The sequence below is a fragment of the Achromobacter sp. UMC71 genome (assembly GCF_014170305.1).
Taxonomy (GTDB): Bacteria; Pseudomonadota; Gammaproteobacteria; order Burkholderiales; family Burkholderiaceae_B; genus Achromobacter.
This window is the reverse complement of record NZ_LZZT01000015.1, coordinates 114294-229636: the sequence shown is the minus strand read 5'-3', so window position 1 is coordinate 229636 and position 115343 is coordinate 114294. Positions and strand designations below refer to the sequence as shown.

Annotated in this window: 101 protein-coding genes, 1 tRNA gene and 2 pseudogenes (1 of these 104 only partly in view); 82 read left to right on the top strand and 22 right to left on the bottom strand. The window is 65.8% G+C overall.

Annotation, left to right across the window (positions count from 1 at the left end; translation table 11 throughout):
• The 5 genes from A9974_RS07320 to A9974_RS07300 all read right to left on the bottom strand — a co-directional run.
• A protein-coding gene (locus A9974_RS07320; RefSeq protein ID WP_255468064.1) for a DHA2 family efflux MFS transporter permease subunit crosses the window boundary here: on the bottom strand, positions 1-482 show its start. Its footprint begins 1138 nt before the window's first position; only the first 482 of its 1620 coding nucleotides appear in the window; the start codon lies at positions 480-482; the stop codon falls past the left edge of the window.
• A gap of 12 nt (positions 483-494) precedes the next feature.
• Positions 495-1754: an efflux RND transporter periplasmic adaptor subunit gene (locus tag A9974_RS07315; RefSeq protein WP_183003454.1), complete on the bottom strand. Its 1260-nt coding sequence runs from the start codon at positions 1752-1754 to the stop codon at positions 495-497.
• A gap of 20 nt (positions 1755-1774) precedes the next feature.
• The gene (locus tag A9974_RS07310) at positions 1775-3202 is read right to left on the bottom strand and encodes an efflux transporter outer membrane subunit (RefSeq protein ID WP_183003453.1); all 1428 of its coding nucleotides are present in this window, start codon (positions 3200-3202) and stop codon (positions 1775-1777) included.
• A 107-nt stretch (positions 3203-3309) separates the two neighbouring features.
• The gene (locus A9974_RS07305; protein WP_183003452.1) at positions 3310-3816 is read right to left on the bottom strand and encodes a MarR family winged helix-turn-helix transcriptional regulator; all 507 of its coding nucleotides are present in this window, start codon (positions 3814-3816) and stop codon (positions 3310-3312) included.
• A gap of 40 nt (positions 3817-3856) precedes the next feature.
• Positions 3857-4750, bottom strand: coding sequence for a DMT family transporter (locus tag A9974_RS07300; protein WP_183003451.1), 894 nt, complete (start codon positions 4748-4750; stop codon positions 3857-3859).
• Positions 4751-4835: 85 nt separating this feature from the next.
• Between A9974_RS07300 and A9974_RS07295 the strand changes: the two genes are divergently transcribed.
• The 10 genes from A9974_RS07295 to A9974_RS07250 all read left to right on the top strand — a co-directional run bounded on the left by A9974_RS07295 (position 4836) and on the right by A9974_RS07250 (position 14203).
• On the top strand, positions 4836-5816 hold the full coding sequence (locus tag A9974_RS07295; RefSeq protein WP_183003450.1) for a DMT family transporter: 981 nt from the start codon (positions 4836-4838) through the stop codon (positions 5814-5816).
• A 50-nt stretch (positions 5817-5866) separates the two neighbouring features.
• The gene (locus A9974_RS07290) at positions 5867-6856 is read left to right on the top strand and encodes a quinone oxidoreductase (RefSeq protein WP_183003449.1); all 990 of its coding nucleotides are present in this window, start codon (positions 5867-5869) and stop codon (positions 6854-6856) included.
• A gap of 156 nt (positions 6857-7012) precedes the next feature.
• Positions 7013-8521 carry a phenylacetaldehyde dehydrogenase StyD gene (gene styD, locus A9974_RS07285; RefSeq protein ID WP_183003448.1) on the top strand — a complete coding sequence of 503 codons (1509 nt, stop codon included), beginning with the start codon at positions 7013-7015 and terminating at the stop codon, positions 8519-8521.
• A gap of 69 nt (positions 8522-8590) precedes the next feature.
• A complete protein-coding gene (locus A9974_RS07280; protein ID WP_183003447.1) occupies positions 8591-9472 on the top strand; it encodes a transporter in 882 nt (293 codons plus the stop codon).
• Positions 9473-9632: 160 nt separating this feature from the next.
• A complete protein-coding gene (locus A9974_RS07275) occupies positions 9633-10766 on the top strand; it encodes an amine dehydrogenase large subunit (protein ID WP_370539589.1) in 1134 nt (377 codons plus the stop codon).
• Positions 10763-11320, top strand: a complete 558-nt coding sequence (locus A9974_RS07270) for a MauE/DoxX family redox-associated membrane protein (protein WP_183003446.1) — start codon at positions 10763-10765, stop codon at positions 11318-11320. The genes A9974_RS07275 and A9974_RS07270 overlap by 4 nt, the downstream gene beginning before the upstream one ends.
• Before the next feature lie 17 nt (positions 11321-11337).
• On the top strand, positions 11338-12051 hold the full coding sequence (mauD, locus tag A9974_RS07265) for a methylamine dehydrogenase accessory protein MauD (RefSeq protein WP_183003445.1): 714 nt from the start codon (positions 11338-11340) through the stop codon (positions 12049-12051).
• Positions 12035-12550, top strand: coding sequence for a methylamine dehydrogenase light chain (locus A9974_RS07260; protein ID WP_183003444.1), 516 nt, complete (start codon positions 12035-12037; stop codon positions 12548-12550). The genes mauD and A9974_RS07260 overlap by 17 nt, the downstream gene beginning before the upstream one ends.
• Positions 12547-13131 carry a cytochrome c gene (locus A9974_RS07255; RefSeq protein WP_370539588.1) on the top strand — a complete coding sequence of 195 codons (585 nt, stop codon included), beginning with the start codon at positions 12547-12549 and terminating at the stop codon, positions 13129-13131. Before A9974_RS07260 ends, A9974_RS07255 begins: the two co-directional genes overlap by 4 nt.
• Positions 13132-13231: 100 nt before the next feature.
• Positions 13232-14203 carry a helix-turn-helix domain-containing protein gene (locus tag A9974_RS07250; RefSeq protein WP_183003443.1) on the top strand — a complete coding sequence of 324 codons (972 nt, stop codon included), beginning with the start codon at positions 13232-13234 and terminating at the stop codon, positions 14201-14203.
• A 79-nt stretch (positions 14204-14282) separates the two neighbouring features.
• Here A9974_RS07250 and A9974_RS07245 read toward each other — a convergent pair whose 3' ends face one another.
• Together A9974_RS07245 and glnE are read right to left on the bottom strand one after the other, a co-directional pair.
• Positions 14283-14957, bottom strand: a complete 675-nt coding sequence (locus A9974_RS07245) for an epoxyqueuosine reductase QueH (RefSeq protein WP_175192661.1) — start codon at positions 14955-14957, stop codon at positions 14283-14285.
• A gap of 103 nt (positions 14958-15060) precedes the next feature.
• Positions 15061-17835: a bifunctional [glutamate--ammonia ligase]-adenylyl-L-tyrosine phosphorylase/[glutamate--ammonia-ligase] adenylyltransferase gene (gene glnE / locus A9974_RS07240; RefSeq protein ID WP_183003442.1), complete on the bottom strand. Its 2775-nt coding sequence runs from the start codon at positions 17833-17835 to the stop codon at positions 15061-15063.
• A gap of 147 nt (positions 17836-17982) precedes the next feature.
• On the opposite strand from glnE, the gene A9974_RS07235 reads away from it, so the two are divergent.
• Together A9974_RS07235 and A9974_RS07230 are read left to right on the top strand one after the other, a co-directional pair.
• Entirely contained in the window at positions 17983-21558 is a 3576-nt protein-coding gene (locus A9974_RS07235; RefSeq protein WP_370539587.1) for a YhdP family protein, read from the top strand.
• Entirely contained in the window at positions 21555-21866 is a 312-nt protein-coding gene (locus A9974_RS07230) for a hypothetical protein (RefSeq protein ID WP_183003441.1), read from the top strand. The genes A9974_RS07235 and A9974_RS07230 overlap by 4 nt, the downstream gene beginning before the upstream one ends.
• A 117-nt stretch (positions 21867-21983) precedes the next feature.
• Here the strand turns inward: A9974_RS07230 and rho are convergent, their stop codons facing one another.
• Positions 21984-23243: a transcription termination factor Rho gene (gene rho / locus A9974_RS07225; protein ID WP_006218533.1), complete on the bottom strand. Its 1260-nt coding sequence runs from the start codon at positions 23241-23243 to the stop codon at positions 21984-21986.
• Positions 23244-23360: 117 nt separating this feature from the next.
• Positions 23361-23687, bottom strand: coding sequence for a thioredoxin TrxA (gene trxA / locus A9974_RS07220; protein ID WP_025135179.1), 327 nt, complete (start codon positions 23685-23687; stop codon positions 23361-23363).
• A gap of 327 nt (positions 23688-24014) precedes the next feature.
• Here trxA and parE point away from each other — a divergent pair, with 327 nt between their 5' ends.
• The 5 genes from parE to A9974_RS07195 all read left to right on the top strand — a co-directional run bounded on the left by parE (position 24015) and on the right by A9974_RS07195 (position 31002).
• The gene (gene parE, locus A9974_RS07215; protein WP_183003440.1) at positions 24015-25976 is read left to right on the top strand and encodes a DNA topoisomerase IV subunit B; all 1962 of its coding nucleotides are present in this window, start codon (positions 24015-24017) and stop codon (positions 25974-25976) included.
• On the top strand, positions 25976-26581 hold the full coding sequence (locus A9974_RS07210; RefSeq protein WP_183003439.1) for a YcxB family protein: 606 nt from the start codon (positions 25976-25978) through the stop codon (positions 26579-26581). Before parE ends, A9974_RS07210 begins: the two co-directional genes overlap by 1 nt.
• A gap of 35 nt (positions 26582-26616) precedes the next feature.
• Positions 26617-28938 carry a DNA topoisomerase IV subunit A gene (gene parC, locus A9974_RS07205; protein WP_183003438.1) on the top strand — a complete coding sequence of 774 codons (2322 nt, stop codon included), beginning with the start codon at positions 26617-26619 and terminating at the stop codon, positions 28936-28938.
• A gap of 145 nt (positions 28939-29083) precedes the next feature.
• Positions 29084-29716: a TetR/AcrR family transcriptional regulator gene (locus tag A9974_RS07200; protein WP_183003437.1), complete on the top strand. Its 633-nt coding sequence runs from the start codon at positions 29084-29086 to the stop codon at positions 29714-29716.
• Positions 29713-31002: a DUF418 domain-containing protein gene (locus A9974_RS07195; RefSeq protein WP_183003436.1), complete on the top strand. Its 1290-nt coding sequence runs from the start codon at positions 29713-29715 to the stop codon at positions 31000-31002. The genes A9974_RS07200 and A9974_RS07195 overlap by 4 nt, the downstream gene beginning before the upstream one ends.
• Positions 31003-31087: 85 nt before the next feature.
• Here A9974_RS07195 and A9974_RS07190 read toward each other — a convergent pair whose 3' ends face one another.
• Positions 31088-32428: an aspartate aminotransferase family protein gene (locus A9974_RS07190; protein ID WP_183003435.1), complete on the bottom strand. Its 1341-nt coding sequence runs from the start codon at positions 32426-32428 to the stop codon at positions 31088-31090.
• A 107-nt stretch (positions 32429-32535) separates the two neighbouring features.
• The gene (locus A9974_RS07185) at positions 32536-33492 is read right to left on the bottom strand and encodes a MurR/RpiR family transcriptional regulator (RefSeq protein WP_370539586.1); all 957 of its coding nucleotides are present in this window, start codon (positions 33490-33492) and stop codon (positions 32536-32538) included.
• A 253-nt stretch (positions 33493-33745) separates the two neighbouring features.
• Here A9974_RS07185 and A9974_RS07180 point away from each other — a divergent pair, with 253 nt between their 5' ends.
• The 20 genes from A9974_RS07180 (at position 33746) to A9974_RS07085 (ending at position 55462) form a co-directional block, all read left to right on the top strand.
• Positions 33746-34294, top strand: coding sequence for a MarR family winged helix-turn-helix transcriptional regulator (locus A9974_RS07180; protein ID WP_183003434.1), 549 nt, complete (start codon positions 33746-33748; stop codon positions 34292-34294).
• Positions 34291-34851 (top strand): diaminobutyrate acetyltransferase, encoded by a 561-nt coding sequence (gene ectA / locus A9974_RS07175; protein WP_183003433.1) that lies wholly within the window; start codon positions 34291-34293, stop codon positions 34849-34851. The genes A9974_RS07180 and ectA overlap by 4 nt, the downstream gene beginning before the upstream one ends.
• A 124-nt stretch (positions 34852-34975) precedes the next feature.
• Positions 34976-36283 (top strand): diaminobutyrate--2-oxoglutarate transaminase, encoded by a 1308-nt coding sequence (ectB, locus tag A9974_RS07170; RefSeq protein WP_183003432.1) that lies wholly within the window; start codon positions 34976-34978, stop codon positions 36281-36283.
• Entirely contained in the window at positions 36280-36684 is a 405-nt protein-coding gene (locus A9974_RS07165) for an ectoine synthase (RefSeq protein ID WP_183003431.1), read from the top strand. The genes ectB and A9974_RS07165 overlap by 4 nt, the downstream gene beginning before the upstream one ends.
• Before the next feature lie 15 nt (positions 36685-36699).
• On the top strand, positions 36700-37623 hold the full coding sequence (gene thpD, locus A9974_RS07160) for an ectoine hydroxylase (protein ID WP_183003430.1): 924 nt from the start codon (positions 36700-36702) through the stop codon (positions 37621-37623).
• 169 nt (positions 37624-37792) lie between these two features.
• Positions 37793-38665, top strand: coding sequence for an MOSC domain-containing protein (locus tag A9974_RS07155; protein WP_183003429.1), 873 nt, complete (start codon positions 37793-37795; stop codon positions 38663-38665).
• 296 nt (positions 38666-38961) lie between these two features.
• On the top strand, positions 38962-39330 hold the full coding sequence (gene panD, locus A9974_RS07150; protein WP_183003428.1) for an aspartate 1-decarboxylase: 369 nt from the start codon (positions 38962-38964) through the stop codon (positions 39328-39330).
• A 55-nt stretch (positions 39331-39385) separates the two neighbouring features.
• Entirely contained in the window at positions 39386-40432 is a 1047-nt protein-coding gene (locus A9974_RS07145; protein WP_183003427.1) for a CDP-6-deoxy-delta-3,4-glucoseen reductase, read from the top strand.
• Between the two features lie 206 nt (positions 40433-40638).
• Entirely contained in the window at positions 40639-41895 is a 1257-nt protein-coding gene (locus A9974_RS07140; protein ID WP_183003426.1) for a D-amino acid dehydrogenase, read from the top strand.
• Between the two features lie 4 nt (positions 41896-41899).
• The gene (locus tag A9974_RS07135; protein WP_183003425.1) at positions 41900-43240 is read left to right on the top strand and encodes an extracellular solute-binding protein; all 1341 of its coding nucleotides are present in this window, start codon (positions 41900-41902) and stop codon (positions 43238-43240) included.
• A gap of 463 nt (positions 43241-43703) precedes the next feature.
• Positions 43704-44519, top strand: coding sequence for a TcpQ domain-containing protein (locus A9974_RS07130; protein ID WP_183003424.1), 816 nt, complete (start codon positions 43704-43706; stop codon positions 44517-44519).
• Complete coding sequence (locus A9974_RS07125; RefSeq protein WP_183003423.1) at positions 44516-46105, top strand: hypothetical protein; 1590 nt, start codon at positions 44516-44518, stop codon at positions 46103-46105. The genes A9974_RS07130 and A9974_RS07125 overlap by 4 nt, the downstream gene beginning before the upstream one ends.
• A gap of 25 nt (positions 46106-46130) precedes the next feature.
• Positions 46131-47450, top strand: a complete 1320-nt coding sequence (locus A9974_RS07120) for a type 4b pilus protein PilO2 (protein ID WP_183003422.1) — start codon at positions 46131-46133, stop codon at positions 47448-47450.
• The gene (locus A9974_RS07115; RefSeq protein ID WP_183003421.1) at positions 47437-47928 is read left to right on the top strand and encodes a hypothetical protein; all 492 of its coding nucleotides are present in this window, start codon (positions 47437-47439) and stop codon (positions 47926-47928) included. Before A9974_RS07120 ends, A9974_RS07115 begins: the two co-directional genes overlap by 14 nt.
• The gene (locus A9974_RS07110) at positions 47925-49649 is read left to right on the top strand and encodes an ATPase, T2SS/T4P/T4SS family (RefSeq protein ID WP_183003420.1); all 1725 of its coding nucleotides are present in this window, start codon (positions 47925-47927) and stop codon (positions 49647-49649) included. The genes A9974_RS07115 and A9974_RS07110 overlap by 4 nt, the downstream gene beginning before the upstream one ends.
• A complete protein-coding gene (locus tag A9974_RS07105; RefSeq protein WP_183003419.1) occupies positions 49642-50778 on the top strand; it encodes a general secretion pathway protein in 1137 nt (378 codons plus the stop codon). The genes A9974_RS07110 and A9974_RS07105 overlap by 8 nt, the downstream gene beginning before the upstream one ends.
• A gap of 60 nt (positions 50779-50838) precedes the next feature.
• The gene (locus A9974_RS07100) at positions 50839-51444 is read left to right on the top strand and encodes a type 4 pilus major pilin (protein ID WP_183003418.1); all 606 of its coding nucleotides are present in this window, start codon (positions 50839-50841) and stop codon (positions 51442-51444) included.
• The gene (locus A9974_RS07095; RefSeq protein ID WP_183003417.1) at positions 51441-52502 is read left to right on the top strand and encodes a prepilin-type N-terminal cleavage/methylation domain-containing protein; all 1062 of its coding nucleotides are present in this window, start codon (positions 51441-51443) and stop codon (positions 52500-52502) included. Before A9974_RS07100 ends, A9974_RS07095 begins: the two co-directional genes overlap by 4 nt.
• Before the next feature lie 79 nt (positions 52503-52581).
• Positions 52582-55206 (top strand): alanine--tRNA ligase, encoded by a 2625-nt coding sequence (gene alaS, locus A9974_RS07090; RefSeq protein ID WP_183003416.1) that lies wholly within the window; start codon positions 52582-52584, stop codon positions 55204-55206.
• Positions 55193-55462, top strand: coding sequence for a sulfurtransferase TusA family protein (locus tag A9974_RS07085; RefSeq protein WP_183003415.1), 270 nt, complete (start codon positions 55193-55195; stop codon positions 55460-55462). Before alaS ends, A9974_RS07085 begins: the two co-directional genes overlap by 14 nt.
• A 71-nt stretch (positions 55463-55533) precedes the next feature.
• On the opposite strand, the gene A9974_RS07080 is transcribed toward A9974_RS07085, so the two are convergent.
• Positions 55534-56115: a hypothetical protein gene (locus A9974_RS07080; RefSeq protein ID WP_183003414.1), complete on the bottom strand. Its 582-nt coding sequence runs from the start codon at positions 56113-56115 to the stop codon at positions 55534-55536.
• 277 nt (positions 56116-56392) lie between these two features.
• On the opposite strand from A9974_RS07080, the gene rpsP reads away from it, so the two are divergent.
• The 8 genes from rpsP (at position 56393) to A9974_RS07040 (ending at position 62693) form a co-directional block, all read left to right on the top strand.
• Positions 56393-56653, top strand: a complete 261-nt coding sequence (gene rpsP, locus A9974_RS07075) for a 30S ribosomal protein S16 (protein WP_183003413.1) — start codon at positions 56393-56395, stop codon at positions 56651-56653.
• Positions 56654-56719: 66 nt separating this feature from the next.
• Positions 56720-57337: a ribosome maturation factor RimM gene (gene rimM / locus A9974_RS07070; RefSeq protein ID WP_183003412.1), complete on the top strand. Its 618-nt coding sequence runs from the start codon at positions 56720-56722 to the stop codon at positions 57335-57337.
• The gene (gene trmD, locus A9974_RS07065; RefSeq protein ID WP_183003411.1) at positions 57337-58152 is read left to right on the top strand and encodes a tRNA (guanosine(37)-N1)-methyltransferase TrmD; all 816 of its coding nucleotides are present in this window, start codon (positions 57337-57339) and stop codon (positions 58150-58152) included. Before rimM ends, trmD begins: the two co-directional genes overlap by 1 nt.
• A 220-nt stretch (positions 58153-58372) precedes the next feature.
• Positions 58373-59047: a helix-turn-helix domain-containing protein gene (locus A9974_RS07060; protein WP_183003410.1), complete on the top strand. Its 675-nt coding sequence runs from the start codon at positions 58373-58375 to the stop codon at positions 59045-59047.
• A gap of 90 nt (positions 59048-59137) precedes the next feature.
• A complete protein-coding gene (locus tag A9974_RS07055) occupies positions 59138-59890 on the top strand; it encodes an ABC transporter substrate-binding protein (RefSeq protein WP_183003409.1) in 753 nt (250 codons plus the stop codon).
• Between the two features lie 122 nt (positions 59891-60012).
• Positions 60013-60666 (top strand): amino acid ABC transporter permease, encoded by a 654-nt coding sequence (locus A9974_RS07050; RefSeq protein ID WP_183003408.1) that lies wholly within the window; start codon positions 60013-60015, stop codon positions 60664-60666.
• Complete coding sequence (locus A9974_RS07045; RefSeq protein ID WP_183003407.1) at positions 60663-61394, top strand: amino acid ABC transporter ATP-binding protein; 732 nt, start codon at positions 60663-60665, stop codon at positions 61392-61394. Before A9974_RS07050 ends, A9974_RS07045 begins: the two co-directional genes overlap by 4 nt.
• 9 nt (positions 61395-61403) lie before the next feature.
• Positions 61404-62693: an FAD-binding oxidoreductase gene (locus A9974_RS07040; RefSeq protein ID WP_183003406.1), complete on the top strand. Its 1290-nt coding sequence runs from the start codon at positions 61404-61406 to the stop codon at positions 62691-62693.
• 98 nt (positions 62694-62791) lie between these two features.
• Here A9974_RS07040 and A9974_RS07035 read toward each other — a convergent pair whose 3' ends face one another.
• The gene (locus A9974_RS07035) at positions 62792-65686 is read right to left on the bottom strand and encodes a valine--tRNA ligase (protein ID WP_183003405.1); all 2895 of its coding nucleotides are present in this window, start codon (positions 65684-65686) and stop codon (positions 62792-62794) included.
• 403 nt (positions 65687-66089) lie between these two features.
• Here A9974_RS07035 and ndk point away from each other — a divergent pair, with 403 nt between their 5' ends.
• The 20 genes and pseudogenes from ndk (at position 66090) to A9974_RS06935 (ending at position 87995) form a co-directional block, all read left to right on the top strand.
• Positions 66090-66515, top strand: a complete 426-nt coding sequence (ndk, locus tag A9974_RS07030) for a nucleoside-diphosphate kinase (RefSeq protein WP_006393972.1) — start codon at positions 66090-66092, stop codon at positions 66513-66515.
• A 41-nt stretch (positions 66516-66556) separates the two neighbouring features.
• Entirely contained in the window at positions 66557-67711 is a 1155-nt protein-coding gene (gene rlmN, locus A9974_RS07025; protein WP_183003404.1) for a 23S rRNA (adenine(2503)-C(2))-methyltransferase RlmN, read from the top strand.
• Complete coding sequence (locus A9974_RS07020; RefSeq protein WP_183003403.1) at positions 67708-68211, top strand: helix-turn-helix transcriptional regulator; 504 nt, start codon at positions 67708-67710, stop codon at positions 68209-68211. Before rlmN ends, A9974_RS07020 begins: the two co-directional genes overlap by 4 nt.
• Before the next feature lie 15 nt (positions 68212-68226).
• The gene (gene ispG, locus A9974_RS07015) at positions 68227-69513 is read left to right on the top strand and encodes a flavodoxin-dependent (E)-4-hydroxy-3-methylbut-2-enyl-diphosphate synthase (RefSeq protein ID WP_183003402.1); all 1287 of its coding nucleotides are present in this window, start codon (positions 68227-68229) and stop codon (positions 69511-69513) included.
• A 54-nt stretch (positions 69514-69567) separates the two neighbouring features.
• Positions 69568-70854, top strand: a complete 1287-nt coding sequence (gene hisS, locus A9974_RS07010; protein ID WP_183003401.1) for a histidine--tRNA ligase — start codon at positions 69568-69570, stop codon at positions 70852-70854.
• 2 nt (positions 70855-70856) lie between these two features.
• Positions 70857-71495: a tetratricopeptide repeat protein gene (locus tag A9974_RS07005; protein ID WP_183003400.1), complete on the top strand. Its 639-nt coding sequence runs from the start codon at positions 70857-70859 to the stop codon at positions 71493-71495.
• Positions 71496-71500: 5 nt separating this feature from the next.
• Complete coding sequence (gene bamB, locus A9974_RS07000; protein ID WP_183003399.1) at positions 71501-72658, top strand: outer membrane protein assembly factor BamB; 1158 nt, start codon at positions 71501-71503, stop codon at positions 72656-72658.
• Positions 72659-72683: 25 nt separating this feature from the next.
• Positions 72684-74033, top strand: coding sequence for a ribosome biogenesis GTPase Der (der, locus tag A9974_RS06995; RefSeq protein WP_183003398.1), 1350 nt, complete (start codon positions 72684-72686; stop codon positions 74031-74033).
• A gap of 3 nt (positions 74034-74036) precedes the next feature.
• The gene (gene hisC / locus A9974_RS06990) at positions 74037-75104 is read left to right on the top strand and encodes a histidinol-phosphate transaminase (RefSeq protein ID WP_183003397.1); all 1068 of its coding nucleotides are present in this window, start codon (positions 74037-74039) and stop codon (positions 75102-75104) included.
• A gap of 160 nt (positions 75105-75264) precedes the next feature.
• A complete protein-coding gene (hfq, locus tag A9974_RS06985) occupies positions 75265-75501 on the top strand; it encodes an RNA chaperone Hfq (protein WP_006218585.1) in 237 nt (78 codons plus the stop codon).
• A gap of 81 nt (positions 75502-75582) precedes the next feature.
• Positions 75583-76692: pseudogene (gene hflX / locus A9974_RS06980) on the top strand (GTPase HflX); the annotation flags it as partial.
• A complete protein-coding gene (gene hflK, locus A9974_RS06975) occupies positions 76658-77962 on the top strand; it encodes an FtsH protease activity modulator HflK (protein ID WP_183003395.1) in 1305 nt (434 codons plus the stop codon). The pseudogene hflX and the gene hflK, both read left to right, overlap by 35 nt.
• A gap of 18 nt (positions 77963-77980) precedes the next feature.
• Positions 77981-78886, top strand: coding sequence for a protease modulator HflC (hflC, locus tag A9974_RS06970; protein WP_025135226.1), 906 nt, complete (start codon positions 77981-77983; stop codon positions 78884-78886).
• A gap of 241 nt (positions 78887-79127) precedes the next feature.
• On the top strand, positions 79128-80285 hold the full coding sequence (locus A9974_RS06965; protein WP_183003394.1) for an ATP phosphoribosyltransferase regulatory subunit: 1158 nt from the start codon (positions 79128-79130) through the stop codon (positions 80283-80285).
• A 76-nt stretch (positions 80286-80361) separates the two neighbouring features.
• The gene (locus A9974_RS06960; protein ID WP_029953375.1) at positions 80362-81657 is read left to right on the top strand and encodes an adenylosuccinate synthase; all 1296 of its coding nucleotides are present in this window, start codon (positions 80362-80364) and stop codon (positions 81655-81657) included.
• Positions 81658-81740: 83 nt separating this feature from the next.
• Positions 81741-82283, top strand: a complete 543-nt coding sequence (locus A9974_RS06955) for a phosphoribosyltransferase (protein WP_025135229.1) — start codon at positions 81741-81743, stop codon at positions 82281-82283.
• A 300-nt stretch (positions 82284-82583) separates the two neighbouring features.
• Positions 82584-82796, top strand: a complete 213-nt coding sequence (gene rpsU, locus A9974_RS06950) for a 30S ribosomal protein S21 (RefSeq protein WP_006218592.1) — start codon at positions 82584-82586, stop codon at positions 82794-82796.
• A 19-nt stretch (positions 82797-82815) separates the two neighbouring features.
• Positions 82816-84858 carry a DNA primase gene (gene dnaG, locus A9974_RS06945; protein WP_183003393.1) on the top strand — a complete coding sequence of 681 codons (2043 nt, stop codon included), beginning with the start codon at positions 82816-82818 and terminating at the stop codon, positions 84856-84858.
• Between the two features lie 777 nt (positions 84859-85635).
• Entirely contained in the window at positions 85636-87909 is a 2274-nt protein-coding gene (rpoD, locus tag A9974_RS06940; RefSeq protein ID WP_183003392.1) for an RNA polymerase sigma factor RpoD, read from the top strand.
• A gap of 7 nt (positions 87910-87916) precedes the next feature.
• Positions 87917-87995: transfer RNA gene (locus A9974_RS06935), tRNA-Ile, on the top strand.
• Between the two features lie 128 nt (positions 87996-88123).
• On the opposite strand, the gene A9974_RS06930 is transcribed toward A9974_RS06935, so the two are convergent.
• Entirely contained in the window at positions 88124-88540 is a 417-nt protein-coding gene (locus tag A9974_RS06930) for a GNAT family N-acetyltransferase (protein WP_183003391.1), read from the bottom strand.
• A gap of 192 nt (positions 88541-88732) precedes the next feature.
• On the opposite strand from A9974_RS06930, the gene A9974_RS06925 reads away from it, so the two are divergent.
• Both A9974_RS06925 and A9974_RS06920 read left to right on the top strand, forming a co-directional pair.
• Positions 88733-89023 (top strand): hypothetical protein, encoded by a 291-nt coding sequence (locus A9974_RS06925; RefSeq protein ID WP_183003390.1) that lies wholly within the window; start codon positions 88733-88735, stop codon positions 89021-89023.
• Between the two features lie 431 nt (positions 89024-89454).
• Positions 89455-90597 carry a glycosyltransferase family 4 protein gene (locus A9974_RS06920; RefSeq protein ID WP_183003389.1) on the top strand — a complete coding sequence of 381 codons (1143 nt, stop codon included), beginning with the start codon at positions 89455-89457 and terminating at the stop codon, positions 90595-90597.
• A gap of 87 nt (positions 90598-90684) precedes the next feature.
• On the opposite strand, the gene A9974_RS06915 is transcribed toward A9974_RS06920, so the two are convergent.
• A complete protein-coding gene (locus tag A9974_RS06915; RefSeq protein ID WP_183003388.1) occupies positions 90685-91605 on the bottom strand; it encodes a glycosyltransferase family 9 protein in 921 nt (306 codons plus the stop codon).
• A gap of 121 nt (positions 91606-91726) precedes the next feature.
• Here A9974_RS06915 and mdtD point away from each other — a divergent pair, with 121 nt between their 5' ends.
• Positions 91727-93121, top strand: coding sequence for a multidrug transporter subunit MdtD (gene mdtD, locus A9974_RS06910; protein ID WP_183003387.1), 1395 nt, complete (start codon positions 91727-91729; stop codon positions 93119-93121).
• Between the two features lie 32 nt (positions 93122-93153).
• On the opposite strand, the gene A9974_RS06905 is transcribed toward mdtD, so the two are convergent.
• Complete coding sequence (locus A9974_RS06905; protein ID WP_183003386.1) at positions 93154-94341, bottom strand: acyltransferase; 1188 nt, start codon at positions 94339-94341, stop codon at positions 93154-93156.
• A gap of 439 nt (positions 94342-94780) precedes the next feature.
• Between A9974_RS06905 and A9974_RS06900 the strand changes: the two genes are divergently transcribed.
• The 10 genes and pseudogenes from A9974_RS06900 to A9974_RS29640 all read left to right on the top strand — a co-directional run.
• Positions 94781-95047, top strand: coding sequence for a hypothetical protein (locus tag A9974_RS06900; RefSeq protein ID WP_370539584.1), 267 nt, complete (start codon positions 94781-94783; stop codon positions 95045-95047).
• Positions 95044-96474 carry a hypothetical protein gene (locus A9974_RS06895; RefSeq protein WP_370539583.1) on the top strand — a complete coding sequence of 477 codons (1431 nt, stop codon included), beginning with the start codon at positions 95044-95046 and terminating at the stop codon, positions 96472-96474. Before A9974_RS06900 ends, A9974_RS06895 begins: the two co-directional genes overlap by 4 nt.
• The gene (locus A9974_RS06890) at positions 96471-97082 is read left to right on the top strand and encodes a TadE family protein (RefSeq protein WP_183003385.1); all 612 of its coding nucleotides are present in this window, start codon (positions 96471-96473) and stop codon (positions 97080-97082) included. The genes A9974_RS06895 and A9974_RS06890 overlap by 4 nt, the downstream gene beginning before the upstream one ends.
• A gap of 164 nt (positions 97083-97246) precedes the next feature.
• Positions 97247-97828, top strand: coding sequence for a hypothetical protein (locus A9974_RS06885; protein WP_255468062.1), 582 nt, complete (start codon positions 97247-97249; stop codon positions 97826-97828).
• Entirely contained in the window at positions 97825-98661 is an 837-nt protein-coding gene (cpaB, locus tag A9974_RS06880; protein WP_255468061.1) for a Flp pilus assembly protein CpaB, read from the top strand. Before A9974_RS06885 ends, cpaB begins: the two co-directional genes overlap by 4 nt.
• A complete protein-coding gene (locus A9974_RS06875) occupies positions 98658-100019 on the top strand; it encodes a type II and III secretion system protein family protein (RefSeq protein ID WP_183003384.1) in 1362 nt (453 codons plus the stop codon). The genes cpaB and A9974_RS06875 overlap by 4 nt, the downstream gene beginning before the upstream one ends.
• 4 nt (positions 100020-100023) lie before the next feature.
• Positions 100024-101700 carry an ATPase, T2SS/T4P/T4SS family gene (locus A9974_RS06870; RefSeq protein ID WP_183003383.1) on the top strand — a complete coding sequence of 559 codons (1677 nt, stop codon included), beginning with the start codon at positions 100024-100026 and terminating at the stop codon, positions 101698-101700.
• Positions 101697-102542: a type II secretion system F family protein gene (locus tag A9974_RS06865; RefSeq protein WP_183003382.1), complete on the top strand. Its 846-nt coding sequence runs from the start codon at positions 101697-101699 to the stop codon at positions 102540-102542. Before A9974_RS06870 ends, A9974_RS06865 begins: the two co-directional genes overlap by 4 nt.
• Positions 102543-102556: 14 nt before the next feature.
• On the top strand, positions 102557-103429 hold the full coding sequence (locus A9974_RS06860) for a type II secretion system F family protein (RefSeq protein ID WP_183003381.1): 873 nt from the start codon (positions 102557-102559) through the stop codon (positions 103427-103429).
• A pseudogene (locus tag A9974_RS29640) lies at positions 103426-103659 on the top strand (hypothetical protein); the annotation flags it as partial. The gene A9974_RS06860 and the pseudogene A9974_RS29640, both read left to right, overlap by 4 nt.
• 6 nt (positions 103660-103665) lie before the next feature.
• Here A9974_RS29640 and A9974_RS29420 read toward each other — a convergent pair.
• Both A9974_RS29420 and A9974_RS06850 read right to left on the bottom strand, forming a co-directional pair.
• Positions 103666-104469: a BPSS1780 family membrane protein gene (locus tag A9974_RS29420; protein WP_233175723.1), complete on the bottom strand. Its 804-nt coding sequence runs from the start codon at positions 104467-104469 to the stop codon at positions 103666-103668.
• A 64-nt stretch (positions 104470-104533) separates the two neighbouring features.
• Positions 104534-105502 carry a homoserine kinase gene (locus tag A9974_RS06850; RefSeq protein ID WP_183003379.1) on the bottom strand — a complete coding sequence of 323 codons (969 nt, stop codon included), beginning with the start codon at positions 105500-105502 and terminating at the stop codon, positions 104534-104536.
• Positions 105503-105675: 173 nt separating this feature from the next.
• Between A9974_RS06850 and dusA the strand changes: the two genes are divergently transcribed.
• The gene (gene dusA / locus A9974_RS06845) at positions 105676-106692 is read left to right on the top strand and encodes a tRNA dihydrouridine(20/20a) synthase DusA (RefSeq protein ID WP_183003378.1); all 1017 of its coding nucleotides are present in this window, start codon (positions 105676-105678) and stop codon (positions 106690-106692) included.
• 50 nt (positions 106693-106742) lie between these two features.
• Here the strand turns inward: dusA and A9974_RS06840 are convergent, their stop codons facing one another.
• Both A9974_RS06840 and A9974_RS06835 read right to left on the bottom strand, forming a co-directional pair.
• The gene (locus A9974_RS06840) at positions 106743-107201 is read right to left on the bottom strand and encodes a CBS domain-containing protein (RefSeq protein WP_183003377.1); all 459 of its coding nucleotides are present in this window, start codon (positions 107199-107201) and stop codon (positions 106743-106745) included.
• Between the two features lie 38 nt (positions 107202-107239).
• A complete protein-coding gene (locus A9974_RS06835) occupies positions 107240-108553 on the bottom strand; it encodes a YihY family inner membrane protein (protein WP_183003376.1) in 1314 nt (437 codons plus the stop codon).
• Positions 108554-108570: 17 nt separating this feature from the next.
• Here A9974_RS06835 and A9974_RS06830 point away from each other — a divergent pair, with 17 nt between their 5' ends.
• The 3 genes from A9974_RS06830 (at position 108571) to A9974_RS06820 (ending at position 111360) form a co-directional block, all read left to right on the top strand.
• A complete protein-coding gene (locus tag A9974_RS06830) occupies positions 108571-108942 on the top strand; it encodes a DUF2069 domain-containing protein (protein WP_183003375.1) in 372 nt (123 codons plus the stop codon).
• The gene (locus A9974_RS06825; RefSeq protein ID WP_183003374.1) at positions 108939-110426 is read left to right on the top strand and encodes a YdiU family protein; all 1488 of its coding nucleotides are present in this window, start codon (positions 108939-108941) and stop codon (positions 110424-110426) included. The genes A9974_RS06830 and A9974_RS06825 overlap by 4 nt, the downstream gene beginning before the upstream one ends.
• Positions 110427-110640: 214 nt before the next feature.
• The gene (locus tag A9974_RS06820; RefSeq protein ID WP_183003373.1) at positions 110641-111360 is read left to right on the top strand and encodes a response regulator transcription factor; all 720 of its coding nucleotides are present in this window, start codon (positions 110641-110643) and stop codon (positions 111358-111360) included.
• On the opposite strand, the gene A9974_RS06815 is transcribed toward A9974_RS06820, so the two are convergent.
• A complete protein-coding gene (locus A9974_RS06815) occupies positions 111342-112766 on the bottom strand; it encodes a sensor histidine kinase KdpD (protein WP_255468059.1) in 1425 nt (474 codons plus the stop codon). The genes A9974_RS06820 and A9974_RS06815 overlap by 19 nt on opposite strands.
• Positions 112767-112885: 119 nt before the next feature.
• Positions 112886-114859, bottom strand: a complete 1974-nt coding sequence (locus tag A9974_RS06810; RefSeq protein ID WP_183003372.1) for an EAL domain-containing protein — start codon at positions 114857-114859, stop codon at positions 112886-112888.
• Between the last annotated feature and the right edge of the window lie 484 nt (positions 114860-115343).

The window sequence follows — 115343 nt, the reverse complement described above, 5'->3', positions numbered from 1 at the left end:
GCCAACGCCATGCCCGCCTTGGACTTCGGGAAGCTGGCCAGCATCAGGGTCTGCGACAGCGGGATCATGGGGCCGGCCACCGCGCCTTGCAGCACGCGGAAGGCGATCAGGGCCTCGAGCGACGGCGAAAAGCCGCACAGCCAGGAGGCCACCACGAACAGCAGCGTGGAAATCAGGAACAGCCGCACCTGGCCGAAGCGCTGCGTCAGCCAACCGGTCAGCGGCACGGTGATGGCGTTGGCGACGGCGAACGAGGTGATGACCCAGGTGCCCTGGCTGGAGCTGACGCCCAGGTCGCCGGAAATCGTGGGAATGGAGACGTTCGCGATCGACGTGTCCAGCACGTTCATGAACACCGCCGTGGACAGCGCGATCGACCCGATGATGCGGGTCGCGCCTTCCAGCGGCGGGTAGGTGCCGGGAGGTAGAACGGTGGGCTCGGCGGGGGCGCCGCCGGCCGCGGGCTGCGCGGTGGTGCTCATGGGAGCGCTTCCTTACTTGGCGCTGCGCGCCAAGCCGTCTTTTGCCGCGGGCGTTGCAGCCGCCTGCGGGGTGAATTCATCGGACGCGAGGTTGGCCTGGATGATCTTGTTGATCATGGCGTCGACCTCGTCGTGGGCGGGTTCGAACGCGCGCGTCGACCATGCCGGTTCCTTGCGGGCGGCGGCCGTCAGCGGTTCGCCTTCCTGCTTGCCCACGTCGACCTCGACGTCCATCGACAGGCCGACGCGCAGCGGATGGGTCTTCAGGTCTTCTGGGTTGAGCGCGATGCGCACCGGCACACGCTGCACGACCTTGATCCAGTTGCCAGTGGCGTTCTGGGCCGGCAGCAGGGCAAAAGCGCTGCCCGTACCTGCATCCAGGCCGGCGACGGTGCCGTGATAGGTGATCGAGCCGCCATACAGGTCGGCGACCATCTTGACCGGCTGGCCGATGCGCATCTTGCGCAACTGGCCTTCCTTGAAGTTGGCTTCGACCCAGACCTGGTCCAGCGGCACGACGGTCATGAGCGCGGCGCCCGGGGCCACGCGTTGGCCCACTTGCACGCTGCGGCGCGCGATGACGCCGCCCACCGGGGCCGGCAGCACCGTGCGCGACTGCGCCAGCCACGCGTTGCGCAGGCCGGCGACGGCCTGGCGGACATCGGGGTGGTCGGCAACCGTGGTGCCTTGCGTCAGGGCCTGGTTGGTGGCCAGCTTGGCGCGCGAGGCGGCCAGCGCGGCGCGGGCTTGCGCCAGGCCGGATTGCGCCGTCTTGAGGGCGGCTTCGGCGTGCAGGATTTCTTCGCCGCTGACGCCGCCGGACTTGGCCAGTTGCTGGCGCCGGCTGACGTCGCTTTGCGCGCGGGTCAGTTCGGCTTGCGCGCGCTGGATGTCGGCGTTGCGCAGGTCGACGTCGGCCGCCAGCGCATCGTTCTGCACGTAGTAGGTACGGACCTGGCGCACCATCTGCGCCAGCTTGGCCTGGGCTTGCTGCAGGGCGACTTCGGTGTCGGCCGGGTCCAGGCGCACGAGCGGCTGGCCGGCGGCGACGGTTTCCGTGTCGTCGGCTTCGATGGCGATGACCGTGCCGGGCACTTGGGGCGTGATCTGCACCAGGTTGCCGTGCACATAGGCGTCGTCGGTGCTTTCGAAGTGGGCGCCGAACAGGGCCCACCAGATGCCGTAGGCGATCGCGATAAGGATGAAGACCCCGGTCGCGGTCAGCAGCAGGCGTTTGCGGGCGGGGTTGGGAGCGGGAGTGGCTGCGTTCATGACGTCTGAATCCGGAGCGTTCAATGAGTGGAGTTCGTGGCGGGCGCGGGCTGGGAGGCGGGCGCGGGTGCGTAGCCGCCGCCCAGCGCGTTGGCCAGGTTGGCATCGAGCTGGTAGGCGCGGATGCGCAGGTCGGTTTCCAGGCGGGCTTGCGTCAGCACGCCGGTTTGCGCGACCAGCACGGTCAGGTAGTTGCCCATGCCGGCCTTGTAGCGGTTGACCGCCAGTTCGTAGGCGGCTTCGATCGCTTCGCGTGCCTGGTGTTGCTGGGCCTTTTCCTGTTCCAGAAGGCGCAGGCCGTCGAGGGCGTCTGCGACCTGGTGGGCGGCGTCCAGCACGGTCTGGTTGTAGTCAGACACGGCCAGGTCCGCGTCGGCGCGGCGGCCGGCCAGGTTGGCGTTCAATTCGCCGCCGTGGAAGATGGGCAGCGTGATGGCCGGGCCGATACCGGCGGTGCGGCTGGCGCCGCCCAGCAGGTTGCCCGTGCCCAACGCCTGGAAGCCGACGAAGGCGGCCAGGTTGACGTTGGGGTAGAACTCGGCGCGGGCGCTGTCGATCTGATGGCGCGCGGCTTCGGCGCGCCAGCGGGCGGCGACGACGTCGGGGCGGTGGCCCAGCAGTTCCAGCGGCACGCTGGCGGGCACGCCGCCGGCGGGAGCCGTCAGCGACATGGCCACCAACGACTGGCCGCGCTGCGGGCCGGCGCCGACCAGCGCCGCCACCTGGTTGCGCAGCTGCGCCAGGGTGGTTTCGTTCTGGGTCAGCTCGACCTGGCCGGCGGCCAGCGACGATTCGGCCTGCTTGACCTCGACCTGGGTGTCCAGGCCGGCGGAGTAGCGGCCGCGGGTCAGCGACAGCACGTCCGCGCGCTGAGTCAGTACGCGCTTGATGACGTCGCGCTGGGCGAACGCATTCTGCAGATTCAGGTAGGCCCGCACGGTGGCGCTGGACAGCATGTTGCGCGCCGCCTGGGCGTCCGCCTCGGCGGCGGCCTGTTGCGAGACCGCGGCCTGCAGGCGCGAGCGGTTCTTGCCCCAGAAGTCCAGTTCATAACTGAAGTCCAGCGCCAGGCGGTTGTCGTTGACCACCGACCCACCCAGCGGGGGCGGATAGATGTAGTCGTTGGACAGGTGCTCGTGGGTCAGCGAGTAGTCCGCGTCCACGCGCGGCAGCAGCGGCGCGCGGGCGGTGCCGACGGCGGCGTTGGCCTTGGCCAGGCGAGCCTGGGCGGCGGTCATGGACGGGCTGTTGGCCAGCGCTTCGTCCATCAGCGCGTTGAGCTGGCTGTCGCCGTAGCGCTGCCACCACTGCGTTTCGGGCCAGGCGGTGGCCTGGGCGGTCAATCCCAGCTTGGCTTCGTCCAGGGCCGCGACGGGCGTGGGCCCGGGTTCCATCAGGGCGCAACCGCTCAGGGCAAGCACTAATGCGGTAGAAAGAAGGCGTTTCATCCTGACAATCTGCTGAAAGTAATTGATTAATCTGTATTTGCCTAGGCAAATATTATGTCAAATAAAGCCCCTGACGTCAGGGGCGGCAGGCGCTCGGCAGAGCGCCGTCAGCGCTCGGGCGCGGTGCCGGAAGCGGATCCGTTGGCGATCATGCGACGCAGGAAATGCATCAGCTGCGCGACTTCGTCGGTGGAGAAGCCGCGCAGGTGATGATTCAGCACACGGGCGATATTGGGCGGAATGTCGCGGGCCTTGGCCTCGCCCAGTTCGGTCAGTTCGAGCTTCACCACACGCCGGTCTTCCTGGCTGCGGGCCCGGCGCAGCAAGCCTTTGGCTTCCAGGCGGTCCAGCGCGCGCGTCATGGCGCCGGTGTCCATGCCGTTCATCCGGGCCAGCTCGGCGGGTGTGTCGGCCCGGCCCAGGTACAGCATCGCGATGGGGCGCCATTGCATGGCCGTCAGGTCCAACGGGGCCATTTCCTGATCCAGCATCCGGTTCAGGGAGTTAGAGACCAGCTTGATCAGGTAGCCGGCGTTATCCTCAGTCATGCAGCGGGTGTCGCCGCGGTAATGAATCGGATTTTCGGGGGAATCAGGGCGTGACGAGGCATTCATGCAGCGAATTTTACTGCCTAGTCAGTTATTGTCAAGGCCGCTATTTGGGGACGCCTTCGGGGGCGTTTTCAACCGCCGTGGCGGGGGCTTTGCGCAGCCCCGACCAGACGATGGCGGCCACGATCAGCGCGGCGCCGGCCATCATGCGCACCGTGGGTTGCTGGCTGAACAGCACCCAGGCGAAGGCGATGGCGTAGACAGGTTCGAGCGCGATGACCAGGCCGGCGCTGCGCGCGTTCAGGCGGGTCAGGCTGGAGACGAACAGGAAGTGCGACAGGCCGGTGCAGAACACGCCCAGCAGCAGCAGCCAGAACCAGTCCACGGCGGGCAGAGCGGGCAACTGGCCCACCGCGAACGGCAGCATGACCAGGGCCACGACCAGGTTTTGCCAGCAGGCGACCTGCATCGGGTCCATGCCGGAGGCCGAGCGCCGGTTGCTCAGGGCCAGCAGGGCGAAGGTCAGGCCGGACAGCAGGCCCCAGGCCAAGCCGATGGTGCCCTGGTCCGCCAGGTCGAAGGACGGTGTGACCAGCACCAGGCCGGCGGTGACCAGGCCCAGCAGCAGCCATTCGGCCAGCCGCACGCGTTCGCGGAAGATCAGGCCTTCGAACAGCGTGATGAAGGCCGGGAAGCTGGCGAAACCCAGGGTGGCGATGGCGATGCCGCCCACTTTCACCGAGATGAAGAAGGTCACCCAATGCGCCGCCAGCAAGGCGCCGGCCACCACCAGCACGAACAGCTGGGCCGGGGTCAGGGCGCCGAGCAGGGGGCGGCGGCGCATGCGGGCGAACAGGCCGAGCGAGATCACGGCGAAAACGGCGCGCCCCAGGGTGATCACCGCGGCACTGGCCTGGATCAGTTCGCCGAAAACGCCGGTCAGGCCGAACAGGATGGCGGCGATATGGATATAGGTCAGGGCGCGGTGTCGGGTCATTCGAGGCGGTAGGCGAAGGCGGATAGCGGCTAAAAAAGCGCGGCCGGGCGTGCAAATGGGCACGCACTGAATCTAAAATCATCGCATGAATCGCATTGCCAGGCTTTTGCCGGTCTCTCGTCCCTCCAGCCGCGCGGCCGGCTTTTTCATGGCCGCCCTGGGCGCCGTCCTGTTTTCGGGCAAGGCCATCGTCGTCAAGTTCACCTACCGCTACGGTATCGACGCGGTCACGCTCATCGCCTTTCGCATGCTGTTCGCCATGCCGTTTTTCGCGGCGGTGGCCTGGCATCAGTCGCGCCTGGCGGCCCGCGGCCAGATCGTGGTCATGACCTGGAAGGAACGCCTGCAGGTCTGCGTGCTGGGCCTGTTGGGGTATTACCTGTCCAGCTTCCTGGATTTCCTGGGGCTGCGCTACATCACCGCCAGCCTCGAGCGCCTGATCCTGTTCCTGTCGCCCTCGCTGGTCGTGCTGTTGTCCGCGTTCTGGTTCAAACGTCCCGTCGAGCGCCGGCAATGGCTGGCCATGGGGCTGTCCTACGCGGGCGTCGTGCTGGTTTTTGCCCATGACCTTACCTTCGGCGGATCTGCCGAGGTGTTGACAGGGTCTTTGTTCGTTTTCGGTTCGGCGCTCAGCTATTCTGTGTACCTGATCTGCTCCGGGGAGCTGATCAAGCGCGTCGGGCCTACCCGGCTGGTCGCCTACGCCATGCTCGTATCGTGCGTGGCCTGCATCGTGCAGTTCTTCGTGGTGCATCCCGCGTCGGTGCTGATCCAGCCGATGGGCGTTTACGGCTATTCGCTGATCCACGCCACCCTGAACACGGTCGTGCCCGTCTTCATGCTGATGTGGGCGGTGGCGCTGATCGGCGCCCCGACCGCGTCGCTGCTGGGCATGATCGGGCCGGTGTCGGTGCTGTTTCTGGCATCGTGGTTCCTGGACGAACCCATCACCGTGTGGCAGATGGGTGGCACCGCGCTGGTCTTGGCCGGCGTATTCGTATTGATGGGGGGCGGGGCCGCCAAGCCTCCGCCCGCCACGCCGGGCGGCTCGGCCCCCGCGCGTTGAAGTCTGGATTTCTCGGTTGATTCGCAACATTTCAATGAAAGGAGGCCAGCATGGCCAGCAATCTCGTCAAGGCAATCCGTATCGAGCAGCACGGCGGTCCCGAAGTCCTGAAACTGGTGGAAGTCGAAGTGCCGCCGCCCGCCGCCAATGAGGTCACCATCGACCAGCATGCCGCCGGGCTGAACTTCATCGATATCTATTTCCGCACGGGCTTGTACCCCCATCCGCTGCCGCATGGCCTGGGCTTCGAGGGCGCGGGCGTGGTCACCGCCGTGGGCGCTGACGTCAAGCACCTGAAAAAGGGCGATCGCGTGGCGTATGGCCAAAGCCCGCTGGGCGCCTACGCCAAGGCGCGCAACGTGCCTGCCAACCAGGTCGTGAAGGTGCCCAAGGGCATCGGCTTCGACGAAGCCGCCGCGCTGATGCTCAAGGGCCTGACCGTGCAGTACCTGTTTCGTCAGACCTACCGCCTGCAAGGCGGTGAAACCATTTTGTTCCATGCAGCCGCCGGCGGCGTGGGCCTGATCGCCTGCCAATGGGCGCGTGCCCTGGGCGTGAAGCTGATCGGCACGGTGTCCAGCCCCGAAAAGGCCGAACTGGCCCGCGCCAACGGCGCCTGGGAAACCATCGACTACTCGCGCGAAAACGTCGCCGAACGCGTGCTGGAACTGACCGGCGGCAAGAAGGTGCCGGTGGTATACGACGGCGTGGGCAAGGACACCTGGGAAACCTCGCTGGATTGCATCGAACCGCGCGGCCTGATGGTCAGCTTCGGCAATGCGTCCGGTCCGGTGTCGGGCGTCAACCTGGCTGTCCTGAACCAGAAGGGCAGCCTGTACGTCACGCGCCCGTCGCTGGGCGTGCACGTGAACACGCTGGAAAAGCTGCAGGCCGCGTCCGAGGAACTGTTCGACCTGGTCCTGAAAAAGAAGATCAAGGTCCGCATCGACCAGCGCTACAGCCTGGAGCGGGCCGGTGAGGCCCAGACCGCGCTGGCTTCCCGCAAGACCACCGGCGCCACGGTGCTGATGCTGGACTGATCCTTCGGCTTGCTGCCCGGTAACGGCGGAACGCGTAATCGCGTTCCGCTTTTTTTTGGGCGTGCGCACCGGGACAAAACCCCATGCACGGGGCGACAAGCCAGCGCTGCGGCCCGTTGCTATTCTGGTTTCAACCTATCCGTTGGAGCCTTTCGCATGCCGTCCGCCCGCCCCACCGCCAGTGCCAACGCGTCCGATCGCCCGGAATTGGCCGCCATCCGCGAATTCATGATCGTCGACGGCCAGCCGCTGCGCCAGGGGCAGGGCGAGCCCATCGCCGTGTTCAATCCGGCCACGGGCGAGGTCATTGCCCACCAGCTGGATGCCGGTCCGGCCCAGATCGATCTGGCCGTGCAGGCGGCGCGCCGGGCGTTCAGCGCTGGCCCGTGGCACGACATGCTGCCCGCCGGCCGCGAGCGCCTGCTGCTGAATCTGGCCGATCTGGTCGAGCGCCACGGCAATGAACTGGCCCGCCTGGAAACCTTGAACAACGGCAAGCTGCTGGGCGTGGCCCAGGGGCTGGAAGTTGGCGCCGGCGCCCAATGGCTGCGCTATATGGCGGGCTGGGCCACCAAGCTCACGGGCGATACGCTCGCCCTGTCCATTCCGTTCCCGCCGGGCGTCCAGTACAGCGCCTACACGCTGCCGCAGCCGGTCGGCGTGGTGGCTGCCATCATCCCCTGGAATTTTCCGCTGCTGATGGCCATCTGGAAAATCGCGCCCGCGCTGGCGGCGGGCTGTACCGTCGTGCTCAAGCCTGCCGAAGAAACCCCGCTGACCGCGCTGCGGCTGGCCGAACTCGTCCTCGAGGCCGGCTTTCCGCCGGGCGTGGTCAACGTCGTCACCGGCCGGGGCGAAACCGCCGGCGCGGCATTGGTGGCGCACCCTGGCGTCGACAAGATCGCCTTCACCGGCTCCACCGAAGTCGGCAAGCTCATCGGCCGGGCCGCCATGGACGACATGAAGCGCGTCTCGCTCGAACTGGGCGGCAAGTCGCCCGTCATCGTGCTGGACGATTGCGACCCCGATGTCGCCGTGCAGGGCGCCGCCGCCGCCATCTTCTTCAACCAGGGCCAGGTCTGCACCGCCGGTTCGCGCTTGTATGTGCAAAAGGGGCTCTACCCCAAGGTCGTGCAGGGCCTGGCCGATCTGGCCGCCGGCATGAAGCTGGGCTCGGGCTTTGACCCAGACACCCAGGTCGGCCCATTGGTGTCGGCGCGCCACCAGCAGCGCGTCCTGGACTACATCGGCATCGGCCGCGCGCAAGGCGGGCAGGTGCTGGCGGGCGGCACCGCGGGCGACGGCGGCGGTTACTTCGTGCGGCCCACGGTATTTGCCGATGTCGCGCCCGATGCCCGCATCGTTCGCGAGGAGATCTTCGGGCCAGTCGTCGTCGCGCAGCCGTTCGACACGCTGGACGACGCTGTGCGGTTGGCCAACGACAGCGCCTTCGGCCTGGGCGCCAGTCTCTGGAGCAACGACCTGTCCCGCGTGCAGCGCCTGATTCCACGCATCGACGCGGGCACGCTATGGATCAACACGCACAACATGCTGGATCCGAACATGCCGTTCGGCGGCTTCAAACAGTCGGGCATCGGTCGCGAACACGGCCGGGCCGTGCTGGACATGTATCTCGAGAAAAAGTCGGTGTGTATCGCTTACTAGACTGACGGCCGCGCGAAACGAGCCGGGAAATACCGGCGAACGCGCATCCGCAAAACCAAGGGGAAGGGCATGGCAGGCAAGGAAAAATGCCGGGGCCGGGCAGGCGCAGCGCTATTGCTGGCTTGCGCGGCCACGGCGCAGACGGCATGGGCAGGAGACCCCAGCGCGCGCGACTGGATTCCCGCGCCGGTGGGCACCAACATCATCGCCGGCTATCTGACTGGCCTGCGTTCATCGGGCCTGTATTCGGCCGGCAAGCGCGTGGACGGAGCCTCGGTGGACGTGGACGCGGTGATCTATCGCCAGATGCACTATCGCGATTTCTACGGCAAGACCGTCCAGCTGGAATTCATCGTGCCCATGTCGCGCACTACGATGGAATTGCCAGGCGCCTCGCGCGACCGCCAAACCGGCATTGGCGATGTCACCCTGGGTTCCGCCATCTGGCTCTACAACAATGAGCAGACCAAGACCTGGTTCGCCTGGGAACCCTTTGTGGTCGCGCCCGTGGGGCGTTACGACGGCAAGCGGCCGGACACCTCGCCGGGCAAGAACCGCTGGTCCACCATCCAGGACTTTTCTTTCGTCAAGGGAGTGGGCGAGTCCACCTACCTGGAAGCCATCGGCGAAGTCGAAATCTACGGCCGCAACACCGACTGGATGAGCCAGACCCTGAAAAAGGATCCGTCCTTCCGCTTTTTCGCGCTGGCCTCCACCAACCTCACGCCCGATACCTACACGGGCATACGGTACCGCTACGAAACGGGCGGCCGCGAGCGCGCCGGCGGTGAAACCGTTACCAGCCGCGCGCGCAACCACCAACTGGCGCTGGAGCTGACCCACCAGATCAACGACGCCAACCAGATCCAGATGCAGTACATCCACGACCTGAAGGTCGAAAACGGCCCCCGCATGCGGGGCGTGCAGATGCGCTACGTCTACGCCTTTTAGGAGCAACGGACATGACACCAGGAGACATCCAATGACTGCGCTTTGTGCTGACAGACGCGGCCCGCAGATTGATGCCGGGGCCTCATTCCCGGACGCAACCCACGCAGCGGCAAGAGCCGCGGGCCGGGCAGGCGCCCGCGCCGGAAAATGGGCCCTGTGCGTGGCCCTGGCTGCGGTGGCGGGCCTGGCCCGGGCCGACCTGCCCAACGAGGAGCTCAAGGGCGGCACGCGGTTGCCGCCGGCCACGCCGCATCGGCTGTACGTGATGGACGCCGTCTTCAACCACCTGGTCGACAGCCGCATCAATATCTACGACGGCGATTCGTTGAAGTTCCTGGGGCTGGTGCCCGCGTCGTTCAATGGCCACATGACGGTGTCGGCCGACGGCAAAGACATCTACATCATGACGACCTACTACGAGCGCCTGAATCGCGGCAAGCGAACCGACGTGGTCGAAGCCTGGGACGCCGAAACCTTGACGCCCAAGTACGAGGTGCCGATTCCCGAAAAGCGGGCGCAGGCGTTGAACTACCGCAACTACTTGCAGCAAAGCTCGGACGGCGGCCTGCTGTTCGTGCAGAACGCTACGCCGGCATCGTCGGTGACGGTCGTTGACCTGAAGACCCGCACCTTCGCCGACGAGGTGACCGCCTCGGCCGGCTGCTGGAGCATCATCGTGCCGCCGTCGCGGCCGCGCAGCTACGCCAGCATCTGTGGCGATGGCACGTTCGTCACGGTCGACCTGGACGCGGCCGGCAAGCCGTCGGGCCAGCAGCGCAGCAAGCCCATGTTCGATGTCGAAAAAGACCCGATCTTCACCCACACCGGCAACATCGGCGACATCTTCTATTTTGTGTCGTACGCCGGCAATGTCTACAGCGCCGATTTCAGCGGCAAGGAGGTCAGCTTCAGCGAATCTTGGCCGCTGCAGGACAAGTCTGGCAAGGACCGCGGCTGGCGGCCGGGCGGCTACAACCTGCTGGCGGTAAACCGCAATACCAAGCGCCTGTACGTGGGCATGCATCCGAACGGCGTCGAAGGTTCGCATAAGACACCCGCCGCCGAGATCTGGGTGTATGACCTGACCACGCACAAGCGGCTGGCGCGCGTACCCGGCAAGAATGCGCTGTCGATGTCGGTCTCGCAAGACGACAAGCCGCGCCTGTTCACGCTGGACGGCGGCAACGTCAACGTCTACGACGCCGCGCCCGCCGCGCCCGTGCTCAAGGGCACGATCCAGGGCGCGGGCGAAACCGCGCTGCAGGTCGAGCCGCAGCCCGGAGGCGCCCAATGACCGATCCCGTCTTGCTCTACGCCGCAAGCGCTGCGCTGGCGTGCGTGCTGTTGCTGGGGGCGCTGGAAAAGCTCAAGGACATGACGGGCTTTGCCGCCGCGGTCGCCGCCTACGAGATCCTGCCGGCCAGTCTGGGCGCGGGTTTTGCCTGGCTCTACGTGCTGGCCGAGGCGCTGGCCGGCGCGTTGCTGCTGGCGCCGGGTGGCCGGTCCGCCGGCGCGGTGCTGGCGCTGCTGGTGCTGGCGGTCGCCACGGCCGGCGTGGCGGTCAACCTGGCACGCGGCCGGCGCGATATCGACTGCGGTTGCGGCGGTCCCGCGTTCCGGGCCGCGGCGGCGCGCGGCGCCGGCCTGTCGTGGTGGATGGTGCCGCGCAATGCGCTGCTGGCGCTCTGGACGTTGCCCGTTCTTGCCGCCGCACAGGGCGCGTCGCGCGAGCTGCAATGGGCCGACGCTGCCTCGGTCTTCGGCCTGACGCTGAGCGCCGTGGCCCTGTACTTCACCGTCAATCACCTGCTGGCTTCTCACTTGAAGCTGCAGCACCTGCATAACTAGAACCAACGGAGCGACACATGGAAGCCTTGATCATTTCCAATTTCCTGCTGTGGGGCGTGGTGCTCTGCCTGATGCTGGTCATCCTGGCGCTGTCGCGCCAGATCGGCGTGCTGTACGAGCGCGTGGCGCCGATGGGCGCGCTGACCATGGACAAGGGGCCGGCGGTAGGCGAACCCGCGCCGCGTTTCGAGCTGTCCGACCTGCTGGGCCGCCGGCTGACCATCGGCGAGCGCGGCCAGCATAGCCAATTGCTGTTCTTCCTGTCGCCCACCTGCCCGGTGTGCAAGAAACTGCTACCCATCCTGAAGTCCGTGGCGGGCACGGAAAGCGCGTGGCTGCGCATCGTGCTGGCCAGCGACGGTGAAATGCCCGAGCACCTGGCGTTCTACCGGCAGGCGGGGCTGGAACGCTTCCCGTACCTGTTGTCGACCGAACTGGGCATGAAGTTCCAGATCAGCAAGCTGCCGTATGCCGTGCTGATCGACGAGTCCGGCGTGGTTCGCGCCAAGGGCCTGATCAATTCCCGCGAGCAGCTGGAGAGCCTGTTCACGGCCAAGGAACTGGGCGTGGCGTCGGTGCAGGAATTCCTGGCGGCGGGCGTTCCCGCGGCGGGCGCTCCCGCGGCAGGTCATCCCGCTGGTGTGCCTGTGGCAGGAACGCTCGCCACCGCCAGTTCGCTGGAAGAGATCCGCATTTCCCGCAAGGAGAATAGCAATGCTTTGGTTGGATAAGCTTGGAGAGCGCGCGACGCGCTCGATGGCGCATGCCACGTCGCGGCGCAGCGTTTTGAACCGGATCGGCCGTGTGATGGTGGGCGCCGCCTTCCTGATGCCGGTGCTGCCGGTGGCCCGGACGGCGTTTGCGGCGGGCAAGAAGCCGCAGACGGACGATACGGCCTGCGATTACTGGCGTTATTGCGCGGTGGACGGCTTTCTGTGCTCGTGCTGCGGGGGCAGCACGACGTCCTGCCCGCCGGGCACGTCGCCGTCAGCCGTGTCCTGGGTGGGCACTTGCCACAATCCGCTGGACGGCAAGGACTACCTCATCAGCTACAACGATTGCTGCGGCAAGACGGCCTGCGGCAAGTGCATGTGCGCGGCTGCCGAGCGCGAGCGTCCGGGCTACCAGATGTTCCTGCATAACGACGTGAACTGGTGCATGTCCAACGAGTCGTCCATCTTCCACTGCACCACCTCCGTGATCGTGGGATTGGCCAAGAAGAAGCCATGAGCGTCGGCACCGTGCCATCCCGCTGCCGGCGTTGGCGCGGCCGGGTCGCCGCGCTGGCCTTTGCCGCGGTGACCGGGGTGCAGGCCGCAGGAGAACCCGCTGCCAGGGCGCCCGCCGCGGGATCGCCCGCCGCGGGATCGCCCGCCGCGGAATTGCCCGCTGCCGTCGCGCCTGACAGGCTGCGACAGGCCGCACGCGCCGACTTTGTGCTGCAGTGTGCCGGCTGCCATCGGGTCGACGGCCGCGGCAGCACACCGCACGGCATTCCCGATTTCCGCAATTCGGTCGGGGCGTTCGTGCATCTGCCCGCGGGGCGCGAATATCTGGTTCGCGTGCCCGGGGCGGCCTATTCCCAGTTGAGCAACGCCGATCTGGCGGCGGTGCTCAATTGGTTGTTGCTGACGTTCAGCCCTGCGCAATTGCCCGCCGACTTCCGGCCCTATACCGAAGGCGAGGTGGCCGCCGCCAGGCCACGGCGCTATGACGACGTGGTGCCGGTGCGTCACGAATTGGCCCGGGAGCTGGCGAAGCTGGGGTTTACTTTGTCTGACTACTCCTACGGCAGCGCCCGCAAGCCCTGAAGCCGCGCGGCTTTTAGGGGTTGTCACGGATACTCCCGGTCAGGCGCTCGGTGATAGAAAGAAGGCAGCCATTTGTTCCATGCCGCGCGCCGGAGTTCCCATGTCCCATCGCCTCGTACGCAGCGCGCCCCAGCAGTTCCGGGATTGCGCCAGCTGGAAAGAAAATATCAGCAATACCTTTGTCCCGCTGGAGGTCTCCGCGGCCAATCCCGGGTCCTTTCGCAGCAGCGTGGCGGTCGATTCGCTAGGGTGGATGCAAATCTGTGAAATGCATACCGGGGCGCAGCGCGTGCGCCGCACCAAGCACCTGGCCGACCGCGCCGAGGTCTCCGGCTACAAGGTGACGCTGCAACTGGAAGGGCGCAGCGAAATCCGCCAGGCCGCGCGCACCGCGTTGCTGATGCCCGGTGAATGGGGCATCTACGATACGACGCGGCCATACGAGGTCGACGTCGACGACGATGCCCATTTCCTGGTGATGCAAGTGCCCGGCAAGCAATCCGACGCCTGGCAGCCTTTCATGCAGAATGCCGTGGCGCGCAGCTTCAGCGCTCGCCAGGGGTGCGGGCGCATGGCCATGGATTTGTTGCGGGTGGCGCTGAATGAACATGCGCATCTGTCGGACAGCGCCTCGTGGGACGCCGCCAATGCCGTCATGCAGATGATGGGGCTGGATATCAGCGAAAGGGCGGGCGGGCGCGCCGGGCAAGACCCGGCTGAAATGCGGCAGGCGCAATTGCGCCGGGTGCAGCAATACCTGATCGAGAACCTGCACGATCCGGACCTGTCTCCCGCCACCGCGGCTGTGGCCTTGCGCGTATCGCGGCGGTATCTGTACAACCTGTTTGCCCAGGCGGCCACCACGCCGGCCGATTTCATCCTGAGCGCGCGGCTCGAGCGTTGCCGCCACATGCTTGGCGACGCCGCGCAGACCGCCCGCCAGATTGGCGACATCGCGTTCCGGCATGGCTTTTCCGATGCGGCGCGCTTCAGCCATGCCTTTCGCAACCGCTACGGCGTGTCGCCTTCGGAATACCGGCGCAAGGGCAGCATGCCCGGCGAGTCCGCCTGATATGGCCCAAGAACCCAGGCCCGCCAAAGAAAAAGGAGCCTGCAGAAGGCTCCTTTTTCTTTGGCGGGCCGGATAGCCCTTAGAGGTTTTCCTCGTTGATCAGGTCTTCCTTGCCGTAGAACTTGACGCCGATGTGGATGCGTTCGCGGCCCTGGGCGCGGCGGTGCCGGTTGGTGTCGCGCAGCGAGTAGACGCAGCCGCAATATTCCTGCTGGTAGAAGTTCTCGCGCTTGCTGATTTCGATCATGCGCGACGACCCGCCGCCCTTGCGCCAGTTGTACGTCCAGTAGATCAGGTCGTCGTAGCGCGCGGCGGCGCGTTCGCCGCAGCCGTTGATCTGATTCATGTCTTTCCAGCGCGAGATGCCAAGCGAGCTGGTGATGGTGTCGAATCCGTGCTCGTGGGCGTACAGCGCCGTGCGCTCGAAACGCATGTCGAAGCAGGCCGTGCAGCGCTCGCCGCGCTCGGGGGCGTTTTCCATACCCTTGACGCGGTCGAACCAATTGTCCATGTCGTAGTCGGCGTCGATGAACTCGATGCCGTGCTGTTCGGCAAAGCGGATGTTCTCCTGCTTGCGGATCTCGTACTCTTTGACCGGATGGATGTTCGGGTTGTAGAAGTAGATCGCGTAGTCGATGCCCGACGCGGTCATGGCTTCCATGACTTCGCCGGAACAGGGGGCGCAGCACGAGTGCATCAGCACTTTGCTGCGGCCGGCGGGCAGGTCGAGTTTGGGGCGCACGAGTTCGGACATGTCTGGCAGGGCAAGTAAGGCGGAAAACTCCTTATTTTACGACGAGTTGCCGCGTTTGCACGGGGGGCGCCCCAGCGTGTCCGCCAGGGCGTCCCCGATTGCATCAACCGAACACCGCGCGCCAGAGTTCACGCACGGCGGCGCGCTCGGCTTGCAACTGGTCCGGAGCCACGCGGGCCTTTTCCACGCCCTGCATGCGCAATTGGTGCTGGATGCGGCGCAATACGCGATAGGCGTCGCCAGCGCGGGCCGCCAGGGCCGGGTCGATCAGGCCCGCTTCGCCTGCCAGGCGCAGCAGGGTGATGTTGCCCAGGTTGCGCACCAGCATGGGGTGGGTGCCGGCATGGCACAGCACCAGGTACTGGGTCACGAATTCCACGTCGACCATGCCGCCGCTGTCGTGCTTCAGGTCGAACCGGCCGCTGCTGTTCGGGTGGCCGGCGTTGATCTTTTCGCGCATCGCCAGCACTTCGCCGCGCAGCGCGGCCGCATCGCGCGGCATTACCAGGATGGCTTCGCGGATCTGCTCGAAACGCTGGCCGACCTCGACGTCGCCCGAGGCATAGCGGGCGCGGGTCAGGGCCTGGTGTTCCCAGGCCCAGGCGTGCTTCTGCTGGTATTGCTCGAAGGCTTCGACGGAAACCGCCAGCAGCCCCGCGTCGCCATCCGGACGCAAGCGCAGGTCGATCTCGTACAGGCGGCCGGACGAGGTCATGGTGGACAGCCAGGACGTCATACGCCGGCCCAGCTTGGCGTAGACCTCGGCGGCATCTTCGCGCGGGTCGTCGTAGAGGAACACCAGATCCAGGTCCGATGCATAACCCAGTTCCTTGCCGCCCAGTTTGCCGTAAGCGATCACGGCGAAGCGCGGCGCGGCGCCGGGGACTTTGTTGACCAGCGGCCAGGTGCGGCGGATGGTCTCGGTCAGCAGCAGGTCGGCCAGGGCCGACAACTGGTCCGCCAGTTTTTCGACGGTCAGCTCGCCTTCCAGATCCTGCGCCAGCAGTTGGAAGCTGGCCTGACGCTGCACGTCGCGCATCAGATTCATCTGGCGTTCGATGTCCGGATCGCCGTCGGGCAGGCGGCAGGCGTCCAGGTCGGCGCTTAGTTGCCGGGCGATCTGGGCGAAGTCCAGCGGTTCGAACAGGGTGCGCCAATCGATCAGGCTGTCCAGCAGCAAGGGGTGCTGCGTCAGGTACTGGGCCGCCCAGGGGCTGGCGGCCACCATGCGGGCCACCCGCGCCAGGGTGTCCGGGTACTCCGCCAGCAGCGCCAGATAGGCGCTGCGCTGGGCGATTTTCTCGATCAGGTCGAACAGGCGCACGGCGGCGTCCAGCGGCGCAGTCGTCTGGCGGGCGGCGCGCAACGCGGCGGGCAGCAGCACCTCCATGCGGCGCCGGCTGCTTTCCGGCAGGCTGCGGATGCGGTGGCTGCCGAGCAGCGTTTCGGTGCGGCGCAGCAGGTCCTGGGCTTCATCGCCGAAGGCCTGGCGGATCTGTTCGGCCAGCTCGCATTCGCTGTCGGCCTCGTCCGCGGCGGTGCCGCCGCTGGCATCGGCCGCGCTGGCGGCGTCGTCGGTATCCATGCCCACCATGCGGAAGACGTTGCGGAAGGTCTGCGAGACGAACTGGCGATGCGCTGCCAGCGTGCTTTCGAAGTCGTCCGCGCTCAGCCCCAGGGCGGCGGCCAGGCCGGCGCGCAACGCGGGGTCGCCAGGCAACAGGTGGGTCTGCTCGTCTTCGCGGTATTGCAAGGCGTGTTCGGTGCGGCGCAGGAAGCGGTAGGCGTCTTCCAGGCGGCGCGCGTCTTCCTCGGGCACCAGGCCGGCCACGCGCTCGGCGTGCAGGGCTTCGAGCAGGCCGCGCTTTTGCAGCGCCGGCATGCGGCCGCCGCGGATCAACTGGGCCAGCTGCACCACGAATTCGATTTCGCGGATGCCGCCATCGCCCAGCTTGATGTTGTTGGCGCTGTCGATACCGTTGCGGGCCATGGCGCGGCGCTGCCAGTCCTGGCGGATGCGCTCGCGCAGGGCGCGTAGCGCGGCCAGCGCGTCGAAGTCGAAGTATTTGCGGTACACGAAGGGCACGCGCAGGCTTTCCAGTTGGCGCGCTTGCGCCGCGCTGTCGCTGCCTTCGAACGCCTGGCCGGGCATCAGGCGCGCCTTGAGCCAAGCGTAGCGCTCCCATTCGCGGCCCTGGCCGATCAGGTAGTGTTCCAGCGCGTCCAGGCTCCAGGCCAGCGGGCCGGCATCGCCATCAGGACGCAGGCGCAGGTCGGTCCGGAACACCTGGCCGTTCGCGTCCACCTCGGACAGCACGGGCATCATGCGGCGGGTCAGGCGGCCGTAGAACTCGTGATGGCTGATGCGGCGGGGGCCGTCGGTGTCGCCTTCTTCGCCGTACAGCATGATCAGGTCGATGTCGGACGACACATTCAATTCGCAGCCGCCCAGCTTGCCCATGCCCACGATCAGCATTTCCTGGGGCTGGCCGGTCGCCGGATCCCGCGGCACGCCGTGCACGGCCGCCAGGTCGGCGGCCACGCTGCGGTAGGCCGATGCCACTGCCAGGTCGGCCAGCGTTGTCATGGCGCCGACCACTTCCTCGAGCGGGGCCAGCCCCGCCAGGTCGCGCACGATCAGGGTGCTGAACACCCGCTCGCGCAGCTTGCGCAGCACCTGGCGGCATTGGTCCACTGGCAGCACGTCCGGCGCCCCGGGGCCCGCCAGTTCGGCCTGCCACAGCGCCAGCCGCTTGGGCGTGACGGGCTCGTGCACGGCGTTTTCCAGCCAGGCGGCCAGATCCGGATGGGCATCCAGACGGCGGCGCAGATGGCCGGACCAGGCGAGGGCAGGGGCAAGCAGGGAGGGCGTGGACATGGCGATCGGGCGGGAGACGAAAGGGCGCGTTTCAGGTATAAGTGGGGACGATACCGCAAGACATATTCTCCTGCCCACCGATCCGTGTCTGTTTCAAAAAAAGTGCTCTGCTGCCTGTTCTGGGCGGCGCTGACTATATATAGCGTCGTGGCCGTCGGGCTCTTGGGCGTGCGCTATTGGGTCTTGCCGCGCGTGGACCAGTGGCGTCCCCAGATCGAAGCCTACGCCAGCCAGGCGTTGGGCGCGCGCGTCACGATCGGCGCCATCCGGGCGGACTGGCAGGGGCTCAATCCCAGCCTGGAGCTGTCCGCCGTTCAAGTCCACGACGGCGTGGCCGATCCGGTGCTGGCGCTGCCGTCGGTGTCGGCGGTGCTCGCCTGGCGCAGCATCCTGACCCTGTCGCCCACCTTGCTGCGGCTACGGGTGGAACAGCCCGAGCTGACCTTGCGCCGCGACGCGGACAACCACCTGTGGGTGGCCGGCCAAAGCATCGACCTGAACGCCAGCGATCACCGGTCGGACCTGGACCATCCCGCGCTGCGCTGGCTGCTGGCGCAACGAGAACTGCTGATCCGTGGCGCCAAGATCCGCTGGCAGGACGAAATGCGCCAGGCGCCCGACCTGGTGCTCAGCAATGTCGATTTCCTGGTCCGTAACGGCAGCTTGTCGCACCGCTTCGTGCTGCGGGCGGACGCCGACCCGGCGCTGGCCCGCAAGGTGGACCTGCGCGGCGAGTTCAACCGCAGCCTGTTCGCCGGCAGCGCGTCCAATCCGGCCAACTGGAGCGGCCAGCTGTACGCTGCCCTCGAAGATGCCGAACCGCAGGCCTGGGCGCCGTGGGCGCCGCCGCCTCCCGTTACGGGGCGCATCAGCGGCCGGGCCTGGCTGCAGCTGGATCACGGCAAGTTCACCACGCTGACGGCGGACGTGGCAGCGCGCGGCATCGGCTGGTCGGGCGCTGCCGACGGACCAGGGATGCGCAGCGGCTATGCCCAGGTCCGCCTGGAGGGCACGCCCGGCGATTTCATCCAGAGCGACAGCGTGCCGCTCGAACGCAGCGCGGGGGCGGCGAACCTGTCGGTGAAGGGACGCCTCGAACAACTGCGCGTAGCCTTGCCCGGCGTGTTCGAGCAACCTGAACTGGTGGCCGACGAATTGGCGCTGGACGCCCAGATCAAAGGGGCCGATGCGAGCAACTGGTTCGTTGACGTGAGCCAGCTGCGGATGACCAACGCCGACCTGGACGTTCGGCTGCAGGGCCAGTGGCGCAAAGAAGGCAAGACCGCGGCAGGCAGCGTCGATATGCGCGGCACCCTGGTGCGCGGCGCCATGAATGCGATCCACCGCTATTTGCCGCTCGAGGTCAACGCCGACGCGCGGGAATGGCTGGCCAGCGGCCTGCCCGCCGGCCAGATGGAATCGGCTGCGATCACGCTCAAGGGCGATCTGGACGATTTTCCTTTTGCGGCGCAGGGTTCGACGGGCGAATTCGTCATTGCCGGCGCCTACACCGGCGCCAAGGTCGATTACGCGCCGGCGCGCGCCAACCGCAAGGGCTGGCCGATGCTCGAAAACCTGTCTGGCAGCTTCCGGGTCGACAAGGTCAGCCTGGTGCTGGACAGCCCCGGGGGCGCCGTGGCCCATACCGGCGCGGGCCAGACGGTAACGCTGGGGGCGGTGACCGCCGCCATCCCCGACATGGAGCACCAGGCGGAATTGACCGTCAACGGCGACACCAGCGGTACCGTGCCCGCCTATCTGGCGCTGGCCGAAAACTCGCCGCTGGGCGGGTTGCTGGACGGTGCGCTGGACGAGGCCCGCGGCACCGGCAACTGGCGCATGCCGCTGAAGTTGAAGGTGCCGCTGATGAATACGGACGATACCCAGGTCGAAGGCAAGATCCAGTTCGCCGACAACACGTTCACCTTCATGCCGGAAATGCCGCTGCTCAGCCAGATGCACGGCGACCTGGATTTTTCGGAAAAAGGGGTGCATGCGAAGGAGATCCGCGCGCAGTTCCTGGGCGGCCCGGTCAAGATATCCGGCAGCCTGGCCCAACCCAAGGACGTCCTGCGATTCGATGGCACGCTGACGGGGGCGGGCTTGACGCAGATCAGCAATGCGCCGTCGATGTCGCGCTTTTCGGGCAGGGCCGCCTACAAGGGTACGGTCGGCTATCAGCGCGGCGGCTCGGTCGAACTGACGATGGAATCCGATTTGGCCGGCATGGCCATCAACATGCCCGCGCCGGTGGGCAAACCCGCGCCGACCGCGCAGCTGCTCAAGTTGCAATGGGGGGCCGCGCAAGACCGCGGCACCAAGGGCCGCCGCTGGCTGACGGCCAGCCTGGGCGACAACCTCAATGCGCTGTTCGAGCGCGATCCGGCGGATGCGGCGCTCTCGTACTTCGCGCGTGGCACGCTGGGCATCGGCCGGCCCGCCAGCCTGCCTGAGCGCGGGCTAAGCCTGAGCGCCACTTTGCCCGAACTGGACATGGACGCCTGGGAAGCGGTATCCGAAGGCTTCAACGCGCCTGCCGCCAAGGGGAAAGCGGCCGCGCGGCCCCTGATGCCGCCGGCCGAACGCGTGAGCCTGGCCACCGGCGTCCTGCGCACCAGCGGCTATACGCTGAACGACCTGACGCTATATGCGACCCGGCCGGCCCCGGCCCAATGGCGCGTGGACATCGAATCGCGCCAGGCGGCCGGTTCGCTGTCGTGGCGCGAGGCTTCGGGCGCCATCGCCGGCCAGATCACGGCCCGGCTCAAGCACCTGGCGCTGGGCGGCGCCGACGATACCAACGAGGCCGACAAGGCGCTGTCGTCGGGTAGCGATCTGTCCGATATCCCGGCCATCGACCTGCAAGCCAAGGAATTCAAGCTATATGGCAAGAACCTGGGCGAATTGCAGGTGCTGGGCACCAATCTCGAGCGGGGTCGCCAATGGCGCCTGGACAAGCTGTCGATCACCAATGACGCCGCTTCGCTGAACGCGACCGGCGCCTGGCGGCTCGAAGGGCCGGATCGCGGCCTGACGGTGGACGCCGCCGTGAAATTCGAGAATGTCGGCAGCTTCATGGACCGCATCGGCTTCGAGCACGTCGTGTCGGGCGGCACGGGCAGCGTCAAGGGCAAGGCGACTTGGCGCAATCTGCCCTGGACCCACAATATTGCCGACGTGATCGGCGAAGCCGACATCAGCCTGGACAAGGGCCGCTTCATGCACGTGAATTCACGCACGGCACGGCTCCTGGAACTGCTGTCCTTGCAGTCGTTGCAGCGCCTGGCCCGGCTGGACGTCAACCCGACCAACCTGCTGCGCGACGGCTTCCCGTTCGACACCATGCGCGGCCAGGTCAAGCTGGCCGACGGGTCGCTGACCACCGAGGGCTACAAGCTGAACGGCCCGGTCGCCGCCATCGTGCTGGCCGGCGGCGTCAATATCGTGCAGGAACGCTGGAACCTCAAGGCGGTGGTGATTCCCAACCTGGATGCCAGCGGCGCGGCGATGGTGACGGCCCTGGCCGTCAATCCGCTGATCGGCCTGGGCGCGTTCGTGACCCAGTGGCTGCTCAAGCAGCCGCTGGCCCGGGCCATGACCATGGAATACGCCGTGACGGGCAGCTGGGACGATCCGCAGATCGATCCGATCGACGCTTCGGGCAAGCCGGCGCCCAAGCAGACGCCCAAGCCGCGCAGCCTGGAAGAGTTCATCGAGCATTGATCTGGCCGGGGACCGCCTGGGTCCAGGCCCAGAGTCTGGTGCTGCCCACCATCCCCGAGGCGACGGATGCCATTGTCGACATGCTGGAGGGTACCGGTCTGTCGCGCCCGTCCAAGGTCAAGCTGGGCACCTGCGTGGCCGCCGAAGCAGCCACCTACCCGGGCCAGGTGGCGTGCACGGTTGCGGTGACAATGGGGGCCGCGGTCAACGAGAACCCGATGGACTTCTACAAGCAGGGCAAGACGTGGAAGGCCCAGCCCAGTGCTTCCCAGGACAAGTTGCCATTCCCCGATCCCAAGTTGCAGTGACCGCCGGGCTGACAATCAGACTGAAATAGTGGGCTTGAACGCCGCCCCATAAAGCATTTGGCGAGGATCGCCGTGGGGCAATCCTCGCCAAATCAATGCCTATCGCGCAGAGCCGGCTTACTTCTTCTTCATCATGTCGAAGAATTCGGCGTTGGTCTTGGTGGCGCGCATCTTGTCCAGGATGAATTCCATGGATTGGACTTCGTCCATGTCGTGGATGAACTTGCGCAGCACCCAGACCTTTTGCAGCAGGTCCGGGGCGATCAGCAGTTCTTCGCGGCGGGTACCCGACTTGTTCAGGTTGATGGACGGGTAAACGCGTTTTTCAGCCAGACGGCGCTCAAGGTGGACTTCGGAGTTGCCCGTGCCCTTGAACTCTTCGTAGATGACTTCGTCCATGCGGCTGCCGGTTTCGATCAGCGCGGTGCCCAGGATGGTCAGCGAACCGCCTTCCTCGAGGTTGCGCGCCGCACCGAAGAAGCGCTTGGGGCGCTGCAGGGCGTTGGCGTCCACGCCGCCGGTCAGTACCTTGCCGGAGGCCGGCACGACGGTGTTGTAGGCGCGGGCCAGGCGGGTGATCGAGTCCAGCAGGATCACCACGTCTTTCTTCATTTCGACCAGGCGCTTGGCCTTTTCGATGACCATTTCCGCGACCTGCACGTGGCGGGTGGCGGGTTCGTCGAAGGTCGAGGCCACCACTTCGCCGCGCACCGTGCGCTGCATTTCGGTCACTTCTTCCGGGCGCTCGTCGACCAGCAGGACGATCATGACGGCGTCGGGGTAGTTGGTGGTGATGGCGTGCGCAATGTGCTGCATCATCACCGTCTTGCCGGACTTGGGGCTGGCGACGATCAGGCCGCGCTGGCCCATGCCGATGGGGGCGAAGACGTCAAGGATACGGCCCGTGAGGTTTTCTTCGCTCTTGATGTCGCGTTCCAGACGCATGGTCCGGTTCGGGTGCAGCGGCGTCAGGTTTTCGAACATGATGCGATGCTTGATCGCTTCGGGCGCCACGCCGTTGACCTTGTCCACCTTGACCAGGGCGAAATAGCGCTCGCCGTCTTTGGGCGTGCGCACTTCGCCTTCGATCGAGTCGCCGGTGTGCAGGTTGAAACGGCGGATCTGGGACGGCGAGATGTAGATGTCGTCCGTGCTGGCCAGATACGAGGTCTCGGGCGAGCGCAGGAAACCGAAGCCGTCGGGCAGGACTTCCAGCACGCCGTCGCCAAAGATCTGCTCGCCTTGCTTGGCGCGCCGTTTCATGATGGCGAACATCAGCTCCTGCTTGCGCAGGCGGTTGGCGTTCTCGATTTCCAGGCCAGCGGCCATTTCCAGCAGCTGCGAGACATGCAGCGCCTTCAGTTCGTTGAGGTGCATCGCGGTGAGTGGTGGGGGAAAAGTATAGGAGAGGTCTGGCGGCGCGCCACGGACGGGCTCGCGCGGTATTGAATGAGCGCCGCCACCAGGGCGGCGCCTTCGTTCACAGCACGCAGTTTACAACGCGCCGTCCAGGAATGCGGTGAGTTGCGACTTCGACAGCGCGCCAACTTTGGTGGCGGCGGCTTGGCCGTCTTTAAAGAGCATAAGGGTGGGGATGCCACGGATGCCGTACTTGGAGGCGGTACCCTGGTTTTCGTCCACGTTCAGCTTCGCGATCGTCAGGCGACCTGCGTATTCGGTGGCGACTTCTTCCAGGATCGGGGCAATCATCTTGCAGGGGCCACACCAGGCAGCCCAGTAGTCCACCAGCACCGGCTGGCCGGATTTCAACACATCGGCATCGAAGCTTGCGTCACTGACGTTCTTGATTTGGTCGCTCATGATGGTGATTCTCGGTTCGGCAGCAAAAGGCGCGAAAAAAGGGACGCGCCTTGCCGTTGTTCTTGTTTGTGGAATGGATTAAAGCATACCACTGTCAAAAACAACAGGCATACCACTGTTTATAACAACAGGGTTTGTCGGTTTTGTGTAGGATGTCGCGGCGCAGTTGTCGTGATCGGGGTGGTTGAACCCGGCTACGCTGGCTGTGTCTATCGTCATCCTACCGAATTCGGAGCTGGTCAGGTCGTGCGCATCCCACCCGGAGCCGCGCAGAATCTGGGCTTATCCGTAAAATGTCGGTTTTTTTCCACAGATGTTGGGGATAACTTGGCCACTCCACGTTACAACGAGGCGTCCATCCGCGTCCTGAAGGGGCTGGAGCCCGTGCGCCAGCGCCCGGGCATGTACACCCGCACCGAAAACCCTCTGCACGTTGTGCAGGAGGTCATTGATAACGCCGCAGACGAGGCCCTGGCCGGCTACGGCAAGCAGATACAGGTCACGCTGCACATCGACGGCAGCATTTCCGTCGAAGACGACGGCCGCGGCATTCCCGTCGGCCTGCACCCCGAAGAACACGCCCCCGTGGTGGAGCTGGTGTTCACCCGCCTGCACGCGGGCGGCAAGTTCGACAAGGCCGGCGGCGGCGCCTACGCCTTTTCCGGCGGTCTGCACGGCGTCGGCGTGTCCGTCACCAACGCCCTGGCTACTCGGCTGGAAGTCGTGGTCTGGCGCGATGGGGCGGTCAACCGTCTGGTCTTCAAGGGCGGCGACGTCGCCGAGCCCCTGGCGCCCTATGACCAGGGCGGCCGCAAGAAGTCCGGCACCCGCGTGCGGGTCTGGCCCGACGCGAAATACTTCGACAGTCCCAATATTCCACTGGGCGAGCTGACGCACCTGTTGCGCAGCAAGGCCGTGCTGTTGCCGGGCGTGAAGGTCCTGCTGGTCAATGAAAAGACCGGCGACACCAAGACCTGGCAATACCAGGACGGCCTGCGCGGCTACCTGGCCGAGGCGCTGTCCGGCGCCGAGCTGATGGTGCCGTTCTTCGAGGGCGAGCAATACGCCGGCGCCGACCACGAGAACTTCGCCGAAGGCGAGGGCGCCCAATGGGTCGTGGCCTGGACCGAAGACGGCAACGCGGTGCGCGAGTCGTACGTCAACCTGATTCCCACGCCGGCAGGCGGCACCCACGAATCGGGCCTGCGCGAAGGCCTGTTTGCCGCGGTGAAGGGTTTTGCCGAACTGCACAGCCTGCTGCCCAAGGGCGTCAAGCTGCTGCCCGAAGACGTGTTCGCCCGCGCCAGCTTCGTGCTGTCGGCCAAGGTGCTGGACCCGCAGTTCCAGGGCCAGATCAAGGAACGTCTGAACAGCCGCGACGCGGTCCGCCTGGTGGGCGGTTTTTCCAAGAGCGCGCTCGACCTCTGGCTGCACAGCAATGTGGAATACGGCAAGAAGCTGGCCGAACTGGCCATCCGCCAGGCGCAGGCACGCCAGCGCTCGGCGCAAAAGGTCGAAAAACGCAAGAGCTCCGGCGTGGCCGTGCTGCCCGGCAAACTGACCGATTGCGAATCCAGCGACGCCAGCCGCACCGAAGTCTTCCTGGTCGAGGGCGATTCGGCCGGCGGCTCGGCCAAGATGGGCCGCGACAAGGAGTTCCAGGCCATCCTGCCGCTGCGCGGCAAGGTGCTCAATTCCTGGGAAGTCGACCGCGACCGCCTGTTTGCCAACAACGAAATCCACGACATTTCCGTCGCCATCGGCGTGGACCCCCACGGCCCGAACGACACGCCGGACCTGTCGGGGTTGCGCTATGGCCGCATCTGCATCCTGTCCGACGCCGACGTCGACGGTTCCCACATCCAGGTGCTGCTCCTGACGCTGTTCTACAAGCACTTCCCCAAGCTGGTCGAGGCCGGCAACGTGTACGTGGCCAAGCCGCCGCTGTTCCGCCTGGACGTGCCAGCGCAGGGCAAGCGTCCGGCGCGCAAGATCTACTGCCTGGACGAGGGCGAGCTGGAAGCCGCGCAGGACAAGCTGCGCAAGGAAGGCTCGCGCGAAGGCGCCTGGGCGGTCAGCCGCTTCAAGGGCCTGGGCGAAATGAACCCTGAACAGCTCTGGGAAACCACCATGAACCCGGACACGCGCCGGCTGTTGCCGGTGGGCTATGGCGACCAGACCCCCGAAGACACCACCCGCATGTTCGACATGCTGATGGGCAAGGGCGAGTCCTCGCAGCGCCGCGCCTGGATCGAGGAAAAGGGCAACCTGGCGGAGCTGGACATCTGATGACGCAGGCCCCGTCGCCGTCCGCGTCCATGGTGGTCGACCTCACCGCCGACGACTATGCGGATTTCTCGGCCTACGTGTATAAGCGTCCGGAATTGCGCCGGCGCCGCTACCTGTCGCACCTGCGCTTCGCCATCCTGATGGTCGTGGTCCTGCTGGCCTACCTGGTCTGGCAGACCTGGGACGGCCATGGGCCCAACTGGAGCCTGGTGTTGCCGGTGTACTTCGAGGGCCTGGCCGTGGGCCTGGGCATCCTGGTGCTGCTGGCGCTGGCCTACGAGTTCGTGCTGCCCGGGCTGGTGCGCATGAACACGCGGCGCATGCTGGCCAAGCGGCCCGACGGGCTGTTCCTGGGCCGCCACGAACTGGTCTTCGGCGTGCAAGGCATCCAGGACACGGTCGCCGGCGCATCCGGGCAACTCGCCTGGGGCGACGTGCGCCGGGTCGAGGAAACGCCGCAGCATCTCTACGTCATCCTGGGTACCTTGCAGGGCGTCATCATCCCCAAGCGCGGGCAGGACGCCGCCACGCTGGACGCGGTGCGCGCCCGGCTGCGCGAGCACGTGGCCGATATCCAGCTGCTGGACGCCGCGCGTTCCCGATGACGCCGTTTCAATGAATTTGTCTACCTGAAACCATCATGACCGACAGCAATCAACACGGTTTGTTCGACGCCGCGCCCGAAGAGGGCGGCGACGCGGCCATCACCCTGGCGCGCTATGCCGAGCAGGCCTATCTGGACTACGCGGTGTCCGTGGTGCGGGGCCGGGCCCTGCCGGACGTAGGCGACGGACAAAAGCCCGTGCAGCGCCGCATCCTGTATGCGATGCAGGCCATGGGCCTTGCGGCCGGCGCCAAGCCGGTGAAGTCCGCGCGCGTCGTGGGCGACGTGCTGGGCAAGTACCACCCCCACGGCGACCAGGCCGCCTATGACGCCATGGTGCGCATGGCGCAGGACTTCTCGCTGCGCTATCCGCTGATCGACGGCCAGGGCAACTTCGGCTCGCGCGACGGCGACAACGCGGCCGCCATGCGTTACACCGAAGCGCGCCTGACGCCCATCGCCAAGCTGCTGCTGGACGAGCTTGACGAAGGCACGGTCGACTTCGTGCCCAACTACGACGGCAGTCAGCAAGAGCCGCAGATGCTGCCGGCGCGCCTGCCCGTCATGTTGCTCAATGGCGCATCGGGCATCGCGGTCGGCATGGCCACCGAAATCCCGCCGCACAACCTGCGCGAAGTGGCCCAGGCCTGCGTGGCGCTGATCAAGCACCCGCAACTGCCGGACGCCGAGCTGTACGGCATGATCCCGGGCCCGGACTTCGCGGGCGGCGGCCAGATCATCACCCCCGCCGCGGACATCGCCCAGATCTACGCGGGCGGCCGCGGCTCGCTCAAGGTGCGGGCGCGCTGGCAGTTCGAGGAAATGGCGCGCGGCCAGTGGCAACTGGTGGTCACCGAGCTGCCGCCGGGCACCTCGGGCCAGAAGGTGCTGGAAGAGATCGAGGAAATCACCAATCCCAAGGTCAAGAGCGGCAAGAAGAGCCTGACACCCGAGCAGACGCAGGCCAAGGCCGTGATGCTGAACCTGCTGGACGCCGTGCGCGACGAATCCGGCAAGGACGCCGCGGTGCGCCTGGTGTTCGAGCCCAAGACCTCGCGGGTGGACCGCGACGAATTCGTCAATACGCTGCTGGCCCAGACCAGCATGGAAAGCAGCGCGTCGATCAACCTGGTCTGCATCGGCACCGACGGCCGTCCGCGGCAGAAGGGCCTGCGCGACGTCCTGGTCGAATGGTTGGCGTTCCGTACCAACACTGTCGTGCGCCGTACCCGGTTCCGCCTGGACAAGGTCATCGACCGCATCCACGTGCTGGAAGGCCGCATGGTGGTCTACCTGAATGTGGAAGAGGTCATCCAGACCATCCGCGAATCCGACGAGCCGCGCGCGGCCCTGATGGAACGCTTCAAGCTGTCCGAGCGGCAGGCCGAAGACATCCTGGAAATGCGCCTGCGTCAGCTGGCCCGCCTGGAAGGCTTCAAGATCGAGAAAGAACTCGAGGAAAAGCGCAAGGACCAGGTCGCCCTGGAGGAACTGCTGGAAAATCCCAACACCCTCAAGCGCCTGCTCATCAAGGAAATCGAAGCCGACGCCAAGCAGTACGGCGACGAGCGCCGTACGCTGATCGAAACCGCCGAGCGCGCCGTGCTCGAAACCAAGGTGCTGGACGAGCCGGTCACCGTGGTGGTGTCGCAAAAGGGCTGGTTGCGCGCCCGCCAGGGCCACGGCCATGACGCGTCGCAGTTCGCCTTCAAGCAGGGCGACGACATGTACGGCGCTTTCGAGTGCCGCACCACCGACACGCTGATCGCCGTGGGCGACAACGGCCGGGTCTACTCGGTGCCGGTGGCCAGCCTGCCGTCGGCGCGCGGCGACGGGCAGCCGGTGACGACCATGATCGACCTGGAAAGCGGCACCCGCATCGTGCACACCATCGCGGCGGCGCCCGACAGCCGCTGGCTGCTGGCCACGCGCGGCGGCTACGGTTTCTCGGCCAAGCTGTCCGACATGACCGGCCGCCAACGCGCCGGCAAGCAGTTCATCACGCTGGAAGCGGGCGACGAGCTGCTGCGTCCGGTGCCGCTGTTCGAAGGCGCCAAACAACTGGCCCTGCTGTCGCAGAAGGGCAAGTTCCTGGTGTTCGGGCTGGACGAGGTCAAGTCGCTGTCCGGCGGCGGGCGCGGCACCATTCTGATGGGGCTGGACGGCGCCGACAAGCTCGACCAGACTGTGCCGATCGGCGCGCTGGGCCTGCGCGCCGCGGGCATCTACCGCAACAAGCACACCGAGGACATCCTGGCGGGCGAGGCGTTGGCGATCTACGTCGGCAAGCGCGCCCGCAAGGGCCGGGCGCTGGATGTGCGTCCCAAGCAGCCGCTGCTGTCGCCCGTGCTGGGCTGATTGCTGCCGGTTGGTCGTGGCACGGCCTGAAGGCGGACCCTGCGGGGTCCGCCTTTTTATTGATGGGCGTATTGACCCCGCGGGATGGCCTGATATTTAATAGATAGATCAATCGGTCTATTAATTAATTTCGTCCCGCGAGCCCATGCGAAAAGTCGATCCCGCCAAGCAATACGAGCGCCGCCGCCAGATTTTGGCCGCGGCCGCGGAATGCTTCACCGAAAACGGCTTCCATGCCACTTCCACCGCCCAGATCTGCGCCCGCGCGTCGATGAGCCCCGGCAACCTGTTCCACTACTACGCCAGCAAGGCCGAGATCATCGAGGCGCTGATCGCGTCGGATACCGAGGCCCTGCGCGAACGCCAGCAGACCGCCGGCGCTGCGCCCGATGCGCGCGCGGCCCTGACGGGCTGGGTCGGCGACAACCTGGCGCAGTACCAGGATCCGGGCTTCGTGCGGCTGGGCATGGAGGTGCTGGCCGAGGCGGTGCGCAACCCGCGGGTCCATGCGCTGGTCATGGCCAATGAAAGCGAACGCAAGGCGGCGTTGTATGCGCTGCTGGCGGCCGTGTGGCGCGAGACGCCGCCCGCTGCGCTGCCGCGGCCCCTGGCGGAAATGGCGGACTTGCTGCTGTTGCTGCTCGACGGCATCTACAGCCGTTCGGTGGTCGACCCCCGGTTCGACGCCGCCGCGGGCAGCCGGCTGCTCGATGCCGCGCTGCAGGGCTGCCTGCCGCCCGTCTTGCCTGGGAACGATCTGGCCGGAGGCCGCGCATGAGCTCCATCCAACAGACGCCGCCGGTTTTGTCTCCGCAGGCGGTGCCCGGGCAGGACGCGCCGCAATCGCTGGCCGGCACGCAGGCGGCGCCGCGGCGCCTGGCCCAGGTCGACGCGCTGCGCGGGTTCGCGCTGTTCGGCATCCTGGTCGTCAACATCGGCGTGTTCGCGTCACCGTTCTACGGCACCGGCATTGCCGATCCCGTTTTTTCACGGCCTCGGGATGCGGTGGTCGGCTGGCTGATCGCGTGGCTGTTCGAAACCAAGTTCTATCTGCTCTTCTCGTTTCTGTTCGGTTATAGCTTCACCTTGCAGATGGCCGCGGCGGAACGTAGCGGCAGCGCCTTCGAGCCACGCTTTCTGCGGCGGCTGGCGGGGTTGGCCGTGCTTGGGCTGGCGCATGCCTTGCTGTTCTATCAGGGCGACATCCTGCTGACCTATGCCTTGCTGGGCGGCGTATTGTTGCTTTGCCGGAACATGGATTCCCGCCGTGCGTTGCGCATCGCCTTGAGTGTGACGGTGCTCGTGTCGCTGGCCTGGGGCGTGCTGGGTGTCCTGGGACTGTCGGATCCCCCCACCGCGGACGAATTGAGCCAGTATGCGACCGAAGCGCAGGCCGCCATCGGCGCTTACCGCGGCACGATCGCGACGACCATTGCTCAGCACTGGTACGAGCTGACCAGCCGCATCTGGGGTGTCATCGTCCTGGTGCAAGGGCCGTTCGTGTTTGCGATGTTCCTGGCGGGCTACGCCTTGGGACGGCACCAGGCGCTGGCCGACCCTTGGCGTCAGCCGCGCGTGCTGTGGGCGCTTTGCGCACTGGGCGCGGTGCCGGGCCTGGCGGGGTCCGCCGCTTACGCGACCTCGTCCCTGGCAACGGTATCCCGGGGCTGGGAGCTGTCCGGGCTGGCGTTGGATCTTCTGACGGCGCCCTTGCTCAGCATGTCGTACGCCGCGGCGTTACTGCTGGCGATGCGCACGCGGCCGGGCGCCTGGCTGGCCGGGCGGCTGGCGCCGGCGGGCCGCATGGCCCTGACCAACTATCTGATGCAGTCGGTGGTGTGCGCATGGATCTTCACCGCCTGGGGGCTGCGGCTGTCCGGCAGCGTGTCGCCGGGGGCGGCGTTGTTGATCGCCGTGGCGCTGTTCCTGGTGCAGTTGCCCGTGTCGGCATGGTGGCTGGGCCGCTATGCCTACGGCCCGGTCGAATGGTTCCTGCGGGCCCTGACCGTCGGCGCCTGGCCGGCCTGGCGCCGTGTGCCGGCGGAGCGCCATCCGGACGGCTGAGTCTGCCTGGGCCATCGGGGGCGGCGAGCCGCCTGCCCGGCAGTCAGGTCGATGGCCGGCGATCAAGCTGGCCATCGGTTTCGCATCAGCGCGCGGCGTCGGCGATGGCGGCATCAATCGCGCCGGCCAGGCGTTCGGTCAACTGGTCCAGTTCGTCATCCGAGATGATAAAGGGCGGGGCCAGCAGCACGTGATCACCCTGGCGGCCATCGATGGTGCCGCCCATGGGGTAGACCATCAGGCCACGCGCCATCGACTCGCGCTTGATGCGGGCATGTAGCGACAGGGCCGGGTCGAACGTCGCCTTGCTGGCGCGGTCGCTCACCAGTTCCACGCCCATGAACAGCCCGCGCCCACGGATGTCGCCCACATGGGGATGGTCGCCCAGCGCCTGTTGCAGCCGCTGGCGCAGGCCGTCGCCCTGGGCGCGCACGCGCGCCAGCAGGTCGTCGCGCCGGATCACTTTCTGCACCGCCAGCGACGCCGCGCAGGCGGTGGCGTGACCCAGATAGGTGTGGCCGTGCTGGAAGAAGCCGCTGCCTTGCAGGATCGCCTGCACGATGCGTTCCTGCGCCATGACCGCGCCAATCGGCTGATAGCCGCCGCCCAGACCCTTGGCGATGGTGATCAAATCGGGCGTCACGCCTTCCTGTTCGACAGCGTACAGCGTGCCGGTGCGGCCCATGCCGCACATCACTTCGTCGGCGATCAGCAGCACACCGTGGCGGTCGCAGACCTCGCGGATGCGGCGGAAATACCCGGGCACGGCCGTGACGGCGCCGGACGTGGCGCCCACCACGGGCTCGGCCACGAACGCCATCACGGTATCCGCGCCCAGCCGTTCAAAGGTCTGCTCCAGTTCCTGCGCCAGCCGCTCCGCGTACTGGTCGCCGGTTTCGCCGGCGCGCTGGTCGCGATAGGCGTAGCAGGGCGACACGTGTTCCACGTCGATCAGCAGCGGCGCGAATTGCGCGCGGCGCCAGGCGTTGCCGCCCACGGCCAGCGCGCCCAGCGTGTTGCCGTGATAGCTCTGGCGCCGCGCCACGATGTGGCGGCGCTGCGGCTGGCCGATTTCAACGTAGTACTGCCGGGCCATCTTCAGCGCGGCTTCGATGGCTTCCGAGCCGCCCGACACGAAGTAGGCGTGCGAGGTGCCTGCCGGCGCGTCGTCGACCAGCATCGCGGCCAGTTCCTCGGCCGGCTCGGTCGTGAAAAAACTGGTGTGGGCGTAGGCCAGCGCGTCGATCTGCGCATGCATCGCGGCCTGCACGTCGGGATGGTTATGCCCCAGGCAAGAGACCGCGGCGCCGCCCGAGCCATCCAGATAGGCACGTCCGTCCCGGTCGTAAAGCCAGACGCCCTGACCGCGCACGGCCACGGGCGGCGTGCTGCGCAGGGAACGATGTAGAACGCGGGTGCTGGTCATGGCTGGGGTCTCCAAAAGCATGGAAAACAGAAGGGGCGCCGCGAGGGCAGTGATTCAGTCAGAAGGGCGGGACAAGCGGGGGCAATCGGGGGGGGCAAGCCACAACCTCATTCAGATGACGATGCGCGGCTGCGTTTGCGCGGGGGTTCGCGCCAATAGGCGCCGTCCGCCTGCAACCGGCTCTCGATCTCGGCCAGGCGCTGCAGCATTTCATCGCCGCCGCGAGCCGCCAGGCGCGCGATCAGGTGTTCGGCCAGGCCCAAGAGGCCCGCGGTGCTGTGAAAGAACGACCCGGGGCCGCGCTGCGCCGAGGTCTCGGCGCCGGCGGAGGCGGCGGGCGGATCGTCGGGGCGGGTAAACCGCAGCACATGGTCCGCCGCCTGCGCTACGGGATTGGCGGCGCTGTCGGTCAGCGCCAGCACCGTGACGCCGCGGTCGGCGATCTGGCGGGTCAGCTTGACGGTGGCCGCGGGGTAGGGGGCTTGCGAGACGACCACCAGCGCATCGCCTTGCTGCAGGCTGTCGGCGTCTTCGGCCGAGGCGCCGCCCAGCCCGTCGATCAGGATGCCGTTGCGGCGCAGCAGGTGATAGGCATACCGCATCTGGAAGGCGATGCCGAACGCCGAGCGCGTGCCCAGGAAGCCGACCTGGCGCGCGGTCAGCAGCGCGTCGACGGCCGCGTCGAACGCGGCCGGGTCGTTGGCCTGCCACACCGATGCCATGGCCGCGGTCTGCAATTGCGTGAGCGTGTCGTGGCCGTGACCGCCGGATTGCGCCGCGTGCGAGGCCTGCAGGCGCGCCGCGCGGTCGCGCAGGCTGGCGTCGGACGCGCCGGCCAGCGCGCGCTGGAAGGGGGCGCGGAAGGCTTCGTAGCTGTCATGGCCGGCGGCGCGGGCCAGCCGGAGCATGGTGGCGGGGGAAACGCCCACGGCCTGCGCCTGCCGGCGCATCGACCACAGGCCGACCTGCGCGGGGTTGGCCAGCACCCAGCGCGCCGCGCGCTGCATTTCGGCGGGCAGCCCGGCGGTGAGTTCGCGCAGGTGTTCTTGCAGGGAGGCAATCACGATAGGGAGGGCGGACGAGAACGGTATAAAACAAATGCTACATCTTTATTTGAGTAAAAAACAGATGTTCTATTTTCGAATGGTACGACAATCCTGACAGATCGTAACGTCGATGCCCCCCTGGGGTGCCCTTGGGAACATCGCCGTAAATAGCGCGGAAATGATTACAAAATGGCCGGTGATCGGGTTTGACACAGGGATAGGTCACCCATATCATTCGTATAGAAATCAATTTAGCTGAACTAATTCAGTCATGAATAAACAGACCGTAACCGACCCCTCGCAGCAGTACGACCTGCGCATTTTGCGGGCACTGCGCCGAATCACGCGATCCATTGCGTTGCATTCGCGCCAGCTGTCCGCGGTCAGCCATATCACGGCGCCGCAGCTCATGTGCCTGCGCACGGTCATCGCGAACGGCCCGTTGACGGCGACCGCGATCAGCCGCGAAATCCATGTCAGCCCCAGCACGGTGGTCGGCATCCTGGACCGCCTGGAAGACAAGGGCCTGATCCGCCGCGAGCGCGGCCGCGAAGACCGCCGCATCGTTTTCGTGACGGCCACCGACGCCGGCCGCGAATTGGCCCAGCAGGCGCCGTCGCCGCTGCAAAAGCACTTGGCCGACGCGCTCAATGCGCTGCCCGAACTGGAGCAGGCCACCATCACGCTGTCGCTCGAACGCATCGTGGCGCTGATGGAAGAAGAAAGCGAGGTCGCCACGGATACGCAAGGCGACGTGTCGTCGCCCATCCTCGAGGTGCCCACCGGCGGGGCGCCTCCCGAATCGGGACTGGTTGTATGAGAAAAGACGAACTGATCGACCCAACGAACTCAAGTGCCGTGGCGCCGGCGGCGGGCAGCAAAACGCATCTCTTGCGTGAGCCCCGCCGCAAGGACGGCGCCGCGATCCACCAGCTTATCTCCGAGTGCCCGCCACTCGATCTGAATTCCCTCTACGCGTACCTGCTCCTGTGCGAGCACAACCGCGGCACCTGCGTCCTGGCCGAAAGCGCCGGAGGACGCATCGATGGATTTATCTCCGCTTACGTGCTTGTCGACAGGCCCGACGTGTTGTTCGTCTGGCAGGTCGCCGTGCACACCCGCGCACGCGGCCAACGGTTAGGCCGCGCCATGCTTCGGGACCTCTTGCGACGCGAGGGGCTCGAACATGTTCGTCATCTTGAAACCACGGTGGCGCCTGACAACCAGGCATCGCGCCGCACCTTCGCCGGCCTGGCCGGCGAGCTGGGCGCCCATGTTTCCGAGCAGCCGTTCTTCGATCGGCAACTGTTCGGCGGCGCGGACCATGACGACGAGATGTTGTTGAGGATAGGCCCGTTCACCTTGCCCGCGCCGTAAGGCGGGGTCACGACGGGATTTATCGAAAACCGGGATGGTCGTGCGGATCCGGATGCGCCTGGCGCGCATGCGGAGGGGCTCTGGCCGTCTGTCAACTTATGAGATGAAAGGGAGGATTAATCACATGGACTTGAAAATCTTTGACCGGATGGAGTCGGAGGTACGGGGCTATATCCGGTCGTTTCCCGTGATCTTCAGCCAGGCCAGGGGGTCGACGCTGGTCGACGAGGACGGCGGCGAATACATCGATTTCTTCAGCGGCGCCGGCACCTTGAATTACGGTCACAACAATCCGGTGCTGAAGGAAAAGCTGCTGGAATACGTGCAGTCCGATGGCGTGGTGCACGGCCTGGACATGGCCACCAGCGCCAAGAAGCGCTTTCTCGAGACCGTCGATCGCGTGCTGCTCAAGCCGCGCAACTGGCAGTACACCCTGCAATTCACCGGCCCCACGGGCACCAATGCGGTCGAGGCGGCGCTGAAGATCGCGCGCCAGGTGAAAGGGCGTCCCAATGTGATTTCCTTCACGCACGGCTTTCACGGCGTCAGCGGCGGCTCGCTGGCGGTGACTGCCAACATGAAGTTCCGCGATGCATCCGGCTATCCGCTGGCCAACACCACGTTCATGCCCTATGACGGCTACTTCGGGCCGGACGTGGACACCATGGCCTACCTGGAACGTATGCTGGAAGATCCCAGCAGCGGCATGGACAAGCCCGCCGCCGTCATCGTGGAAACGGTACAGGGCGAAGGCGGCGTGAACGTGGCCACCCTGCGCTGGCTCAAAGAGCTGGACAAGCTGTGCAAGCGCCACGACATGTTGCTGATCGTGGATGACATCCAGGTCGGTTGCGGCCGCACCGGCACGTTCTTCAGCTTCGAGGCCGCTGGCATCCGCCCCGACATCATCACGCTATCCAAGTCGCTGTCGGGCTTTGGCTTGCCGATGTCGCTGGTGCTGATGAAGCCCGAGCTGGATATCTGGAAGCCGGGCGCCCACAGTGGCACCTTCCGCGGCAACAACCTGGCCTTTGTCACCGCGACGCAGGCGCTGGAGACCTACTGGACCAACACCGCGTTCACCGCGGAAATCCAGCGCAAGGAACGCCTGGTGCGGGACTGGCTGGAAAACCTGGTGCATAGCTATCCCAACGCCGGCCTGTCGGTGCGCGGCCGCGGCCTGATCCAGGGGCTGGTCTGCAGCGGCACGCCGGCGCTGGCCAACCGCATCGCCGCCAACGCGTTCAAGCGTGGCGTGGTCATCGAAACGTCGGGGGCGCACGACGAGGTGCTCAAGCTGTTGCCGGCCCTGACCATCGAGGAAGAGCTGCTGACCAAGGGCCTGGACGTGATCGAGGCCAGCGTGGCCGACGCGCTGGCCGAAGAAGGGCAGTCCGCCCGCATTCTGAAATTTGGAGGAAAACGTCAATGATCGTACGCAATGTCAAAGATGTGATCGGCACCGCCGACGAAGTCCGCACCGATACCTGGGTCAGCCGCCGCGTGCTGCTGAAAAAGGACGGCATGGGATTTTCCTTCCACGAGACCACCATTTTTCCCGGCGGCCGCACCCATATCCACTACAAGAACCATCTGGAAGCGGTGTGGTGCATTGAAGGCGACGGTTCCATCGAGACCATCGCCGACGGCAAGAAATACGCGCTGGGGCCGGGCGTGGTCTATGCCTTGAACGAGCATGACGAGCACTGGCTGTGCGGCGGTAAGGAGCCGCTGCGCGTCATCTGCGTGTTCAACCCGCCGCTGACGGGCCAGGAAGTGCACGACAAAGAAGGCGTCTACGCCTTGCCTGAAGCCCAAGCCAAAGCGGCCTGATACAAGGAGGTTCGCATGATCTCACCTGCACAGGATCCGTACGCCTCCCGTACGGATCGAAGTTCCGCCATCATTTCCCGCCAGGACCCCGTCGTCTATGGCGAAGGCAGCTACGCCAACGCGCTGAGCGGCGAGCAGATCGGCTCGTACGAGCGCGATGGCTTCCTGCTGCTCGAAGACCTGTTCTCGGAAGCCGAAGTGCGCGCGCTGTCGGCCGAAGTCGAGCGCATGACGCGCGACCCGTCGATCATCCGCCGCGAGGAATCGATCACCGAGCCCGGCAGCAACGCGGTGCGCTCCATTTTCATGGTGCATGTGCTGAATCCCGTGCTGGCGCGCCTGGTGCGGGATCCGCGGCTGGTCAATGTGGCGCGCCAGATCCTGGGGTCCGAAGTCTATATTCACCAGTCCCGCGCCAACATGAAACCTGGCTTCAAGGGCAAGGAGTTCTACTGGCACTCGGATTTCGAGACCTGGCACGTGGAAGACGGCATGCCGTCGATGCGCGCGCTGAGCTGCTCGGTGCTGCTCACCGAGAACAATGACTGCAACGGGCCGCTGATGCTGGTGCCCGGTTCTCACCGCCAGTTCATTTCGTGCGTGGGCGAGACGCCCAACGAGCACTACAAGCAGTCGCTGAAAAAGCAGGAATACGGCGTGCCGGATCCGGTCAGCCTGCAACTGCTGGTGGAGCAGGGCGGCATCCGCTCGATGACCGCGAAAGCGGGCTCGGTGGTGTTTTTCGACTGCAACACCATGCACGGCTCGAACAGCAACATCTCGCCGTGGCCGCGGTCGAACGTGTTCATGGTCTACAACAGCATGGAAAACACGCTGGATACGCCCAAGTACGGCCTGAACCCGCGTCCCGAACATATTGCCACGCGCAAGGCATTCAAGGCGGTGACGCCGCTGGATGCGCTGAAACTAGTGGGCTAGAAGGCAAGCCCGCCCGCCGCGCGCTACGCAGCCTGCTGCTGCCAAGGGGCTTCCCCGCCGTGGGGCAGCCCGGCGGCCGGGGGGCGCTATCCCAGCCCAGCTTCGCCTGGGCTTTTTTTCGTCCATCCGCTATGCTTTCCCGCTCTTTTCCACCCCCGCATCGACCGCCATGTCCGCCCGCATCCTCAGTCTGCATATCTACCCGATCAAATCCTGTGCCGGTATCGACTTGACCGAGTCCCCCGTGGACCGGGCCGGGCTGGCGAACGACCGCCGCTGGATGATCATCGGGGCCGACGGCCAGTTCATGACGCAGCGCCAATGGCCCGCGATGGCGCTGATCCGTACGGCGCTCACGCCCGGCGCGCTGCGCCTGTCGGCGCCCGGCATGTCTGACCTGGACGTGCCGCTGGACGGTTCCCAGCTGCAGCCAGGCGTGGAATCGGTGGGGGTCTGGAAGGACTTCATCGACGCCCGCCGCGAAAGCGAGGGGGCGGCCCAGTGGTGCTCGGACTTCCTCAAGACGCCTTGCCGCCTGTACAAGGTGGACGCAGCCGCGGCGCGGCCGGCCAAGCCCGAATGGGTAGGCCGGTGGGTCGGAGCGCATCCCGACCTGGCGGACACGTTCGATGGCGACCATTTCTTCGGTTTTGCCGACGGCTTCCCGCTGCTGGTGGCCAACCAGGCGTCGCTGGACGACCTGAACGCCCGCCTGCAAGCCAAGGGCGTGGCGCCCGTGCCGATGGACCGTTTCCGGCCCAATATCGTCGTGCAAGGCGAATGGGAGGCCTTCGAGGAAGACCATACCGCCATGATCACGGCCGGGCCGGTCAGCATGGCGTTCGTCAAACCGTGCACCCGCTGCTCGATTCCCGATATCGACCAGCGCACGGCCGTGCAGCATGACGAGCCGGGACGCACGCTGGCGGGTTACCGCAATCTGGATATCGGGGTGGTGTTCGGCCAGAATGCCATCGTCGACGCACCCGCCGGCGCGCGCCTGAAAGTGGGTGACGGGGTCGAGATCGAACTGGATTTCTAGCGCTCGCCGGCGCGTGGCGCATCCAGCCGGCGGATTCGCGGTAAAGGGGGCGTCCCCGGATTGCGGCGCCTGTTGGCGATGGCCAATGCCGCCGTTTCGGATGGCAAATGCCGCCAAGTGGCGGCAGGCGTGGCCACGAGCCGTCCTGTGGCGGCAAAAATTATAGAATACCGGCTTCCGACGGCAGAACCGGGTGCCGCGCGGTTCAAGGCCCGCGGCGGATAGCCGTCCGCAGGCGTATTCGCATTCATTGCATCACTTCGCGCGCCGGTACGCGAAACCAGGATATTTCTATCATGCAACGCATCATGCTGCGGGCAAAGCTGCACCGCGTCACGGTCACCGAAGCCGATCTTCACTACGAAGGCTCTTGCGGCATCGACGAAGACCTGCTGGACGCTGCCGGCATGCGCGAGTTCGAACGCATCGAGCTCTACAACATCAATAACGGCGAACGCTTCGACACCTACATCATCAAGGCAGCCCGCGGCAGCGGCATCATTTCCTTGAACGGCGCCGCAGCGCGCCGTGCCCAGGTCGGCGATCTGATGATCATCTGCACCTACGGGCCGATGTCCGAAGAAGCCTCCGCCACGCACAAACCGCAGGTCGTGCTGGTCGATGACGCCAACCGCGTCAAGGAAATCCGCAAGTTCCCGGCCTGAGGCCGGGCCGGGCGTAGCGCCGCAGGGCGCTCCGTCAACCCCGATACGTTTCATCATGAGCTTCCAGGTCATCATTCAACCCAGCAAGCATCAATTCCCGGTCGAGCCCGGCCAGACCGTACTCGACGGCGCCCTGGCCGCGGGTATCGTGCTGCCCTATAGCTGCCGCAACGGCGCCTGCTCCACTTGCAAGGGCAAAGTGGTGTCCGGGGAGTTCGACGCCGGCCAGTATCCCGCGCAGATCCTGTCGCCCGAGGAGCTGGCCGACGGCTATACCCTGTTCTGTCAGGCCCGGCCCGAGTCCGACATGGTGGTCGAATCCACCGAGGTCCGCCTGGCCAGCGACATCCAGATCCGCAAGTTGCCGTCGCGCGTGCAGACGATGGAGCGCGCGGCGCCCGACGTCACCGTGCTCAAGCTGCAACTGCCGGCTTCCGAGCAGTTCCGCTACTACGCCGGCCAATACATCGAAGTCATCCTCAAGGATGGCCGCCGCCGCAGCTATTCCATGGCCGGCGCGCCGCATACCGGCAGCCCGCTAGAACTGCACATCCGCCACATGCCGGGCGGGCTGTTCACCGATCATGTGTTCGGCGCCGGCGACACACAGATGAAAGAGCGCGAAATCCTGCGCCTGGAAGGCCCGTTCGGCTCGTTCTTCCTGCGCGAAGACAGCGACAAACCCATCATCCTGCTGGCCAGCGGCACCGGCTTTGCGCCCGTCAAGGCCATCGTCGAACACATGATCCACAAGAACATCCGCCGTCCGGTGGCGCTGTACTGGGGCGGCCGCCGTCCGCGCGACCTGTACATGGACGCGCTGGCGCAATCGTGGACCGAGGCGCTGCCCGATTTCCGCTACGTGCCGGTCGTGTCCAACGCGCTGCAGGAAGACAACTGGACCGGCCGCGATGGCTTCGTGCACGAAGCCGTCCTGCACGACATCGCCGACATGTCGGGCTACCAGGTCTATGCTTGCGGCGCGCTGCCGATGGTCGACGCCGCCCGGCGCGAGTTCAGCGCCCAGCGCGGCCTGCCGCCCGAGGAGTTCTATGCGGACGCCTTCACGTCCGAAGCCGATCTGGCGAAAGCCGCGTCCTGATCTTTCCGGGACTACGATCGATCCCAAAAGGGGCGAACCGGCAGCCTGTTCCAGGCTGATGGATTCCGCCCCTTTTTTTGATGTTTTCAGTCGTAGGCGAGGGCGGGGCGTCGGGGTAAACTGCGATGTCACCTTGGCAGCGGCTTGCCGCGGGGCGCGGACATCGTGTCCGCGGACCCAGTGGGTACGCAAGGAGCAATGCGGGCATGAAAGTAGCGGTATTGGGTAGCGGCATCATCGGAATCTCCAGCGCCTGGTGGCTTAGCCAGGCAGGCCACGACGTCGTGGTCATCGACCGCTGCACCGGCCCCGCCCAGGAGACCAGCCTCGCCAACGGCGCGCAGATCTCCGTGTCCTATGCCGAACCTTGGGCCAACCCGCAAGCGCCCCTGAAACTGCTCAAATGGATGTTCCAGGACGACGCTCCGCTGCTGTTCCGTCCGCAACTGGACTGGCGGCAATGGATGTGGGGCCTGGCCTTCCTGCGCGAATGCCTGCCCGGCCGCCTGGCGCCGAACATCCGCGCCATGGTCCGCATGGCCGAATACAGCCGCGCCACGCTGCGCGGCATGCGTGCCGAGCTGGGCATCGAATACGACCACCTCGAGCGCGGCATCCTCAATTTCTACCGCGATCCGCACGAGTTCGAAAACTCGCAGCGCGCCGCCGGCCTGATGCGCGACTTTGGCGTTGAACGACGCGTGGTGTCCACCGATGAAGTCATCGCCATTGAACCGGCCCTGGCGCCGCATCGCAACACCATCGTCGGCGGCGATTTCACGCCCGAAGACGAAAGCGGCGACGTCCATCTGTTCACCGTCGCCCTGGCCGAGCGCTGCGCGCAGGCTGGCGTCGAGTTCCGCTACAGCACCCGCGTCACGCGCCTGATCACCCAGGGCGGCACGGTGCAGGGCGTCGAACTGATCGAACCCGACGGCCGCTACGGCACCCTCGCGGCTGACGCCTATGTCGTCGCGATGGGCAGTTTCAGCCCGTCGCTGCTCAGGCCCTTGGGCATTCCCTGCAACGTCTATCCGGCCAAGGGCTATTCTGCGACCTTCCCGGTCGTCAAGGCCGACGCCGCACCCATGGTCAGCCTGACGGACAGCAGCCACAAAGTCGTGTTTTCGCGCCTGGGCGACCGCCTGCGCATGGCGGGCACCGCCGAACTGTCCGGCTATTCGCGCGGCCTGAACACCGGCCGCTGCGAAGCCATGACCCGGCTTGCCCGCGAACTCTTTCCCGACGCGCTCGATTTCGAGCGCGTCAGTTATTGGTCGGGCTTGCGCCCGTCCACCCCCTCGAACGTGCCTATCGTCGGCCGCAGCCGTATCCCCAATTTGTATATCAATACCGGACACGGTACTCTCGGCTGGACGATGGGCGTTGGCTCGGGCCGGGCTTTGGCCGACTTCCTGAGCGGCAAGCGTCCAGAACCGGAATTCCCTTTTCTTGGTCTATGAACCTATGAAGAAATTGCAATTGGCGGGCGTTGCCCGCGCGATGTTCGCCAGCCGGCGCGCATGGGTGTTTGGCGCCGCCATGGCGGTAGCGGGCGCGGCCAATGCCGCACCCGTCGAAATCCAGGTCTGGCACACGCTGCCGGACGCGAACAAGGCCGAATTCGAAAAGCTGGCCAAGCAGTACAACAAAGAGCAGGACCAGGTCAAAGTGACCTTGCGCGGCTTCGATTCCCAGGCTGCGCTGCAGCAGGAAGCCTCGGCCGCGGTCAAGGCCAAGAAGGCCCCGAACCTGGTGCAGCTGAACGACAACCATTCGCCGGAAGTCGTGGCCGATCACAAGGCCATCCTGCCGATGTACGAATTGCTGGCCAAGTACCCCGTCAAGGACCTGAACTGGTTCGTGCCGGCCACCAGCAGCTTCATCCGCGACGGTAAGGGCCGCCTGCTGGCCTTCCCCTGGATGGCCGAAGTGCCGGTGATGTTCTACAACACCGCCGCCTACAAGAAGGCCGGCCTCGATCCCAACAAGCCCGCCCGCACCTGGACCGGCCTGCAGGCCGAACTGCTCAAGCTGCGCGACGTGGCCGACATCGATTGTCCCTACGCGTCCAGCGACCAGGTGTCCATCCATCTGGAAAACCTGGCGCCTGTGAACAACCAGCAGTTCACCAGCAACAACAACGGCCTGGATGCCGTCACCAAGAAGAGCGCGGCGCCTGCGATGCAGTTCGACACGCTCTACATGCGCCATATTTCGCTGATGGTCAGCTGGAAGCGGTCGCTGCTGTTCATGGCCCACACCGCCGACAACAGCGCCGACAAGCTCTTCGCCAAGGGCGAATGCGCGGTCTTGACTGGCAACTCGGGCTCGTTCGGCCAGTTCCTGAACACCAAGGGACTCTCGTTCGGTGTGTCGCCGCTGCCTTACTACGACCAGGCCACCCAGACCGGCGGCCAGCCGTTCGTGAGCGGTTCGGCGCTGTGGGCGCTTGAAGGCCGTCCGCAAGCCGAAGAAAAGGCCACCGCGCAGTTCCTGGCCTGGCTGTCCAAGCCCGTCATCGCGGCGGAATGGCACCAGCGCACCGGCTACCTGCCGCTGACCGAAGCCGCGTTCCGCGCGTCCGACGTGTCGTTCTACAAGAGCATCCCCGGCGCCCAAGCCGTCGTGGCGTCCATGAGCACCCGCCCGGCCACCAACAGCCGCGGTTTCCGCATGGCTAACTACGAGCGTATCGAGCCCGTGTTCAACCAACAACTGAACGACGCGTTCGAAGGCAAGACCCCGCCGGTCTCGGCCCTGAACAACGCCGCCAACCAGGCCCGCACCATCGCAACGCAACGCTAAGCGCCGCACGGCCCGCAAGGTCCGAAAGCCCGGTTCTCGAACCGGGCTTTTTTATTGTGCGAATTCTTTTCCTTTGGGGGGCAGCAAGCGCGCAGCGCGCGGCGTGGGGGGCGTTCTTTCCCGCCGGGCCGTCCCAAGGGAAAGAAGCCCCCCTCGGGGGGGCAGCAAGCGCGTAGCGCGCGGCGTGGGGGGCGTTCTTTCCCGCCGGGCCGTCCCAAGGGAAAGAAGCCCCCCCTCGGGGGGGCTGCAAGCGCGCAGCGCGCGGCGTGGGGGGCGTTCTTTCCCGCCGGGCCGTCCCAAGGGAAAGAAGCCCCCCTCGGGGGGGCAGCAAGCGCGTAGCGCGCGGCGTGGGGGGCGACATTCCTAGCCGTCCGTACATGCCAGTCTGTTGCGATGCCGGGCCTTCCTCCACCATCTCTTCACCGCGATCCACTTCCGGTTCGCCTTTTGCTTGCGGTGAAGCATGGTTCGAATACTCTTTCTGGCGGCGGGCCTGTCTGGCCTGGCCGGTTGCGCCATACCCTTGGCCAAGGGGGCTGCCAATGCATCGTGGCAGGCGTCCGGCCCGGCTGCGCAGGGCTTTCGCTTTGATTGGCAACTGTCCGGCGATCCGGCTGTCGCGCCCATGCAGGTGTTCGACGACGGCCGCGAGACCTGGCTGCAGTTCGCCCCGGGCCAGGCCTTGCCGGCCATTTTCGGCGTTGGTCCCGACGGCGAGCGCGCCTTGCCTTATGTGCGCCGTGAGCCTTATGTGGTGCTGGCTGGCGCGTGGCGCGCGCTGTCGTTTCGCGGCGGCAGATTGGCGGCGCGGGCGCAGCGCGGGCAGGACGCCGCACCTCTCGAATCCGCAGTCGCTTCGACAGCCGTAGCGGCCACGCCCGCCGGACAGGCCGGCGTGGGGTCGCCGGCGCCGCTGCGCGAGCCCGGCGTGGTCAACCCGCCGTCCGCTGCAACCCCGTTGGCCGTCACGCAGGCAGCGTCCACGCCGCTGTTTCGCGCAGCCCCGCCCGATGCCACGCTGCGTGCCGTGCTGGCCCGCTGGGCAGGGCTGGCCGGGTGGACCTTCCAGCCGCAGCATTGGGCTGTGGATGTCGATATTCCACTGGCTGCCACGGCGGACTTCCCGGGTGATTTCAAATCCGCGGTGCGCGGCTTGCTCGGCGCGACCGAGCTGGCGGACAAGCCGCTGCAACCGTGCTTCTACGGCAATCGGGTGCTGCGCGTGGTGCCGCTGGCGCAGTCCTGCACCCGTTTGGCCGCGACCCCGGGGGCGGCATGAAGCATCGCCACGCCATTGCTCTCGCGCTATGCGCCCAGCTCGCCGGCTGTGCCGTGACTCAGCAGGTCGCTGACCTGCGCCGTGCCTCGGACAGCAAACAGGCGAATGCCGCCGCGCGCCATCGGGCATTCGCCGACAGCCTGACCGACCGCAATGCCCGCCAGGCCGCCCAGGAGGTCGCCACCCCGTGGCTTGCCGGCAAACCGCAGCCATTGGCACGCGAAGTTTCGCTGCCGCCCGCCTTGCGCGAAAACGTGCAGACCACCTTGTTATTGGCCGATGACGCCGACCTGTCCACGCTGGCGCAGCGGCTCGCAGCCGCCACGGGCATGCCGGTGCGCGTCAAACCGGAAGCGCTGCTGCCGCTCGAACTGTTCCTGCCGCGCCTGGCCGTCAACAGCGCATTGGCCGAGCCTGCGGCGCAGCGCTTCGAGGTTCGGGCTGGTGCGCAGCCGTTGGCCGATTTGCTGGACGCCGTGGCGGCGCGCTACTCGGTGCATTGGCGCTACGAGCACAACGCGCTGGAGTTCTACCGTACCGACACCCGGGTCTTTGATCTGCGTGCCTTGTCGCTGGCCAGCAAGGTCGACGTTCGCCTTGGCCGCGCGGGCCGCGCCGAAGCCGAGGGTTTTGAAAATACCTCCAGTACGGCCCTGTCCGGCGGCGAGCACAAGGCGCTGGCGATTTTGCGTGCCCATGCCCAGGCCTTCCTGACTCGTTCCGGAGTCATCGCCGACGCGGTCGAGGGCGAAACCGCGCTGGTCATCACCGATACGCCGGAAGCCCTGGAGCGGGTGGGCCGCTATCTTGATCGCGAGAACAAGGCATTGACGCGGCGGGTCAGGCTGGTGTTCGAGGAAATAACGGTGATCTCCCGTAACGCAGCCTCGGGTGGCATCGACTGGAATGCGGTCTACGCGGCGGCGGGCGGCGCTGCGCGGCTGGCGATGCCGGCGACGGCGGCGGCGGCATCCGGCGCATTCGAGATCGCCGCGGGGCGAGGGCCGTTCGATGCCTCGAAGGCCATCGTGTCCGCGCTCAGCGCCAGCGGCGCGGTCGTGCGGCATAGCCGCGTTCCGGTCCTCACCCTGAACCGCCGGCCCGTTACCCACGCCGTGCGCACCACGTTCTCATACATCGATCGGGTGCAGAGCACGGCCGTGCCGGGGGCCGCGGCGAACGGGGCCAACAGTTCGCTGCCGGCGGTGTCCATTAGCCAGAAAGAGGAAACGGTCGGCTCGTTCCTGACCCTGGTGCCGGACATCCAGGAAGATGGCCAGATCCTGCTGTCCATCGCCTACGACAACGCCGTGGCCCAGCCTCTGAAGACCGTCACCTTCGGCGAGCGCGGCAACCAGGTCCAGGTGCAGCAGATCACCGTGGACGGCAACGGCACCGTGCAGCAGATCGAACTGCGCCCGGGGCAGCCTGTCATCGTGTCCGGCTTTGACCGTAGCCAGGATCAGCATGACCGCCAGCGCCTGGCACCCGGCCTGCCGCTGGCGGCCGGCGGCCAGGACAGCGCGGCCACCGAACGCGTGACAACGCTGATCCTGGTCACGGCTCAGGTCGAGGAAGGCTTCTGATGCCGATACCCTCCAGGACTTCGCCATGAATCGAGCGCCGCATTATCTCCTGATCGATTGTCCCGGCGCGGGGCGGGCGCTGGTATTTGGCTTGCGCTGGCATGCCCTTATCGGCTCAGACGTTACCGCGTTGGCCAGGTCCCGCGGACGCCGGCTGCGCGCCACGCACTATGTGGTCGCAGGCTCGCCTGTCACCGTGGCGGGGTATGGCCGCACGGCGGCACACCGCATGCTGTCGTGGCGCCGCGCAGGCACCCGCAGGGTTGCACCGCGCCTGCTGGCGGCAGCGCAATTGTTCGCGCTGCGATACCCCGCCGGCGGCCATAGCCTGGTTTGTCTGCCAGATGGGCGGTATTGGCTGGTTGCCGCGCACGCGGGCGTCGTGCTGTCCCAGACAGACCGCTTGTTCGAGTCGCGCGAAGACGCGCTGCGGGAACAGGCGCGACTCTTGATCGCCCGGCCTGATTTGAGTGAACGTGATGCCGACGAGGTCTATGCGGCTTTGCAGGCAGCGGGGGATCCGGCTGCGCAACTGATTGCCTTGCCGTCGCATTGGAAGGCGTTGCCGCGAGTGCTGCGGTGGTTCTTGATTTGCCTGGCCCTGTCCATTGCCGGTCCCGCACTCTGGAGCAAGATCGCCGTGCCGCCGCCCCCCACCGAGCCTGCGCTGGCCGGGCCGGCGACCGGACCCGAGGCCCAGGCTCAGGCGCGGCGGATCCTGTTAAGCGCCATCCCCGCGCACGGTCCTGCCGAGCTCGGCAGGGTACTGGCGGGGTTGGTGAATGCGCCGCTCGAAGTCCAGGGGTGGGCGTTGCGGCGCGCGCAATGCGATGCCCAGACCGAACGCTGGCTTTGCCAGGCCGTCTACGCCAGGGTGCATCGGCAGGCGACGAACCAGGGCCTGTACGCGCGGCTGCCGCGTGGTTGGCAGGTGTCATTCAACCCGCTGGAAGAGGCCTCGCTGTCGTGGCAGGTGGCGTCGCAAACGCGGTCGCTGGTGGACGTGGCGTTGCCCACGCCGCTGCAAGTCGACCTCGGTGTCGCCGCAACGCTGCAGCAATTGCGGCCGGCGTTCGTGTCGATCGTGCTGGCGCCAGCGGTGCTGGCACTGCCGACGGCCGTAGCGGCCGGCGCGGCTGCTGATCCCGCGGTGCTCACGCCCGACGTGCGCGCCCGGTCCCTCGTGCTCAACGGGCCACTGCGTTCCTTCACGTTGTTGCCGGGCCGGCTTGGCGTGGCGCGCTGGTCCCGGCTGGCCGTGTACATCCAGCCTCAACTTCGATCCAGCCTGGTCGCCAGCACGCTGGTCGCCGAATTGCAAGGAGTCATCTATGAACAGCATTAGCCCGATGGGACGCAGGCGGCGACGCTTGATGCCGTGGCGTTCTGCTCTGGCCATCGCGAGCGTTGCCGCGCTGGCAGCGGATGTGGTGGCGCAGACGTCCGCCGACGCGGATCCACAGGCCTGGCCCGAAGCGGAAACCGTGCGCACGCTGTTGCGTGCCGATGCTGCCGCCGCGCTGGCCGATTGCCGCGTGCCGGGAATTTGCCCGGCAGGCGCACCGGCTGTCGCGGCCGCGACCGCCCCTCAATCCGACGACGTTCGCGTGGCAGCGATATTCGGCGTGGCCAGGCGGTTGCAGGTCGATCTGATTGTCAATGGCGCCTTGCTGCGCTACCAGGCCGGCCGCGCGACACCGGTAGCTGGCGCCCAGGTCGCCCAGGCCTATCAGTTGGTGGCGGTGGACGGCGGGTGCGTGCGGCTGCGCCGGGGCGACCGTGATATTCGCGCCTGTCTGGATGCCGGGAGCCCCGCGCCATGACGGCATCATCTCCCTCTGCCGGCGCACTGGGTGCCACCCTGTGCGCGCTGGACGCGCCCGAAGACATTGCGCGTCTCGATCCGGCCTTTTCGCGCGCACTTGGCCGCGAGTTCGACCTTGCCGCCATGGCGGGCAGGCTCTGCCCGGTCCTGCTCGAAAACGGCGACGTGGCCATCTTCGCGGTCAAGGAGTTCTGCGTGGGCGACGCCATAGACGAAGTCGAGCGCATGGTGCGGACTCAGGGCTACCGGCTCGCCAAGCCGGCGCGCTACGTGCTGCCTGCCGCTTTGCTGCTGATGGTCGCGCGCGGTCAGCTCGCCGCGCCGGGTCTTTCCCGGCGTGGCGGCGCACGCCAGGCCGCGCGCACCTCCGCCTTGGCGGCGTTATTCCTGGACATCGTGGGGTGGGGCGTCGCGCAGGGGGCCAGCGACGTGCACATCAACGTGAACCAGCGGCGCGAGCGCTGCGAGATCCGCTACACCATCCATGGCGACTACGTCATCGCGGAGCGCTTCTCGGGCCTGTCCAACGCCACGCTGCTGGAAGTGCTGGCCGTGGCCTGGATGGACGTGCGCGGCGGCAATGGCGCGGTGTTCGACCCCGCGCTGGAGCAACAAGGCCGGATTGCGCTGGAATTAGCCGGCGTGCCCGTCGTACTGCGCTGGGCGTCGCTGGCCACCGATGCGGGGCCTTCGGTGTGCTTGCGCATCCTGCGGTTGGATGCCGCCGCCGACAGCGATCTGCATGCGTTGGGCTATCTGCCCAGGCAGGTGGAAACGCTGCGGGAGGCGCGGGAACGTGAGGGCGGCGCCATCGTGCTGGCCGGCGTCGTCGGCGCGGGAAAATCCACCACGCTTGCCGCGCTCATGCGGGGCATCGAGCCCACCCGCAAGATCATCACGCTGGAAGACCCGGTCGAATACGTCATCGGCAACGCGTTGCAGAACAGCCTGGGCGGTGCCCTGGGCGAGTCCGGCTGGCCGGCGTTCGACGCCAAGCTCAAGACCATCAAGCGTTCGGCCCTGAATGATCTGTTGATCGGTGAGATCCGCGACATCGATACCGGCAGGGCCTTCATGGACCTGGCCAGCTCCGGCATCAGCCTGTACGCCACGACACACGCCGGCTCGGCGGCGATGATCCCGGAACGGCTGGCGTCGGACGCCATCGGCGTCTCGCGCGAGCTGCTGGCCGCGCCCGGCATCCTCAAGCTGCTCGTCTACCAGACCTTGCTGCCCAAGCTGTGCCCCGCGTGCGCCTTGCCTGCCGCCCAACTTTGGGGGGCGACGCAGCGCCGCCATGCGCCCCGCGACGCTGAACATTGGCGTGGATGGACCGCCGCGCTGGAGCGGGCCTTCCTGCTCGACGCCGCCACGCTCAAGGTGCGCAACCCGCAGGGGTGCTCCGATTGCCGGCGGCCGCAGTTGCCCGATCTCAATGGCACGATTGGCCGCAGCGTGGCAGCCGAAATGATCGAGCCCGAGCGCGCGGATGGATTCCTGGATTGCGTGCGCAAGCGGGACTACACCCGCTTGCGGCCGGCCAGGCCCTGGCCTGACGCGTCCTGGCGTGACGAGGCCGCGCGTGGGGCCGGGGCGTTGAACAGTGCGTTATTCAAGGTCGCGCAGGGCGAGGTGGACCCGCGTGCGCTGTTGCGCCGTTTCGACCTGGCGCTGTCCGGGCCGGGAGACTGCCATGCGCCGGAGCGCGGACATGATTGAGACCTTGCCGCGCAGATTGTCTCGGCGCTTGCGCTGGAGCGGCAACCTGGGGCTGCGCCTGGACGTCTTGCGCTTTCTGCCGCGGCGCGCCGACTACTACGAATACCTGGCGGACCTGATTGATGGCCTTCAAGGCCGCAGGACCTTGCGTGACCTGTTCGAGGACGACGCGCGCCGTTACGGGCCCGATACGCCGCGTGGTCGCCTGTCGCAGCACTGGGCCGGCGCGTATCTGGATGCCGGCGGGGATTTGGGCGCAGCTTGGCAGGGCACCTTGCCTGACCAGGAGTGCCTGCTGCTGGCATGCGTGCAGGAAGAGGGCGGCGATCTGTCTGCCGCGTTGCGCGATCTGGCGCGGGCGGTCCGGCTGGCCACCGAGGCGCGCTTTGCCCTGGTGTCCACTGCTGCCGCGGGTGTGGTGGCGGCGGTGGTGGCTTTCGCCATGCTCTGCGCGATCCCGCTATTTACCGCGCCTCGCCTGCAGCAGGTGTTTCAGGCGCTGCCCGCCGAAGACTACGGCCGGCAGACCCGCGCGTTGTTTGCGCTGGCTGCCGCGGCTCGTCAATGGCTGGCGCCCTGGCTGGTCCTGATCGTAGGCCTGGGGGCGCTGGTCTTGTGGTCGCTGCCGCACTACACGGGGCCGGGGCGGGCTTGGCTGGACCAGGGGCTGATCTGGCGCCTGCATCGTGATTTTCACGCCATTCGCTTTCTTTCCCTGCTGGCGGTGCTGGTGCGCCAGCACGGCGCCGCCGACACGCGGTTGCGGCACGCGCTCACGGTGCAGGGCCGGGGCGCGCAGCCCTGGCTGGCGCTGCACCTGGAACGCATGCTGATGCGCATCGATGGCGGCGCCACCGACGCGCAAATCTTCGACACCGGCCTGCTGGACCGCGAAACCTGGTGGTTCATGGCCGACATGATGGACGCGTTGGGCATGGAAGCCGGTCTGGAGCGGGTCCGGCACCGGGTCGAATCGCGCTTGTTGGTCGGCGTGCGCCTGCAGGCCGCGGTGCTGCGCTGGGCCCTGCTGATCGCCTCGGTCGCCACGGCGTTGGGGCTCACCTTGTGGCACTACGCGGTCATCGACGAACTGCGGCAGGCGCTGACGAATTTCTATGCAAGCCGCTAGCGTCCGGCTTGTTGCAGAAGCGGTTTGTTTTTCACCATGGAGCAGCGAATGAAACATTGCATGGCAAGTCGCCTGGGCGCCCGGCGTCAGCGGGGTTTTTCGTTGGTGGAGGTGTCCATCGTCACCGCGATTGTGCTGTTGATCGCCATCGTCGGCATTCCCGCCATCGGCAGTTACGTCATCGAGAACAAGGTACCCAAGGTGGCCGAGGAATTGCAGCGCTTCATCGTCAGCATGCGGGTCAATGCGCAAGGCGGTGGCGTCACGCCCTATGCGGGCCTGGATACCGGGGCCATGGCCAACATGCTGCGTGATTCGAGCGTGTTGTCGGTGCAGGGCACGGGGCCGTCGGCGCGCATCGCACACGGTCTGGGCGGCAGCGGCACGGGCAGCAGCGGCGTCGTGCTGGTGGCCGCTGCGCCGCTGGCCGGCGCAGGCGTGGGGGCGGCGTTCACCGTCACCTTGAACAACGTCAGCAACGCCGCCTGCCCGGCGCTGGCGTCCGTGCTGCAGCGCGTGTCAGAGATCATCGCCATCGAAAGCGACAATGGCTCGGGCGTCGTCAAGAATGCGTTGGCCGTGCCGGCGGTGCCCTATCGCGCGGCCCTGGCCCAGACGCGTTGCAGCCAGGGCGACACCAACACTTTTGTGTTTACCGCCAAATGAGCCCGGGCGCGAAGGGTAGCGGCGGTGGGCCGGACGGAGCCGCGGCGGGACAGGCGGGCTTTACCCTGATTGAATTGGTGCTGGCGCTTGCCTTGACCGCCTTGATCGCGATCTGGGCATCCAATCGGGTCGCGCATCGTATCGAGGACGCGGCAGCGCGCTCGACCGGTGCCTGGCTGGTCCAGGTCCGGGGGGCGATGGAGCAGGCGCTGCTGCGGCATTTCGATGCATGGGCTGCGGGCCAGGCACCGAAGAGCGCGAGCGGGGCGTCACTTTTTACCGACTCCATGGCGCCTACCCTTGATGAGTTGCGCCGCGCCGGTGCGCTGCCAGCCGGCTTTCCGCTGCAATCAGCCTTGGGCTTCGGTGTACGGATAGGCCTGCTGCGAACGGCCACCTGCCCTGGTCAGCCGTGCCGCCTGGATGCATTGATCTACACCGATAAGCCGCTCTTGAAAACAGGGACGCATTACCCTGACCTAGCTGCCATCGCGGTTGTGATCGAGTCCGTCGGCGGCTATGGCGGCGCGGTCTGGCCGGCAGCGCCCGGCGCCTTGCGGGGCGCGGCATTCAGTTTTGCCAACCCTGCCACGCCTGGCGCCCCGGCCTATCCTGCGGGCACCCTCGCCGCCTGGGCGGGCCTTGAGCGGTCGGAAGCGGACAAGTACGTCAAGCTGCGTGACGTCCGCGACCCGGACCTTCGGGGCAGCCTGACAGCCGCTGGCCGGCTGCGTACCGGCGAATATCTGGAACTGCAGGGGCAGGCGAGGGCCGGCGAGAGCTGTGCCAACGCGCCCGCCGGGGTCGCGCGTTCGGGGGGCGGCGAACTGCTGAGCTGCCAGTCCGGCCTCTGGCAGCAGGCCAGCAGCGGCGGTTTCGGCGGGGCGTTCAGCATCAATCATCCCCGTGGATGCGTCCAGATGTCGGGTCAATCCACCGCCAATCCGCGTACGGGCGCCTGCTCTTGTCCGCCTGGGTATTCTGCGGTCTTGGTGTCGGCGGGGGGAGCGTGGGACGCCGAGGTGGGCTGGACCATCGGCTACATATGCATGCGTTGAGGGCAGGGCGGGCCCGGCAGCGCAAGCCGCCGACTACCCTCTATAATCAAAAATTCGCCTAAATTCTGCTTCATCCAAGATGAAATCCTCCGAGATTCGCCAGCAGTTCCTGCAATTCTTCAAGTCCAAGGGACACACCATTGTTCCTTCGTCGTCGCTCGTGCCGGGCAACGATCCGACCCTGCTCTTTACCAATTCGGGCATGGTCCAGTTCAAGGACGTGTTCACGGGCAAGGAATCGCGGTCGTATACGCGAGCCACGTCGTCGCAGCGCAGCGTGCGCGCCGGCGGCAAGCACAACGACCTGGAGAACGTGGGCTACACCGCCCGTCACCATACGTTCTTCGAAATGCTGGGTAATTTCAGCTTCGGCGACTACTTCAAGCGCGATGCGATCCAGTACGCCTGGGAGCTGCTGACCCAGGTCTACAAGCTGCCGGCCGAAAAGCTGTGGGTCACCGTCTACCAGGAAGACGACGAAGCCTACGACATCTGGGCCAAGGAAGTCGGCGTGCCGGTCGAGCGCATCATCCGCATCGGCGACAACAAGGGCGCCCGCTACGCCTCGGATAACTTCTGGCAGATGGCCGACACCGGCCCGTGCGGCCCGTGCTCGGAAATCTTCTTCGACCACGGCCCCGACATCTGGGGCGGCCCCCCGGGATCGCCCGAAGAAGACGGCGACCGCTACATCGAAATCTGGAACCTGGTGTTCATGCAGTTCGAGCGCGATGCCGCCGGCAACATGCCGCGCCTGCCGCGCCCCTGTGTCGATACCGGCATGGGCCTGGAACGCATCGCCGCCGTGCTGCAAGGCGTGCATTCCAACTATGAAATCGACCTGTTCCAGCACCTGATCGCCGCCGCGGCTCGCGAAACCGGCGTGAAGGATCTGGAAAACAATTCGCTCAAGGTCATCGCCGATCACATCCGCGCCTGCTCGTTCCTGATCGTCGACGGCGTGATTCCCAGCAACGAAGGCCGCGGCTACGTGCTGCGCCGCATCGTCCGCCGCGCGCTGCGCCACGGCTACAAGCTTGGCCAGACCAAGCCGTTCTTCTACCGCCTGGTGCCCGATCTGGTCGCCGAAATGGGCGAAGCCTACCCCGAGCTGGCCACCACGGCCGAGCGCGTGGCGCAGGTGCTCAAGCAAGAAGAAGAGCGCTTCGGCGAAACCCTCGAACATGGCATGCGCATCCTGGACACGGCCTTGGCCAATGTGCCCAAGGGCGGCCTGCTGGACGGCACCACGCTGTTCACCCTGTACGACACCTACGGTTTCCCGGTGGACCTCACGGCCGACATCTGCCGTGAACGCGAAGTCGACGTCGACATGGCTGGCTTCGAAGTCGCCATGGAGCGCCAGCGCGACCAGGCTCGCGCCGCCGGCAAGTTCAAGATGGCCGAAGGCCTGAGCTACGAAGGCGCAGAAACGCGCTTCGAAGGCTACGAAAAGCTCGAACTCGATAACGTCAAGGTCACGGCCCTGTACGTCGACGGCACCCAGGTCAAGCAAGTCCAGGCCGGACAAAGCGCCGTGGTCGTGCTGGACGCCACCCCGTTCTATGCGGAGTCGGGCGGTCAGGTCGGCGATACCGGCTTGCTCGAAGCCGCTGGCGTGCGTTTTGCGGTGGCCGACACCCTGAAGATCCAATCCGGCGTGTTCGGCCATCACGGCACCCTCGAAGAGGGCACGCTGTCGGTGGGTGACACCCTGCTGGCGCGCGTGGATGCGGTGCGCCGCGCCCGTACTGTGCGCAATCACTCGGCCACCCACCTGATGCACAAGGCGTTGCGCCAGGTGCTGGGCGCGCACGTGCAGCAGCGCGGCTCGTTGGTCGATCCCGACAAGACCCGCTTCGACTTCGCGCAGGATGCGCCGCTGACTGCCGAGCAGATCGCGCGCGTCGAGGCCATCGTCAACGCCGAAGTCCTGGCCAACCAGCCCACCGTGGCCCAGGTCATGGCCTACGATGACGCGGTCAAGGGCGGCGCCATGGCGCTGTTCGGCGAAAAATACGGCGATACCGTGCGCGTGCTGGATATCGGCTTCTCGCGCGAACTCTGCGGCGGCACCCATGTCAGCCGTACCGGCGATATCGGCCTGTTCAAGATCGTCTCCGAAGGCGGCGTGGCCGCCGGCGTGCGCCGCATCGAGGCCATCACGGGCGACAACGCCCTGGCCTGGGTGCAGAACCAGAACGCCCTGGTGACCCAGCTGGCCGGCATGCTGCGCAGCACGCCGGCCGATCTGCCGGCCCGCATCGCGCAGGTGCAAGACCAGGTCAAGCAGCTCGAAAAAGACCTGGAACAGTCGCGCAACAAGCTGGCCGCCAGCGCCGGTAATGACCTGGCTACCAGCGCCGCCGTCGAGGTCAAGGGCATCAAGGTCCTGGCCGCCGGTATCGGCGACGTGGATCCCAAGGCTCTGCGCGGCATGGTCGACAACCTGAAAGACCGCCTCAAGCCCGCCGTCGTGCTGCTTGCCACCGGCTCGGCCGACGGTAAGATCAGCGTGGTGGGCGGCGTGACGGCCGACCTGACCGACCGCATCAAGGCCGGCGACCTGGTGGGCTTCGTCGCCAGCCAGGTGGGCGGCAAGGGCGGCGGCCGTCCCGACATGGCCATGGGCGGCGGCACCGACATCGCAGCCTTGCCGGCCGCGATCGCCAGCGTGCAGAAGTGGGTTGATGAGCGTCTCTGACATGGGCCACGAGTCCGGCGCGCAAGCGCCGCCCTTCGACCAGGACGTGGATGCCAGCGGCTTGACCTGTCCCTTGCCCATCCTGCGCGCCAAGAAAGCCTTGGCGCAAATGGAAAGCGGGCAGGTGCTGCGCGTCATTACCACCGACCGCAACGCTATCCGCGACTTCCAGGCCTTTGCCCGCCAGACGGGCAACGTCCTGGTGGCCCAGCACGAGGCCGACGGCCGTGGCGTGCACTATCTGCGCCGCCGCTAAGGTCTACGCAATCGCCATGAAAAAAGGCCAGCCTTCCCAGGTTGGCCTTTTTGCTTTCCGGTGCGGCGCGCCTACTTGTGGATCGCCGCCGCCACCGCTTGGGTGATGGTGAAGTCCACCAGATCGCCTTCCTTCAGTTGTGCCAGCCGAGCCTGCATGGCGGGGTCCTGCACCTGAATGGTGCGCAGGCCGCCCTGCGGGCCCTTCAGCGTGACCAGGTTGGCGCTTTTGTTGATATGCCAGATCTCGGCAGTGATCCGGGTCTGGCGGCCGGCGGCGCCGCCGGGCTTGGCACCCTTGGCGGCGCGCGTGGCGGCGGTTTCGGTGACGACCTCGGGGGCGCCCGAGCCCGCGGGGCGGACATCGACCGCCACCGATTCGTAGTAGTCCAGCGTCAGCGTGTCGCCCGGCTTGATCTGCTTGAAATTGCGCACGTCCGGGCCAGCCTGGACGTCGACGACGTTGCCGTTGTTACCTTGTAGTGTGATGGTGCGGGTGGCGGGATCCACCGCGGTGACCTTGCCCGTGGTGGTGGTCAGCGCGGCGCCGACTACCCGGGCCGATGCCGCCATGGGCATCGCCAACATACCGACCAGCAAGCCTGCAAAAGCCAAACGCGCGACAGGGGTGAAGACAGCTTTACGGTTCTTCATGTTGCACCCTCCGGTAGAGGAAGTTTGACGGAAACGCCGATTTTCCAATCGGGTGTATTCTTCAAACGCGCTGACGGCAGCACAGAAACGCCCAACGGGCTACACTCTGTCTGCGGCGGGCTCCGGCCCGTATTTGCGGAAGTCTAGAATACCCGCATGTGGTGTTTTAGAACACAAATCCCGCGCGACTCCCGATATTTCAGCACCTGCATTTGCCAGCTGGCTTGTTTAAGTGCTAGAATTTCCCGTTTTTCACAACTAATTCAAGGGATTACCTATGGTGGTGATTCGCCTGGCCCGCGGTGGGTCCAAGAAGCGTCCGTTTTACAACCTGGTGGCCACCGATTCGCGTAACCGTCGCGACGGCCGTTTCATCGAGCGCGTGGGTTTTTACAACCCCGTAGCCAACGAAGGTACGGAAAACCTGCGCATTGCGCTGGATCGCGTGCAGCACTGGACCAGCCACGGCGCCCAGTTGTCGCCGGCTGTCGAGCGTCTGGTCAAAGACTACTCGGCCAAGGTTTCCGCCGCGGCTTAATTGCCCGCGTCGTATCCTGAACCCTGCTAGTTTTTACTACGCAAGATAAAACCGACTGCCCGATACATGTCTGATGCCGCAAATTCCAACGCGGCGCCTGCGGACTTGATCGAGCTGGGCCGCATTACTGCGGCCTACGGTGTGAAAGGCTGGGTAAAGGTGCAGCCGCATTCGGCCAACGCCGAAGTGCTGCTCTCAGCTTCTCAATGGTGGTTGACTCGCCCTGTGCCTGAATTGGCGCGGGGCGCTGTCGCGTCTGCGCCTGTCGCATTCAAGGTTGTGCAAGCCCGTTCACAAGGCGCCACCGTGGTGGCCCAGCTGAGCGGCATCGCCGATCGAGATCAGGCCGAAGCGCTGCGCGGTTTTTCCGTGCAGGCGCCGCGGGGTTCCTTCCCCGCGCCCGACGAAGACGAATACTACTGGGTGGATCTCATTGGCTGCTCGCTGTACACCACGGCGGGCGGCGAATCCGCGCTCATCGGCGTGGTGGACGAAGTCCTTGATAACGGCGCTCACGCCGTCTTGAAGGTCTTGTGCCAGAAGGAGGGGGGCGACGGTCCCGAAACCATTCTGAACGCCAAGGGAAAGCCCGCCGAAATGCTCGTTCCGTTCGTACGCGCGCACATCCACGCCGTCGATCTGGCCGCTCGCCGCATCGATAGCGACTGGCCCGCGGATCTCTGATGCGCATTGACGTCGTGACGCTCTTTCCCGAAATGTTCGGGGTGGTGCGCGACCTAGGCGTCACCGGCCGGGCGCATGCCCAGGGCCGGTGGTCCCTGCACACCTGGAATCCGCGTGATTTCACGCACGATATACACCGCACCGTGGACGACCGCCCTTATGGCGGCGGCCCCGGCATGGTGATGATGGCGGCCCCGCTTGAGGCCGCCGTCGGCGCTGCCCAGGCGGCGCGCGCGGCGCAAGGCCTGGCCCCGGCCCCCGTGGCGCTGCTGGCGCCCGTGGGCAAGCGCTATGATCAGGCTGGCGCCGAAGCCCTGGCTGCCAGCGATGGCCTGATCCTGATCTGCGGCCGCTACGAAGGCGTCGACCAGCGTTTCATCGAGCGCTGCGTCACGCACGAAATATCCCTGGGCGACTTCGTCCTGTCCGGCGGGGAAATCGCGGCGCTGGCCGTGATCGACGCTGCCGTGCGCCTGTTGCCCGGCGTCCTGAACGACGGCGACTCCGCGTTGCAGGACTCCTTCAACGACACCTTGTCCGGCCTGCTGGACAGCCCGCATTACACGCGTCCCGAGGTATACGAAGGCGCGCCCGTGCCCGCGCCGCTGCTCAGCGGGCACCATGCCAATATCGCGCGCTGGCGCCGCGAGCGGTCGCTGGAATTGACCGCGACCCGTCGGCCTGAATTGATCGAGGCGGCCCGTGCCCAAGGCTGGCTGACCCAGGCCGACGAGCGCTATCTGGCCGAATGGGCGGGCGACCCTTTGCCCGAGCCCAAGAAGCGGCGTCGCGGCGCCAAGCCCAAGACGACCTGACCCAATCCGCCGCGGGGCCTCGCGGGTGTCGGCCCGCTGCGATGCGGTGGGTCCGCGCTGCCAGGGCGCGGGTATCTGGCGCCGATGTCCACTACCGGTGCGTCGCAAGACGTCATCCTTCCCCCGTTTTCTTGTTGCCTGCTCGCTAGGGATGTTCCTAGGTTGTGGCCGGTTTCGTCGCTCCTTAGTATTGAAAATTACATAAAAATGAAATTTTCATATGAGCAAATCTTCTTCCTTGCGAAGCATCGACGCCGCGCCGCTCAAGCCGGTCTTGCTCGCCGGCCGCCCTGAATCCGCGGTGGACCTCTGGCTGGGCCAGCAGTTGCGCCAGCTGCGAAAGCAGCAGGGGCGGTCGCTGGCGGACGTAGCGCGGGCTTGCGGCATGTCGCTGGGCTTGCTCAGCCAGATCGAGCGGGGCTTGAGTTCGGCTTCGGTCAAGACGCTGCACCAATTGGCGCGCGAGTTCGGCGTGTCGGTCAATGCCTTGCTGCGCAACGCCGAGCACACCGAAGGCGAAGACGGCGGTCGGGTGGCCCGGGCCGGCACGCACCGCTACATCGATCTGCGCGAAAAAGGCATCGTCAAAGAGATGTACACGCCGCCGGCCTGCCGCAGCATGGACTTGTGCCGCGCCACCATCGAACCTGGGGGCTCGACCGGCAGCGAATTGTTCGTGACGGGGCAGGGCGAGCAGATCGGCGTGGTGCTCAAGGGCTCGCTCGAGCTCTGGGTAGGCGACCGCGTCGTGCTGCTCAAGGAAGGTGACAGTTTTTGCTATGCCAGCAGCACGCCGCGCCGCTGGCGCAATCCCGGGTCGCAGACGACCGAAGTCATCTGGGCCATTTCCAATATCAATCAAGCCGCGGGGGATGAGACGCAACGGGCGCCGTGAGCGCGCGGGCAGTAAAGCGGCGCGATGACACTGGGGATCATCCGCCGTCCGGGCAGTGCCCGGGACTCTTTGCCACGATGAGGAAATGTCATGAAATTCAAGACTCTGGTTGTCTCTGTATTTGCAGCATTGTCCATGGCCGCGGGCGCGCAGGCCCAAACGGTCGTGAAGGTGGGCTCCACGCCTACCGGCAGCCCGTTCACGTTTCTCGATACCAAGACCAACAGCATCGAAGGCGTAATGGTCGACATCGTCAAGGCGGTTGGCAAAGAGGCGGGGTTCGAGGTGCAGATCGAACCGATGGCATTCTCCGCGCTGATCGGATCGCTCACCTCCAAGCGTATCGATATCGTCTCGGCGGCCATGTTCATCACGCCGCAGCGCCAGCAGGTGGTGAGCTTTTCCGAGCCCGTCTACCGTTACGGTGAAGGCCTGATGGTGCTCAAGAGCGACAACAAGGAATACAAGTCCTTTGCCGACATGCAGGGCATGACGGTCGGCGTGCAGGTGGGTACTGCCTTTGTCGAGCCGATCCAGAAAAGCGGCGTCTTCAAGGAAGTGAAACTGTACGACAACCCGCCCGACATGATGCGCGACGCCAATGCAGGCCGGATCCAGGGCGGCTTCATGGATTTTCCGATCGCGGCGTACATCCTGACCCAGGGCAACTATCCCAACCTGAAAATGGCGCAGTCCTATCAGCCCACCGTCATGGGCAGCCTGGGGCTGGCCACCCGCAAGGACGACACGGCGTTGTTGGACCGCATCAACAAGGCGCTGGCCAAGTTGAAGGCGGACGGTTCCATCGACCGGATCCTGAAGAAGTGGGGCTTGGGCGCCTGACGCCTGTTTGAGAGCAGGTGCCGGACCACGATGGGCGTGTACCCGGCTTGCGCGCGACCGCGCGCGGGCGGGCTCGCCGCGACCGGCGTCTTCGGGCGCAGTCTTGTTGGGGTGAATCAAGCATGACGGAATTTTTCAAGGACGCGGCGGAATACCTGCCGATATTGCTGCAGGGCGCCAAGCTCACCATCCTGGTGACGCTGGGGTCGCTGGCCCTGTCCACGGTGCTCGGCCTGGTATGGGCGCTGATGCGCGTGTCCGGCAACAAATACCTGGCCAAGATCAGCGCGGGCGTCATCAACCTGCTGCGCGGCATCCCGATCATCGTGTTGCTGTTCTATATCTACTTCGTCATGCCGGACATGGGCGTGTCGCTGACGGCCGTGCAGGCCGCCATCATCGGACTGGGCGTGGCGTATTCGGCCTATCAGGCCGAGAACTTCCGCGCCGGCATCGAGGCCATCGACCGCGGCCAGATCGAAGCCGCGATGGCCATGGGCATGAGCTGGAGCATGACCATGCGCCGGGTGGTGCTGCCGCAGGCCGTCAAGATCGTTCTGCCGCCGTACGGCAACATCATGATCATGATGCTCAAGGATTCGTCGCAGGCGTCCACCATCACGGTGGCCGAGCTTGCCCTGCAGGGCAAGCTGATCGCGGTGTCCACCTTCAAGAACGCCACGGTGTTCTCGCTGGTGGCGCTGATGTACCTGATCATGTGCGTGCCGCTGATCCTGCTGGTGCGGCATCTGGAAAAAAGGAGCGCCGCAAAATGATCGAACTCAAGGGAGTGCGCAAGAGCTTCGGTCCGCTTGAGGTGCTCAAGGGCATCGACGCCGAGGTCACCAAGGGTGAAGTCGTGTGCGTCATCGGGCCGTCCGGCTCGGGCAAATCCACCATCCTGCGATGCATCAACGGACTCGAGCGTTACAACGCCGGCAGCATCACGGTCGATGGCGAACGGGTGGATTGCGATGCGGCGTCGATCGTCTCGATCCGCACGCAGGTGGCCATGGTGTTCCAGCGCTTCAATCTGTTTCCCCATCGCACGGCGCTGGAGAACGTGGTCGAGGGGCCGATCTATGTCAAGAACGAGCCGCGGGCCCAGGCGCTGGAGCGCGGCCGCGAGCTGCTGGCCAGTGTCGGTCTGGCCGACAAGGCGGACGCCCATCCTCCGCAATTGTCCGGCGGCCAGCAGCAACGCGTGGCGATCGCTCGGGCGCTGGCCATGCAGCCCAAGGCCATCCTGTTTGACGAGCCGACCTCGGCGCTGGACCCCGAATTGGTGGGCGATGTGCTGGGCGTGATGCGCAAGTTGGCCGAGGCGGGCATGACCATGGTGGTCGTGACGCACGAGATGAGCTTTGCACGCGAAGTCGCGGACCGCGTCATGTTCTTTGACGGCGGCGTGATCGTGGAGCAGGGCGCCGCCCGCGAAGTCCTCAATCATCCGCAGCACCCCCGCACGCAGGACTTCCTGCGCCGTGTACTGCACCCCATGTAAGGAACCGCCATGCCGCAGACGCCGTTTCCCCTTTCTCCATCGCTCTGGGCTGCCACGGCCGCGCCGCCGCCGGACACCCAGCCGTTGACGCAGTCGACCCAGGCCGATGTGCTCGTGGTCGGCGGCGGCTATGCGGGCCTGAGCACCGCGCTGCATCTGGCTGAGCAGGGCGTGCGGGTCGTGCTGCTGGAAGCGCGCGAGATCGGCTTTGGCGGTTCTGGCCGCAATGGCGGGCAGGTCATTCCTGGGCTGAAATACGATCCGGACGCGCTGATCGCCATGTTTGGCGCGGAACGCGGCGAGCGGCTGGTGCGTTTTGCCGGTGCCACCGCCGATTCGGTGTTCAACCTGATCGAGCGGCACGCGATGGACGTGCCGCATGTGCGCCAGGGCTGGATCCAGGGCGCGCACAATGCCGCGGCCCTGGACGTGGCGCATGCGCGGGCGGCGCAATGGGCGCGCCATGGCGCCGATGCGCAGCCGTTGGACAAGGCGCAGGTGTCGCGCCTGATCGGCACCGACCGCTACCTGGGCGGCTGGGTCGACCGGCGGGCGGGCGCGGTGCAGCCGCTTAGCTATGCGCGTGGCCTTGCCCGGGCGGCCTTGAACGCGGGCGCCGTGATCCATACGGACACGCCGGTCGCCGGCCTGAAGCGCGACGGCGGCAAGTGGACGGCCGCCACGGCGGGCGGCGCGACGGTCACCGCCGATCGGGTGGTGATGTGTACCAATGCCTACGGCGCCGATCTGTTGCCGGGTCTGAAGACCTCGATCATCGACGCCAATACGTTCCAGGTGGCCACCGTTCCCTTGCCGGCGGCCATGCGCGCCGGCATCTTCCCGGAAGGTCACGTCACCTCCGATACCCGCAACCTGCTGCTGTATTTCAGGCTGGATCATCAGGGCCGCCTGCTCATGGGCGGGCGCGGGCCGTTCCGCGAACCCAAGGGGCCGCAGGACTGGGCGCACCTGGAGCGGGTGATGGTGAAAATGTTCCCGCAGGTCAAGGGCACGCCGTTTGAATACCGCTGGTGCGGGAGGGTGGCCATTACCCGCGATTACCTGCCGCACCTGCACGAGCCTGAACCCGGCCTGCTGGTGGACATCGGTTGCCAGGGGCGCGGCGTGGGCCTGCAGACCAGCATGGGCCGCGCCATGGCGCAGTACCTGGTCAGCGGCGACGCCAAGGCCTTGCCCGTGCCGCTGTCGGCGGTAACGCCGTTTCCGCTGTACGGCTTGCGCCGTCTGTATGTGAATGCGGTGGTGACCTGGTATCGGCTGACCGACGGCGGCGTGTAGCCCGGCCAGCGCAAGGCGCATCCACGACGGCCGAAAAAAAGCCCCGGACATTGTCCGGGGCCGGGTTTCATCGAGGCAGGCGCGGCGCCTGCCGGGCATCAGTTGCCCAGCTTGCCGCGCTGCTCGCGCACCTTCTGCAGTGTTTCGCCGAACTGCCCGACGCGGGCTTTTTCCTGCTCGACGACGGCCGCCGGGGCGCGTTCGACGAAGCTGGCGTTGGACAGCTTGGCGTTGGCCTTGGCGATCTCGCCTTCCAGGCGCGCGATTTCCTTGTCCAGGCGAATGCGCTCGGCCGCCACGTCGATCTCGACGTGCAGCATCAGGCGGCTGGCGCCCACCACCTGCACCGGCGCGCCGGCGTCGGGCAGGGCATCCAGCACGTCGACCTGGCTGAGCTTGGCCAGCGCGGCCAGGTAGGGCGCGTTGCGCGTCAGCGTGGGCGCATCGCCCTGGGCGCACAGCGGCACCTTTTGTGCGGGCGACAGGTTCATCTCGCCGCGCAGCGCGCGCACTGCTTCCACCTGCGCCTTCAGTTCAGCCACGTCGGCTTCGGCGGCGGTGTCCACGGCGGCCGGGTTGGCTTGCGGGTAGGGCTGGACGCTGACGCTGTCGGCGACGCCTTCCTTGCGCTTGCCGGCCACGACAGAGACCTTTTGCCACAGCTCTTCCGTGATGAACGGGATGATGGGGTGGGCCAGGCGCAGCACGCCTTCCAGGACGCGGATCAGCGTGCGGCGGGTACCCAATTGCTGGGCCGGCGTGCCGGTCTGGATCTGCACCTTGGCCAGTTCCAGGTACCAGTCGCAGTACTCGTCCCAGATGTAGCGGTACAGCGCGTTGGCGATGTTGTCGAAGCGGTAGTCGGCAAAGCCGCGCGCCACGTCGGCTTCCAGGGCCTGCAACTGGCTGACGATCCAGCGGTCCACGAACGACAGTTCGCCGGTTTCCGGGCCCGTCAGGTCATGGCCTTCGGTGTTCATCAGTACGAAGCGGGTGGCGTTCCAGAGCTTGTTGCAGAAGTTCCGGTAGCCCTCGCAGCGCTTCAGGTCGAAGTTGATGTTGCGGCCCAGGGTGGCGTAGGCGGCCATGGTGAAGCGCAGCGCGTCGGTGCCGAAGGCCGGGATGCCGTCGGGGTATTGGCGGCGCGTGGCCTTTTCGATGCTGCCGGCCTGCTTGGGGTTCATCAGGCCGTAGGTGCGCTTGGTCACCAGGCCGTCCAGGTCGATGCCGTCGATCAGGTCGACCGGATCCAGCGTGTTGCCCTTGGATTTGCTCATCTTCTGGCCGTCCGCGTCGCGGATCAGGCCGTGCACGTAGACGTGCTTGAACGGGATCTGGCCGGTCAGGTGCGTGGTCAGCATGACCATACGCGCCACCCAGAAGAAGATGATGTCAAAGCCCGTGACCAGCACGCTCGACGGCAGGTAGCGTTCCAGGTCGGCCGTCTTGTCCGGCCAGCCCAGGGTGGTGAAGGGCACCAGGCCCGACGAGAACCAGGTGTCCAGCACGTCGGGGTCGCGCGTGAGTTCGCCCGTCACGCCGGCCGCGCGGGCCTGCGCCTCGGCTTCGGCCTGGTCGTGCGCCACGAACACCTGGCCGTCTTCCGAGTACCAGGCGGGGATCTGGTGGCCCCACCACAGTTGGCGCGAGATGCACCAGTCCTGGATGTTGTTCAGCCACTGGTTGTAGATGGTGGTCCAGTTGTCCGGGTAGAACTGGATGCGGCCGTCGGCCACGACTTCCAGCGCTACTTCGGTGATGCTCTTGCCCGGGTTCAGCGTGCCTTCCGGGGCCGGCTTGCTCATGGCCACGAACCATTGGTCGGTCAACATGGGCTCGAGCACGACGCCGGTGCGGTCGCCCTTGGGCTGCATCATCTTGTGCGGCTCGACCTTGACCAGGTAGCCCTCGGCTTCCAACTGGGCGACGACAGCCTTGCGGGCCTCATAGCGTTCCAGGCCCTGGAACTGCTTGGGGCCGTTTTCGTTGATGTGCGCGTCCAGCGTGAAGATGACGATCAGCGGCAGATCGTGACGCATCGCGCAGGCGTAGTCGTTGAAATCGTGCGCGCCGGTGATCTTCACGCAGCCCGTGCCGAATGCGGGGTCGACGAAATCATCCGCGATGATGGGGATGTTGCGGTCGCACAGCGGCAGTTCGACTTCCTTGCCGACCAGGTGCTTGTAGCGCGGGTCTTCGGGGTGCACGCACAGCGCGCCGTCGGCCAGCATGGTTTCGGGGCGGGTGGTGGCGATGGTCATGCCGCGCAGGGTGACCGTCTGGCCGTCCTTATCGACGATGGTCTGCGGACCGTCGACGAAGGGGTAGAGGATGTGCCACATGTGGCCGTCGGTTTCTTCCGACTGGACTTCCAGGTCGGACACGGCCGTCAGCAGCTTGGGGTCCCAGTTCACCAGACGCTTGCCGCGGTAGATCAGTCCCTGTTTGTGCAGGCGGACAAAAGTCTCCACCACGCCGCGCGACATGCGGTCGTCCATGGTGAAGTACTCGCGCGGCCAGTCGGCCGAAGCGCCCAGCCGGCGCACCTGGCCGGTGATGGCGTTGCCCGACTTTTCCTTCCATTCCCAGACTTTCTCGATGAATTTCTCGCGGCCCAGGTCGTGGCGCGAAACCTTCTGGGCGTCCAGCTGTCTTTCAACCACGATCTGCGTGGCGATGCCGGCGTGGTCTGTCCCCGGAATAAATACGGTGTCGTCGCCCAGCATGCGGTGGTAGCGCACCAGGCCGTCCATGATGGTCTGGTTGAACGCGTGGCCCATGTGCAGGGTGCCGGTCACGTTGGGCGGCGGGAACTGGATTACGTAGGGCTTGGTTTCCGTCCCCGGTTTTACGTGCGAACCGGCAGCGAAGTACCCGCGCTTGTCCCACTCGGCATACCAGCGGGATTCGAGTTCGGCGGGTTCAAAGCTCTTGGAGAGTTCCGGGGTGTCGCTCGCGGGATTCGCGGCGTTCGGGGGAGCGGCTTGAGTCATTACAGGGTTCCGGCAGACAGGGCGCCCGGTCGATGGATACGGGCAAGCAAACCGCTCATTTTAAGATGTAATGCGGTCGTATCGGCGTGTTAGAATACCGGGTTACTGTAAACCTTTTAGAAGTCCCTGAATTCATTGAGGTTTCGCCGAAAATGTTTTGCCAAAAGTGTTTTGCCAAAAACGGATTGCGCAAAGCGAGGCGGGCTTCATCGTTGGGCTTGAAAGGGTAGGCAGTGTCGAATCCCCGCCTGGGTCATAGGCGGCCGGGCCGGTCCGGGACATGCATTCGTTCCGAACCGCTTGCGCGCCCACAGCGCGATGCCGCTTGAAGGGTGACACCAACAAGCGCAGGCCACGCCAGGCAATTATAGAAACCAGTCAGCAATCAGTTTTCGGAGTTCTCATGTCCATCCAACGTACCCTCTCGATCATCAAGCCCGACGCCGTCGCCAAGAACGTCATCGGCCAGATCGTCGGCCGCTTCGAGCAAGCCGGCCTGAAGGTCATCGCCGCCCGTCTGGCCCAGCTGTCGCGCGCCGACGCCGAGCGTTTCTACGCCGTGCACAAAGAGCGCCCCTTCTTCAAGGACCTGGTTGACTTCATGATCTCCGGTCCCGTGTTCGTGCAAGTGCTGGAAGGCGAAGACGCCATCCTGAAGAACCGCGACCTGATGGGCGCCACGGACCCCAAGAAGGCCGCTCCGGGCACCATCCGCGCCGACTTCGCCGACAGCATCGACGCCAACGCCGTGCACGGCTCCGACGCTCCGGAAACGGCTGCTGTCGAAGTGGCTTTCTTCTTCCCCGAAATCAACATCCACAGCCGTTGATTTTCCGGAAATCGTTGTAGATATTTAGCGTTACCCAGGTCATGGAATCCGTCGAACGAATCAATCTGCTGGGGCTGGACGGCTCCGCCCTGTCCGAACTTGTCGGGCAGTGGGGCGGCAAGCCGTTTCGCGCCCGCCAGCTGCAGCGCTGGATGCACCAGCGCGGCGCCGATTCGTTCGACGCCATGACCGATCTGGCCCGCGAATTCCGCGGTCAGCTCGCGTCCAATTGCCGCATCGAGGCCTTGCCTGTCAACATCGAGCAGCGCTCGACCGACGGCACCCGCAAGTGGCTGTTCGACGTGGGGCAGGGCAATGCCATCGAAACCGTCTTCATCCCCGAAGACGACCGCGGCACCCTGTGCATTTCCAGCCAGGCCGGCTGCGTGGTGAATTGCCGCTTCTGCTCGACCGGGCACCAGGGCTTCAACCGCAACCTGAAGACCAGCGAAATCATCGGCCAGCTGTGGTGGGCCAAGCGTGTCCTGGAGGCCGACATCGGCACCGCGCGCCTGGAAAGCGCCCGCGCCACCGAAGATACCCGCGTCATCAGCAACGTGGTCATGATGGGCATGGGCGAACCCCTGCTCAACTACGACCAGGTCCTGCCGGCCTTGCGCCTGATGCTCGACGACAATGCCTATGGCCTGTCGCGCCGCCGCGTCACGGTGTCCACTTCGGGCGTGGTGCCCATGATGGATCGCCTCTCGCAAGACTGTCCGGTGGCGCTGGCCGTGTCGCTGCACGCGCCCAACGACGCGCTGCGCGACGAGCTGGTGCCGCTGAACAAGAAATACCCCCTGAAGGAGCTGCTGGCTGCGTGCGAGCGCTATCTGGCGTACGCCCCGCGCGACTTCATCACTTTCGAATACTGCATGCTGGACGGCATCAACGATACCGACCAGCACGCCAAAGAACTGATACACATTGCACGCCAGATTCGCTGCAAGCTCAATCTGATCCCGTTCAATCCCTTCCCCGCGTCCGGCCTGAAGCGCTCGCCTTCGGCACGCGTCAAGGTGTTTGCCCAGCGTCTGATGGACGCTGGCATCATCACGACCGTACGCAAGACCCGGGGTGACGATATCGATGCCGCTTGTGGTCAACTGGCGGGAGAAGTGCGCGACCGTACCCGGATTACCGAACGGAACGCCGCGCAGCGCCAGACCATACCAATTAAACAGGTGCATGCATGACGCAGGATTTCGCTTCTGCAGTTTCAGAGACGTCCACGGGCGCCGCAAGCGGCTCGGGCAATGTGGGTTCGGCGCTGCGTACGCTGCGCCAGTCCAAGGGTTGGTCGCTCGACGAAGTGTCCAGCCGCATCAAGTTTTCCACCAAGCAGATCGAGGCCCTCGAAAACGAGCAGTGGGCCGATCTGCCCACCGGCGTTTCGCTGCGCGGCCTGATCCGCAACTACGCCCGTTTGCTGGGCGCTGATTCCCAGGCCATCGTGGACTCGCTGGATCCCAAGGCCCGCGTCACCGGCCCGGTCAAGCTGAGCCCGGGCGCGCTGCATTCCGCGCATTCCATCCCCCAGTCCGGCGCCGACGACGACCGCTCGTCGTCCACCTCGTGGGGCTGGCTGATCGCCATCGTGCTGGTGCTTGCCGCCGGCGTCGCCTATGCCTTCTGGCAGGGCTGGCTGCCGCAGCAATGGCTGGCGTTCGACTGGCTTCCGAAGCTGTCCAAGTAAATACCGGTTTCGCCGATGCAAGATTCCTCTTTGCCTTGCCAGGATGCGCCGCCGCCCTCCGTGGGGGCGGCTTCCCGCCGCGCCACGCGTTCGGTGGCGGTGAAGTGGGGCGACCGCACGGTCATGGTGGGCGGCGATGCGCCCGTGGTGGTCCAGTCCATGACCAACACCGACACCGCCGACGCCATCGCCACCGCGATCCAGGTCAAGGAACTGGCGCTGGCCGGTTCCGAACTGGTCCGCATCACGGTCAATACGCCCGAGGCGGCGAAAGAAGTCGTCGCCATCCGTGAACAGCTCGACCGCATGGGCGTCAACGTCCCGCTGGTCGGCGACTTCCATTACAACGGCCATAAGCTCCTGACGCAGTTTCCGGAATGCGCGCAAGCGCTGTCCAAGTACCGCATCAACCCGGGCAACATGGGCGGCGGCAAGCGCCGCGACGACAACTTCGCCCAGATGATCGAAGTGGCCTGCCGCTACGACAAGCCGGTGCGCATCGGCGTCAATTGGGGTAGTCTCGACCACGAGCTCATGGCCCGCAAGATGGACGAGAACAACCAGCGCGCCCAGCCTTGGGAAGCGCAGGCCGTCATGCGCGACGCGCTGGTGGTGTCCGCCATCAGCAATGCCCAGCGCGCCGAAGAACTGGGCCTGCGCCGTGACGCCATCATCCTGTCGTGCAAGGTCAGCCACGTGCAGGACCTGATCGCGGTCTACCGCGACCTGTCCGCCCGTTGCGACTACCCGCTGCACCTGGGCCTGACCGAGGCCGGTATGGGCAGCAAGGGCATCGTGGCGTCCACCGCCGCCCTGGCCGTGCTGCTGCAGCAGGGCATCGGCGACACGATCCGTATTTCGCTCACACCGGAACCGGGCGGCGATCGCAGCCGCGAAGCCGTGGTGGCGCAGGAAATCCTGCAGACCATGGGGTTGCGCGCGTTCACGCCCATGGTGGTGGCCTGCCCCGGTTGCGGCCGCACCAGCAGCACGTTCTTCCAGGAACTGGCCGACAGCATCCAGTCCTACCTGCGCCGGCAGATGCCGGTGTGGCGGGCGCAATACCCCGGCGTCGAAAGCATGAACGTCGCGGTCATGGGCTGTGTGGTCAACGGGCCAGGCGAAAGCCGCCACGCGGATATCGGCATCAGCCTGCCGGGCACCGGCGAGGTGCCGGCCGCGCCGGTATTCGTCGACGGCGAGCGCACGGTCACGCTCAAGGGCGACCACATCGCCGAAGAATTCCAGGCCATCGTTGAAGACTACGTCGCGCGCCGCTACGGCGCGCTCGCCTCTCATTAAAGAAAGGGTGTCGCCGCAAGCGCGCTTGCCAGCGCGTGATGCGGCATGATCAAGATGACTCAAGCTTTCCAGAAAGTCGCCGCCATCCGCGGCATGAATGACCTGCTGCCGGGGCCCAGCGCCCGCTGGGAGCAATTCGAGGAAATCGTGCGCGGCTGGCTGCGCGGCTACGGCTATCGCAATGTGCGTACGCCCGTGCTTGAGCATACGCGCCTGTTCACGCGCGGCATTGGCGAAGTGACGGACATCGTCGAAAAAGAGATGTACACGTTCACCGATGCGCTCAACGGCGAATCGCTCACCATGCGGCCCGAAATGACGGCCGGCATCGTGCGTGCCTCGATCGAGCACAACCTGCTGTACGACCGCCCGCAGCGCGTCTACTCCATCGGTCCGGTGTTCCGCCACGAACGCCCGCAGCGCGGCCGTTACCGCCAGTTCCACCAGATCGACGTCGAAGCCCTGGGTTTCGCCGGCCCCGACGTGGATGCCGAACTTATCGTCATGCTGGCCCGCCTGTGGAAGCTGCTGGGCCTGACCGACGTGCGCCTGGAGCTCAATTCGCTGGGCCAGCCCGCCGAACGCGCCGCGCATCGCGCCGCTCTGATCACGCACCTGGAAAAGCACAGCGACATCCTGGACGAAGACGGCAAGCGCCGCTTGTACACCAACCCGCTGCGCGTGCTGGACACCAAAAATCCCGCCATGCAGGAAATGGCCGACAGCGCCCCGCGCCTGTTCGACTTCCTGGGCGAAGAATCGCGCGCGCACTTCGACGGCGTGTGCCAGCGCCTGAGCGACGCCGGCATCGAATACCGCCTGAACCCGCGCCTGGTGCGCGGGCTGGACTACTACAACCTGACCGTCTTCGAATGGGTCACCGACCGCCTGGGTTCCCAAGGCACCGTCTGCGGCGGCGGCCGCTATGACGGCCTGATCGAACTCCTGGGCGGCAAGGCCGCGCCCGCGGTCGGTTTCGCCATCGGCATGGAGCGCCTGCTCGACCTCTGGGAACAGAGCGTGCAGGTGGACGCCCTGGCCGAATGCGATGTCTACGTGGTGCACCAGGGCGAAGAGGCCCAGCGCCTGGCCGCGCGGGTCGGCGAAGACCTGCGCGACGCGGGCTTGTCCGTGGTCGTGCATGCCGGTTCTGCCAGCTTCAAATCCCAATTCAAGCGTGCGGATGCCAGCGGTGCCCGTGTTGCGGTTATCCTTGGCGCCGATGAAGTGGCCTCGCAGACCGCCAGCGTCAAGTTCCTGCGCGCCGACGCCCAGGGCGACGCCGCGCAGCAGCAAGTTCCGTTGGCGGCCTTGGCCGAAGTATTGAATCTCAAGGGTTAGGCATGGCATACGATCTGGAAGAACAGGAAAAACTCGACGCCATCAAGGCGTGGTGGGCTCGTTACGGCACGCTGCTGCTGTCGTTGGTGACGGCCGTGGTGGTGGCCTGGGGGGGCTGGTGGGGCTGGAAGGCCTATCAATCGCACCGCGTGAACCAGGCCATGGGCTACTTCGAGGCCCTTGAAGACGCGGCCCGCCTGGGCGGCGCCGATTCCTCCGTGCGCATCAAGGCCGCTTCGGCCACCTTGCGCGACCAATACGGTTCGACCGGCTATGCCGCGCGCGGCGCCCTGGTGGCAGCCCAGGCGCTGCAGGCTCAGAAAGACGAGGATGGCGCGCGCCAACAGCTCGAATGGCTGGCCGCGCAAGGCAAGAACCCGTCCATGCAGGCCGTGGCGCGTTTGCGCCTGGCGGGCCTGTTGCTCGACCAGAAGCAATACGACGCCGCCCTGGCGCAACTGAACAACGCGCCGGCGGCCTTTGCGGCCTTGTTCGCCGACCGCCGCGGCGATATTCTCGCCGCGCAAGGCAAGCGCGATGAAGCGCGTGCGGCATGGCAAAGCGCCATTGATGGCCTGGGTACGGCAAATCCGCTGACCCAGGTTGTGCAACTGAAACTGGATGCCCTGAGCGGAGCGTGACTGTAATGCGTAAATTTGCCTTTGGCCGTACGTGGCGTGGCGCGGTTTGCCTGACGGGCCTGCTCGCCCTGGGCGGCTGCGGTCTGTTTTCCCACGACGACGGCCGTTACGATCCCGCTCCCCTGACCGAATACAAGGCCGGCATGTCCGTGCGCCAGATCTGGTCCACGTCCATCGGTAGCGGTTCCGGCCTGGGTTTTGCGCCCACCGTGCTGGGCAGCTCGGTGTACGCCGCCACGCCGGACGGTTCGGTCGGTAAATTCGACTTGCAAAGTGGCCGCCCCATCTGGAAGGCCCAGGCTGGCGTCAAGCTGACGGCCGGCGCCGGCAGCGACGGCACCACCACCGCCGTGGCGTCGCCCGACGGCGACGTGGTCGCCTTCGACGACAATGGCAAGGTCAAATGGAAGGTGCGCGCCACCAGCGACGTCAACATTTCGCCCGTGGTGGGCTACGGCATCGTCGTGGTCCGCAGCGGCGACTACCGCATCCAGGCCTTTGACGCCAACAACGGCGAGCGCCTCTGGAGCGTCCAGCGTCCCGGTCCCGCGCTGGCCCTGCGCAGCGTGGCCCAGATGGTCCTGGCCGAAGGCCTGGTCATCACCGGCCTGCCTGGCGGCAAGCTGATGGCCATTGCCTCGGATAGTGGTAACGTGCAGTGGGAAGGCACCGTGGCCACCCCGCGCGGCGCCAGCGACCTGGAACGCCTGACCGACGTGGTCGGCGCACCCCGTATCGCCGGCAACCTGCTTTGCGCCGTGGCCTACCAAGGGCGTATCGTGTGCTTTGACGTCACGGCCGGCGGCCGTCCGATCTGGGCCAAGGATTTCTCCAGCGTCACCGGCATGACCCTGGACGAGCGCTTTGCTTATGCCTCGGACCAGAACAGCGTGGTCAACGCATTTGCGCTGGATAACGGCGGCAATCTCTGGAAGCAGGCCGCCCTGAAAAATCGCCAGCTCACGGCTCCGGCCACGTTGGGCGGGGCGCTTGCCGTCGGCGACCTGGACGGCTATGTGCATTTCCTGTCGCGTAGCGACGGCAGCCTGATGGCGCGCCTGTCCGTGGGGGGCGGCGCCGTCGTTTCGCCGCCGCAGACGACTCCCCAAGGTGTGCTGGTCCAGACGGGCAATGGCAATCTCGTCCTGATCGGTACCAACTAAACCCTAAAGAACAAAGCCTTACACCGTGTCCTTCAAGCCTGTCGTTGCCCTGGTCGGTCGCCCCAATGTGGGTAAATCGACCCTTTTCAATCGCCTGACGCGATCGCGCGCCGCGCTGGTGGCCGATTTTTCTGGCCTGACCCGCGATCGCCACTATGGCGAGGGCAGGGTGGGCGATATCCCTTTCATCGCCATCGATACGGGCGGTTTCGAGCCCGTCGCCAAGGACGGCATCCTGCTGGAAATGGCCCGCCAGACCCGGCAGGCCATCGCCGAGGCGGATGTGGTGGTGTTCCTGGTGGACGCCCGCGCAGGCCTGAACGCTCACGACCACGAAATCGCGACATTGCTGCGCAAGTCCGGGCAGCAGCGCGTGCTGCTGGCGGTGAACAAGGCTGAAGGCATGGGCCTGGGCGCCGCCATCTCCGAATTCCACGAGCTGGGCCTGGGCCAACCCTATCCCATCTCGGCCGCGCACGGCGATGGCATCGTCGACCTGATCGAGCTCGCGCTCAAGGATCTGGCCGAGCCGCCCTCCGAAGAGGAACCCGTCGAGGAAGGCGAGCACGATCACCGCATCAAGCTGGCCATCGTGGGCCGGCCCAACGTCGGCAAGTCCACGTTGATCAATACGCTGATGGGCGAAGAGCGCGTGATCGCGTTCGACATGCCCGGCACGACCCGCGACGCCATTGAAATCGATTTCGACCGCGATGGCCGCCGTTATACGCTGATCGACACCGCTGGCCTGCGCAAGCGCGGCAAGGTTTTCGAAGCCGTCGAGAAGTTCTCCGTCATCAAGACGCTGCAGGCCATCGAGGCCAGCAACGTCGTGCTGCTGATGCTGGATGCGCAAACCGAGATTTCCGAACAGGACGCCCACATCGCGGGCTTCGTGCTGGAAACCGGCCGCGCCGTGGTGATTGCCATCAACAAATGGGATGGCCTGGACGGCGAGGAAAAAGAGCGTATCGAACGCGAATTCCAGCGCAAGCTGCGTTTCCTGTCGTTCGCCCGCGTGCATACTATCTCGGCCTTGCGCGGCCAGGGCATCAAGCCGCTGCTGAAATCCATCAACTCGGCCCACGCCGCCGCGTTCGCCAAGTTGTCCACGCCCAAACTGACGCGCGAGTTGCAGGCCGCCATCGAGCAGCAGCAACCGCCCCGCAAGGGTATCTTCCGCCCCAAGATGCGCTACGCGCACCAGGGTGGGCAGAATCCGCCGCTGGTCGTCATCCACGGCAACGCGCTAGACGCCATTCCGGACTCCTATCGCCGCTACCTGGAAACCCGTTTCCGCAACGCGTTCGATCTGGCCGGTACGCCGCTGCGCATCGAATTCAAGTCCTCGCACAATCCTTACGCGGAAGATTGATCCATGAGCCGTTTCTGGAGTCCCGTCGTCGGGACGCTCAGTCCGTATGTTCCGGGCGAGCAGCCCAAGCTTCAGAACCTGATCAAGCTGAACACCAACGAGCATCCCTATGGTCCGTCGCCCAAGGTGCTCGAGGCGATCCGCGCAGCCAGCGACGACACCCTCAAGCTGTATCCGGACCCGTCTTCCGACCGCCTGCGCCAGGCGGTTGCGACAGCGGTCGGCGTGGAGCCCGCGCGGGTGTTCGTGGGCAACGGCTCGGATGAGGTGCTGGCGCACGCATTCCTGGCGTTGCTCAAGCACGAGCGGCCGTTGCGCTTTCCGGACATTACCTACAGCTTCTATCCCGTCTACTGCGGCTTGTATGGCATCGCCTACGAAGCCTTGCCGCTGACGGACGATTTCCGCATCGACGTCGACGACTACCTGCCGGGACGTCATGGGCAGGCCGGGGCCATCATTTTCCCGAATCCCAATGCCCCCACGGGCCGCGCGCTGCCGGCGGCGGAGATCGAACGCATCGTCGCGGCCAACCCCGATACCGTGGTGGTGGTGGACGAGGCCTATGTCGACTTCGGCGCCGAATCCGTCATTGCGCTGACCGAGCGCTACGACAACCTGCTGGTGGTCCAGACGCTGTCCAAATCGCGTTCGCTGGCCGGCCTGCGGGTGGGTTTTGCCGTGGGCAGCCCCGAACTCATCGACGGGCTGGAGCGGGTCAAGAACAGCTTCAATTCCTACCCCGTGGATCGCCTGGCCTCGGCCGGGGCGGTAGCGGCGCTTGAGGATACAGAGTATTTTGAGCAGACCCGGCAAGCCGTGATCCAGACGCGTATGCGGATGGCGGCGGGCCTGGCGTCGCTGGGTTTCGAGGTGCTGCCGTCCAGCGCGAACTTCGTGTTCGCGCGGCATGCGTCCCGGGATGCGGCGGAACTGGCGGCCGGACTGCGCGCGCGCAGCATCATCGTCCGTCATTTCCGGCAACCGCGCATAGACCAGTTTCTACGTATTACGGTGGGCACCGACGAGCAGTGCGAATTGCTTCTGAAGGCGCTTGCCGAAGTCGTCTAAACCCCGGCTGGCGGGGCTTTTCCGGCGGAAAACTCTGGTGTCATCTTCGCTTTCGACACAAGTGGCACGGGCCGGGAAAACCCTGTAGAGTACAAGTTTCGGCGTGCTCCACCAGTACAAGGCGCGCCACCACTCAATAACAAACAATGGAGCCTGGCCAATGAGCAATAAAGGGCAAACTCTGCAAGATCCGTTCCTGAACACGCTGCGCAAAGATCATGTGCCGGTGTCGATCTACCTGGTGAACGGTATCAAGCTTCAAGGGCAAATCGAATCTTTTGACCAGTACGTGGTGCTGCTGCGTAACACGGTCACGCAAATGGTCTACAAGCACGCCATTTCCACCGTCGTTCCCGCCCGCGCCGTGAATTTCCAAGTGGAAGTCCCTGCTGAGTAATCTCGCTCCTGCAGTACCTTTTATTGCCCGCCGGACGTTCGACGTCGGCGGGCATTTTCGCTTTGGCTCCAATATGGTGCATGTATGCGCGCACTGATTATCAGCGTGGATCTGGGTGATCCTGACTTCACGGCCCATGCCGAGGAATTCGCCATGCTGGCGAAAGGGGCGGGCGCCGAAATCGTCGGTACCCTGACCGCCCGGCGCGATCGCCCCGACGCCAAATTCTTCATTGGTTCCGGCAAGGCCGACGAAGGCGTCGGCATGGCGCAGGCGCTGCTCGCCGATATCGTCCTGTTCGACCAGCCGCTGTCGCCCGCGCAGCAGCGCAACCTTGAGCGCATCTTCAACCTGCGCGTGGTCGACCGCGTCGCGCTGATCCTCGATATCTTCGCGCTGCGCGCCAAGAGCCACGAAGGCAAGCTGCAGGTCGAGCTGGCGCAGCTACAGCACTTGTCCACGCGCCTGACGCGCATGTGGAGCCACTTGGAACGGCAACGGGGCGGCATCGGCATGCGCGGACCGGGCGAATCCCAGCTCGAAATGGACCGCCGCATGATCGGCGCCAAGGTCAAAACGCTGCGCGAGCGCCTGGACCGTGTCGAGCGCCAACGGGTGACGCAGCGGCGTGCCCGGGCGCGCGGCGGTGCGCTGTCGGTGTCGCTGGTCGGCTATACCAACGCCGGCAAGTCGACCTTGTTCAACGCCTTGACCCGGGCCGACACCTACGCGGCGGACCAGTTGTTCGCCACGCTGGATACCACCACGCGTCGCATCTGGATCGAAGGGGCGGGCAATGTCGTGGTGTCGGATACCGTGGGTTTCATCCGCGATCTGCCCCATGATCTGATCGCCGCGTTTCGCGCCACGCTTGAAGAAACGGTGCACGCGGATTTGCTGCTGCACGTGGTCGATGCGGCCAGCCCGCAGCGCGATGAACAGATTTTCGAGGTCAACAAAGTCCTGGCCGAAATCGGCGCCTCCAACGTTCCGACCATTCTGGTATACAACAAGATAGACCGGGCCGGTTTGGAACCCCGGGTGGAGCGCGACGCCCATGGTACGATTGCGCGAGTATTTGTAAGCGCCACCGAGCGCGCCGGTCTGGACGCGTTGCGCGGGGCAATGGCGGAGACCGGACAGATTGTGGGAAACAATGCCGCGAATTATCAAACTCTTCAATCTGAATGACCCCGGTTGGGGTCGTGGAAACAATAATGGCTCCGAGCCGCCGCCCAAGCGGCCCCAAGGCAACGGAGACGGTCCTCCAGACCTCGATGAGGTCTGGCGCGATTTCAATAATCGCATTGGATCGTTATTCGGCCGCAAGGGCGGGGGCGGTAACAACCGTCCGGGCGGCAACCGGGGCGGCATGACGCCGCCGTCGCCGCGCGGCGCGCGCATCGGCCTGGGTGTGATTGCCCTGGTGGCGGCCGGTATCTGGCTGGCCAGCGGCTTCTATATCGTCCAGGAAGGCCAGGTCGCCGTCGTCACGCAGTTCGGCAAGTACAAGAGCACGTCGCAAGCCGGCTTCCAGTGGCGCCTGCCGTACCCCATCCAAAGCAACGAAATCGTCAACGTGTCGCAACTGCGCACGTTCGAAGTCGGTTTCCGTGGCGGTTCGCGCAACAAGGTCCTGCCCGAAGCGCTGATGCTCACGACGGACGAGAACATCGTCGACATGCAGTTCGTCGTGCAGTACCGCTTGCGCGCCGACGGCGCGCCCGATTACCTCTTCATGACCCGCGACCCGGACGACTCCGTGCGCCAGGCGTCTGAAACCGCCATGCGCGAAGTGGTCGGCAAGCAATCCATGGACTTCGTCCTGTACGAAGGCCGTACCACCGTGGCCTCGCAAGTCCAGGCGCTGATGCAGCAGATCCTGGACCGCTACCAGACGGGCGTGCAGGTCAGCACCGTCGCCATCCAGAACGTGCAGCCGCCCGAGCAGGTGCAGGCCGCTTTCGATGACGCCGTCAAGGCAGGTCAAGACCGAGAGCGTCAGATCAACGAAGGCCAGGCCTACGCCAACCAGGTCGTGCCGCTGGCCAGCGGTCAAGCCTCGCGCATGACCGAACAGGCTGAAGGCTACAAGGCCAAGGTCGTCGGCGATGCGCAGGGTAATACTTCGCGCTTCACCAGCATCCTGGGCGAGTACGAGAAGTCCCCCGTGGTCATGCGCCAGCGCATGTACCTCGAAAGCATGCAGGACATCTTCACGCGTGCCAGCAAGGTCATGGTCGACACCAAGAGCAACAACAACATGCTGTATCTGCCCTTGGACAAGATCATGCATCTGGCGGCTCAGGATGCCAGCAAGTCCGCGGTAGGCAACCCCGGTTCGCCTGCATTGATCAGCCCGCCCGTCCAGCCGCCTCTGCGTGGCAATGCGGTGCCGGTGCCTCAGCCTTCCGGCAGCAGCAATAGCAACGCGCTGCCCCGCGACCGTACGTCGCGCTAACCCGGAGGAGTCCTGATCATGCAACGTCTTATGCCTATCCTGGTCGGCCTGCTCATTGTGCTGGCCGCCCTTTCTTCCTGCGTGTTCGTGGTGCGCGAGCGCGACTACGCCCTGGTGTTCTCGCTGGGTGAAGTGCGCAAGGTCATCAATGAACCCGGCCTGTATTTCAAGGCGCCGCCGCCGTTCCAGAACGTGGTGACGCTGGACAAGCGCATCCTGACCATCGAAACCAACGAAGCCGAGCGCATCCAGACTTCCGAAAAGAAGAACCTGTTGATCGACTCGTACGTCAAGTGGCGCATCGCGGATCCCCGCCTGTACTACGTGACCTTCGGCGGCAACGAGCGCGCAGCGCAAGAGCGTCTGCAAGCCCAGATCCGCGACGCGCTCAACGCGTCGGTCAACGTGCGTACGGTGCGCGACGTGGTCTCGACCGAGCGCGACAAGATCATGGCCGAAATCCTGACCAACGTCGCCAAGCGTGCCGAGCCCCTGGGCGTGCAGATCGTCGATGTGCGCCTGCGCCGCATCGAGTTCGCGCCCGAGATCTCGGAATCGGTGTACCGCCGCATGGAAGCGGAGCGTACCCGCGTCGCCAACGAGTTGCGTTCCATCGGCGCCGCCGAGGGCGAGAAGATCCGCGCCGAAGCCGATCGCCAGCGTGAAGTCATCGTGGCCCAGGCTTACGCCAAGGCTCAGGGCATCATGGGCGAGGGCGATGCCGCCGCCGCCGCGATCTACGCTCAGGCCTACGGCAAGAACCCGCAGTTCTACACGTACTACAAGAGCCTGGAAGCCTACCGCGCTTCGTTCTCGAAGCCGGGCGACGTGCTGGTGGTCGACCCCAGCTCCAGCTTCTTCCAGTTCATGAAGGACCCGGCAGGGCAAGCCCTGGCACCGGTGACGGTGCCCGCCGCGAAGTAAGCGGCGCCCTCAGTGGCACCAAAGCCCCTTGGTCTTCCAAGGGGCTTTTTTCTGGTTGGCTGCGCAATGGGGGACGGCTCGCGCCCCTGGATACCCCGGCTGGCGCTGGCTGCTGAACCATGTACAATACCGCGTAAGCTAGAAAACATTCCGCAGCGGCTGAGCGGGCTTACGCCCCCTCAGCCGCTTTTTCGTTTGGGCGACGCCCACGCATCTCTTGGCGTTATTCAGGTAAACATTCATGGGTAACTGGTTGCTGCCCGAGAGCCTTGCCGACGTACTTCCGGCAGAGGCCCGGCGCATCGAGGAATTGCGCCGCGAACTTCTCGATCTGTACCGTACTTACGGCTTCGAGCTGGTCGCGCCGCCCCTGGTCGAGTACATCGATTCATTGCTGTCGGGCACCGGCAGCGATCTGGATCTGCGCACCTGCAAGCTGGTTGACCAGTTGTCGGGCCGCACGCTGGGCGTACGCGCCGACATGACTCCCCAGGTCACGCGCATCGACGCGCACTTGTTGAACCGCGCCGGCGTTACCCGCTTGTGCTATTGCGGCAACGTGCTGCATGCCCGCCCGGCGGACCTGCTGTCCAGCCGCGAGCTGCTGCAGATCGGCGCCGAGATCTACGGTCATGCGGGTTTCGAGGCCGACCTTGAAATCATCCAGCTGGTGTTGGAAACGGTGGCAATTGCCGGCGTGCGCAATCCCAGGCTGGACCTGTGTCATCCGGGCGTGCTGCGCGGCATCGTCGAATCGGACCCTGCTGCCGCCACCGTTTCCCAGGACATCATTCGCCTGATGCGCGAAAAAGATGTGCCGGGCCTGATGGAATTGGCCGAGCGCGTGCCGGGCATGCGCGCTGAAACGCTCAAGGCATTGCAATTGCTGCCCAAGCTTTATGGCGGCCCCGAGGTCCTCAAGCAGGCGCGGCGCGAGCTTCCCTTGCTGCCGGAAGTGGCCGCGGCGCTGGATGCGCTGCAGGCGGTGGTCGATGCGATGCCGAATGTCGCTTTCGGCATTGATCTGGCCGACGTCAACGGCTATGGGTACCACTCGGGCGTCAAGTTCGCGCTGTACGCTGAAGGCTGGCGCGACGCCCTGGTGTCGGGCGGCCGCTACGACGATGTCAGCCGGGCGTTCGGACGTGCGCGTCCGGCCACCGGCTTCAGTCTTGATTTACGCAAACTGGCGGCAGGTTTGCCGCCAGCGGAACGGGCGCGTGCGGTTCGCGCGCCCTGGGGGCAAGCCCCCGCCCTGACCGAGGCGGTTCGCCGCCTGCGCCGGTCAGGGGAGATTGTCGTTCAGGTATTGCCCGGTCACGAGCAGGATCAGGACGAATTCGTTTGCGATCGCGAGCTGGCGCTGCAAGACGGCGCCTGGACGGTCAGAACGCTGTGACTAACTCCCTCTCGGTAACGAGGGGGCCGCGGGGAGATTTCCGGATTTCCCGAGAAACTCGATATTGATTCGTAACATGAGCAAGAACGTAGTCGTAATCGGCACCCAGTGGGGTGACGAGGGCAAGGGCAAGATCGTTGACTGGCTGGCGGAATCCGTCCAGGGCGTGGTCCGCTTCCAGGGTGGCCACAACGCTGGCCATACGCTGTGGATCAATGGCAAGAAGACGATTCTTCGCCTGATTCCGTCCGGCATCATGCATCCCGGCGTCACGTGCTTCATCGGCAACGGTGTCGTGCTGTCTCCGGAAGCCCTGCTCAAGGAAATCGAAGAGCTCGAGGCCGCCGGCCTGGATGTGCGCTCGCGCCTGCGCATTTCCGAGATCTGCCCGCTGATCCTGCCGTACCACGTTGCCGTCGACAAGGCGCGCGAAGCGCGCAAGGGCGAAGGCAAGATCGGCACGACCGGCCGCGGCATCGGCCCGGCCTACGAAGACAAGGTCGCCCGCCGCGCGCTGCGCGTGCAGGACCTGTTCAATCCCGCGCTGTTCGACGAAAAGCTCGCCGAAGTGCTGGATTATCACAACTTCGTGCTGACCCAGTACCTGGGCGCTGAAGCCGTCTCGGCCAACGAAGTGCGCGATCAAGCCATGGCGCTGGCCCCGGCGATCGCCCCGATGGTCGCCGACGTCTCGAGCACGCTGTTCGCCATGCAGCAGGAGGGCAAGCGCCTGCTGTTCGAAGGCGCGCAAGGCGCGCTGCTGGACGTCGATCACGGCACCTATCCCTTCGTCACCAGCAGCAACTGCGTTGCTGGCGCCGCTTCGGCGGGCGCTGGCGTGGGGCCGCAGTCGCTGGACTACGTCCTTGGCATCACCAAGGCCTACACCACCCGCGTCGGTTCGGGCCCGTTCCCCACGGAGCTGGTCGACGAAATCGGCACCCGCCTGGCAACCATCGGCAAGGAATTCGGCTCGGTCACCGGCCGTCCGCGCCGCTGCGGCTGGTTTGACGGCGCCGCGCTCAAGCGCTCGGTCCGCCTGAACGGCATTACCGGCCTGTGCATCACCAAGCTGGACGTGCTGGACGGCCTGGAAACCATCCAGCTGGGTGTCGGTTACCGCGTGAACGGCGAATTCCGCGACGTGCTGCCTTACGGCGCCCACGCCGTGGCGCAGGCGCAACCGGTGCTCGAAGAGCTGCCGGGCTGGAGCGAGTCGACCGTCGGAATCACCGAATACGACAAGCTGCCTGAGGCTGCCCGCCGCTACCTGGAGCGCGTTGCCGAAGTCTGCGGCGTGCCGATAGACCTGGTGTCCACCGGTCCCGACCGCAACGAAACCATTGTGCTGCGTCATCCCCTGAAGGGCTGACATCGGGTTATTATTCCCAAGGCCGCCGCCGGTCTCATACCGGCGGCGGCCTTTTCGTATTTTCACGCAGGAGATCCTTGCCTATGAGCGCGCCGACCAATGACGATAGCCATCTTTGGGTGACGTGGGACGATTACAACCGCCTGATCGAGCGCCTGGCTTTGCAGGTGCATCAATCCGGTTGGGAGTTCGACAAGATTTTGTGCCTGGCGCGCGGCGGTATGCGTGTCGGCGACGTCATGTCCCGTATTTTTGATGTGCCGTTGGGCATTTTGGCGACCAGCAGCTACCGCGAAGCGGCGGGCACCAAGCAGGGCGACATGGATATCGCGCAGTTCATCACCATCACGCGCGGCACGTTGTCCGGGCGGGTGTTGCTGGTGGACGACATGGTGGATACCGGCAAGACGTTCATGAAGGTGTACGACCACCTGAAGAGCCAATTCGCCGACATTACCGAATTGCGCAGCGCCGTGCTGTGGTGGAAGGGGCATTCCCAGGCGCAGCCCGACTACTACGTCGACAAGTTGCCGACCAATCCCTGGATTCATCAGCCGTTCGAAGACTATGACAGTCTGCGTCCGCACCAGCTTGAAGCCTGGATCCGCAAGGGTTCGAAAGGCTGACCCGACAGGGGGACGGAATGGCTGGCGGCGTATCGCGCCAGGCCGTTCCCCCGGTAGTCAAAATGGCCGTGACCATGCTAGAATCGCTGGTTATCGCTAAACCGAACTTGGCTTGTTACTCTTTGGGTAGTCTTTGGGTAACGGAAACAGCCAGCCAAAGTTAGCGCTTGCCTGGCTTTGGGCGGAGAAAAAACCGCAGGGGAAATCCTTGTGGCCCGTTCGAAGCGCTCGCGGCGTTGCTGGCAAGCAAGCCAGGTTTGTCATCAACTTTTGTTACCCTACAAGCAGGCCAATCACTTTATGCCTATCGTTCGACTGAAGGAAAACGAACCGTTTGAAGCCGCTCTGCGCCGCTTCAAGCGCACCATCGAAAAGACCGGTTTGCTCACCGAGCTGCGTTCGCGCGAGTTCTACGAGAAGCCCACGGCCGAGCGCAAGCGCAAGCACGCCGCCGCTGTGAAGCGCCACTACAAGCGCATCCGTAGCCAACAACTGCCCCCGCGCCTGTATTGATTTTTGATTCCAGAATCTATTGATTCCAGAATCATTCATCCAGGAACTACTCGCCCGGGTCGACATCGTCGACGTTGTCGGGCGGTATGTGCAGTTGCGAAAGGGTGGGGCCAACTTGCTTGGCCTATGCCCCTTTCATAACGAAAAAAGCCCGTCGTTCACTGTCAGCCCCACCAAACAGTTTTATCACTGCTTCGGTTGCGGAGCGCATGGCAGCGCCATCACCTTCCTGATGGAACACGCGGGTTCTAGTTTCCCCGAAGCCGTGCGCACGCTTGCGGCTTCGGCGGGAATGACCGTCCCCGAAGAAAACCGCAGCCCCCGCCAGCAGCAGGAATCCGCGCGCCGCAAGGCCGAAGAGTCCCGTCATACGCAGGTGCTGGATGCGGCGCAGGCCCACTACCTGAAGCAGTTGCGCGCATCGCCCGCGGCGATCCGCTATCTGAAGCAGCGCGGCCTGACCGGCGAAATCGCCGCCCATTTTGGCCTGGGCTGGTCCGGCACGGACCGGCACGGGCTTTCCCAAGTTTTTCCCAATTACGAAGATCCCACCCTGGTGGAGTCCGGCCTGGTCATCGAGTCCGAAGACGGGCGCCGCTACGATCGCTTCCGGGAACGAGTCATGTTCCCGATCCGCAATGCGCGGGGCAGCCTGATCGGATTCGGCGGCCGCATCATCGGCAAGGGCGAGCCCAAGTACCTGAACTCACCGGAAACACCGCTTTTCTCCAAAGGCCAGGAGTTGTACGGCCTATGGGAAGCTCGGCAGGCGATCCGCCAGGAAGGGCAGATCATCGTGGTCGAAGGCTACATGGATGTGGTCGGCCTGGCACAGCAAGGCATCGCCAACGCGGTGGCCACGCTGGGTACCGCCACCACGCCGGACCACGTCAAGAAGCTCCTGCGCTCCAGCGATAAGGTGATCTTCAGTTTCGACGGCGATGGCGCGGGCCGCCGCGCCGCCTGGCGCGCCTTGCAGGCTTGCCTGCCGGTGCTGCGCGACGACATCGCCATCCGCTTCCTGTTCTTGCCGACCGAGCACGATCCTGACTCGTACGTGCGCGAATTGGGGGCGGAAGCTTTCCGCGCTTGCCTGGGCGAGGCCGTGGCGTTGTCGCGCTTCTTGCTTGACGAGTTGGCGTCGCGCCACAACATGGACGAAGCCGAGGGGCGCGCAAGCTGCCTGCACGAAGCCAAGCCCCTGTTGGCGGCGATTCCCGAGTGCGCGCTGCGGGTGCAGATCGAGCGGGAAATGGCCAAGCTGGTGCAACTGACGCCCGAAGAAATGGCTCAGGTGCTGGCGCAACAGCCCGCCAAGCCTTTCGGGGCGCCGGCCAAGCCGGCTCAGTCCGAGGCTGGCGCTCCCGCATCGCCTCATGATGGCGGTCATGCGGATGCGGGTTATGACTTCGGTGGCCACGATTTCCACGATATCCCCGCCGATGACGGCGAATATGCCGACTACGGCCAGTTTTCGCAGCCGGGCGGTGAGCCGGGCGGCAACTGGGGCGGCGGCTCTGCGGGCAAGCAAGACTGGAAGAGCAAAGGCGACTGGAAAGGCAAGAGCGACTGGAAGGGCGGCAAAGGCAGCTGGAAGGGACGCCGCGACGATGTCGGCGGCTTCGAGGGCCGCCGCACCATGCCGTCGCTGGCCAAGCGCCTGCTGGGTCTGCTGCTGGCGCATCCCGAGCTGGTGGACTCCATGGGAGACCAGCAGCTTGAAGTCATCGACCATGGCCCCCATCTAGGATTGGTAAGGGACTTGATCATGCTGGCCCAATCCAGCGGCGCCCGGCATGTGGGCGCCTTGTTGGAAGCGGCGGAGCCCGATTCGGACCTGGCGACGGTGCTCAAGGGGCTGCGCGCCGACATCCTGTCGCAAGAGGACCTGCCGGATCCGCAGACCGAATGGGATGACGCCCTGCGGCGGATTGAATTCGATTCCGCGAAGGCGGAAATGGCGAAGCTGGCCGCGACGGGGTTGACCACCGATGACCAGCGCAAGCGCTATCTGGAGCTGTCCAGCCGCATGGTGGTGCTGAAAGGTGCCGGCATACGCTAAATGCGGTAAAATCAAGGGTTTTCCGCAGCAAAGGTTTTCCGCAGCAAAGAATAGCGACGCACGAACAACGACACGCGAACAACGGCAAGCGCAGATGGGACAGCTGAGTGCTGAAAACTACCTGAACAATGGTGAGTTTCCCGGCGGGTGGTTTTGTAGCGGGTGGCGCTGAAAAAGGTACGCAGTGAAAGCTGCGAGGGAAGCTGTGAGCAAACGGAAGGTTCCATATGGATGGAATCTATTTCCGTTGGCGGAATCTAATAGTTTGTAGTTTGACGGACAGGTCGGCTGAAGTATTTGCGTTGGCAGGCGACAGGGCAGTACCGGATGATCGGGAAAGTCCCAGGGCGCCGCCGCGCAAAAAAAGCGGACGGGTGCGTCAAATTTGTTACATAGTTAATTACTATAGCTGAGCGGTGAATTACGCAGTTCGGCGACGGATATCTCCGTGTAGCGTTTGTGGTTTGGGTGCTGTGTCTATCAAGCTGCCAAGGGCAATGACCCGTTAGCAAGCAAAGCCTATTTATAGGCAGACAGCCCCCCCTACGCCCGGGTCCCGCCGCAGGATGAGGCCATGCACGTCAGGCGTCCAACCGGTATCGCACCGGAACGGCGCCAAGCGGGCTCGCAAGAGCTGGTGCTGCGAACAACGCAGCCGCAGGGCCTTCGCCGATTCACCAGTTTTACCCGTATTGACGCCGCAATGGGCCTTTGCCCAGAGGCGGCGTTGTACGGTGCAACATGCCCAAACGGGTTGCGACGACCACGGAAGCGACTATGACCAAATCCACCGGCAAATCCTCCTCTGCAATTGATGCGGCCGACACCAAGGCCACGACGGCCAAGCGTGTCGTAAGCATGGCGGCGGAAAAAGCGCCCGCCAAGACGGCGGTGAAGGTCGCCAAGCCTGCAGCCAAGACGGCCGCCAAAAAGGCGGCGGCGAAGACGGCAGCGGCAGACAAGCCCGAGAAGGTGACCAAGGCTCGCGCCAAGAAGGCCGAGGACAAGCTCGCCGACCTGGTCGGCAGCGCTGCTGCGCGTCCGGTCCCGAGCGGCCGCCGCCCCGGCCGTCCCGCCAAGAATGCGAATAACGATTCCGACGGTTTCGACGATGCAATGGACGGCGAAGGTGAAGTTCTGCCTGACCTGAAGCCGCCCAAGCGCGGCGGTAAGCGCGGCAAGGCCGATCCCAAGGATCTGATCGCCCGCGGTCCCGTCACGCCTGAAGAATACGAAGCGCGCCGCAACCGCCTGAAGCAGCTGATCAAGCTGGGCAAGGACCGCGGCTACCTGACCTACGGCGAAATCAACGACCATCTGCCCGACGACCTGGTCGACGCAGAGGCCATCGACGGCATCATCAGCACGTTCAGCGACATGGGCATTGCGGTCTACGACCAGGCGCCCGATGCCGAAACGCTGCTGATGAGCGAAAACGCGCCGGTGGCGTCCAATGACGATGACGTCGAAGACGAAGCCGAAGCCGCCCTGACCACCGTGGACTCCGATTTCGGCCGCACCACGGACCCCGTCCGCATGTACATGCGTGAAATGGGTTCGGTGGAACTGCTGACCCGCGAAGGCGAAATCGAAATCGCCAAGCGTATCGAAGACGGCCTGAAGCACATGGTCATGGCCATCTCGGCCTGCCCGACCACCATCAACGAAATCCTGGCGCACATCCTGCGCGTTCGTGATGGTCAAGCGCAGATCGACGAAGTGGTCGACGGCCTGGTCGATCCGGAAGACGGCGAAGAATACGCCGGCGCCGGCGTCACTGCCGACGAAGACGAAAGCGACGACGGCCCCGCCGGCGGCATGTCCAGCAAGCAGCTGGAAGACCTGCGTGTGAAGGCGCTGGCCAAGTTCGACGAAGTCAGCAAGCAGTTCGACAAGATGCGCCTGTCGTACGAAAAGGACGGCTACAAGTCGGACGTCTACGTGCGCGCCCAGGAATCCATCCAGAACGAACTGATGGGCATCCGCTTCACCGCCAAGATGGTCGAGAAGCTGGCTGACACGCTGCGCAACCAGGTTGAAGAAGTTCGCCAGCTCGAGCGCGCCGTCCTGCACACGTGTGTGGACCGTGCCGGCATGCCGCGCACGCACTTCATCAAGGTGTTCCCGGGCAACGAAACGAATCTGCAGTGGGTCGTGGACGAAGTGGCCGCTGGCCATCCGTACGCCGAAACGCTCGAGCGCCAGATCCCCGCCGTTCAGGAACTGCAGCAAAAGCTGATCGACCTGCAAACGCGCGTCGTGCTGCCGCTGAAGGACCTGAAAGACGTCAACAAGCGCATGGCCACCGGCGAAGCCAAGGCCCGCAAGGCCAAGCGCGAAATGACCGAGGCCAACCTGCGCCTGGTGATCTCGATCGCCAAGAAGTACACGAACCGTGGCCTGCAGTTCCTGGATCTGATCCAGGAAGGCAACATCGGCCTGATGAAGGCCGTGGACAAGTTCGAATACCGTCGTGGCTACAAGTTCTCGACCTACGCGACGTGGTGGATCCGCCAGGCGATCACCCGCTCCATCGCCGACCAGGCACGCACCATCCGTATCCCGGTTCACATGATCGAAACGATCAATAAGATGAACCGGATCAGCCGTCAGATCCTGCAGGAAACCGGCGCCGAGCCGGATCCCGCGACCCTGGCGCAGAAGATGGACATGCCCGAGGACAAGATCCGCAAGATCCTGAAGATCGCGAAGGAGCCGATCTCCATGGAAACGCCGATCGGCGACGACGACGATTCGCATTTGGGCGACTTCATCGAAGACACCTCGACGCTGGCGCCTTCGGATGCCGCGCTGCATGGTTCCATGCGCGATGTGGTCAAAGAAGTGCTAGACTCCCTGACCCCGCGGGAAGCCAAGGTTCTGCGTATGCGTTTCGGTATCGAAATGAGCACCGACCAGACCCTGGAAGAAGTGGGCAAGCAGTTCGACGTCACGCGTGAGCGCATCCGCCAAATAGAGGCTAAAGCGCTGCGCAAGCTGCGTCACCCGAGCCGGGCCGACAAGCTGAAGAGCTTCCTGGAAGGGCAGTAAGTTTCCTGGGCCTCTAGCTCATGCCTGGTTAGAGCAGCGGACTCATAATCCGTTGGTGCCGAGTTCGACTCTCGGGGGGCCTACCAAGAAAACCCTGAGAAATCAGGTACCGACAGCCGCCAGCAATGGCGGCTGTTGTCATTTCTGGCGTTCAGTGGGGCAAGACATCGAACCGATGCGGCCAGGCTTGCCGTGCACCCGTTTGGCACCCGCCTTATCGCGTAATGACCTTCTTCATCGACGGCGCCGGATGCAGGGAGTACTGCTCGCGCTCATAGAACGGGATTGCGTCGGGGCGGGCATCCAGGAAGACCGCGCCCATGTCGCGGGCGAGGGCGTCGGCCTCGGCGTAGGCCATCAGCGCGCGGCCGGCGCCGCTGCCGCGTACGGCCTGGTCGACGACCAGGTCATCCACATGCAGGTGCGGGCCTCGCGCCAGCGTGTGCACCGGGCGGATGCCCATGACGCCGATCAGCGCGCCGTCGCGATACGCGCCGACCAATTCGTAGCCGCTATGGGATTGCCGGCGTACGCGGCGTAGAAATTCCTGTTCGTCCAGTTGGCGCAGTTGCGCGATCAACGGAAAGGCCAGCGCCCAGTCGGAGGGCTCGATTCTGCGGACGGCAATCATGGGGTTCCTGAAATACGGGTGGCGACGCAACGTGTTAACGGTTGCGGCAACAACGGCGCTAACCGAGGGCCGCAGCCGGGATGATATCCGCGTTGCGGCCTGGTGCAGAATAGCGTTCGATAGCCGTTGCGCCGATTCATGGCGAGAAAGGCCATCGCTTCATAACCTATTCTTTCCGGAGTGATACCCGTCATGCCGATCAACGCCCCGGTGAAACCAGGCAATCGATTGATGATCCTGATCTTCGTGGCTACCGCCGTGGTCGCGGCGTTGCTTATCCGCACGGATTGGCTGATGGTGGCGTTGGGCCCGTACTTTCCGGTGTACTGGGCGGCGGTCTTGGCATGGGTGGCCTGCGTGATCGGGGCCATCCGGCGGCAGCGCCGGTGGTGGGTGCTGGCGACGGGCTTGGTGGTGCTCTATCCCGCCGCCAGGATGGCGGGCTTTCTCGTGGAATGCTCGCAGAAGGCCTGCATTTTCTAAGCCGCCGACGCGAGCCCAGGTGCGCTCAAACGGCGCACCCGTTCGCCCCGTGCGGGCTTTTTTTTATGCTGAACCGCATTCTCTGTGGTTTTGGAATTATTTGTTACATAAAGAGTAAAGATCTTAACAAGAATTAAAAACTTACTCTAACTCGGCCCCTGGTACGCGCCTATATTCCTTGCTTATTGCTGAATTTAACAAGAAAGGCGTTTCAGTCGGTTTCGAGTGCATTGCAGCGCTGCGCGACAGGCAATCGGAACGCATCTTACCAAGCGTGCCCCCCTATGTTGTTGCGATTCCCCCGATTGGTCTGCGGTTCCAGCCGCAGCGTAGCGCTGTTGAATCGGGTGCAACGGCATGGCGGCTGGGCGCCGCAGCCGCTGTCTCGGCCGGCTCGTGCCGGCCGCAAGTCCCTGTACCCGTAAATCCCTATGCAAATTCTGCACACGCTCTCTGGCCCGAATCTGGGCGGACTGGAGTTTCGCGTCCTGGATCAGGCGCGCTGGCTTCGCGAGCAAGGTCATGCCGTGGCGATCGCCGCGCCGCCCGCCAGTGAAACGCTAAAGTTGGCCCGTAGCTGGGGGCTGGCGACGCTGGGCCTGGATTTCAGTTCCCCCTATTCATGGTCAGGTGCGCTCAAGTTGCGGCAGATCGTGAAGGATCTGCGCATCCAGGTCATCGATGCGCATGGCACGCCTGACGCCAAGGCCAGCGCGCTGTGCCGGGATCTGTGTTCGCTAGTCAGGACCTGGCATTTCGCCAGGCCGCTGCGCACGTCGTGGCGGCGCCGGGTGGAATGGCGCCTGGGCTGCCATCGCGTCATCACGACCAGTGAAGGTGGCGCGCAGAACATCATCACGGCGGGCTTTGCCGGGCGCGACCGAATCAGCGTTGTGGGGGAGTGGGCGGATCACGGCTTTTTCAAGGATGCGGACAAGCAGGCTGTGCGCCACGCGGTGCGCCAGGAACTGGCGCTGGATCCGGCCGCCTTCGTGGTGGCGACCATCGGCATGCTGCGGCCCGACAAGCGCCAGGAAGATCTGCTGCGCGTGGTGCAGGTGCTGCGGCAGCGCGGCGTCCCTGCACGCGCGCTGGTGGTGGGCATGCCTACCGGCGCAACGGCGGCTTACGGCAAACAGTTGCACGATCTGGTCGGGGAGTTGGGTATCGGCGAATACGTGACGTTCGCCGGCCATCGCGAAGACATCGCGAATATGATTCACGCCGCCGATGCGGTGCTGGTGCCTTCCGTCAACGAGGCATGGTCACGGGTCGTGCCGGAAGCGTACGCAGCCCGGTGCCCTGTCGTGGCCAGCGCGGTGGGTGGCTTGCCGGAAATCGTGCATCCCGGCCATACCGGTTGGCTCGCGCCGGCGGGCGATATCGCGGGTTTTGCGGATCACCTGGCCTGGATCTGGGCTCATCCGCAGCAAGCCGCCAAGGTCGCCGAACAAGCGCGCGTATTCGCGGACCGGCATTTGATGCTGTCGCAGAAAATGGCCGAAACGCTGGGCGCCTACCAGGTCGCGATACACGACGCCGGGCTGGCGCGGGCGGTCGAAGCGGTCGCTTGACCGCGGATGCCGGCGCCGCGTCTGTCACCTGGCCAGGCCACAGGGCCGGCATCCCGATGATTCGGGTGCCGGCTTTTTCGTTTGGGATCAGCGCGGGTGGCGATGCACCATCCGGCCAAAACAGCGCATGACGGCCGCGACCGTGGTGGCCTCGCGCCAGTACTTGCGGCGCAAGGTGCGCAGCGGCAGCCACCAGGGCTTGACGATGACATTGGCGGCCCAGGCAGGACGCCAGCGCGGCATGTTGCGGGGGCGGTCGACGATGGTGACGGTAGGCAGGCCGCAGCACGATGCCAGATGGCCGATGCCTGAGTCGGTGCCGATGAACCAGCCGGATTCGTAGACCTCGGCGGCCACGCCGTCAATGGATGGGGCCTGGACATAGCCCGCATGGGCTTGTTCCAGCAGCGGCAGCCAATACTCGCGCTCGGACGGCGCCAGCACGAACACCGGTTCATAGCCCATGGCGCGCAGGCGCCGCGCGACGATGACATATTTGCCCGGCGTCCAGCAGCGCTCCGCCTCGCTGGAGGTGGGATGCAGGATGACGCGCTTGGGGTGGCGGCGCGCCTTGAAGCGGGCGGGGGCCTGCATGCCGTTGTCGGCGCTCCATTCGGTCAGGCCGAAGGCATCGGCGGAGAATCGGCGGAATTCATCCAGGATGCCGTTGGGTGAGTTGTGCTTGCGCGGTGTTGCCCGGATCTTGCCCCATTCCTTGGTGCTGAGAAAACGCGTGCAGACGCGGCTCAGGCCGTCGAACGGGCTGTCCGGATCCATTTGCACGATGGTGTCGTACTGGGCCAGGCTGGCGGTGTCCGCCGGCAGAGGCTGGATGTCGAAGCCCGGGAACCATTCCCGCAGGGCGTAGCCATGGACGCCGTAGACGGAGATGTCCCGGCCGGCCTTGCGCAAGTTGTTGGCAATGGCCATTTGGTACAGCGTATCGCCAAGCCGGTTAGACAGGATGAGCGCCACTTTTCCGGCCTGGATGGTATGAGCTTGGCTCACGTTGAATCTTCCTTTTTGCGTTGATCCGGAGGATAACCGAAAGCTTGCGGGCGGCTTGGGCGGGAACGTTGATGGGCCGCTGTCAGCGGCTCGTCGGCTGCCCGGGAGTACGATTCAGGACATGCCCACACCATCATCGCAACGAGCCCTGCTCTGGGTTGTCGCGGCCTGCTTTTTCATGCAGACGCTGGACACCACCATCGTCAATACCGCCTTGCCGGCCATGGCGCGCAGCCTGGGCGAGGACGTGCTGGCGCTCAAGCCGGTGGTGGTGGCTTACACGTTGACCATGGCCATGCTGACGCCCGCATCGGGCTGGCTGGCTGACCGCTACGGCACGCGCCGGGTGTATCTGGCCGCGATTCTGGTGTTTGCCGTGGGGTCGGTGTTCTGCGGCCTGGCGCAGAGCCTGACGCAGCTGACGATTGCGCGCGTGGTGCAAGGCGTGGGCGGGTCGATGCTGCTGCCGATCGGGCGTCTGGCGGTGCTGCGGCGCGTACCGGGCGACCAATACATCTCGGCGTTGGCGTTCGTGTCGATCGCGGGGCAGGTCGGGCCGATTTTCGGACCGACGCTGGGCGGCCTGCTGGTGCAGGTGGCCAGCTGGCATTGGATCTTCATGATAAATGTGCCGATCGGCCTGGCGGGCTTGTTTGCCGTGCGCCGTTACCTGCCTGAGGATGCCTTGAGCGACGTTGCCCCGTTCGACATGCTGGGCTGCGGCTTGCTGTCCTTGTGCATGGTGGCGTTTTCGCTGGCGCTGGACCTGCCCGCTGGCGACGGGCGCGCGGCCTGGTCGGCGGGGCTGTTCGCCTTGAGCGGATTGACGGTGCTGTTGTATGTGATGCACGCCAAGCGGCGCGACAATCCGCTGTTTCAATTGCGTTTGTTTCGCGAGCCCAACTTCAGCGTCGGGCTGGCCGGCAACCTGGTGTGCCGGATCGGCAGCAGCGCGGTGCCTTTCCTGTTGCCGCTGCTGTTGCAGCTTCAGCTGGGCTATACGCCCCTGCAGTCGGGCCTGATGATGCTGCCGGCCGCGATTGCGGGCACGGTGTCCAAGCCCTGGATCGCGCCGCTGGTGCGGCGATTCGGCTACGACACGTTCCTGCTGGCCAACACCGTGCTGGTTGGCGCCGCGATCATGTCGTTCGCCGCCATCTCGCATGGCTGGCCGATGGCCTTGCAGATCGCGCAGCTGGCGGTGTTCGGCGCGGCCAACTCGATGCAGTTCGCGGCGATGAACAGCGTGACCCTCAAGGGCCTGAGTACCCGGGACGCAGGCAGCGGCAACAGCCTGTTCTCGATGGTGCAGATGCTGGCCATCGGCCTGGGCGTGACCATCGGCGGCGGTCTGGTCGGTGTTTTCTCGGGGCCGGGCAACGCGGCGCTGGGCTGGGCATTTACGCTGACGTTCTTGTGCGTGGGCGCGATTACCTTGTTGTCCGCCCTGGTGTTCCGGCGTCTGGATGCCGATAGCCTGAACGGTTCGGCGGGCGGCCGGACGGCGGCCGGCTGACGCGTGCCACCTCGAGCGCGGGCATTGCGGAATCATCGCGACGAAGCCCAGGCCGGCCGGGTCAGCCACCGGCGCATCGGCGCCGAGTAATAGCGTGCCACCAGTCCGCCTAGCATGGCCGCCAGCAGAATGGCCAGAACGCATGCCGCAGTGAGCGCGCCAGCGCGCCACCAGGTCGATACGGCGCTGCTCGAATTGCGGCATGAGGCGGCGGCCAGCAACAGCACCGGAAACATGTGCGTCAGATAGATCTCGTAGCTGTTGTGGCCGGTCCAGCGCAGCGCGGCGGTCAGGGGATTGGGGCGCGGCGGGCGTGCAGGCCGGGAGCTCCAGCCGATCAGCAGGCACGCGACCCCGATTTCCAGCAACGTCACGTTCAGGCCCCAGGCCGTCAGTCCCAGCGTGGCGGTGGCTTTCCTGAGGAAGAACACCAGCGCGAACAACATCATTCCGGCCAGCAGGATCGCGCGGCTGCGCGGGCCGGCGGTCGAGGGGCGTGCGGCAAGCAGAGCCGCCAGGCAGCCGATGGCGATGCCGTCCATGCCGGAGAGGTACGAGTGGTCCGCCCAGATTTCGTTGTTGGTGAAGGCGACCCGCGCGAACGGCCCGAGTGCCACAAATAGCAGCAACGTCAGCACCAGCGCGCGCGTGCCGGCGGCCAGGGACAGCAGGCAGATCAGCGGAAAGGCCAGGTAGAAGGTTTCTTCGATGGACAGTGACCACAGCACGTTCCAGGCGGCCGGCAGATAACCGATCTGCGCCTCCAGCCAATTCACATGCAGGGTCAGCGCGGCAGCGGCGGCACGGAGCAGCGAGGTGTTGTCGATGACGAAACCGGGCACTTGCGCCCAATGCAAGCCTGCCAGCACGGCCAGCAGCAACAGCAGGCATGGATAGATGCGGGCGAAACGGCGCCACAGGAACGCGCCCCAGGGCACGGCCGCCAGGCTGCCCCAGCGTTCCAGCGCCGAACGCGTGATGAGAAAACCCGAGATGACAAAGAAGATGACGACGCCGTAGTAGCCGCTGCGAAACGCGATGTTGAACAGGGCCGCGGGCAGCACTTTGCCGAGCAGGCTTTGTTCTTGCGGAATATGGATCTGCACGTGCAACAGCACGACGCACAGGATGGCGATGCCGCGCAGGGCATCAATGGCGGGATTGCGGGAGTCGCCCGGCGCAGGGCGCTCGACCCTGAGCATGGAGGCGTGGGCAGACATCTATCGGTTTGTCCTGATTGGAAAACCGCAATGCTAGCCAGGGCCCTGTGAGGGGATTGCGCGACTCTGTATAGATTTTGTAATGCCGCGGGGAGGCTGGGGCCTGCGATGGCAGGGCCGTGAAATGGAAGAGCGCCTCAGCTCGAGACGAGTCTGAGGCGCTCCTGCCCGGCTTCGCACGCGATGGGTGTCAGACAGCCCGGCAAGTCCAATCTACTGCCTCCCCTTGGGCCGAGCAATAGGGAAAACCCCAGGAAAATTAGGGGGTTACAACATTTTCCCGAGGCGTGTCCATGGCCGGGGCGGCGGTCCTGGAAGGCACGCATTTGGGCCGTCAAGACCGCCGTACCGCAATTGTCCGCCTCGGCATCCGCGAATTGTTGGGCCCTGGCGCCAAGCCGACACTGGGACTCTCATTCACAGCGAGCGGAGAGCGCAAATGTTGGCATATCGCAGGCGTCAAACAGGGCAGGGCATGACGGAATACATCGTGGTCGTGGCCTTGGTGGCGGTGGCGGCAATCGCCGTCTACCAGTACTTCGGCCAGGTCGTGCGGTCCCAGACCGCGGCCATGGCACGCGAATTGGCCGGCGAAGACGGCAGCTCGCAGTCGCGCGCCGCGCAGCAGGCGGCGCAGAAGGCGGCGGCGCAGACCAAGGCGCGTTCGCTCAAGTCCTTCACCGGCAATGCCACGGCCAACAAGTGAACGCCCGGCTCGAGAGCGTCGCACCGCCGGCCGCGCAGCAGGGCCAGGCGCTGGTACTGGGCATGCTGCTGGCGGCCACGGTCTCGGTGGCGCTGGTCATGCAGTACAACCTGGGGCGCACGGTGGAGTCGCGCTCGCGCCTGACCCACGCGGCGGATGCGGCGGCCTACAGCGGCGCGCTCGAGCAGGCGCGCCAGCTCAATTTCCTGGCCTACGTGAACCGCACCCAGATTGCCCATCAGGTTGCCATGGCGCATCTGGTCACGCTGGGCGCGGCCGCACAGTACATGCGCACCCTTGCGGGGCAGCGTAACCGCAACAATCCGCCGGCTGCGTTGATCGGCATGTTGTTCGGACCCGACACGGCCTTGGCTTATTTGGCGGCGCGAGGCAAACCGGGGGCAGAGGCGGATCTGGCGCGCGCCTACGCGGAGCACGATCGTGTCGTGCACCGGGTGCTTGATAAGGGGGCGGCGTCGGCCGTCGCGGGCTTGCCGGCATCGCGCGACCGCCTGATGCGAGCTGTGCTGCAGGACAACTACTCGCAAGCGGGCGGCGGCGTGGGCTTGGCTGCGTTTTCCCGGACCGACGCGGCACCCAGCCTTCGTCTGCTTAGCGATGGCTGGCCCGGATTCATTCAACGCCAGGCCGCTACGCGGCGAGCCGGGTTACGCCCGGCGGTGGAGCAGGCCGCCGCACGCTTCGGCTTTCTGGCGCGCCGCAACGAGACGCGCCGCAATCCCTGGCCCGTCAGCATGTATTGCCCGATATTGCGCCATGAGTTGCGGCGCCGAGGCTCGACCTGGCTGGGCCCGGACGGCCGTTGGGGCGCGTTGGACACCCAGTCGTTTCATGCCTTGCGTTCCAACCGGTGGGTTGGGTGCTACTACCGCGAGTACGCAATGGGCTGGGGCACCGCGCAGGGCCAGAAATCCAAGGCGCCCCCCGACCTGGAATATGTCGAGGCACCGCCCGAGGACTTCTCCTCGCAGGACTTCTGGCGCTGGGTGGAACTGTCCACGAACTGGAACATCTTCGATGGCGCGACCAATCCCATGGCCAACTCTTACGCCATGGCGCAGGTGCAACGCTGGCCGGGCCTGGGGCTGCCGGGCTATCGCGAGGTCGCGTTGCGCCGGGGCGCCGAGCCCTTGCGTTTCGCCGTGGCCGTCAGCCTGGCCGGCAACGTGTTACCAACCACCGATGCGGCCAGCCAGGTGGCGGCGCCCGCTGGGCGGTTCCGCTATGCCGGATTGGGCGATGGCGGAACGCTGACGGTCACCAGCGCCGCCGAGACCTATTTCGCGCGGCCGGACGCCCGGCCCGACGGCCGCCCCGAACTGGCGACGTTGTTTCGTCCGTATTGGCAGGCGCGGCTGTCAGCCGTCACGCCCGCCGAGACCCTGTTGGCAAGGGGGGGCCGATGACTCCCGTCCACAGGTGGCAACTCGGCCAGGCCTTGACCGAGGCACTACTCGTGCTGCCGGTGCTGATACTGGCGTTTCTGGGCGTGGCATGGCTTGGAAAGCTGCAATTCACCGCGCAAAAGGTGGCGCAGGCCAGTCGCAAGGCTGCGATGTCGGTTGCGGCGGGTGCGCCGGTGGCGGCCTCGCGGACGCCTGTTGCGCTGGCGGCCCGCGATCAAGCAGTACCCGCTGCCATCACATCGGGCAATGCCGGATTGCAGGCGGAATGGTTTGGCGCGGATCTACGGTGGGTGTCCGTCACGGCCCAGTCCAGTTTGGCCGGCCCCAGGCCCTGGGATGCCGCGCGGATCCAACGCCGCACCAGCGTTGCAGTGGGCGCGGGACATGCCTACGGCGACGATGACGCGCGGCGCCGCATTGGCGCCGCGCCGACGGCATGGGGGCAGGCGGCGAAGCCTTCGTTGTCGCTCGCGCGCAGCGTGGGCGGACTGGCCGCAAACGTGGAGGCGCCGTGGCGTCGGCCGGTGATATCCCTGGATTGGTTGTCGCCGTGGGCGGACGTAGTGCCAGCCGAACGGCTGGGCAAGCGCAGGAGCGCCAACCGATGATCCCGATGTGCTTGATCGCGGGGCGAGTCTGGTCTGGCGTGCGGGGCGGGCGAAGCGCCCGCGGTCCGTTGCGTGTGCTGGCGGTCTTGGCATTGACGGCGTTGCAGGCGGCGTCCTGGGCGGCGCCCGCCGATGCGGCGCGTCCGTCTTCGGGGGCTGCATCCTTGGCTGCGTTGCGTTTTCCGCCCGGGTCGCGCGTCGAGTCCTTGGCCGACCGCATGTGGCTGTGCGGCATGCCGATTCAGGTGCTGGTGTTCGATGCGCCGGTCAATACGCCCGAACTGATCCGGCTCCTGTCACGCCAGCAGCCGGCGCTGAGCGACCTTCAGGTTTTTGCCGGGCAGGCCATCCTGTCCGGCCAAGTCGGCGGCGCATGGTGGGTGGCGCAGATGGAAAGCCCTGAGTCGGGGCGCAGCGTGGGCAGCATTTCGTCGATTCGCGCGTCGGCCGTGCCCGCGGGCGAGGCGCCCGCCTGGCTGCCCGCCAACGCCCGTCTCAGGTTGGATTTCACGGTACTGGAAAAGGGCATGAAAGTGTCCGAATACATCTGGCAGCATCCGTTGCCGCCGGCGCGCTTGGCGTTGCTGCTGCAACAGGGGCTGCTACGGAACGGCTGGCAACGGGCCGGCAATGAACCCGCTGGCGCCGGCCGGCAATCGTGGCGGCGCCAAGGGGCGCGGCTGCAATGGACACTGGTGCCGCTGGATGCGGGCAGCGGCCTGTGGGTCAGAAGGTGGACGCCATGATGGGTCTGTTCACGCAAGGCCTGCGCCGCTTGCGCAAGGCGGCTGTGTATCTGCTGGCGTTGGCCGCGGGGCTGATGTCGGCCTGGGCGGTGCGCGAACACGTGCAGCAACGCGTCCAGGCGCTCGAAGCCCAGGCCCGCACGCCGGTGGTCAGTCGGCTGGTGGCCGCCTATGACCTGCCGGCGGGCACCGTCCTGGACGAGTCACACTTGGCGGTACGCGAGATCCCCGCGCAGTGGGCGCCCGCGACCAGTGTCGATCCGTTGGGTATCGACGGCGTGCTGGGCGCGCGCTTGAGCGCCGACCTGGCTGGCGGGGAACCCGTGCTCAAGGCCTACCTGACTTTCATCGCGCCCGCGCCGGCGCTGGCATCCCGGCTCAAGCCGGGGCAGCGCGCCTTCATGGTTGCGGCAGCCGATCTGGGCGGGCTGGCCGACATGCTGCGGGCGGGGGACGCCATCGACATCTACGTGTCCTTCTCCCATCGCGATCGCGAGGTGACCGTTCCGTTGCTGCAAGGCATGCGGGTGCTGACGGCGGCCGATGCGTCGGACGGGGACGGGACCGCCAACATCACGCTGGCGGCCAGTCCGGACGAGGCCATGCGCTACATCGCGGCCAGGCAAGCCGGCACGCTGACGGCCATGCTGCGCAACCGGGACGATGCCGCGGCCGTCAGCGCTGCGCCGCAAAGCGACTTGGCGTCGCTGATTGGCCTGGACCGCGAACCGCGGCGCAAGCCCGGCGTGGTGATCTTGTATGGCGACCGGCTGGGCGGCCAGGACGGGGCGCCGGGTACGGCGCTGGCGGGTTTCGAGACGGAGCGCCCATGAACATCCAATCTGTGGCGGCGCTGTCGGCTTTGTGCCTGGGCCTGATCTGCGCGCCGGCGTGGCCCGCCGACGAGCCCCTGGAAATGCAGGTCGGCGAAACCCGGGTATTGTCCCAGCCGGGAGTAACCCGGGTAGCGATCGGCAATGGCCAGGTGCTTAGCGCGGTGGCCACCGAAGGCCGTGAGGTCGTGGTCTTCGCGCGTGCAGAAGGGGTGTCATCCGTGCATGTGTGGGCGGGCGGCCGCGTGAAGGCCTATGACGTGCGGGTGGTGCCTGCGGGCGCGCCGCGTCTGCGGGCCGAGGTCGAGTCCCTGTTGGCGCGCATTCCCGGAACCCGCAGCACGCTGGTCGGGGGGCGCATCGTCATCGAAGGAGACGACCTGTCCGATGATGACCGCGCCCGCATCGCCGCGTTGGCAGACCGTTATCCGGCGGTGGTCGATTTCACCGGGCAGGTGGGCTGGGACAGCATGGTGCTGCTGGACGTGCAGGTGGTCGAGATTCCCAGCTCAAGATTGCGTGAGTTCGGGGTGCGCTGGGACGGCATGACGCAAGGCGGTCTGAATGCCGGTCTGGCCTGGGACGGCGGCTCGCGCGGCAGGATGCACCGGCCGGGGGAACCCGTGATCGAGACGCCCGCGCCCGTATCGTCGGCGGCGGGCTACTTTGGCGTGAACGCACTGCTGTCGGCGCGTATCGCGGCCCTGGCCCAAAGCGGCGAAGCCGTCATGCTGGCACAGCCGCAGCTGCTGGCCCGCAGCGGCGCCAGCGCAACCTTCCTGGCGGGCGGCGAGGTGCCGTACACGTCGACTGATTCCCGAGGCAATCCCACGACCTTGTTCAAGCCTTATGGCGTTTCGTTGCGGATCACGCCCCGCATCGACCGCAATGGCGTCATCCGGTCCTTGATCGAAGTCGAGGCCAGTTCCGTGGATCTCGCGTTGACCGCACCCAGCGGGCCGGCACTGCGGACCCGGCGTGCATCGACCGAGTTCAACGTGAGATCCGGTGACACGCTGGTCATCGGCGGGTTCCTGTCGCGCGAGCGCTCCGACGAGACCAGCGGCCTGCCTTTGCTGAAGGACATTCCGGTCCTGGGCGCCTTGTTCTCTTCGCGCCGCTATCAGCTGCGCGAGACCGAGCTGGCCATTTTCGTGACGCCCAAGATCGTGTCGCGTCACGAACCCGCCATGGCGGACCGGGTAAGGCGTGGGCGTGATTTGGTGAACACGGCCTTTCCCGAACCGCCAAGGCTGGGTACTGCCGTGCCCACGGCAGGCTGGGACCCGTATGCGGGAAAGGGATCGCAGTGGACGAGCAGCCCCGTGTCCGGGTCCGGCACGGTCAACCAGGAGTAGCGCCATGCTTGAAATCGAATTGACGTTTGAAGACGCAGTCACCCGCAAGATCGCGGTAGCGGCTCCCATCCTGATCGGCCGGGGCGCGCTGTGCGGCCTGCGCATTCCCAACTGGCGCGTGGGGCGCCAGCACGCAAAGTTGCTGCGGGAGGAATCGACGATCGTGCTCGAGGACCTGGGCACGCTGGGCGGCACGCTCGTCAATGGCCAGCGGGTGGTACGGCATGCGCCGGTGCTGCCGGACGACGAGATCCTGATCGGCCCCTGCCGGCTGCGGGTGACGTTGGCCCAGCAGGATGAGCAGGGCAATGAACCCCCGCATTTGGCCGCGGTGCCGCAGCAGACGGCGCTCCAGGTCTCGGCTCAGGACAGGCCGCCGGCGCTGGCCGCGCCATCATTGCCGTCCTTGCAGCAGCGCCGACGCCTGCATGCGGCGTTGCTGGGGGCGCTGGACCTGCGCCGGCGCGATGTGGCCGGCATGAGCGACGGGATGCTGCGCGCCGAGGCCGAGCGGCTGCTGACGCAGATCGTGGCCGACGACGGCGATCTGCCGCCCGACGCGGACCGGGCGGCGCTGTGCCAGGATGTCCTGGACGAGGCGGTGGGTCTGGGGCCGCTGGAACCCCTGCTGGCGGCGCCGGGCATCACCGAGATCATGGTGAACCGGTACGACGAGATCTACGTTGAACGCGAAGGGCGGTTGTGGCGCCACCCGGGTGCGTTCACCAGCGAACAGTCGGTGCGCTGGGTCATCGAACGCATCGTGACGCCATTGGGGCGCCGCATTGACGAAAGCTCGCCGATGGTGGATGCCCGCTTGCCTGACGGCTCCCGGGTGCACGCCATCATCCCGCCCGTTGCGCTAAAGGGCGCCAGCCTGACCATCCGCAAGTTTCCGCAGCGCCGGCCCGGCATGCCCGATCTGCTGGCGGCAGGGTCGCTCAGCGACGCCATGGCGCAGTTCCTGGCGCTGTGCGTCCGTATGCGCAAGAACCTGGTTGTGTCGGGCGGCACGGGGTCGGGCAAGACCACGCTCTTGAACATCCTGTCCAATGAAATCCCCGACGGCGAGCGTGTCGTCACGATTGAGGACGCCGCCGAGCTGCGGTTGAACCACGAGCATCTGGTGGCATTGGAGGCGCGCCCCGCCAACCAGGAGGGCCGGGGGCGCATCGATATTCGCGAACTGGTGCGCAATGCCTTGCGCATGCGGCCAGACCGGATCGTGGTGGGCGAATGCCGTGGCGCCGAAGCCTTCGACATGTTGACCGCTATGAATACCGGGCACGAGGGATCATTGACGACGCTACATGCCAACTCCACTCGCGATGCCTTGGCGCGGCTGGAGTCGATGATTCTGATGGCGGGGTTGGATTTGCCGTTGGCCGTGGTGCGCGAGCACATCGCGGCCAGCATCGACATCATCGTGCAGCAGGCGCGCCTGGCGGACGGGCGCCGCGTGGTGACGTCGGTGGCTGAAGTCACCGGCATGGAGAGTGGCCGCATACAGCTGCAGGACTTGTTCCGGCACGAACGGGCCGGTGGCTTCACGGGTTGCGGGGCGGTGCCCAGCTTCGCGCAGCAATGGCGCGAGGCGGGGGCCGGGGTGGATGCCGCCTGGTTCTCCGGCCCACGCGAGGCCGGCGGCGCTGCGCCGGGCTATGCGGCCGGGCTGACATGATCTGGCTGGCTGCGGGTGGCACGATGGTGTGCGTGATGGTGCTGGCCTGGCAGGCGCAAAGCTGGTTCACGCCCGCGCTACGGCGCTACCGCGCGCTTTACACCCAGGAGGCGGGCATCCGGCTGGGCGAGCTGTTCCTGTTCATCGACCCCGCCCAACTATGGGTTGGCGCGGTGGCGGGCGCGATGCTGGTGGCGGCGCTGACCTTTGCCGCGACCTCCAGCGGCATCCTCGCGGCCGCGGCCGGCGTGGCCGCCTTGCGTGCGCCGCGCATGCTGGTGGACGGCTTGCGGCGCCGGCGCGCCCGACGCTTTGAACAGCAGTTGCCCATGGCGCTGTTGATGCTGGCGTCGGCGCTGCGGGCGGGCGTGGCGCTGCCGACGGGGTTGCGCCATATGGTGGACCAGGGCGGCGCGCCGCTGGCCCAGGAATTTGGCCTGATGCTGCGCGAGCAACGGCTGGGCGTGCCCTGGGATCAAGCGCTGGAGAACCTGAACGTTCGCATGGCGGCCGATTCGACCGCGTTGGTGGTGGCGGCAATGCGCATCGCCGCGCAAACCGGTGGCAACCTGGCCGAAGCGCTTGAAAGCATCGCGCAGACTGTGCGGGCCAGACTGCAGCTGCAAGCCAAGCTGCGGGCGCTGACGTCGCAGGGGCGGATGCAGGCCTGGATCGTGGGCGCGTTGCCCTTGCTGTTGCTGGCCGTGTTGGACCGGCTGGAGCCGGAGATCATGGGACTGCTGTGGCGCACGCCGCTGGGATGGGCGGTGCTGGCGGTGGTGGCCGCGCTGGAAACCGCGGGCGTGCTGCTGATCCGGCGCATTGTCCGGATCGACTTTTAAAGGGAAGAAGATCGATGTGGCTGCATCTGGGAGTGGCGTTGGCGGCGCTGGGCGCGGCCTGGGGGGCGTGGATCGTCTTGCGGCCCTTGCTGCTGGACGAGCCGGCAGTGGCGGATGCCATGCCCTGGTGGTGGCGGATGGCGTGGCCCTGGATCTCGGCGGTGGCGCCGCTGGCCGCTCCCTTGTGCACATGGCGCTGGCGCCGCCGCCTGGCACGCGCGATGGAGCAGGCGGCCTTGCCCGCCGACATTCGCTATGAACACATGGCGGCACTGGGCGCGACCGCGGCCCTGGGCGGTGCGGCACTGGCCGCCGTGGGGGCGCTGGCGCTGCAAGAGGGCGGCGTCCTGGCCTGGGCCCCCTGGGCCGGGATGGGCGCTGTGGCCGCCGGCGTGTTGCCTGGGATATGGCTGCGGGGGCTGGGTGCTAAACGGCGGCGCCGCATCGAACGCGATCTGCCGTTCGTGTTCGACATGATGACGTTATGCGTCGAGGCGGGGCTGAGCGTGCATGGCGCCTTGCAGTTGGCCGCGGCCAGCGGCCCGAAGGGGCCGCTGCGCGATGCGGTGGCCGGCGCATTGGCGGATATGCGTGCGGGCGTTTCGCGGTCGGCCGCCATCAAGGCGCTGGCCGATCGTTGCGATAGCCCGCTGGCCCGCAATTGGGCCGCGGCGCTGGCACAGGCGGAAGCGCTGGGCATCAGCCTGGGACCAGTGCTGCGGGCGCAGGCGGTCCAATGCCGCAGTGACCGTCATGTACGCGCCGAGCAACTGGCGATGCAGGCGCCGGTCAAAATGCTGCTGCCCTTGATCGCCTGCATCTTTCCCTGCACCTTCATCGTCCTGGGGTTTCCCATCGCGATCCAGTTGCTTCAGGGGGTGCAATGACCAGCGTCCCGCCGCTGCCGCACGGCCGCATCAGGCTGTTGCGGGTCAGGGGTTGGTGGGGGCGGATGTGCGGTCTCTTGGGGCGCCGTCCGCCGGGCCGGCGGTCGGGCATCTTGCTCGCGCCCTGCTGGGCGGTGCATACCTTCGGCATGCGCTACGCGATCGACGTGGTGTTCGTGTCGCGCGGCTTGCGGGTGGTGAAGGTGCGCAGGGCGCTTGCGCCCTGCCGGGTGGCGTTATGCCTGGGCGCCGTGGCCGTTGTCGAGGTTCGGGCTGGTGTTGTTGATGCCGAACACGGCGGTATAGGACGGATAGAAGCTGCAATAGAACACGCCGGCCGCCGCGATCGTGAACGGAATCTGCAGCGTGCTGGCAAATTGCGGCGACAGCCCCATGTACACCAGCAAGCCCGAGCACAGGTCCAGGAACAGGGCGATCAGGACCCAGGTCGCGGCATAGACCAGGAAGGCCCACTTGTTGCGCCAGCAGGCAATGCCCGAGAAGAACAGGGCTTGCGTCAGGCGCAGCCCATGCCAGGCCACCAGCACGGGCGCATACCAGAACAGCGCCGCGATCACGACGTAGATGATCGTGAAAATGATGAGCGGCGTGCGGATTGCCAGCAGGATTGGCTCCATCGTGTTTTCAATGGAGGCGATGCGCATGCCTTCCGCGAAAGCGGCGGAGAACGGCAGGAAGGTGGCCAACCCCGCGATCAGGCTGACGGCCGCATACAGCAGGCCCATCAGGAACAGCTTTCTGAAGACGCCGGGCTGCTTGAGGGGTTTGCCCCACATGGAAGGCAGCATCACCCGGTCTGCTTCGACGTGCTTGCAGGCCGCCAGGCTCATCAGCGTGACGGACGGCATCAGCGCGATGAACAGAATCGGGCCGACAATTTGTGCGGCGAAGGCGAAAATGACCAGGAGACTGTTGACCAGCGCCCAGGTGTACATGGCCAGCGGTTGCTTGCGGAACAGACGGAAGCCGTCTCGAACCCATTGCCAGCCGGAAGACGCGGGAAGGAATGCTGCTTGCATGGCTCTCTTGGGAAGTGATCTCTCAATAAGGGACGTGCTCCCCCCATTATGGGGGGAGCAACGATTACGGCAATACCGGCAGGCCAGGGCGGTGGCGCGCCCGCAACACTCTTTCGAAGTGCCGGGGATCGTGCGGTTTCAGCGTCTGGGCCGGGCGCGGCAGGAAAAAGTCGTACAGGCGCGACAACCAGAAGCGCAGGGCGGCGGCGCGCAGCATCAGCGGCCAGGCCTGGCGTTCGGCATCGGTGAACGGCCGTACGCTGGCGTAGGCGGCCAGCCAGGATTCGACCAGTTCGGGGATGAATTCGCCCGTGTCGCGCTCGATGCACCAGTCGTTGACGCTGACGGCCACGTCGAACAGCCAGGTGTCGCAACCGGCGAAATAGAAGTCGATGATGCCGCCCATGAGCGGATCTTCGAAGGTGCCGGCGAACAGCACGTTGTCGCGGAACAGGTCGCAGTGGGCCGGGCCGGCGGGAAGCGTGGCCCAGGCGGGTGTGCCGGCGGCGGCTTGCTGGGCGGCCAGTTCGGACTGCAGCAGCTGCGCCTGGCCAGCATCCAGGAAAGGCAGGACCTTTGGCGCGGTATCGACCCACCAGGACAAGCCGCGCAGATTGGGCTGCTGGATCGGGAAGTCCTGGCCGGCAAGGTGGGCACGGGCCAGCGTGGCGCCGATGAGGCCGCAATGGGCGGCGCCGGGCGCGGGTTCGTAGCCGCCGGGCAGGCGCGAGACGATGGCGCAGGGCTTGCCGTGCAGCGTGGTCAGCCGGGTGCCGTCGCGCAGGGTCTGTGGCTGCGGCACCGGGATGCCGCGGCTGGCCAGGTGGTACATCAGCTCGATGTAGAACGGCAATTGGGCCTGCGTCAGCACCTCGAACAACGTCAGCACGTACTCGCCGCGGCTGGTGTACAGGAAGTAATTGGTGTTTTCGATGCCCGCCGTAATCCCTCGCAGCGAGACGAACTCGCCCAGGTCGAAATGCGCCAACAGGGCGCGCGCGTCGTCGTCGGATACGGGGGTGAATACGGCCATTGATGTACGGAAAGAGGGGAGTTAACGGGCGGGCGGACATGGCTGTACGCGGCGGCGGCGCAATTTTAGACCACATGGCGGGCAGGGGCTCGCCTGCCGGGTATCGCGCTTGCCAAACATAATCTCGCCAAGCACCGTAAAATACCGCATCCCCTTGTTTTACTGAGCGATTCTTGGACTCCCCCGACTGGCGGCTGTGCGTCGCCCCAATGATTGACGTAACCGACCGGCACTGCCGCTATTTTCATCGGCTGCTGGCGCCGCGCGCCCGTCTGTACACCGAAATGATTACCACCGGTGCGCTGTTGTACGGCAACGTGGCGCGCCACCTGGACTTCGACGAAGCCGAGCACCCGGTTGCCCTGCAACTGGGCGGCAGCGAGCCGGACGCGCTGGCGCAATCGGCCAAGCTGGGGCGCCAATGGGGCTACGACGAAATCAACCTCAATTGCGGATGCCCGTCGGAACGCGTGCAAAAAGGCGCTTTTGGCGCCTGCCTGATGGCCGAGCCGGACCTGGTTGCTGACTGCATCAAGGCGATGCAGGACGCGGTGGATATTCCCGTCACCGTCAAGCACCGGTTGGGGCTGGACTACGACGAGTCCTATGCGTTCGTGCGCGATTTCGTCGGCAAGATCTACGACACCGGTTGCCGCGTGTTTATCGCCCACGCCCGCAATGCGGTGCTCAAGGGGCTGTCGCCCAAAGATAACCGTGAGATCCCGCCGCTGCGCTACGACGTGGTGCGCCAGCTCAAGCAGGATTTCCCGGACTGTGTGTTTGTGCTGAACGGCGGGCTGGCCGACGCGGACCAGTCGGTGGCGGCTGCCACCGACTTCGACGGTGTAATGCTGGGCCGCGCGGCCTGGCATACGCCGCGGGTACTGTCTGAAGTATCGCTGCGGCTATGGCCGTCGGTCAGGCTGCCCAGCGATGCGCAAGTGGTTGACGCCATGATGGAATACGCCACGCGCCAGGTGGCGCAGGGCGTGCCGCTGCGCGTCATGACGCGGCCGATGCTGGGGCTGGTGAACGGTCAGTCAGGGGCGCGGCGCTGGCGCCGCATGCTGTCGGATCCGGCGCTGCTCGCCGCGAATGACCCGGCGCTGATCTACGACGCCTGGCGCAGCCAGCGGCATGCGCCCGATATGCGCGGCGCGGCGTTGGCCGAGGCGCAAGCGGGCGTCTAAGCCCGGGGCCGGGCGCGAGGGGCCCGCGGACGCCGTCCGCGGGCGGGGACTCAGGACTTGGCGGGTTCCGCGCTTTCAGCGGGCCAGTCGCGGATGTAGGCCTTGAGCATGTTGTTTTCGAACTGCTGGGCCGCGACGATGGCCTGGGCCATGTCGTAGAACGAAATCACGCCCATCAGGGTCGGGCCGTCCATGACCGGGATGTAGCGCGCATGCTTTTCGAGCATCAGGCGCTGCACTTCGTCGGCGCTGGTATTGGGCGACACGCTGACCGGCGCGTCGTCCATGATTGAACGGATGGTGGTTTCGCCCGCCCCGCCATGCGTATGCATGTGGCGGATGATCTCGCGGAACGTCAGCATGCCGGTCAGGGTGCCGAATTCCATGATGACGAGCGAGCCGATATCCTGCTCGCTCATGGTTTGCACGGCCTGGGACACGGGCATGTCCGGCGATGCCGTGTAAAGCGTGTCTCCTTTGACGCGCAGAATCTCGCTGACCTTCAACATCGGTTTCTCCTGGGCGGCTGGCGCCCTGATGCTATTTGCTATTTCTTGTTCGCTTCCAGTTGCAGGACCGGGGCGATGCCATTTTCGGTATTTTGCGCTTCTCTGCCGAGTTCTTCCAGCGTAGGTGCATTTTGTTCGGAAATCACGGCCGAGGCGACCCGCAGGATTTCGGCGTCGTTACGCACCCGCGGCTGGCCCCGATCCAGCAGGAACCGGTCCACCACGGGCGCCAGCGAGGTCTCGCGGGCGTCGCAGGTCAGTACCCACAGGTCGTCCGGACTGCGGGTGACCAGGCCCATTTCGCCCAGGGTTTCCAGCACGTCGTTCAGTTCGTCCTGATGCAGTTTCAGGCCGGAAGCCAGCACGTTGGCCGGCAGGCCTGGGGGGCTTTCGGCCTGCGCGCGGCGCAGCACCCGCAGCACGTCCAGCGCATCCACGAACGGGGCGCCCGGGTACCGGTTGAACTCCCAGCGTCCGAGCCGGATGATCGGGGCGCTGGCGGCCAATGTGGCGCCCAGCAGGACGGCCAGCCAGGACAGGTAGATCCACAACAGAAAGATCGGCAGCGTGGCGAACGCCCCATAGATGACGGTATAGGTGGGAAAGCGCGTCAGGTAATAGGCGAATGCCGATTTCATGACTTCCAGCGCCACCGCGGTGACGCAGCCGCCGACCAGCGCGTCGCGCCACAGCACGTCGCGGTTGGGCACCACCACGAACAGGGCGGCAAAGCCCAGGCCGGTCAGCACCAACGGGATGAACGACACCGCCACGCTGACGATTTCAGGCACGTCGCGCACCAGCCCCAGCGATTCACGGGCCACGAACGAGGTTGCCCACAGGCTGGCGCCGGCCACCACCGGGCCCAGGGTGATGACGGCCCAATAGACCAGGGCCCGCTGCGGCAGGGGGCGCTGGCGCGTCACGTGCCAGATATCGTTGAAGGCCTTGTCGATGGTCATGATCAGCAACAGGGACGTGACCAGCAGGAAGCCGCCGCCGATGGCGGTCAGGCGCGAGGCCTGGCGGGCGAACTGGTTCAGGTATTCCATGATGTTGTCCGAGACGGACGGCGGCATTAGGCTGTTGGTCAGGAAGTCTTCGAGCGCGACCCGGAATTCCTGGAAGACGGGAAAGGCGGTGAACAGCGACAGCACCACGGCCAGCATCGGCACGATGGCCAACACCGTGGTGAAGGTGAGGCTGGAAGCCACCTGCAGCAGCTTTTCTTCGTCGGCGCGCTGCACCGTGAACAGGAAGGCGCGCCCGGCCCGTTTGGCCCATGAAGAGCGCGGGGACTGGGGCTCGGTGGCCGCCGGCGCGGCGGCGGCAGGCTCGGCGGGGCGGTTCATCAGGCGATAATAGCAGCATGAACCCTGAACTCAACCCCCGCTTGCGGCTGACGGCATCGGTGTCGCTGTTCGCCTTGATCGTGTTGTGCGTGACCTGGGAAACGGTCGTGGCGCCGCTGCGTCCGGGCGGTTCCTGGATGCTGCTCAAGGCGCTGCCGCTGGTGTGGCCGCTGCGCGGCATCCTGCGCGGCAACCTCTATACCTATCAGTGGGCCTCGATGCTGTCGTTGCTGTATCTGATGGAGGGCGCGGTGCGCGCCATGTCGGATCCGGCGCCCATGTCGGTCTTGATGGCCTGGGGCGAGATCCTGCTGTCCACGGTGTTCTTTCTTAGCGCCATTTTCTACGTGCGGCCGGCCAAGCGGGCCGCTAGGAGCCAACGCGCATGAGCGCCCATTCCCTGTCCGAATTGCAAGCCGTCAACTCGTTCGCGGCGTTGCCGGACGCGTTCTACACGCGGCTGGCGCCGCAGCCCCTGAATAATCCGCGCCTGTTGCACGCCAATGCCGAGGCGGCCGCCCTGATCGGGTTGGATCCGGCCGTGCTGGACACGCCCGAATTCCTGCGCGTCTTTTCCGGCGCCGAGCCGCTGCCGGGCGGCGATACCCTGGCCGCGGTCTACAGCGGGCACCAGTTTGGAGTCTGGGCCGGTCAGTTGGGCGATGGCCGGGCGCATCTGCTGGGCGAAATCCAGGGACCCGCGGGCGCCTGGGAATTGCAGCTCAAGGGCGCGGGCATGACGCCATACTCGCGCATGGGCGATGGCCGCGCGGTGCTGCGCTCGTCGGTGCGCGAGTACCTGGCCAGCGAGGCCATGCATGGCCTGGGCGTGCCGACCACCCGCGCGCTGGCGCTGGTGGCCTCCGACGATCCGGTCTGGCGTGAAACCGTTGAAACCGCGGCAATCGTGACTCGCATGTCGCCCAGTTTCGTGCGCTTCGGTTCCTTCGAGCATTGGTCCTCGCGCCGTCAGCCGGACATGCTGAAGACGTTGGCGGACTACGTGATCGACCGCTATTACCCTGAATGCCGGGCCGCGTCCGCGGGCGAACCGCAGGACGCCGCCGCGCCCTACATCGGGCTGCTGCGCGAAGTGACGCGGCGCACAGCGCTGTTGATGGCGGATTGGCAAGCCGTGGGCTTTTGCCATGGGGTCATGAACACCGACAACATGTCGATCCTGGGGCTGACGCTGGATTACGGCCCCTATGGCTTCATGGACGGCTTCCGGTTGGGGCATGTCTGCAACCATTCCGATTCCGAAGGCCGCTATTCCTGGAACCGCCAGCCCTCCGTGGCCCTGTGGAACCTGTATCGGCTGGGCGGCAGCCTGCATACGCTGGTGCAGGACGTGGACGGCCTGCGCGCCGTGCTGGATGAATACGAAGGCGTGTTCACGCGCGCCTTCCATGACCGCATGGGTGCCAAGCTGGGCCTGGCGGCGTGGCGGCCGGCCGACGAGCCCTTGCTGGACGATCTGCTCAAGCTGATGGATGCGAACCAGGCGGATTTCACCCTGACCTGGCGCCGCCTGGCCGATGCCGTGTCGGGCCGCCGCGCGCCTTTCGAAGACCTGTTCATCGACCGTCCGGCCGCCGCGGCCTGGCTGGACCGCCTGCTGGCGCGCCACGCCCAGGATGGCCGGCCCGCCGCCGAGGTGGCCGACGCCATGAACCGGGTCAACCCGCTATATGTGTTGCGCAATCATCTGGCCGAAGAGGCGATCCGCGCCGCCAAAAGCGGCGACGCCAGCGAAATCGACACGCTGATGAAACTTCTGCGGGCACCCTTCACGGCGCAAGTTGGCTACGAAAAGTACGCCAGTCTGCCGCCGGATTGGGCCAATGGTATCGAAGTCAGTTGTTCGTCTTGAGGTTCATTTTGACTGGTTGTTGACGGGAAATCGGTCTTTTATGGGGGGATGTCGCAGGAAATTGGCGCATTGCGTCGAAAAATCGCGGTTTTTTTCCCTGCAATCATTCGTTTCCATTGTAAAAGTCGTAAGATTGTCGCCTGCGGGACACTCAGGACGGCACGCCCGTCCTTGGGGCATTTGTCGACAATTTTCAATATAAAGCACTCTAAATATGCCTGGCGCAGATGGTTTGCTGTGTATCGGCTTGCTTGAGGATGATGCGGACTTCCGGGAGGAGTTGGCGTTGGGCTTGGGCGGGTACGGTTTCCGTGTGGCGTTTGCCTGTGATAATGCCGCGGCGTTTTACCGCCGGCTGCAGGAGCAGCCCTGCGATATCGTCATCCTTGACGCGCATCTTCCTGGAGAAGATGGGTTTTCCGTGGCCACGCGCCTGCGTGCATTGAGTCCTGTGGGCATCGTCATGCTGACTGGCCGCAGCGCGCTGGAGGACCGGGTGCGCGGCCTGGAGGGCGGCGCCGACGTCTACATGACCAAACCGGTGGATCTGCTGGAACTCAGCTCGGTCATCCGCAGCCTGGCCCGGCGCATGCGCCTGGCCAAGGCGCCGCGGCCGGTCGATGCCGAAACCCGCGCATCCGCCGATACGGCGTGGTCGCTGCAGGATGGCGGCTGGATCCTGGTGGCACCCGATGGTGCGTCGTTGCACCTGAGCGCCCAGGAGCGCACCTTTCTCGTAGCGTTGATGGATGCGGCGGGCTCCGCCGTCAGCCGCCAGGCGCTGGCCGAATTGTTCCTGCCCGATAGCCCCGGCGGATTTGAACTGCGCCGTATCGACGTGCTGGTCAGCCGTCTGCGCGCCAAAGCCCAAAGCGCGGGCTTGAAGCTGCCCGTGCTGTCCGTGCGCGGCCAGGGCTACGTGTTCGCTGCCTGATCGCCCTGATCGCGATCCCCCGTCACGGGCGGCTGGGCGGGCAGCGTGATCACGAACCGCGTGCCCACGCCGACCTTGCTGTGCATGGTCAGCGAGCCGCCCTGGTTCTGGCAGATGCGCCGGGCCAGATATAGGCCGATACCCATTCCTTGCGTCTCGCGGTGCGCCGTGCGGCGAAAGTGCGGCTCGAAGATGCGGGCCTGTTCTTCTTCGCCGATGCCGGGCCCGCTGTCGCTGACCGACATCCAGGCCATCTGCACGCCGCTTTCCTGGGTTCGTCCGGTTTCGATCCGGATGGGTTCGCTGGCGGGCGAGTATTTGATGGCGTTATGGATCAGGTTGCGCACCACCACGCTGGTGAGCGGACGATCGCAGTAGACGGGCAGCGTGTCCGCGCCGGCTTGCAGCAGCAGGGCGTGCGCCGTGTCCGGCTGCATGGCGGCGACCACGTCGCCAACCAGTCCGGCCATGTCGGTCAACTCGCCGCGCGGGGTCCACGCGGGTTCGCCCAAGCGGTCCTGGTTTAGCAACTGTTCCATCAGTTCGGTCATGCGGCTGACCGAACGGTGGATGCGCGCCAGGCGGGTGTCGACCGCTTCGCCGCTGCCGGACAGGATCATGTCCAGCGATTGGGCCGCGGCGCTGATGGTGGCGAGTGGCGCACGCAGTTCGTGCGAGATCAGGGCGTTCATCTGGCGTTGGGTGTCCAGGGCGCCCGCCATTTCCGCCAGGCGTAGCTCGCCCTGGACCTGATGGCCAGCGGCGGCCTGATCGTGGCTGGCCGGGTCTTGGCGCGGCCCACGGGCCAGGCCGGCCAGCAACAGGGCGGCCAGGACCAGCAGCAGCCGTGCCATTTCGGGCGCCAAGGCGCCATTGCCTCGGGTGGACCAGGCATCCTGGCCCAGCACCCAGGCCGACAGCGCGTACGCGGCGCCCAGCGCCAGCGCCGCCGCCCGCCGGGGGCCAGGTCTGGCCGCCGCGGCCAGAAACCACACCGCCAGCGCCGCGCTGGCCGCCGCGCACACGGCGGCGACCAGGCCGGGCAGCATGCCGCCGTCGGCGTCATAGACGAAGATTAATGCCAACGCCGCCAGGCCGGTCAACGCGATGCACGCCCAGCGGCACGCCGCGGCGAGCCGGGCGGCCATAGGGCTGCCGCAGATCAGCGGGACGGACAGGGCCAGCATGGCGGCGAACGAGCCGGCCTGCAGGGCGCCGGCGGGAAATAGCGTAGGCTGGGCGCGCAACACGCCTTCCACCAGCACGAACGCCATGCCGGCGCCGTAGATCGCGCTGCGTGTATACGCCCAGGCGGCGGCGAACGCGGCCGCGCACGCCAGGGCGATACCGGCGACGAGGCCCGCTTGAAGGTCCGGATAGGAAGTGCCGGGGCCCGCTGCCAGCAAGGGAGCGGGCCAGAGCAGGGCGGCTGCCAGCCATCGTGGCCGGGCCGGGCGGGAGTAGATCGCGCGGCCTGCGCGGCGATGGCGAAAACGCCGGAGGGTGCGAAGAAACAATCCTTCCGTCAACTAGGAACCCATTGGTGGTCAGGCGCGAGGTCTTGCGCGCGGGCGAAGTTTACGACAGCGCCGCGAATCGCGCGTACGCCGATGGTCTCCAGGATGGAGCGAGTGGCGGCGTCGGGCACATCTTCCGCGTACACCGCCATGTTCAGCGACACCGCAGTGGCCACGACCGTGGCGGCCAGGTGCTGGCTGCCAGGGCTGTGCAGGATGCCGGTGATGAAGCTGCCGCACAGTTTCACGTACGACAGGGAATACTCGTGCAGGTGTTCCATCGCGCCGAACTGCTGCGACAGGCGCGCCAGGCCGACGCGGCCGCCCGCCTGGCCGACGATGCGGCACAGCTGGTGCATGTCGGCTTCGTGCTCCACCAGCGCGACGGCATCCACTTCGATGATCAGCCGCGCGGTCAGGGCCGGCCGGTCGGCCAGCATGCGGTCGAGCCGCGACAGGAAGGTGGCCTGGGTCAGCGAGCCCTGGGATATGTGCACCGTCAGCGCGTCGGCGTGGGTGTACAGCCAGTCCAGTCCCAGGCGGATGGCCTGGATGTCGCATTCGGCCGACAGCCCCAGTCGCACCGCCGGCGGCATGAAGATCGAGGCCGGCACCGGATCGGCACCCGCGGCGTCGTGCAGGGTCAGGCTGGCCTCGTGGTGCAGCAGGGTGCCGGACACGTCCGCCAGGGGCTGCACTGTCAATGAGAAGCGGTGCTGCTCCAAGGCCGTGGACAGCGCGTCGTGCCAGCTGTATTCGCCGATGCGGGTGCTGTCGGCCGCCTGGCTGGCGGGGGCGATCTGGTCGTCGTCGACGCTTTCCGCGCACATGAGGGCATGGTCCAGCCGCGCCAGCGTGTCGCTCATGTTGTCGCCCGGGGCGTAGGCGGCCATCGCCAGCGCCCAGCGGCACCAGCCGCGCTTGTCCATGGGCACGCGCAAGGAACGCAGCTCGCGCCGCACCCGCTCGGCCAGGAGGCCCGCCTGGGGCGCCGACGTGCGAGGCATCAGCAGGGCGAAGTCCGAGCCGCTGATGCGCGCCAGCACCGCGGCTGGGCCGCCCGAGCCGTCGACCAGCTTGCGCAGGCGGTCGGACGAGGACCGCAGCCATTGATCCGTGAAGGCGCGCGACAGGTGCCGGTTGATCTGTGCCAGATCGCGCTGGCGGAACATCAGGATGTGGCCGCCGGCGTCGGGTTCCTGGCTGGCCAGCGCCTGCCGGAAATGGTCGATGAAATATTTGCGGTTGGGCAGGCGGGTGACCGCGTCGCGTGAGATCTCGCTTTGCAGGGATTCGATCCGGGCGTTCTGTTCCTGGACGGTGGCGGCCACTTTGCGCTGGGCGTCGACCAGGGCTTGATCCACCCCGGCCAGCTCGCAGGCCCCGATGGGCGTCGGGTCGCCGCCGGGCGCCAGCGCGCGCACCCGCTCGCAGATGTCCCGCGAGGTGCGCGCTTCGATCCAGCGCAGCAGGTTAACGGCGAACAGCGTCCAGAAGACGCCAGCGGCCAGTACCAGGCCGATGACGCGGACACCACCCTGCCACAAGGTGTCGCGCGCCAGCCGGGAGTCCGCCTGGACCGTGACCGAGCCGCGTTGGCGCCCGTCGGCCGACAGGATCGGCCGGGTGGCGGCGGGCGCCTCCATCTTCAGCCAGCTGTCGCGCCAATCCCGTGCCGGGTTGGGCGAGCCGGCCGGCGCCTCGTGGCGTTCCGCCAGGATGTCCCCATTTTCCGCGGTGATGCGCACCAGCGAATACAGGCCGGCGCCAAACAGATCATCCGCCAGCTTGCCTTTGTCCTGCGCGCCTGCGGCATCGTGCGACAGAGCCCACGCCAGGGCGCTGGCGCCGGCCTGGCCCTGCTGGGCCAGCTGGGTATTCAGGTAGCGGTGGGCCGCCAGCATCCCCAGCGCCTGCGCACCGAGCAAAATGAAGGCAATCAGGAGGGCGGTGCAGAGGATCAGCCGGCGTAATGTGGACATGTAGTAGGGGTTCCCTTCGTGGCCCGCACCGTTGCCGGTGCCGCGCAATGCCGGCCTGCCAGTAAAAGGGGGACGTCAGGCAGCGAAAGTGCCCGATCGGGAAAAATGCTGGATAAGAAACGTGACACACGTTACTAATACCTCAGTGTCGTCGCGTACGCTGTAATTCCGCATGTCACAGAACATACAGAATATTACGAAATCACCAGCGACATCAGACAACCTGTGCAATTATTTCGTTCGTGATAATTGCCCGGATGATAACTATTGAGACAGGCCGTATTAATTTTCCGGCTCTGGCTGTCGTAGTAAGGAGACGGCATGGCGCTAAGGACCGGCCAGCGACTGCTATCCAAGGACCGTCATGACCCCTCGCGAGCAACCAGATCAGTGCAGGAATCGAAGGAAAAGGAGCGCGTTGCTCCTGAAGTGTGGCGTTTTTTTGCGAAAATAATGCATAATTTAAAAAATGTTACAGCCCTTG

Bases quoted from the DNA above. Each gene is read 5' to 3' on its own strand.
- A9974_RS07315 (WP_183003454.1), bottom strand. From the start codon at position 1,754: ATGAACGCAGCCACTCCCGCTCCCAACCCCGCCCGCAAACGCCTGCTG.
- A9974_RS07310 (WP_183003453.1), bottom strand. From the start codon at position 3,202: ATGAAACGCCTTCTTTCTACCGCATTAGTGCTTGCCCTGAGCGGTTGC.
- A9974_RS07305 (WP_183003452.1), bottom strand. From the start codon at position 3,816: ATGAATGCCTCGTCACGCCCTGATTCCCCCGAAAATCCGATTCATTAC.
- A9974_RS07300 (WP_183003451.1), bottom strand. From the start codon at position 4,750: ATGACCCGACACCGCGCCCTGACCTATATCCATATCGCCGCCATCCTG.
- A9974_RS07295 (WP_183003450.1), top strand. From the start codon at position 4,836: ATGAATCGCATTGCCAGGCTTTTGCCGGTCTCTCGTCCCTCCAGCCGC.
- A9974_RS07290 (WP_183003449.1), top strand. From the start codon at position 5,867: ATGGCCAGCAATCTCGTCAAGGCAATCCGTATCGAGCAGCACGGCGGT.
- styD (WP_183003448.1), top strand. From the start codon at position 7,013: ATGCCGTCCGCCCGCCCCACCGCCAGTGCCAACGCGTCCGATCGCCCG.
- A9974_RS07280 (WP_183003447.1), top strand. From the start codon at position 8,591: ATGGCAGGCAAGGAAAAATGCCGGGGCCGGGCAGGCGCAGCGCTATTG.
- A9974_RS07270 (WP_183003446.1), top strand. From the start codon at position 10,763: ATGACCGATCCCGTCTTGCTCTACGCCGCAAGCGCTGCGCTGGCGTGC.
- mauD (WP_183003445.1), top strand. From the start codon at position 11,338: ATGGAAGCCTTGATCATTTCCAATTTCCTGCTGTGGGGCGTGGTGCTC.
- A9974_RS07260 (WP_183003444.1), top strand. From the start codon at position 12,035: ATGCTTTGGTTGGATAAGCTTGGAGAGCGCGCGACGCGCTCGATGGCG.
- A9974_RS07255 (WP_370539588.1), top strand. From the start codon at position 12,547: ATGAGCGTCGGCACCGTGCCATCCCGCTGCCGGCGTTGGCGCGGCCGG.
- A9974_RS07250 (WP_183003443.1), top strand. From the start codon at position 13,232: ATGTCCCATCGCCTCGTACGCAGCGCGCCCCAGCAGTTCCGGGATTGC.
- A9974_RS07245 (WP_175192661.1), bottom strand. From the start codon at position 14,957: ATGTCCGAACTCGTGCGCCCCAAACTCGACCTGCCCGCCGGCCGCAGC.
- glnE (WP_183003442.1), bottom strand. From the start codon at position 17,835: ATGTCCACGCCCTCCCTGCTTGCCCCTGCCCTCGCCTGGTCCGGCCAT.
- rho (WP_006218533.1), bottom strand. From the start codon at position 23,243: ATGCACCTCAACGAACTGAAGGCGCTGCATGTCTCGCAGCTGCTGGAA.
- trxA (WP_025135179.1), bottom strand. From the start codon at position 23,687: ATGAGCGACCAAATCAAGAACGTCAGTGACGCAAGCTTCGATGCCGAT.
- A9974_RS07210 (WP_183003439.1), top strand. From the start codon at position 25,976: ATGACGCAGGCCCCGTCGCCGTCCGCGTCCATGGTGGTCGACCTCACC.
- parC (WP_183003438.1), top strand. From the start codon at position 26,617: ATGACCGACAGCAATCAACACGGTTTGTTCGACGCCGCGCCCGAAGAG.
- A9974_RS07200 (WP_183003437.1), top strand. From the start codon at position 29,084: ATGCGAAAAGTCGATCCCGCCAAGCAATACGAGCGCCGCCGCCAGATT.
- A9974_RS07195 (WP_183003436.1), top strand. From the start codon at position 29,713: ATGAGCTCCATCCAACAGACGCCGCCGGTTTTGTCTCCGCAGGCGGTG.
- A9974_RS07190 (WP_183003435.1), bottom strand. From the start codon at position 32,428: ATGACCAGCACCCGCGTTCTACATCGTTCCCTGCGCAGCACGCCGCCC.
- A9974_RS07180 (WP_183003434.1), top strand. From the start codon at position 33,746: ATGAATAAACAGACCGTAACCGACCCCTCGCAGCAGTACGACCTGCGC.
- ectA (WP_183003433.1), top strand. From the start codon at position 34,291: ATGAGAAAAGACGAACTGATCGACCCAACGAACTCAAGTGCCGTGGCG.
- ectB (WP_183003432.1), top strand. From the start codon at position 34,976: ATGGACTTGAAAATCTTTGACCGGATGGAGTCGGAGGTACGGGGCTAT.
- A9974_RS07165 (WP_183003431.1), top strand. From the start codon at position 36,280: ATGATCGTACGCAATGTCAAAGATGTGATCGGCACCGCCGACGAAGTC.
- thpD (WP_183003430.1), top strand. From the start codon at position 36,700: ATGATCTCACCTGCACAGGATCCGTACGCCTCCCGTACGGATCGAAGT.
- A9974_RS07155 (WP_183003429.1), top strand. From the start codon at position 37,793: ATGTCCGCCCGCATCCTCAGTCTGCATATCTACCCGATCAAATCCTGT.
- panD (WP_183003428.1), top strand. From the start codon at position 38,962: ATGCAACGCATCATGCTGCGGGCAAAGCTGCACCGCGTCACGGTCACC.
- A9974_RS07145 (WP_183003427.1), top strand. From the start codon at position 39,386: ATGAGCTTCCAGGTCATCATTCAACCCAGCAAGCATCAATTCCCGGTC.
- A9974_RS07140 (WP_183003426.1), top strand. From the start codon at position 40,639: ATGAAAGTAGCGGTATTGGGTAGCGGCATCATCGGAATCTCCAGCGCC.
- A9974_RS07135 (WP_183003425.1), top strand. From the start codon at position 41,900: ATGAAGAAATTGCAATTGGCGGGCGTTGCCCGCGCGATGTTCGCCAGC.
- A9974_RS07130 (WP_183003424.1), top strand. From the start codon at position 43,704: ATGGTTCGAATACTCTTTCTGGCGGCGGGCCTGTCTGGCCTGGCCGGT.
- A9974_RS07125 (WP_183003423.1), top strand. From the start codon at position 44,516: ATGAAGCATCGCCACGCCATTGCTCTCGCGCTATGCGCCCAGCTCGCC.
- A9974_RS07120 (WP_183003422.1), top strand. From the start codon at position 46,131: ATGAATCGAGCGCCGCATTATCTCCTGATCGATTGTCCCGGCGCGGGG.
- A9974_RS07115 (WP_183003421.1), top strand. From the start codon at position 47,437: ATGAACAGCATTAGCCCGATGGGACGCAGGCGGCGACGCTTGATGCCG.
- A9974_RS07110 (WP_183003420.1), top strand. From the start codon at position 47,925: ATGACGGCATCATCTCCCTCTGCCGGCGCACTGGGTGCCACCCTGTGC.
- A9974_RS07105 (WP_183003419.1), top strand. From the start codon at position 49,642: ATGATTGAGACCTTGCCGCGCAGATTGTCTCGGCGCTTGCGCTGGAGC.
- A9974_RS07100 (WP_183003418.1), top strand. From the start codon at position 50,839: ATGGCAAGTCGCCTGGGCGCCCGGCGTCAGCGGGGTTTTTCGTTGGTG.
- A9974_RS07095 (WP_183003417.1), top strand. From the start codon at position 51,441: ATGAGCCCGGGCGCGAAGGGTAGCGGCGGTGGGCCGGACGGAGCCGCG.
- alaS (WP_183003416.1), top strand. From the start codon at position 52,582: ATGAAATCCTCCGAGATTCGCCAGCAGTTCCTGCAATTCTTCAAGTCC.
- A9974_RS07085 (WP_183003415.1), top strand. From the start codon at position 55,193: ATGAGCGTCTCTGACATGGGCCACGAGTCCGGCGCGCAAGCGCCGCCC.
- A9974_RS07080 (WP_183003414.1), bottom strand. From the start codon at position 56,115: ATGAAGAACCGTAAAGCTGTCTTCACCCCTGTCGCGCGTTTGGCTTTT.
- rpsP (WP_183003413.1), top strand. From the start codon at position 56,393: ATGGTGGTGATTCGCCTGGCCCGCGGTGGGTCCAAGAAGCGTCCGTTT.
- rimM (WP_183003412.1), top strand. From the start codon at position 56,720: ATGTCTGATGCCGCAAATTCCAACGCGGCGCCTGCGGACTTGATCGAG.
- trmD (WP_183003411.1), top strand. From the start codon at position 57,337: ATGCGCATTGACGTCGTGACGCTCTTTCCCGAAATGTTCGGGGTGGTG.
- A9974_RS07060 (WP_183003410.1), top strand. From the start codon at position 58,373: ATGAGCAAATCTTCTTCCTTGCGAAGCATCGACGCCGCGCCGCTCAAG.
- A9974_RS07055 (WP_183003409.1), top strand. From the start codon at position 59,138: ATGAAATTCAAGACTCTGGTTGTCTCTGTATTTGCAGCATTGTCCATG.
- A9974_RS07050 (WP_183003408.1), top strand. From the start codon at position 60,013: ATGACGGAATTTTTCAAGGACGCGGCGGAATACCTGCCGATATTGCTG.
- A9974_RS07045 (WP_183003407.1), top strand. From the start codon at position 60,663: ATGATCGAACTCAAGGGAGTGCGCAAGAGCTTCGGTCCGCTTGAGGTG.
- A9974_RS07040 (WP_183003406.1), top strand. From the start codon at position 61,404: ATGCCGCAGACGCCGTTTCCCCTTTCTCCATCGCTCTGGGCTGCCACG.
- A9974_RS07035 (WP_183003405.1), bottom strand. From the start codon at position 65,686: ATGACTCAAGCCGCTCCCCCGAACGCCGCGAATCCCGCGAGCGACACC.
- ndk (WP_006393972.1), top strand. From the start codon at position 66,090: ATGTCCATCCAACGTACCCTCTCGATCATCAAGCCCGACGCCGTCGCC.
- rlmN (WP_183003404.1), top strand. From the start codon at position 66,557: ATGGAATCCGTCGAACGAATCAATCTGCTGGGGCTGGACGGCTCCGCC.
- A9974_RS07020 (WP_183003403.1), top strand. From the start codon at position 67,708: ATGACGCAGGATTTCGCTTCTGCAGTTTCAGAGACGTCCACGGGCGCC.
- ispG (WP_183003402.1), top strand. From the start codon at position 68,227: ATGCAAGATTCCTCTTTGCCTTGCCAGGATGCGCCGCCGCCCTCCGTG.
- hisS (WP_183003401.1), top strand. From the start codon at position 69,568: ATGACTCAAGCTTTCCAGAAAGTCGCCGCCATCCGCGGCATGAATGAC.
- A9974_RS07005 (WP_183003400.1), top strand. From the start codon at position 70,857: ATGGCATACGATCTGGAAGAACAGGAAAAACTCGACGCCATCAAGGCG.
- bamB (WP_183003399.1), top strand. From the start codon at position 71,501: ATGCGTAAATTTGCCTTTGGCCGTACGTGGCGTGGCGCGGTTTGCCTG.
- hisC (WP_183003397.1), top strand. From the start codon at position 74,037: ATGAGCCGTTTCTGGAGTCCCGTCGTCGGGACGCTCAGTCCGTATGTT.
- hfq (WP_006218585.1), top strand. From the start codon at position 75,265: ATGAGCAATAAAGGGCAAACTCTGCAAGATCCGTTCCTGAACACGCTG.
- hflK (WP_183003395.1), top strand. From the start codon at position 76,658: ATGCCGCGAATTATCAAACTCTTCAATCTGAATGACCCCGGTTGGGGT.
- hflC (WP_025135226.1), top strand. From the start codon at position 77,981: ATGCAACGTCTTATGCCTATCCTGGTCGGCCTGCTCATTGTGCTGGCC.
- A9974_RS06965 (WP_183003394.1), top strand. From the start codon at position 79,128: ATGGGTAACTGGTTGCTGCCCGAGAGCCTTGCCGACGTACTTCCGGCA.
- A9974_RS06960 (WP_029953375.1), top strand. From the start codon at position 80,362: ATGAGCAAGAACGTAGTCGTAATCGGCACCCAGTGGGGTGACGAGGGC.
- A9974_RS06955 (WP_025135229.1), top strand. From the start codon at position 81,741: ATGAGCGCGCCGACCAATGACGATAGCCATCTTTGGGTGACGTGGGAC.
- rpsU (WP_006218592.1), top strand. From the start codon at position 82,584: ATGCCTATCGTTCGACTGAAGGAAAACGAACCGTTTGAAGCCGCTCTG.
- rpoD (WP_183003392.1), top strand. From the start codon at position 85,636: ATGACCAAATCCACCGGCAAATCCTCCTCTGCAATTGATGCGGCCGAC.
- A9974_RS06930 (WP_183003391.1), bottom strand. From the start codon at position 88,540: ATGATTGCCGTCCGCAGAATCGAGCCCTCCGACTGGGCGCTGGCCTTT.
- A9974_RS06925 (WP_183003390.1), top strand. From the start codon at position 88,733: ATGCCGATCAACGCCCCGGTGAAACCAGGCAATCGATTGATGATCCTG.
- A9974_RS06920 (WP_183003389.1), top strand. From the start codon at position 89,455: ATGCAAATTCTGCACACGCTCTCTGGCCCGAATCTGGGCGGACTGGAG.
- mdtD (WP_183003387.1), top strand. From the start codon at position 91,727: ATGCCCACACCATCATCGCAACGAGCCCTGCTCTGGGTTGTCGCGGCC.
- A9974_RS06905 (WP_183003386.1), bottom strand. From the start codon at position 94,341: ATGTCTGCCCACGCCTCCATGCTCAGGGTCGAGCGCCCTGCGCCGGGC.
- A9974_RS06900 (WP_370539584.1), top strand. From the start codon at position 94,781: ATGTTGGCATATCGCAGGCGTCAAACAGGGCAGGGCATGACGGAATAC.
- A9974_RS06890 (WP_183003385.1), top strand. From the start codon at position 96,471: ATGACTCCCGTCCACAGGTGGCAACTCGGCCAGGCCTTGACCGAGGCA.
- cpaB (WP_255468061.1), top strand. From the start codon at position 97,825: ATGATGGGTCTGTTCACGCAAGGCCTGCGCCGCTTGCGCAAGGCGGCT.
- A9974_RS06875 (WP_183003384.1), top strand. From the start codon at position 98,658: ATGAACATCCAATCTGTGGCGGCGCTGTCGGCTTTGTGCCTGGGCCTG.
- A9974_RS06870 (WP_183003383.1), top strand. From the start codon at position 100,024: ATGCTTGAAATCGAATTGACGTTTGAAGACGCAGTCACCCGCAAGATC.
- A9974_RS06865 (WP_183003382.1), top strand. From the start codon at position 101,697: ATGATCTGGCTGGCTGCGGGTGGCACGATGGTGTGCGTGATGGTGCTG.
- A9974_RS06860 (WP_183003381.1), top strand. From the start codon at position 102,557: ATGTGGCTGCATCTGGGAGTGGCGTTGGCGGCGCTGGGCGCGGCCTGG.
- A9974_RS29420 (WP_233175723.1), bottom strand. From the start codon at position 104,469: ATGCAAGCAGCATTCCTTCCCGCGTCTTCCGGCTGGCAATGGGTTCGA.
- A9974_RS06850 (WP_183003379.1), bottom strand. From the start codon at position 105,502: ATGGCCGTATTCACCCCCGTATCCGACGACGACGCGCGCGCCCTGTTG.
- A9974_RS06840 (WP_183003377.1), bottom strand. From the start codon at position 107,201: ATGTTGAAGGTCAGCGAGATTCTGCGCGTCAAAGGAGACACGCTTTAC.
- A9974_RS06835 (WP_183003376.1), bottom strand. From the start codon at position 108,553: ATGAACCGCCCCGCCGAGCCTGCCGCCGCCGCGCCGGCGGCCACCGAG.
- A9974_RS06830 (WP_183003375.1), top strand. From the start codon at position 108,571: ATGAACCCTGAACTCAACCCCCGCTTGCGGCTGACGGCATCGGTGTCG.
- A9974_RS06825 (WP_183003374.1), top strand. From the start codon at position 108,939: ATGAGCGCCCATTCCCTGTCCGAATTGCAAGCCGTCAACTCGTTCGCG.
- A9974_RS06820 (WP_183003373.1), top strand. From the start codon at position 110,641: ATGCCTGGCGCAGATGGTTTGCTGTGTATCGGCTTGCTTGAGGATGAT.
- A9974_RS06810 (WP_183003372.1), bottom strand. From the start codon at position 114,859: ATGTCCACATTACGCCGGCTGATCCTCTGCACCGCCCTCCTGATTGCC.